The 87,851-nt window shown below is 60.4% G+C and carries 71 protein-coding genes, 1 tRNA gene and 2 pseudogenes (1 of these 74 only partly in view); 44 read left to right on the plus strand and 30 right to left on the minus strand.

Annotated features, from left to right (window positions below; translation table 11 throughout):
• From BSF44_RS02730 to BSF44_RS02775, 10 genes are all read left to right on the plus strand, one after another.
• On the plus strand, window positions 1-132 hold the 3' portion of the coding sequence (locus BSF44_RS02730) for a glycine betaine/L-proline ABC transporter ATP-binding protein (RefSeq protein WP_095942156.1). Its footprint begins 906 nt before the window's first position; only the last 132 of its 1,038 coding nucleotides appear in the window; its start codon lies beyond the left edge, outside the window; it ends in the stop codon at window positions 130-132.
• Window positions 133-180: 48 nt separating this feature from the next.
• Window positions 181-1,146 (plus strand): glycine betaine/L-proline ABC transporter permease ProW, encoded by a 966-nt coding sequence (proW, locus tag BSF44_RS02735; RefSeq protein ID WP_095942157.1) that lies wholly within the window; start codon window positions 181-183, stop codon window positions 1,144-1,146.
• 68 nt (window positions 1,147-1,214) lie between these two features.
• The gene (gene proX, locus BSF44_RS02740; protein ID WP_172435297.1) at window positions 1,215-2,258 is read left to right on the plus strand and encodes a glycine betaine/L-proline ABC transporter substrate-binding protein ProX; all 1,044 of its coding nucleotides are present in this window, start codon (window positions 1,215-1,217) and stop codon (window positions 2,256-2,258) included.
• Between the two features lie 87 nt (window positions 2,259-2,345).
• Window positions 2,346-3,695, plus strand: coding sequence for an MmgE/PrpD family protein (locus BSF44_RS02745; protein ID WP_095942158.1), 1,350 nt, complete (start codon window positions 2,346-2,348; stop codon window positions 3,693-3,695).
• Window positions 3,696-3,743: 48 nt separating this feature from the next.
• Complete coding sequence (locus tag BSF44_RS02750; protein WP_095942159.1) at window positions 3,744-4,778, plus strand: GlxA family transcriptional regulator; 1,035 nt, start codon at window positions 3,744-3,746, stop codon at window positions 4,776-4,778.
• 96 nt (window positions 4,779-4,874) lie between these two features.
• Window positions 4,875-6,026, plus strand: a complete 1,152-nt coding sequence (locus tag BSF44_RS02755) for an MFS transporter (protein ID WP_095942160.1) — start codon at window positions 4,875-4,877, stop codon at window positions 6,024-6,026.
• Between the two features lie 243 nt (window positions 6,027-6,269).
• Entirely contained in the window at window positions 6,270-7,337 is a 1,068-nt protein-coding gene (locus BSF44_RS02760) for an alpha/beta fold hydrolase (protein WP_095942161.1), read from the plus strand.
• Window positions 7,338-7,446: 109 nt separating this feature from the next.
• Window positions 7,447-8,937 carry a DUF1254 domain-containing protein gene (locus BSF44_RS02765; protein WP_095942162.1) on the plus strand — a complete coding sequence of 497 codons (1,491 nt, stop codon included), beginning with the start codon at window positions 7,447-7,449 and terminating at the stop codon, window positions 8,935-8,937.
• A gap of 158 nt (window positions 8,938-9,095) precedes the next feature.
• Window positions 9,096-9,749, plus strand: coding sequence for a hydrolase (locus tag BSF44_RS02770; protein ID WP_095942163.1), 654 nt, complete (start codon window positions 9,096-9,098; stop codon window positions 9,747-9,749).
• Window positions 9,750-9,926: 177 nt separating this feature from the next.
• Window positions 9,927-11,255, plus strand: a complete 1,329-nt coding sequence (locus BSF44_RS02775; RefSeq protein WP_095942164.1) for an OprD family porin — start codon at window positions 9,927-9,929, stop codon at window positions 11,253-11,255.
• Between the two features lie 8 nt (window positions 11,256-11,263).
• Here the strand turns inward: BSF44_RS02775 and BSF44_RS02780 are convergent.
• The 7 genes from BSF44_RS02780 to fdnG all read right to left on the minus strand — a co-directional run bounded on the left by BSF44_RS02780 (window position 11,264) and on the right by fdnG (window position 20,371).
• Window positions 11,264-11,359: transfer RNA gene (locus tag BSF44_RS02780), tRNA-Sec, on the minus strand.
• Between the two features lie 32 nt (window positions 11,360-11,391).
• Complete coding sequence (selB, locus tag BSF44_RS02785) at window positions 11,392-13,299, minus strand: selenocysteine-specific translation elongation factor (RefSeq protein WP_095942165.1); 1,908 nt, start codon at window positions 13,297-13,299, stop codon at window positions 11,392-11,394.
• Entirely contained in the window at window positions 13,296-14,726 is a 1,431-nt protein-coding gene (gene selA, locus BSF44_RS02790) for an L-seryl-tRNA(Sec) selenium transferase (protein WP_095942166.1), read from the minus strand. Before selA ends, selB begins: the two co-directional genes overlap by 4 nt.
• Before the next feature lie 51 nt (window positions 14,727-14,777).
• A complete protein-coding gene (fdhE, locus tag BSF44_RS02795; protein ID WP_095942167.1) occupies window positions 14,778-15,704 on the minus strand; it encodes a formate dehydrogenase accessory protein FdhE in 927 nt (308 codons plus the stop codon).
• A 3-nt stretch (window positions 15,705-15,707) separates the two neighbouring features.
• On the minus strand, window positions 15,708-16,373 hold the full coding sequence (locus tag BSF44_RS02800) for a formate dehydrogenase subunit gamma (protein WP_095942168.1): 666 nt from the start codon (window positions 16,371-16,373) through the stop codon (window positions 15,708-15,710).
• Window positions 16,370-17,305: a formate dehydrogenase subunit beta gene (gene fdxH / locus BSF44_RS02805; RefSeq protein ID WP_095942169.1), complete on the minus strand. Its 936-nt coding sequence runs from the start codon at window positions 17,303-17,305 to the stop codon at window positions 16,370-16,372. Before fdxH ends, BSF44_RS02800 begins: the two co-directional genes overlap by 4 nt.
• On the minus strand, window positions 17,306-20,371 hold the full coding sequence (fdnG, locus tag BSF44_RS02810; protein WP_141249986.1) for a formate dehydrogenase-N subunit alpha: 3,066 nt from the start codon (window positions 20,369-20,371) through the stop codon (window positions 17,306-17,308). It abuts the gene before it with no gap.
• A gap of 298 nt (window positions 20,372-20,669) precedes the next feature.
• Between fdnG and BSF44_RS02820 the strand changes: the two genes are divergently transcribed.
• The 3 genes from BSF44_RS02820 (at window position 20,670) to BSF44_RS02830 (ending at window position 23,510) form a co-directional block, all read left to right on the plus strand.
• The gene (locus BSF44_RS02820; protein WP_095942172.1) at window positions 20,670-21,824 is read left to right on the plus strand and encodes a MalY/PatB family protein; all 1,155 of its coding nucleotides are present in this window, start codon (window positions 20,670-20,672) and stop codon (window positions 21,822-21,824) included.
• Between the two features lie 142 nt (window positions 21,825-21,966).
• Window positions 21,967-22,824: a glucose 1-dehydrogenase gene (locus BSF44_RS02825; protein ID WP_095942173.1), complete on the plus strand. Its 858-nt coding sequence runs from the start codon at window positions 21,967-21,969 to the stop codon at window positions 22,822-22,824.
• A gap of 74 nt (window positions 22,825-22,898) precedes the next feature.
• On the plus strand, window positions 22,899-23,510 hold the full coding sequence (locus BSF44_RS02830; protein WP_095942174.1) for a Yip1 family protein: 612 nt from the start codon (window positions 22,899-22,901) through the stop codon (window positions 23,508-23,510).
• Window positions 23,511-23,564: 54 nt separating this feature from the next.
• On the opposite strand, the gene BSF44_RS02840 is transcribed toward BSF44_RS02830, so the two are convergent.
• On the minus strand, window positions 23,565-25,994 hold the full coding sequence (locus BSF44_RS02840) for an ATP-dependent DNA helicase (protein WP_256588946.1): 2,430 nt from the start codon (window positions 25,992-25,994) through the stop codon (window positions 23,565-23,567).
• Window positions 25,991-27,658 (minus strand): VRR-NUC domain-containing protein, encoded by a 1,668-nt coding sequence (locus tag BSF44_RS02845; protein ID WP_095942175.1) that lies wholly within the window; start codon window positions 27,656-27,658, stop codon window positions 25,991-25,993. The genes BSF44_RS02840 and BSF44_RS02845 overlap by 4 nt, the downstream gene beginning before the upstream one ends.
• A 196-nt stretch (window positions 27,659-27,854) precedes the next feature.
• Between BSF44_RS02845 and BSF44_RS02850 the strand changes: the two genes are divergently transcribed.
• Together BSF44_RS02850 and BSF44_RS02855 are read left to right on the plus strand one after the other, a co-directional pair.
• The gene (locus BSF44_RS02850; RefSeq protein WP_095942176.1) at window positions 27,855-28,082 is read left to right on the plus strand and encodes a YgdI/YgdR family lipoprotein; all 228 of its coding nucleotides are present in this window, start codon (window positions 27,855-27,857) and stop codon (window positions 28,080-28,082) included.
• Window positions 28,083-28,219: 137 nt separating this feature from the next.
• Entirely contained in the window at window positions 28,220-28,891 is a 672-nt protein-coding gene (locus BSF44_RS02855; protein WP_095942177.1) for an MliC family protein, read from the plus strand.
• Window positions 28,892-28,936: 45 nt separating this feature from the next.
• On the opposite strand, the gene BSF44_RS02860 is transcribed toward BSF44_RS02855, so the two are convergent.
• From BSF44_RS02860 to BSF44_RS02875, 4 genes are all read right to left on the minus strand, one after another.
• Entirely contained in the window at window positions 28,937-30,022 is a 1,086-nt protein-coding gene (locus BSF44_RS02860; protein ID WP_095942178.1) for a polyamine ABC transporter substrate-binding protein, read from the minus strand.
• Between the two features lie 75 nt (window positions 30,023-30,097).
• Window positions 30,098-30,439: a cupin domain-containing protein gene (locus tag BSF44_RS02865; protein ID WP_095942179.1), complete on the minus strand. Its 342-nt coding sequence runs from the start codon at window positions 30,437-30,439 to the stop codon at window positions 30,098-30,100.
• 28 nt (window positions 30,440-30,467) lie between these two features.
• Window positions 30,468-31,874: an FAD-binding oxidoreductase gene (locus tag BSF44_RS02870; protein WP_095942180.1), complete on the minus strand. Its 1,407-nt coding sequence runs from the start codon at window positions 31,872-31,874 to the stop codon at window positions 30,468-30,470.
• 50 nt (window positions 31,875-31,924) lie between these two features.
• Entirely contained in the window at window positions 31,925-32,740 is an 816-nt protein-coding gene (locus BSF44_RS02875) for a helix-turn-helix domain-containing protein (RefSeq protein ID WP_095942181.1), read from the minus strand.
• A 266-nt stretch (window positions 32,741-33,006) separates the two neighbouring features.
• Between BSF44_RS02875 and BSF44_RS02880 the strand changes: the two genes are divergently transcribed.
• Window positions 33,007-33,279, plus strand: a complete 273-nt coding sequence (locus BSF44_RS02880) for a DUF1652 domain-containing protein (protein WP_095942234.1) — start codon at window positions 33,007-33,009, stop codon at window positions 33,277-33,279.
• A 167-nt stretch (window positions 33,280-33,446) separates the two neighbouring features.
• On the opposite strand, the gene BSF44_RS02885 is transcribed toward BSF44_RS02880, so the two are convergent.
• Window positions 33,447-35,921: a UvrD-helicase domain-containing protein gene (locus BSF44_RS02885; RefSeq protein WP_095942182.1), complete on the minus strand. Its 2,475-nt coding sequence runs from the start codon at window positions 35,919-35,921 to the stop codon at window positions 33,447-33,449.
• A 279-nt stretch (window positions 35,922-36,200) separates the two neighbouring features.
• On the opposite strand from BSF44_RS02885, the gene BSF44_RS02890 reads away from it, so the two are divergent.
• Entirely contained in the window at window positions 36,201-36,896 is a 696-nt protein-coding gene (locus BSF44_RS02890) for a pirin family protein (RefSeq protein ID WP_095942183.1), read from the plus strand.
• 201 nt (window positions 36,897-37,097) lie between these two features.
• Here the strand turns inward: BSF44_RS02890 and pgm are convergent, their stop codons facing one another.
• The 4 genes from pgm to BSF44_RS02915 all read right to left on the minus strand — a co-directional run bounded on the left by pgm (window position 37,098) and on the right by BSF44_RS02915 (window position 43,374).
• The gene (pgm, locus tag BSF44_RS02900; RefSeq protein WP_095942185.1) at window positions 37,098-38,741 is read right to left on the minus strand and encodes a phosphoglucomutase (alpha-D-glucose-1,6-bisphosphate-dependent); all 1,644 of its coding nucleotides are present in this window, start codon (window positions 38,739-38,741) and stop codon (window positions 37,098-37,100) included.
• 113 nt (window positions 38,742-38,854) lie between these two features.
• On the minus strand, window positions 38,855-40,255 hold the full coding sequence (locus BSF44_RS02905) for a PLP-dependent aminotransferase family protein (protein WP_095942186.1): 1,401 nt from the start codon (window positions 40,253-40,255) through the stop codon (window positions 38,855-38,857).
• A gap of 40 nt (window positions 40,256-40,295) precedes the next feature.
• Window positions 40,296-41,786, minus strand: a complete 1,491-nt coding sequence (locus BSF44_RS02910; protein WP_095942187.1) for a hypothetical protein — start codon at window positions 41,784-41,786, stop codon at window positions 40,296-40,298.
• Window positions 41,787-42,351: 565 nt separating this feature from the next.
• Window positions 42,352-43,374, minus strand: a complete 1,023-nt coding sequence (locus tag BSF44_RS02915) for a zinc-dependent alcohol dehydrogenase family protein (RefSeq protein ID WP_095942188.1) — start codon at window positions 43,372-43,374, stop codon at window positions 42,352-42,354.
• Window positions 43,375-43,644: 270 nt separating this feature from the next.
• Here BSF44_RS02915 and BSF44_RS02920 point away from each other — a divergent pair, with 270 nt between their 5' ends.
• Window positions 43,645-44,559, plus strand: a complete 915-nt coding sequence (locus tag BSF44_RS02920) for a LysR family transcriptional regulator (RefSeq protein ID WP_095942189.1) — start codon at window positions 43,645-43,647, stop codon at window positions 44,557-44,559.
• Between the two features lie 127 nt (window positions 44,560-44,686).
• Here the strand turns inward: BSF44_RS02920 and BSF44_RS02925 are convergent, their stop codons facing one another.
• The gene (locus BSF44_RS02925; RefSeq protein ID WP_095942190.1) at window positions 44,687-45,973 is read right to left on the minus strand and encodes a type II toxin-antitoxin system HipA family toxin; all 1,287 of its coding nucleotides are present in this window, start codon (window positions 45,971-45,973) and stop codon (window positions 44,687-44,689) included.
• Entirely contained in the window at window positions 45,966-46,283 is a 318-nt protein-coding gene (locus BSF44_RS02930) for a helix-turn-helix domain-containing protein (RefSeq protein WP_095942191.1), read from the minus strand. Before BSF44_RS02930 ends, BSF44_RS02925 begins: the two co-directional genes overlap by 8 nt.
• Before the next feature lie 310 nt (window positions 46,284-46,593).
• On the opposite strand from BSF44_RS02930, the gene BSF44_RS02935 reads away from it, so the two are divergent.
• From BSF44_RS02935 to BSF44_RS03005, 15 genes are all read left to right on the plus strand, one after another.
• The gene (locus tag BSF44_RS02935; protein ID WP_095942192.1) at window positions 46,594-47,277 is read left to right on the plus strand and encodes a GntR family transcriptional regulator; all 684 of its coding nucleotides are present in this window, start codon (window positions 46,594-46,596) and stop codon (window positions 47,275-47,277) included.
• A 114-nt stretch (window positions 47,278-47,391) separates the two neighbouring features.
• Complete coding sequence (locus BSF44_RS02940; RefSeq protein WP_095942193.1) at window positions 47,392-48,324, plus strand: 4-hydroxyproline epimerase; 933 nt, start codon at window positions 47,392-47,394, stop codon at window positions 48,322-48,324.
• Window positions 48,321-49,436, plus strand: a complete 1,116-nt coding sequence (locus tag BSF44_RS02945) for an FAD-binding oxidoreductase (RefSeq protein WP_095942194.1) — start codon at window positions 48,321-48,323, stop codon at window positions 49,434-49,436. The genes BSF44_RS02940 and BSF44_RS02945 overlap by 4 nt, the downstream gene beginning before the upstream one ends.
• Window positions 49,429-49,665, plus strand: coding sequence for a (2Fe-2S)-binding protein (locus BSF44_RS02950; RefSeq protein WP_095942195.1), 237 nt, complete (start codon window positions 49,429-49,431; stop codon window positions 49,663-49,665). Before BSF44_RS02945 ends, BSF44_RS02950 begins: the two co-directional genes overlap by 8 nt.
• The gene (locus BSF44_RS02955) at window positions 49,662-50,918 is read left to right on the plus strand and encodes an FAD/NAD(P)-binding oxidoreductase (RefSeq protein WP_095942196.1); all 1,257 of its coding nucleotides are present in this window, start codon (window positions 49,662-49,664) and stop codon (window positions 50,916-50,918) included. Before BSF44_RS02950 ends, BSF44_RS02955 begins: the two co-directional genes overlap by 4 nt.
• Before the next feature lie 74 nt (window positions 50,919-50,992).
• The gene (locus BSF44_RS02960; RefSeq protein ID WP_095942197.1) at window positions 50,993-51,742 is read left to right on the plus strand and encodes an AraC family transcriptional regulator; all 750 of its coding nucleotides are present in this window, start codon (window positions 50,993-50,995) and stop codon (window positions 51,740-51,742) included.
• 318 nt (window positions 51,743-52,060) lie between these two features.
• On the plus strand, window positions 52,061-52,879 hold the full coding sequence (locus tag BSF44_RS02965) for a transporter substrate-binding domain-containing protein (protein ID WP_046042020.1): 819 nt from the start codon (window positions 52,061-52,063) through the stop codon (window positions 52,877-52,879).
• A gap of 10 nt (window positions 52,880-52,889) precedes the next feature.
• Window positions 52,890-54,668, plus strand: coding sequence for an aconitase X (locus BSF44_RS02970; RefSeq protein WP_095942235.1), 1,779 nt, complete (start codon window positions 52,890-52,892; stop codon window positions 54,666-54,668).
• The gene (locus BSF44_RS02975; protein WP_095942198.1) at window positions 54,661-55,326 is read left to right on the plus strand and encodes an amino acid ABC transporter permease; all 666 of its coding nucleotides are present in this window, start codon (window positions 54,661-54,663) and stop codon (window positions 55,324-55,326) included. The genes BSF44_RS02970 and BSF44_RS02975 overlap by 8 nt, the downstream gene beginning before the upstream one ends.
• Before the next feature lie 10 nt (window positions 55,327-55,336).
• The gene (locus tag BSF44_RS02980; RefSeq protein ID WP_095942199.1) at window positions 55,337-55,987 is read left to right on the plus strand and encodes an amino acid ABC transporter permease; all 651 of its coding nucleotides are present in this window, start codon (window positions 55,337-55,339) and stop codon (window positions 55,985-55,987) included.
• Window positions 55,980-56,702 (plus strand): amino acid ABC transporter ATP-binding protein, encoded by a 723-nt coding sequence (locus BSF44_RS02985; RefSeq protein ID WP_095942200.1) that lies wholly within the window; start codon window positions 55,980-55,982, stop codon window positions 56,700-56,702. Before BSF44_RS02980 ends, BSF44_RS02985 begins: the two co-directional genes overlap by 8 nt.
• 115 nt (window positions 56,703-56,817) lie before the next feature.
• Entirely contained in the window at window positions 56,818-57,846 is a 1,029-nt protein-coding gene (locus BSF44_RS02990) for a proline racemase family protein (protein ID WP_095942201.1), read from the plus strand.
• A 126-nt stretch (window positions 57,847-57,972) separates the two neighbouring features.
• Window positions 57,973-58,890: a dihydrodipicolinate synthase family protein gene (locus BSF44_RS02995; protein ID WP_095942202.1), complete on the plus strand. Its 918-nt coding sequence runs from the start codon at window positions 57,973-57,975 to the stop codon at window positions 58,888-58,890.
• Between the two features lie 72 nt (window positions 58,891-58,962).
• Window positions 58,963-60,357 carry a fosfomycin efflux MFS transporter AbaF gene (gene abaF, locus BSF44_RS03000; protein ID WP_095942203.1) on the plus strand — a complete coding sequence of 465 codons (1,395 nt, stop codon included), beginning with the start codon at window positions 58,963-58,965 and terminating at the stop codon, window positions 60,355-60,357.
• Between the two features lie 153 nt (window positions 60,358-60,510).
• A complete protein-coding gene (locus BSF44_RS03005) occupies window positions 60,511-62,091 on the plus strand; it encodes an aldehyde dehydrogenase (NADP(+)) (RefSeq protein ID WP_095942204.1) in 1,581 nt (526 codons plus the stop codon).
• 258 nt (window positions 62,092-62,349) lie between these two features.
• On the opposite strand, the gene BSF44_RS03010 is transcribed toward BSF44_RS03005, so the two are convergent.
• Window positions 62,350-63,357, minus strand: coding sequence for an Ldh family oxidoreductase (locus tag BSF44_RS03010; RefSeq protein WP_095942205.1), 1,008 nt, complete (start codon window positions 63,355-63,357; stop codon window positions 62,350-62,352).
• Between the two features lie 376 nt (window positions 63,358-63,733).
• On the opposite strand from BSF44_RS03010, the gene mexE reads away from it, so the two are divergent.
• Genes mexE through BSF44_RS03025 form a run of 3 tightly spaced genes read left to right on the plus strand, consistent with a single transcriptional unit; the run spans window position 63,734 to window position 69,600 of the window.
• The gene (gene mexE / locus BSF44_RS03015; RefSeq protein ID WP_095942206.1) at window positions 63,734-64,987 is read left to right on the plus strand and encodes a multidrug efflux RND transporter periplasmic adaptor subunit MexE; all 1,254 of its coding nucleotides are present in this window, start codon (window positions 63,734-63,736) and stop codon (window positions 64,985-64,987) included.
• Between the two features lie 12 nt (window positions 64,988-64,999).
• Window positions 65,000-68,179 carry an efflux RND transporter permease subunit gene (locus BSF44_RS03020; protein ID WP_095942207.1) on the plus strand — a complete coding sequence of 1,060 codons (3,180 nt, stop codon included), beginning with the start codon at window positions 65,000-65,002 and terminating at the stop codon, window positions 68,177-68,179.
• Window positions 68,179-69,600, plus strand: coding sequence for an efflux transporter outer membrane subunit (locus tag BSF44_RS03025; RefSeq protein ID WP_095942208.1), 1,422 nt, complete (start codon window positions 68,179-68,181; stop codon window positions 69,598-69,600). The genes BSF44_RS03020 and BSF44_RS03025 overlap by 1 nt, the downstream gene beginning before the upstream one ends.
• Before the next feature lie 211 nt (window positions 69,601-69,811).
• Here the strand turns inward: BSF44_RS03025 and BSF44_RS03030 are convergent, their stop codons facing one another.
• From BSF44_RS03030 to BSF44_RS03040, 3 genes are read right to left on the minus strand one after another with little or no spacing between them, the layout of a single operon-like run.
• Window positions 69,812-70,759: an HlyD family secretion protein gene (locus BSF44_RS03030; protein WP_095942209.1), complete on the minus strand. Its 948-nt coding sequence runs from the start codon at window positions 70,757-70,759 to the stop codon at window positions 69,812-69,814.
• 4 nt (window positions 70,760-70,763) lie between these two features.
• Window positions 70,764-70,964 carry a DUF1656 domain-containing protein gene (locus tag BSF44_RS03035; RefSeq protein ID WP_008001544.1) on the minus strand — a complete coding sequence of 67 codons (201 nt, stop codon included), beginning with the start codon at window positions 70,962-70,964 and terminating at the stop codon, window positions 70,764-70,766.
• Window positions 70,954-73,089 carry an FUSC family protein gene (locus BSF44_RS03040; protein WP_095942210.1) on the minus strand — a complete coding sequence of 712 codons (2,136 nt, stop codon included), beginning with the start codon at window positions 73,087-73,089 and terminating at the stop codon, window positions 70,954-70,956. Before BSF44_RS03040 ends, BSF44_RS03035 begins: the two co-directional genes overlap by 11 nt.
• A gap of 216 nt (window positions 73,090-73,305) precedes the next feature.
• Between BSF44_RS03040 and BSF44_RS03045 the strand changes: the two genes are divergently transcribed.
• Complete coding sequence (locus BSF44_RS03045; protein WP_095942211.1) at window positions 73,306-74,361, plus strand: tetratricopeptide repeat protein; 1,056 nt, start codon at window positions 73,306-73,308, stop codon at window positions 74,359-74,361.
• Window positions 74,362-74,389: 28 nt separating this feature from the next.
• On the opposite strand, the gene BSF44_RS03050 is transcribed toward BSF44_RS03045, so the two are convergent.
• The 5 genes and pseudogenes from BSF44_RS03050 to BSF44_RS03065 all read right to left on the minus strand — a co-directional run bounded on the left by BSF44_RS03050 (window position 74,390) and on the right by BSF44_RS03065 (window position 80,463).
• Entirely contained in the window at window positions 74,390-74,767 is a 378-nt protein-coding gene (locus BSF44_RS03050; RefSeq protein ID WP_095942212.1) for a response regulator, read from the minus strand.
• Window positions 74,768-74,844: 77 nt separating this feature from the next.
• Window positions 74,845-76,026 (minus strand): hybrid sensor histidine kinase/response regulator, encoded by a 1,182-nt coding sequence (locus BSF44_RS03055; protein WP_095942213.1) that lies wholly within the window; start codon window positions 76,024-76,026, stop codon window positions 74,845-74,847.
• Window positions 76,027-76,049: 23 nt separating this feature from the next.
• Window positions 76,050-76,145, minus strand: a pseudogene (locus BSF44_RS29430) (chemotaxis protein CheB); the annotation flags it as partial.
• Window positions 76,142-76,975: a protein-glutamate O-methyltransferase CheR gene (locus BSF44_RS03060; RefSeq protein ID WP_095942214.1), complete on the minus strand. Its 834-nt coding sequence runs from the start codon at window positions 76,973-76,975 to the stop codon at window positions 76,142-76,144. The gene BSF44_RS03060 and the pseudogene BSF44_RS29430, both read right to left, overlap by 4 nt.
• Complete coding sequence (locus tag BSF44_RS03065) at window positions 76,975-80,463, minus strand: response regulator (RefSeq protein ID WP_095942215.1); 3,489 nt, start codon at window positions 80,461-80,463, stop codon at window positions 76,975-76,977. The genes BSF44_RS03060 and BSF44_RS03065 overlap by 1 nt, the downstream gene beginning before the upstream one ends.
• A gap of 246 nt (window positions 80,464-80,709) precedes the next feature.
• On the opposite strand from BSF44_RS03065, the gene BSF44_RS03070 reads away from it, so the two are divergent.
• The 7 genes and pseudogenes from BSF44_RS03070 to BSF44_RS03100 all read left to right on the plus strand — a co-directional run.
• The gene (locus BSF44_RS03070; RefSeq protein WP_095942216.1) at window positions 80,710-81,072 is read left to right on the plus strand and encodes a response regulator; all 363 of its coding nucleotides are present in this window, start codon (window positions 80,710-80,712) and stop codon (window positions 81,070-81,072) included.
• A gap of 74 nt (window positions 81,073-81,146) precedes the next feature.
• On the plus strand, window positions 81,147-82,445 hold the full coding sequence (locus BSF44_RS03075; protein ID WP_095942217.1) for a glycosyltransferase: 1,299 nt from the start codon (window positions 81,147-81,149) through the stop codon (window positions 82,443-82,445).
• A gap of 106 nt (window positions 82,446-82,551) precedes the next feature.
• On the plus strand, window positions 82,552-83,442 hold the full coding sequence (locus BSF44_RS03080; RefSeq protein ID WP_095942218.1) for a phospholipase: 891 nt from the start codon (window positions 82,552-82,554) through the stop codon (window positions 83,440-83,442).
• 61 nt (window positions 83,443-83,503) lie between these two features.
• On the plus strand, window positions 83,504-84,409 hold the full coding sequence (locus tag BSF44_RS03085) for an AraC family transcriptional regulator (protein ID WP_095942219.1): 906 nt from the start codon (window positions 83,504-83,506) through the stop codon (window positions 84,407-84,409).
• Between the two features lie 290 nt (window positions 84,410-84,699).
• Complete coding sequence (locus BSF44_RS03090) at window positions 84,700-86,010, plus strand: sugar ABC transporter substrate-binding protein (protein WP_095942220.1); 1,311 nt, start codon at window positions 84,700-84,702, stop codon at window positions 86,008-86,010.
• A 60-nt stretch (window positions 86,011-86,070) separates the two neighbouring features.
• Window positions 86,071-86,997, plus strand: coding sequence for a carbohydrate ABC transporter permease (locus BSF44_RS03095; RefSeq protein ID WP_095942221.1), 927 nt, complete (start codon window positions 86,071-86,073; stop codon window positions 86,995-86,997).
• 8 nt (window positions 86,998-87,005) lie between these two features.
• Window positions 87,006-87,549: pseudogene (locus BSF44_RS03100) on the plus strand (carbohydrate ABC transporter permease); the annotation flags it as partial.
• On the opposite strand, the gene BSF44_RS03105 reads toward BSF44_RS03100, so the two are convergent.
• A complete protein-coding gene (locus BSF44_RS03105) occupies window positions 87,488-87,802 on the minus strand; it encodes an ABC transporter permease subunit (protein WP_371918213.1) in 315 nt (104 codons plus the stop codon). The pseudogene BSF44_RS03100 and the gene BSF44_RS03105 sit on opposite strands and share 62 nt — an antisense overlap.
• Window positions 87,803-87,851: the final 49 nt, after the last annotated feature.

Consider the following 87,851-nt stretch of genomic DNA (forward strand, 5'->3'; position numbering starts at 1 on the left):
GATGTACTCCTGCAGGACGTCTTTCACATCGTCGCCGATGCAGTTAATCCAGTTGCCGTCCTGGATCGCCAGGGTGTGTTCAAAGGCACGATCTCCAAGAGCCTACTGCTTCAGACAATGAGCCGACACTAATAGTCTCTATTAGCTGGCTTGCCAGGCTCGGACATTCAGGTGATTAGCATGAACGAATTCAGTTTTCTCGACCCGTTTCAATCCATCAACATCCCTTTGGGCCAATGGGTAGAAATTGCCCTGAATTATCTGGTTCATAATTTCCGCGAGGTATTCCGCTCGATTAGATGGCCAATCGACCAGGTACTTAATGGTATTCAGTTCGGACTGTTGGCTATTCCTCCCTCGATATTCATTATTATCGCGACGCTCTTCGGCTGGCAGGTAGGAGGGAAAAAGATCGGAGTCCTTTGCCTCGTCACCCTCACCCTCTTGGGCGTGATCGGCGTATGGAGTGACGCCATGATCACCCTCGCGCTGGTGCTCACTTCACTGTTTTTCTGTGCCGTCATTGGCATACCGCTGGGTGTCCTGTGTGCCCGCAGTGACCGGCTGGAGATGCTTCTGCGGCCAGTGCTCGACGCCATGCAAACACTGCCTGCTTTTGTTTATCTGGTACCCGTGGTGATGCTGTTTGGCATCGGCAACGTACCGGGGGTCCTGGTCACGATCATCTTTTCGGTAGCGCCACTGGTCAGGCTCACCAATCTGGGAATTCGCCAGGTGCCGGAAGACAAGGTTGAGGCCGCCCGGGCTTTCGGATGTACCCCACGCCAGATGCTGAGGCGAGTTCAACTTCCTTTGGCTGCACCAACAATCATGGCGGGCTTGAATCAGGCATTGATGTTGTCACTGTCGATGGTGGTGATCGCATCGATGATTTCGGTTGGTGGGCTGGGGATGATGGTGCTTCGCGGGATTGGCCGCCTTGACATGGGCTTGGCAACCGTCGGTGGCCTGGGCCTGGTATTGCTGGCGATTTTCCTTGACCGCCTGACCCAGGCGATGGGCGAGCGCAGTAACAGAGCCACCAAAGGTGAGCACTGGTACCAGACCGGCCCGGCGGGTGTCATCTATCGCCTGAAGAGAAAAAACACGGTTACGAAAATGGAAGTCAGCCCCAAAGAAAGCTAACTGCGCTAAGCGGCGCGTCGTGAACCAAAAGAAATGCCAACTTAGTAATCCAGCCAAGGTAAACAATAATGAACTTCACAACAGTCGGAATAAAACAGAAATTCATTCACTCTGTGGCGCTTTTAGTACTGGCGGTTTCACCTGTTTTCGCATCGGCCGCCACCGCGCAGTTGCCTGGAAAAGGGGTGTCGATCACTCCCATTTTCCCGTCAATCGCCGAAGAGCGATTCCGCGGAGAAATTGCAATGGCGGGACTCAAGGAGTTGGGCTACGACGTTGAGACGCCCAAGGAAACCGAGTACTCCACCATGATGGTGGCGATTTCCAATGGCGACGCCGATTTCTCGGTACATCTGTGGGAGGAACTGCACAAATCTTTCTACCAGAAGGCCGGCGGCGATGAGACGATGGTGAAAACCGGCGACATTATGCCGGGCGTGTTGCAGGGCTACATGATTGACAAGAAAACGGCTGATGAACACCACATCACCTCTATAGAAGATTTACAGAAACCGGAAATCGCCAAACTGTTCGATGCCAATGGTGACGGTAAAGCTGACCTCACTGGTTGCAACCCTGGTTGGGGCTGTGAGCTCATCATTGCCCACCACATGAAAGCCTATGGCCTGGAAAAGAGCGTAACCAATAACCAGGGCTCCTACTTTGCGCTGATGGCCGACACCATCGCTCGTTATAAACAAGGCAAGCCAATTCTCTATTACACCTGGGTGCCTCAGTGGATCTCCGGTGTGCTGGTCGAAGGTAAGGATGTTGTCTGGCTGACCGTGCCGCGTACGGATCTTCCAGGCGGCAAAAACGATGTCAACACTACCTTCAATGGTAAAAACCTTGGTTTCGCGGTAGACAGTGTCAAAGCGGTGATCAACAAAGAGTTCGCCGAGAAAAATCCGGCGGCCGTGAAGTTCCTGTCGGAAATGCAGATCACTACCGACGATGAAAGCGCGCAAAATCTCAAAATGCACGATGGCGAAAAAAGTGCAGCTGACATTACCCGGCACGCCAAAGAATGGATCGCGGCTCATCGCGCGAAATACGACAGCTGGCTGGCAGACGCACGCGCCGCGGCAAATACCGCCACCGCAAAGAACTAGTCCCCTCTTATAAAGCTGCGTAAAAGGTTGTCCTTCACCGGGCAACTTTTTTATCCGTTTCGGCGTTCATCACTCGGGAATATTGAAATGCAGTTGTATTCATTCGTCCAGAATTTCAGTTACAAGGACGCGCCCCTGCATACACGCGAGTTGGTTAAAACTTGCCTGCTCGACATCATTGGCGTGGCCGCCGGAGCTCGCAATAATCAAACCAGTGTGATGCTCAAAACCTACGCTGACACTCACTACTCTGCCAACAAGCTGTCCAGCCGCCTTTGGTTCGACGGCAGAGCCGTACATCCACTGGGCGCCGCGTATGCCGGCGGTTTCTGCGTTGATAGCCTGGATGCACATGAAGGCCACTTCACCTCCAAGGGGCATGCGGGTGCAACCGTTGTCCCGGCCATTGTGGCATTGGTAGACGCGTATCGCAGTCAGGGCAAAGACATCAGCGGCGAAGAATTCCTCAGCGCACTGTGCATCGGTTACGAGACTGCCTTGCGGGCGGGCCAGGCATTGATGGCCACCGCCCCTGAATATCATGCCTCAGGCGCCTTTTCCGGGATCGGGGTCGTTTGCGCCGGAGCCCGCCTGCTGAAGCTTGATGAAACGACTTTCCGTCATGCGCTGGGTATCGCGGAATACTTCGGCCCGAGGTGCCCGATGATGCGCCTGGTGAGCTTTCCGACGATGTTGCGCGATGCCCACGGCGCCGGGGCGTATGCCGGACTGAACGCATTACTGATGGCACAGCTCGGTGTCACTGGCGCTCCAGCCGCCACCGTTGAACCGTTGGAGATTTCCACTTTCTGGCAGGACATCGGAACCCGTTGGGAGATCGACGAGCAATATTTCAAACCGTGGCCGGTATGTCGCTGGGCGCAACCGGCACTCACGGCCATGACCGATCTGATGCGAGCACATCCTGTCATCACTGCTGAGTTGATCGAGACCATCGATGTCGAGACATTTCACGAGTCTGTGTGCCTGCAGGGGCATTTTCCGAAGAATGCGGACGAGGCCCAATACGCGCTGGCATTCCCACTGGCCGCCTTGATCGTTCGTGGAAAGCTGGGCCCTGACGAAGTCACCGGGGACTCCATTCATGCGCCGGACATCCTGAATATCAGCGCGAAGATAACCCTTCATGAGGCGCCCGACCTGTCCGCCAGGTTCCCTGAGGAAATCCTCTCCCGCGTCACCGTCACCCTGAAAGACGGCACGCGTCTGACGAGCCCAACCGCGACGGCCAAGGGCGACCCCGGCAACCCTCTGTCGAGTGCCGAACTCACGGCTAAATATCATTTGCTGGCGGATGACAGCCTGGGATCCGCGGTCAGCAACGCGATCAAGAGCAGTGTTGAAGCACTGCCTGAGAGCGGTGACTGCCGGTCATTCTTTGACTTGTTGCTGTCTGCGCCAAAAACCGCTGTCTAGATTGAGCAACGGTTTCGTAGCTATTGGTAAAGGTGTCAAAGAGGGCTTATGCCATTCGTATTCGAGAGCGTGCTTAAAGACAAGAACATGGGGTACTCCTGTACGGCGCAGAAACCAATAAAGCCGCCGGCGGTGACTCGTGTAGCGTTCGTGCTTTTGAACAATTTCTCGATGATGTCGTTCACCGGCGCTATCGATGCGCTGGTGACCGCCAACCTGATTAGCTCGACGCCGGCGTTTGAGGTGTTGACGGTCGGCATCAAGAACCGTCTTGTGATGAGCGATCTGGGAATCGCCATTTCAGCGGACCTGGAGTTATCCCAACTACCGGATCGCATCGACGTTCTCATTGTCGCGGGTGGTTTGCGAGTGAAGCTGATCAGCGACCCGCTGTTACGGCGCAAGCTACGTAACGTCGCCTCTCTTGGCGCGACCATGGGCGGTTTGTGGAATGGTGCGTTTTTTCTGGCGGAAGCTCAGTTGATGGACGGTGTCGAGTGTGCCTTCCATCCAGATGGGCGAGCGATGATGGAGGATGTTTTCCCCAAAGTCCTGGTCACTTGTCGGACTCACGTATTGGATAGAAACCGTATCACATGCGCCGGTGCCAGCAGTTCGTTACGCATGATGCTGGAGCTCATCACCGCTAAACAAGGCGTGTCGCTGACCCACGCTGTCGAGGAAATACTCGGTTGCGATCAAACCGCTGAAGTCTCCGGGATATCGACTGTCATCGTTGACACTGACCCCACCTTGCCACAAACCCTGAAGCTCGCTTTAGAACTGATGCAAAAGAACATCGAAGAGCCACTATCGATCGACGAACTGGCTGAATGTGTGAAAATTTCCCGACGACAATTGGAGCGGCGCTTCTGCCGTTTCGTGGGCGCCACGCCCACACGCTACTACCTTGAGCTGCGCTTGACTCGAGCACGACAGCTTATTCTGCAGAGCAATCGGCCGATCACCGATATCGCGATTGCGACCGGCTTCTGTAGTTTCGCCAACTTCCATATGCGCTTTCGTGACTTCTTTGGCGTAGCGCCAAGCAGTTATAGAGCGACGTATGAGCGCAGGCGCTGAGTTTCGAAGCCCGGGCACGAAAAAAACATACGAAACCCGCACTGTCCAAGCCGAGTAACCGGTGGCTGACATCATCGATAAGGATTACCGAGAATCATGAATGCTCCATCGTCGGTGTTGATAACCACGGCTAACCACAGCGAGCGGATGTCTACACGCATTGCCTTCCTCATCGCGGGCTTGCTCATGTCCGCTTGGGCGCCTCTGGTTCCATTGGTCAAGGCACGCGCCGGCCTGGACGATGGCGGCCTGGGGTTGCTGCTGCTTGGCCTTGGCGGTGGATCTATTGTGGCCATGCCCTTCGCCGGCTATCTCACTGCACACTATGGATGCCGACCGGTCGTAATCTGGGCGACGATTGTCTTGTGTGCCGTTCTTGCGCTGTTGAGCACCGTGACCTGGCTGCCGGGCTTGGTCATCGCTGTCATTATCTTCGGTGCCAGTATGGGCATGCTTGATTGCGCCATGAACATACAGTCCGTCATCGTCGAGAAAAACAGCGGGCAGGCGCTTCAGTCCGGCTTCCATGGCCTTTACAGCGTCGGAGGCATCGTGGGCGCCGGGGCCATGACCGCTTTATTGACCTTGGGGCTGGATCCACTGATTGCGGCGCTCTGTATCGTTGCCACCGTTTTGGGATCGCTTTACAAGGCCGCGCCTGCTTTGCTGACTTATGGCACTGAACGGGGTGGGCCATTGTTCGCGGTGCCCAGAGGTATCGTGCTGCTTTTAGGGACGCTCTGCTTCATCGTCTTCCTCACCGAAGGTGCAATGCTTGACTGGAGCGCAGTCTTCCTTGTCTCAAACCGAGGGTTAGAGCCGAGCATCGCCGGTTTGGGCTACGCATCCTTCGCCGCGGCGATGACGGTGGGCCGCCTGACGGGGGACGCCATCGTCAGCAAACTGGGCGGCGTACGCGTCGTTGCGCTTGGCGGGCTTTGCGCAGCCGCGGGCATGATCGTGTCGCTTGGAATCGATGGCTGGCCCGCGTCCTTGATCGGCTACGCCCTGGTCGGGGCTGGCTGCTCGAACATTGTCCCGGTGCTCTTTACCGCTGTAGGCCGGCAGCAACGTATGCCACAGGCGGTAGCCATCCCCGCTGTCATCTCGATGGGCTACGCGGGCATTCTGATCGGTCCCGTGTTTATTGGGGCGGTCGCCCATCTGAGCACCTTGTCGTTCGCTCTGGGCGGCCTGATTGTCTTCCTCGTTTTTGTCAGTGCAACAGCACGATTTCTTCGTAATTGACCCAATCGTTTCCGGCACGATTTCAGCATTGGCCATTGCGAATCGAACTCCTCGTCCAGAAAACCAGTCGGCCTTGGTGATCCGCTGTGTATCACAGTGTGTCAGCGCGACACCTCGATACACAGACTTTCATCCGGCCGACGATCGGACACAGGCCAGATACGTTGCCACGCTTCAATGCATGCAAGGTATGAAGGGGCTCGCACGGAACCCCTGACCCATGGCTGGTAAAGGAGAGATCCCATGAAGATGGCACTGCGCAACAGCAACCCCGGCAAGACTCGCCGCCACTTGGTCGGTCCTTCGATCCTCGTACTGTCGCTATTCGGCGTGCTCGGCGCGGCCCACGCACAAACGGCCGTCACCGCGCAGCCCGCAGTGGCCCCTGCCGGTACCACCCAGGCGGCGCCCTCGCCGTTCGGCCCGCTCAAGCATGTCAACGCCGGATTGCTGGACGTGGCGTACGCCGAAACAGGCCCGGCCGATGGGCCGGTGGTGATCCTGCTGCACGGCTGGCCGTATGACATTCACAGCTATGACGAAGTCGCGCCCTTGCTGGCCGCCAAGGGTTATCGGGTGCTGATGCCCTATGCCCGTGGTTATGGCGATACGCATTTCCTGTCCGACAAGACCCTGCGCAATGGCCAACCGGCTGCGCTGGCCAGTGATGTCATCGATTTCATGGACGCCCTGAAAATCAAGCAAGCGGTGCTCGGGGGTTACGACTGGGGTGCGCGTTCGGCCGACATTGTCTCGGCGTTGTGGCCGGAGCGGGTCAAGGCGCTGGTCTCGGTCAGCGGCTATCTGATCGGCAACCAGGCCGCCGGCAAGAATCCGCTGCCACCCAAGGCGGAATTGCAGTGGTGGTATCAGTTCTACTTCGCCACTGACCGTGGTCGCGCCGGTTACGAGAAGAACACCCACGACTTCGCCAAATTGATCTGGCAACTGGCTTCGCCGAAATGGGCGTTCGATGACGCCACCTTCGACCGCAGTGCCAAGGCCCTGGACAACCCCGACCATGTCGACATCACCGTGTTCAACTACCGATGGCGCCTGGGCCTGGTCCAGGGCGAGAGCCGATACGAAGCGCTGGAGCAGAAATTGGCCACGGCGCCGTCCATCAGCGTGCCGACCATTACCCTTGAAGGCGATGCCAACGGCGCACCGCACCCGGCGCCTGAAGACTATGCCAAGCGCTTCACCGGTAAATACGAATTCCGGCTGATCAATGGCGGCATCGGCCATAACCTGCCGCAGGAAGATCCGCAGGCATTCGCCAAGGCGGTGATTGATGCCGATCACCTCTGAGGTCGATCTGACGTCCTCACGCCTGCGTTGAGCAGCACCGGGGTAAAGATGAGCTATCTTGATAACGAATCACCTGCATCAGGTGACTGCGAACAAGTAAGGACGCTTTATGAATCGTTTGCCCCGGCGCCATGCCCTCTTCGCCTTGACCTTTGCCAGTACGCTCACCGCCGCAGCCCTGTCGGGTACTCCGGGTTACGCGGCGCAAGCCACTGTCGCCGCACCGGCCACCAGCCCTGTCTCGGGTCCTGTCGCCGGTACCAAAGTCACTGAGCCGTACGTACGCATGATGGCGCGCGAGGCGTATTTCTGGGCCTGGCCGATGGCCAACATCTTCAATCGTCGCCAGGCGTTCAAGAACCTGCCCGAACCTGGCTTGATGGGCGGCATCGTACCCGTGGCACCGATCAATCGGCTGTCGATGCTCAGCGACTACATCGACCCGGCCGAGCGCCTGGTAGCCTGTCCGAATCAGGACGTGGTGTACGGCGCCGGCAGCATTGCTCTGGACCTTGAGCCGGTGGTGCTGCAAGTGCCAGACTTCGACGGCCGCTTCTGGGTGTATCAGGTGGTGGACCTGCGTTCCGACAGCTTTGCCGAGCTGGGCAAAATGTATAACACCCAGCCAGGTTTCTATTTGCTGGTGGGCCCGGACTGGAACGGCAAGGTGCCGCCCGGCATCAAGCGGGTATACCGGGCACGCACGAACACCGGGTTCGTGATCCCTCGGGTATTCCAGGACGACACCGCCGCCGACCGCCTGGCCGTGCAGCCGGCATTGTCGGGCATCGACATGTACCCGCTGTCGCAGTACGACGGCAATATGAAAAAGCGCAACTGGGCCAGGCTGCCGAAATTCCCGGCTCAGGCTTCTGAAAGCAGCGCCGAAACCAAATGGGTGGTGCCGGAAAAATTCTTCGACGAACTGCCGGCCTTGCTCAAGGACGCCAAGCCATTGCCGGGCGAAGAGGCCCGCTACGCGCAAATGGCCACCCTCGCGGCCATCGCCAAGGCCGACCCGCAACTGCGCGCTGCGATGATCGACGAGGCGAAAAAGGCCGACAAAGAAGTGATCGACCCGCTGTTGCAGTTCCGCAACTACGGCCTGCAATTGCCGAATCACTGGAGCACCGTGAGCAACGGTGCCGCGTTCGGCACCGACTATTTCACCCGTACCGCCGTCGCGCGCTCGAACATATTCGTCAATCAGCAGAAAGAGACCAAATACTTCTACCAGGATCTGGATGAGAACGGCCTGCGCCTCAACGGTCAGTACGGCTACAGCGTGACGTTCGCCAAAGGCAAGCTGCCGCCAGTCAAGGGGTTCTGGTCGCTGACGCTGTACAACGAACAGCACTTCTTCTCGCCGAACGAGCTCAAGCGTTACTCCATCGGCACCAAGAACAAATCCCTGCAAACCAACCCTGACGGCTCGCTGACCCTTTACGTGCAGAGCGAATCACCGGGCAAGGACAAGGAAAGCAACTGGCTGCCCTCACCCAAAGGCGCCGAGTTCTCGTTGTACATCCGCGCCTACTGGCCGCAAGCCGATGCCCTCGACGGCGACTGGACGCCACCGGCGGTGGTGAAAATGAACTGAGTGGAATTGGCATACACCCAATCCTTGCTCGCGATAGCAGTGTGACAATCAACGGAGGTGTTGAGTACCAGGCATCAAAGACAGCACACCGATTCAATATTCCCGGTTCGATCTACGTAACCATGACGTCCTCACTCCACTCCCGTAAGGACCCTGTCATGGCCATTGCAAAAGCAGTTCCCGGCAAAACCCTGCTGACTCCGACTGACCACACTCTGATCATGATCGACCACCAGTCGCAGATGTCCTTCGCGACCAAGTCGATCGATGCCGTCACCCTGCGCAACAACGCCGCACTGGTAGCCAAGGCGGCCCGCGGCTTCAAAGTCTCGACCATCCTCACCACCGTTGCCGAGAAGAGTTTTTCCGGGCCGATCTTCGACGAAATCAAAGCCGTGTTCCCGGAACACAACGTGATCGACCGCACCAGCATGAACACCTGGGAAGACGAGCGCATCGCCGTGGAGGTCAACGCCATCGGCAAACAGAAGATTGTCCTCGCCGGTCTGTGGACCTCGGTTTGCATCGTTGGCCCGGCATTGTCGGCGATTGACCAGGGTTTTGAGGTGTATGTGATTGCCGACGCCTGTGGCGACGTCAGCACCGAAGCCCATGAAATGGCCATGCAGCGCATGATCCAGATCGGCGCCCGGCCGATGACCGCGCTGCAATACCTGCTGGAACTGCAACGCGACTGGGCCCGCACCGAGACCTACGACGAAACGGTGAAAACCTCGATTGCCAACGGCGGTGCCTACGGTCTGGGTCTGATCTACGCCAAGACTATGTTTGGTGCCTCGGAAGGCCATTAAGGTCCGTAAAAAAAAACAGTGACTGCAGGCGGACTCCTGTAGGAGCGAGCTTGCTCGCGATGGTCGTTAACGATAATGCGTGTTTACCGGCTGAACGCGGCGCTATTGAGACCATCGCGAGCAAGCTCGCTCCTACAGTGAATCATCGCAGTCGCTCCCCCCTGTGGTGAGCCATTGATGACCCTCTTCCCGCAAGACTTCAGGGTGACGATTGCCCTGTGCTTCTGCCTGTTCGCCACCCACTCACTGGCCGATGAACCGGCACAAGGCGCAGAAGGATTTTTCGACGGAGCGACCCTTGGCGTACTCAGCCGAAACTTTTATCTGAACAGCGACTATCGATCCCCCTCGCCAACCGGCAAGAGCTACAAAGCCGAATGGGCTCAAGGTTTTATCGGCGCTTTTACATCCGGTTTCACGTCGGGCACGGTCGGCTTCGGCCTCGATGCCCATGCCTTTCTGGGATTGAAACTCGATGGCGGCAAGGGCCATTCCGGGACCGGATTACTGCCGGTGGGCAGTGACGGCCGCAGTGAAAGCGATTACTCCGGCGGTGGCGGCGCGATTAAGCTCAAAGCCTCGAACACCACCCTGGCGTTTGGTGAAATGGAGGTCGAAAGCCCGGTATTCGACACCGCAGACAAACGCCTGCAACCGGAGTACGCCACCGGTTTTCTGCTCGACAGCCGCGAAATCGCAGACATGAACCTGCAAGCCGGCCACTTCACGGCATTCAAGAATCAGGACAGTGCTTCAGGCAAGGGCAACTTTTTCGGTTATGGCGCCAACACCGAGGCCGGCGGCATTTCGTTTGTCGGCGCCGACTTGTTTACCCAAAGCCCGGTTGGCGGCGCCCTGTATGCCTCGGATCTGACCGACACCTGGCATCAGTACTACGGCAACTTGCACTTCAAGCAGTCCGAAGTGTTCCTCGACGCCAACCTCTATCACACCCGGGACACCGGCCAGGCGCTGGCCGGTGCCATCGACAATACGGCGTATAGCCTGTCCGGCAGATACACGATCGGCGCCCATGGTTTCACCCTGGCCTATCAGAAAATCAACGGTGACACGCCATTCGATTTCGTTGGTGGCGACTCCATCTACCTCGCCAACTCGATCAAGTACGCCGACTTCAACGGCGCCCACGAACGCTCCTGGCAGGTTCGTTATGACCTGGACCTGGCCACCTTCGGGATACCCGGCCTGAAGTTCATGACCCGCTACGTCACCGGCGACCAGATCGACGGCACCCATGCACCACAAGGCGGAGCCTACAACCCGTTCGACCCGGCGACCGGCACCTACGTGCCGCAACAAGGTGATGGGGGCAAGCACTGGGAGCGGGACATCGACCTGCATTACGTCGTGCAGTCCGGAGCGGCCAAGGGCTTGTCACTGCAACTGTCCCATGTGTCACACCGGGCCAACGCCGCCCAGGCCGGCGACGACATCGACCGGGTGTACGTGGTCATTCAGTACCCGTTGGACTTCGGGCCGTTCTGAACGGAAAGTGGCGGAAGGCAGCCGGAGTCGAACCTGCCCGGGAACGGATGCCGTCCCCAACCGGGTTTGAAGCCCGGCCGCGCCACCGGGCGCGATTGCCTTCCTTGAATGCTTGCCTCTGAATCATGCCCTTTAATCAGTGCTCATTGCGTTGGGCAAACGCACTGTCCAGGCGAATCTGGCGTCGATCACCAAAACGCCGGGTCAGGCCGATACGGTCGAAGTACTCCAGTATCTGGATGCTGCGCTTTCGCCCCAGGCCCACCGCATCTCGAAACGCCGTCACCTGGATCACCGGGTTGGCGTCCGCCAGTTGCAACAGCATAGCCGCCAATCGGCGAATCATGCTGTCGGTGTAGAACAGGTCGCGCACCACCTGGTGCATCAAGCCCAGGCGCGCCATTTTGCGCAGCAATGCACGGACAGTTGCTTCGTCATGTCCCAGATTGCGCACCCAGGGCGGGTCGAATCCGGCCTGTTCGAATAGCGGCTGCAATTGTAGCCACAGGGTTTCATCCTCTTCGTTCAAGCGCACCTGATGCCCGGGCAGATGCAACCATGGTCCGCTGCTGGCGATGTCGCCGCTGGCCAACAACTCGTCGATCAGGCTGATAAAGGTCGAACGCTCCAGCATGTTGCCGCTGAATCGACGCAGGCGGTCCCGGTCCGGGCCCATCTGATCCGGTTCGAGTTCATGGAAACGCGCGAGTTGCTCCACCAAAGGCGCTTTCAAGGATTCCCAGCGACTGGCGCTGAACAGCAATGGGCCTTGGCGGGTTTCGATCAGGCGCACGTCAGCGGGCAACACCCAACGGCTGCGCGGTCGGTTGAACTGCCGCTCCAGGCGCTGCGGATCGAGTCCGGTGTCGCTATGGGCCAGCAACGCCGGCAAAACATCTTCCAGCCCGGCACAGTTCGCCAGCGCCCCCAGTTGAGCCAGGCGTTCGGGGCTGCGGCGTTGCCGAGAAGGGGCAAACGGATCGAGAACCCGGCCGCCGCCCAGGGTTCGTTGGGCACTCTGGTCACGCAGGATTAGCGGATCACCCTTCACCGCATGTACCGCTGTATTGAGCAACAGTTGCGCAAACATCCGTCCACCGGGTGCCAGGCTGGTCCCCTCCAGCAAGGCGACGCGCCCGGTGACGTCCTGGGTGCCGAGGTGCACGTGCACCGGTTGAAAGTGCTCGAAGCCCCGGGGTTCGCTGGTCAGCAGTTGCATGTCGATGTCCAGGCGCTGGGTGGGCGCATACAGACCTTCGGCGAGTAGCCAGTGGCCGCGATGGATGTGTTCCAGGGCCAGCCGTTCGGCACTCAGGTTCAACGCCACGCGCTGGCCGGCAAAGGCATGCTCGGCGGCCTGGTTTTGCGCGTGCAGGCCGCGAATGCGCACCGGTTTACCTTGTGGCCCCAGCAGCAGGGTATCGCCCACCGTGACCTGGCCGGACAACGCCGTGCCGGTCACCACGATACCGGTGCCGGCCACACTGAAGGCCCGGTCGATCGCCAGGCGAAAGCCACCTTCGGTGCTGCGTTGCTGAACGTCACGCTGGGTTTGCAGCAATTGTTGGCGCAGGTTTTCGATGCCCTCGCCGGTGACGCTCGACAGTGCAATCAGCGGCGCATCGGCATAGGGGCCGGGCGCCAGCAAGGTATGGATCTGCTCGCGCACGTCCTGTACCCGGGCGCTGTCGACCCGATCGCACTTGCTGATCGCTACCAGTGCCCGAGGGATGCCCAACAACTCGACTATCGCCAGGTGCTCGCGGGTCTGCGGCATCACCCCGTCATCGGCGGCCACCACCAGCAACACCAGATCGATGCCCTGCGCCCCGGCCAGCATGTTGTGGGTGAAGCGCTCATGGCCGGGAACGTCGATGAATCCGGTCAACTGCGCACCCGGCTCCAGTGCGGCATACAGATAGCCGAGGTCGATGGTCATGCCGCGCTCGCGCTCTTCGCGGCGCCGGTCACCCGCCTGACCGGTCAACGCCTGGAGCAGCGCCGTTTTGCCATGGTCGATATGCCCCGCGGTGCCGACAATCACCCTGCCCGGCCCTCCACCTGTAATTGATTCAGTTGCGCCAGCCATGCCGGCTCGTCGTCCAGTTGCCGCAGGTCCAGCCACAGGGCGTCATCGTCGATGCGCCCCAGGACCGCAATCGGCAAGGCGCGAAAGGCCTCTTCCAGATTCAACAGGGCGCGCCCGCGCAAGCGCTTGGAGGTCAGTGGGCGCAGACACAATGCTGCGCTGGCCAACCGCGCCACCGGTTGGCTGCCGCTGCCGATCATGCCCAGTGCCGGCATGGCGCTGACGCTCCAGCCATCACCCAGCACTTGGACCAGCACCGGCTGCAAACGCTCGGCCTGGGCGAGAATATCGGCCTGTGGCCGGGTCAGCAGGCGCAGGCTCGGCAAGCGTTCGGCGAGGCGATCAGGGTTGCGGTACAAACCCAACACAGCTTCCAGGGCGGCCAGGGTCATTTTGTCGACCCGCAGCGCACGCTTGAGCGGGTTTTTCTTGATCCTGGCAATCAAATCCTTGCGTCCGACAATCAACCCCGCTTGCGGGCCGCCGAGCAGTTTGTCGCCACTGAAGGTGACGATGTCCGCGCCATCGAGCAGGGCCTGACGCACCGTTGGCTCTGCCGGCAAACCCCAGCGGGTCAGGTCCAGCAGGCTGCCACTGCCAAGGTCTTCGAGCAGTGGCAAACCGTGCAGATGGGCCAGTTGCGCCAGTTCGGCGGTCGACACGCTCGTGGTGAAACCTTGAATGCTGTAGTTGCTTGCATGCACGCGCATGATCAAGCCGCTGCGCGGGCCGATGGCCGTCTCATAGTCGCGGGCATGGGTACGGTTGGTGGTGCCGACTTCATGCAGCTTCACCCCGGCGCGGGCCATGATGTCGGGGATGCGGAAGGCGCCGCCGATTTCAATCAGTTCACCCCGGGAGATAATCCCTTCCTTGCGCGCGCCCAGGCTGTTGAGGGTCAAGAGCACCGCCGCCGCATTGTTGTTGACCACGGTCACCGCTTCGGCGCCGGTCAGCTCGCGGATCAAGCCTTCGATCAGGTTGTCGCGATCTCCACGCTTGCCGCTACGCAGGTCGAATTCGAGGTTGAGCGGATAGCGCGCGGCCATTTGCACCGCCTCGATCGCTTCCTCGGGCAACAGCGCCCGACCGAGGTTGGTGTGCAAGACCGTGCCGGTGAGGTTGAACACCCGGCGCACATGGCTGCGATGCTCGTTAGCCAATCGCTCGCCCACCCTGCCCGCCAGCACGTCGGTGCTGACTTCTGCAGGTTCGAGCAAACCCTGCCGCACCCCTTCGCGCAATTCATCCAGCAATAGCCGCAAGGCGCCCAGCAAGGCGTCACGCCCGTAGCGCTCGGCCAACGGTCGGCACGCCGGGTGACGCAACAGACTGTCGATGGAAGGTAGGCGCAGGGGTTGGCTGGCACTGCGAGCAGACATCTGGCGCTCCTGAAAACGAATGACCCTCGCGCCAGAGTGTAGACGCTGCGGTTATTCGTCTCCCGGCGCCAGCAACAGATTCGGCGCCAGACGCTGATAACCGTCCTGGCTCAGGCGCATGTCGAGCATCAGGCTGGACAAGTCGGCCGACAACGCTTCGGCGTCCGCATCGTTCTCCAGATAGAGCAACTTCAGATAGCTGTTGCAACCGGGGCAGACTTCGGCGCGCAACGGTGCCTGGTTGGCGGCATGACGGTCATCTTCAAGGCTGAGGTATTCCAGGCCCTTGCTCTGCTCGCAATACACGCACTTGACACGCACCACATGCCACTCGCAGGCGCACAACGAACAGACCAGGTAACGCAAACCGTTGTGCTTGCCGCGATGGCGGATCACTCCGGCCATGGCCGGCGAGCCACAGGCCGGACACTGGCTGAGGCTGTCGCCTGCGCTCAGCGCCAGGTTCGGCGTGCTCAACAGCCAATGGCTCCAGGCTGTTTGCAGCGCCGCGCCGAGGAACGGCACCAGCGCGGCCGGCACCAGCGAATACTGACCGCTGACCAGTGCCACCGCCCAGGCGCGACGTTGTCCGGCATCGGCCAGGCGCAAGGTGTCCACGGCATCGACCACGGCCGATTGCGGCGGTGCGCTATAGCGCTGCAACAAGGCATCGAGGTAAAGCTGCCAATCGTCTTCGCGCGCCAGGCTGTCGGCCGCGAACGGCGGCAAGCCGTGTTGCTGGCACAGTTCGATGCGTTGTCGGTCAAGGGGTTCGCTTGTCGGCGGGTCGTCCAGCACCTGTTGCTGCACTCGGCACAACCCGGCGATCAGGCGCAGGTATTCGGCCAGCGGGTGCCCTTCGGCCAGGCTTTCCAGGCGCTGGGCACGCAGGCTGAAAAGCTCATGCGGTGGCATGTACAGAAACGGCGGCGAACTGGCCGCCGCTTCGATTTCTCCAGGTTCCAGGATAGTTGGCAAATGTCAGCCCTTTTTGGTGATCGGTCGCTCAGGCGCTTCGTCGCGGGTCTCATCTTGAGTCACTTGGCGATACCAGAGTTCGTGGTGTTTCCTGGCCCAGGCGCGGCTGACCGTGCCGTGCAACATGGCGCTGACCGAGCCCTTGATCCAGATGCCGGCATAGATGTGCACGATGATGCTCAGAATCAGCACGAAACCGGCCAACGCATGCAACAACATCGCCCAGCGAATCGCGGTGATGCCGAAATACTCGCTGAAGTAGGCACGCCAGATCACCAGCCCGCTGAACAACAGCACCAGCATGCACAGCAGTAAAGTCCAGAACAGCAGCTTCTGCCCGGGGTTGTATTTGCCGATGGGCGGGACGCCTTCCTCTTCATTCTTCATGACCCGGTCGATGCGCCTTAGCCACAGGCGATCATTGGCGATGAAGTAGTTGGCGCGCCAGAAGCGAAACACCAGGCCTAGAAACAGCACGAACATCAGTACGCCCATGAACGGGTGCAGGATGCGCGTCCATGGCCCGCCGCCGAACAGGTTGCTCAGCCAGAACAATGCCGGGTGGAACAGCGCCAGCCCGGACAGCCCGGCCATCAGGAACAGAATCGCCACCAGCCAGTGATGGGTGCGCTGGTTGCTGGTATAGCGCAGGATCGTCTTGTCGCTCATGGCCTGCCCTCCCCACGGGGATCGAAGGTATGCACCGACGGATCGACCTCATGCACGGCGTTGTCCGGCGGCTGCGGATGCTCATCCTCCTCGACGATTTGCGGGCCGACGCGCACATAGTGGAAAAACCCGGCCAGCACCGCCGCGCCCATGGCCAGCAGCGCCAGGGGTTTGCTGATGCCCTTCCACAGCCCCACCAACGGACTGATCGCCGGGTGATCGGGCAAGCCGGCGTACAGCCTTGGCGTATCGGCGTGGTGCAACACGTACATCACATGGGTGCCACCGACGCCTTCGGGGTCGTACAGACCGGCGTTTTCAAAGCCACGGCTCTTGAGGTCGACGATGCGCTCGGCCGCATGCTCCTTCATGTCGTCCTTGGAGCCGAACACGATGGCACCCGTCGGACAGGTTTTCACGCAGGCCGGTTCCAGCCCCACCGCCACCCGGTCCGAACACAAGGTGCATTTGTAGGCCTTGTGATCCTTCTGCGAGATCCGTGGAATGTTGAACGGGCACCCGGTGATGCAATAGCCGCAACCGATGCAGTGATCCTGATCGAAATCGACGATGCCATTGGCGTGCTTGATGATCGCCCCCGGGCTGGGGCACGCCGCCAGGCAACCGGGCTCGGCGCAGTGCATGCAGCCGTCCTTGCGGATCAGCCATTCCAGGTTGCCGGCGTCGGTCTCGTGCTCGGTGAAACGCATCAAGGTCCAGGTTTCTGCGGTGAGGTCCTGCGGGTTGTCGTAGGTGCCATGGTTGTGACCGACTTCATCGCGCAGCTCGTTCCATTCCGAACAGGCGACCTGGCAGGCCTTGCAGCCGATGCATTTGGTGGTATCGATCAGCTTGGCGACTTCCTCCACGCCGCGCACCGACGGCGCGGGCGTGGTGGTGGCCGAGCGGGCAATGATGTCTTGGCTGGCCATTTAGACTTTCTCCACGTTGACCAGGAATGACTTGGATTCCGGGGTCTGTGTATTGCCATCGCCGAGGAACGGCACCAGGGTGTTGGTCAGATAACCGTGGCGGGTTGCGCCGGTGAAACCCCAGTGCAACGGGATACCGATCTGATGCACCACTTGGTTATTGACCTGCAATGGACGAATCCGCTTGGTCACCACCGCCACCGCTTCGATATGCCCGCGCTTGGAGCTGACCCTTACTCGGTCACCGGCGGCAATGCCCTTCTCCTTGGCCAGCACCTCGCCGATTTCGACGAACTGCTCAGGTTGGGTAATGGCATTGATCGGGCAATGCTTGGTCCAGAAGTGGAAGTGTTCGGTCAGCCGGTAGCTGGTCGCCGCATACGGGAAGTCCTTGGCCTGCCCGAGGGTTTCCCAGACTGAATCGAAGATCCGCCCGGCCGGGTTGCTGGTCGCCTGCTTGTTGTTGGGGTGCATCGGGTTGATGCCGATGGGCGTCTCGAACGGCTCATAGTGTTCCGGAAACGGCCCTTCGTTCATCTTGTCGAGGGCGAAGAAACGCGCCACGCCTTCGGGGTTCATGATGAACGGGTTGATGCCCGCTTCCGGTGGGGCGTCGACTTTGTAGTCGGGCACGTCGGTGCCGGTCCAGACCTTGCCGTTCCACCACACCAGCCGTTTGTTCGCGTCCCATGGTTTGCCTTGAGGGTCGCAAGAGGCGCGGTTGTAGAGAATCCGTCGGTTCATCGGCCAGGCCCAGGCCCAACCCAGGTTCTGCTTCATGCCGAAAGGGTCGCTGTTGTCACGCCGGGCCATGTTGTTGCCCTGCTCGGTCCAGCTGCCGCAGAAGATCCAGCAACCGGACGCCGTACTGCCATCGTCCTTGAGCTGGCCGAAGCCGGACAACTGCTGTCCGGCCTTGACCACCGCGCCCGAGGCGTCGGTGACATCGGCGACGGCGTAGCCGTTGAATTCCCGGGCCAGCTCTTCCGGCGTCGGGTCATCCGGTATTTTGTAGGGCCAGTCGAGCTTGAGGATCGGCTCGGCCCAGGCACCGCCGTCGGCCTGATAACGCTTGCGCAGGCGCAAGAACAGCTCGGCCATGATTTTCACGTCGGTGCGCGCCAGCCCCGGGCCATCGGCCCCCTTCCAGTGCCATTGCAGCCAGCGACCGCTGTTGACCAGCGAACCGTTTTCTTCGGCGAAGCAGGTGGTGGGCAGGCGGATGACCTCGGTCTGGATGCTGGCCGTTTCCACGTCGTTGTAAGGCCCGACGTTGCGCCAGAACTCCGAGGTTTCGGTAGCCAACGGGTCCATCACCACCAGCCACTTGAGTTTGGCCAACGCCTTCATCACCCGGTTTTTGTCCGGCAAGGCGGCGATCGGGTTGAAACCCTGGCACAGGTAGCCATTGACCTCGCCCTTGCCCATCATGTCGAACATTTTCAGGATGTCGTAGCCGGGAATGTCCAGCTTGGGCAGCCAGTCGTAACCCCAGTGATTCTCGGCGGTGGCATTGGCGCCGTACCAGGCCTTCATCAGGCTGACGTGGAACTTGCCGTAGTTCTGCCAGTAGGACATCTGCCCGGGACGCAGCGGCTTGAGTGCGCGCTTGGCGATGTAGGCGTTGTAATCCTGTTCGGCCTCGGCCGGCAAGGTCAGGTAACCGGGCAACAGGTTGGACAGCAAGCCGAGGTCGGTCAGGCCCTGGATGTTGGAGTGCCCGCGCAGAGCATTGACGCCCCCGCCCGGCATGCCGACGTTGCCCAGCAGCAGTTGCACCATGGCTGCGCTGCGGATCATCTGCGAGCCGGTCGAATGCTGGGTCCAGCCCAGCGCGTAGAGAATCGTCATGGTTTTGCCCGGTTGCGAGCAGGTGGCGATCTCTTCCCAGATTTTCTGCATGGCGTCCACGGGCATGCCGCAGACCTGACTGGCCAGCTCCAGGGTGTAGCGGCTGTAGTGCTGCTTCATCAATTGGTAGACGCAACGAGGGTCTTGCAAGGTCGGGTCGACTTTGGCGAAGCCGTCCTCGCCTATTTCGTAGCCCCAGCCAGACTTGTCGGTGTAGGTGCGCTTGCTCGCGTCGTAACCGCTGAACAACCCGTCCTCGAAACCGTAGCTGGCCTTGACGATGAACGACACGTCCGTATAGGCCCGCACGTACTCGTGCTGGATCTTGTCTTCGGTCAGCAGGTAATTGATCAGCCCGCCCATGAAGGCGATGTCGGTACCGGTGCGGATCGGCGCGTAATAGTCGGCCACCGAGGCGGTCCGGGTAAAACGCGGATCGACCACGATCAGTCGCGCCTTGTTGTGCGCCTTGGCTTCGGTCACCCATTTGAAGCCGCACGGGTGCGCTTCTGCTGCGTTGCCGCCCATCACCAGAACCAGATTCGCGTTGGCGATATCGGTCCAGTGGTTGGTCATGGCACCACGGCCGTACGTCGGGGCAAGACTTGCCACCGTCGGGCCGTGTCAGACACGCGCCTGGTTATCGAACCCCAGCATGCCGAGACTGCGAATCACCTTATGGGTGATATAGCCGGCTTCGTTCGACGACGCCGATGCCGCGAGAAAACCGGTGGTCAACCAGCGGTTCACCGTTTGCCCCTTGGCGTTCTTCTCGATGAAGTTGGCGTCGCGGTCGGCCTTCATCAGGTCGGAGATGCGATCGAGGGCTTCATCCCAGGAAACTCGTACCCACTCCTTGGTGCCAGGCTTGCGCACCTGCGGGTACTGGAGACGACTGGGACTGTGAATGAAGTCCAGCAGGCCCGCGCCTTTGGGGCAAAGGGTACCGCGGTTGACCGGGTGGTCGGCGTCACCTTCGATGTGGATGATGTTTTGCGCGACATTCTTCGCGTCATCGCCCTGGCTGTACATGATCAAGCCGCAACCGACCGAGCAATACGGACAGGTGTTGCGGGTTTCATGGGTGTGGGCGAGCTTGAAATGACGCACCTGTTCGGCAAAGGCAACCGTCGGGGCCATGCCCAACGCGCCCAGGCTAGAGCCTGCAAGGCCGATACCGGCGACCTTGAAGAACTGACGACGGCTGAGATCCATCGTGCACTCCTGATCAGGTGGAACCCGGTACATGGCCGGGCTTTTTTGAACAACCACGGTCGGGGCAGTCTGGCTGCCGACACTACAAACTGTAGTCAATGCACTAGTGCTTTGTGTGAAAACCGACCGTCGGGCAAATCCAGCGGGCCGTGAAAATCCTTGTAGGAGCGAGCCTGCTCGCGAAGGAGTGTCAGTCGACATCACCGTATCTGACACTCCTTCGCGAGCAGGCTCGCTCCTACAGGGGGTTGGCGTTTATCATTGGCGCATGTTCAACCCCGCTTCTACGAGATCCCGCATGACTTTCGATTTTGATCAGGTGTTCGACCGCCACCACACCGGCAGTACCAAGTGGAGCCGCTACCCGGCCGACGTGTTGCCGATGTGGGTCGCCGACATGGATTTCGCCGCGCCGCCGGTGATCATCCAGGCCCTGCAAAAGCGACTGGAACACCCGATGGTCGGCTACAGCGTGGCCCAGGATGACTTGCGCGAGGCAATCGTTGCCGACCTCTGGAACAAGTACGCCTGGCGCGTCGAGCCCCAGGAGCTGATTTTCCTGCCGGGCGTCGAGTCCGGCTTCAACATGGCGCTGAAGGCGCTGGTACAGGCGCCACAGAATGTCGTTGTGCAGGTGCCGAACTACCCGCCGCTGCGTCATGCACCAGGCCATTGGGGCCTGAACAAGGTCGAACTGAATTTCGATGCGCAAGCCGACGGCACCTACACCACACCGCTCGATACCCTGAGCCAGTCGCTGCAAGGTGGTGGCGCGCTGCTGCTGAGCAACCCGCACAACCCTCTGGGCAAGGCCTTCCCCCGCGCAGAGCTGCAAGCCATTGCCGACATTTGCCTTGAGCATGATGCCTGGATCATTTCCGACGAGATCCACGCCGAGCTGTGCTTCGACGGTCGCCAGCACATTCCGATGGCGACCCTGAGCCCGCAAGTCGCCCAGCGCACCATCACGCTGATGTCGGCGAGCAAGGCCTACAACATCGCAGGTCTCAAGACCTCGTTCATGATCATCCAGGACCGCCACCTGCGCGAAAAGGTCAACCACGCCCGTTGCGGCATGGTCGACAGCGTCAATCCGCTGGGCATGGAAGCCACCCGTGTTGCCTACAGCGAAGCGGCGCCATGGCTGGCCGAGCTGAAAGTCTACCTGCAAGGCAACCGCGACTTCCTCGCCGAGGCCGTGCGCACCCGACTGCCGGGCATCACCATGAACCTGCCGCAAAGCACCTACCTGGCGTGGCTTGATTGCACAGCGCTGGGGCTGGACGACCCGCAACGGTTCTTCCTCGAACAGGCCAAGGTGGGTTTGAGCGCCGGCCTGGACTTCGGCGATGACTGCCAGCAGTTCGTACGCCTGAACTTCGGCTGCCCACGGTCGTTGCTGGAAGAAGGCATTGCGCGGATGGAGCGCAGCTTGCACCGTCTCAAGGCCTGACCCGCGCCTCAACAACAACGAAGATCCCTGTGGGAGCAGGCTCGCTCCTACAGCGACCGGGGCATCAAAAATCCAACCGAACTCCAGTTAAAACCTCAGGGTCAACCCTCTGACGCCTTAGCCTTGAGATCGGAGATCGATGATGAACGACTATCCCAAACCACCCTTCCCCAAGCAGCATCAAGCGGTCCCCGGCGCTCAGCACCCAATGGATCCCGTGCCTGATTGTGGCGAGCACTCCTATAAGGGTTCCGATCGTCTGGTCGGCAAAATCGCCCTGATCACCGGCGGCGACAGCGGCATCGGCCGTGCGGTCGCCATTGCCTTCGCCCGTGAAGGCGCCGATGTGGCGCTCGCCTACCTCAATGAACATGAGGACGCCAGGCAAACCGCTCGCTGGATCGAGCTGGCAGGTCGCCAATGCCTGCTGCTGCCGGGGGACGTGGCGCAGAAGGCGCACTGCCGGGCCCTGGTGGAAAAAACCGCCGAGCGCTTCGGTCGCATCGATGTGCTGGTCAACAACGCCGCATTCCAGATGACTCACGACAGCCTCGAAGACATTTCGGATGATGAATGGGTGATGACCTTCGACGTCAACATCACCGCCATCTTCAGGATTTGCCAGGCGGCCCTGAAACACATGAGACCTGGCGGCTCGATCATCAACACCAGCTCCGTCAATTCCGACTTGCCCAATCCGTCCCTGTTGGCCTATGCCACCACCAAGGGCGCAATCGCCAACTTCAGCGCCGGCCTCGGCCAGTTGCTGGGGCCCAGGAATATCCGGGTCAACAGCGTCGCGCCGGGGCCGATCTGGACACCCCTGATCGTCTCGACGATGACCGATGAAAAGGTAGAAAACTTCGGTGCCAACACCGCACTCGGCCGCCCTGGTCAACCCGTGGAAGTCGCACCGATCTACGTGCTGCTGGCCTCGGATGAAGCCAGCTACATCACGGGCCAGCGTTACGGCGTTACCGGTGGCAAACCGATACTGTGACGCCGTTGAAAAGTTGAACCCGCGACGACCTCCAGCGCTCCACAACGTATAGATCCTGATACCTGGAGGTCGTCATGTCCGCACCTATCGTCAAACTGTTCACTCAACCGAACTTCGCCTGGACGGATATTCGCAAGGAAGAGGAAGCCCATCCGCGCCACTACCTGGCTCATTTGCTGCTATTGGCCCTGATTCCCGCCACGTGCCTGTTCATCGGTACGACTTACGTCGGCTGGAGCCTGGCGGAAAACGAAACGGTACGGCTCAGCACCCACAGCGCACTGCAACTGAGTGCGTTGCTGTACCTGACCATCATTGGCGGTATCGCCGTGATGGGCGCGTTCATCCGCTGGATGTCCCGCGCCTTCGAAGCCAGGCCGACAATCAACCAGTGCATCGGTTTCGCGGCTTACACCGCAACGCCTTTCTTCATCGCAGGTATTGCAGGTCTGTACCCCAGTCGCTGGCTTGCGATCATCGTACTGGCGGCGGCTTCGGTTTATTCGACGTTCCTGCTGTTCATCGGGCTGCCGACTTTCATGCATGAGCGCAAGGAACAGGGCTTGCTCAATGCCGCGTGCGTCTGGGCTGTCGGGTTATTGGTGCTGGTAACCATTCTGGTAACGATGATCCTGATGTGGTTCAACGTGCTAACCCCCGAGTACTTGCGCGCCACCATCGGTTGATGAACTTTACTGCCTGGGTGGCGGTGCAGGGCACTGTGTTGCTGACCCTGGCGCTCACATCGTCTTACCTGCGTCGGTATTGTGCTGATCGCACACGGGGATTGGCGGGCGCTGCGGGTCGCGTTGGTGCTGTTCGCCGTGATTCGCCCGTTGAGTGTCTGGCTGAGGCCTTGGGGGGGTGCTGCTCAATGGCCCGCAGCGCTGGTTTGGAGTATGCGTCATGCCGGGATTTTGAAACGCCCACCAACGCGGCAGCAACTGCCTGACCTTGCTCTCGCCAAAACGGTCGTCGATCAACATCACCACCCCTTGATCCTGTTGCGTACGGATCACCCGTCCAGCGGCCTGTACCACTTTCTGCACACCGGGATAAAGATAGGTGTAGTCATAACCGGCACCGAAAATCGCGGCCATGCGCCGTTTCAGTTGCTCGTTCACCGGATTGAGCTGCGCCAGCCCCAGCGTGGCGATAAACGCGCCGATCAATCTGGCGCCGGGCAAATCGATGCCTTCACCGAAGGCCCCACCCAGCACCGCAAAACCGATGCCCTGGCCGTCGGCGTGGAACCGGTCGAGAAACTGCTGGCGCTGCGCTTCGCCCATCCCTCGGGACTGTGACCACAGACTGATGTGCGGATGTTTCTCGGCCAGCAACTGCGCCACCTGCTGCAAATAATCGAAACTGCTGAAAAACGCCAGGTAATTGCCGGGGCGCTCGCAGAACTGCCTGGCGATCAAGTCCACGATCGGCTCAAGAGACGACTGGCGATGGACGAACCGGGTGGATATCTGGTCGACGATGTGCACTTGCAGTTGATCGGCGTGAAACGGCGACTCGACGTCGATGCACACGGTGTCCGCCGGTGTTCCCAGTAAATCGGCGTAATAGTGCCGCGGGCTGAGGGTCGCGGAAAACAGCACCGTGCTCCGCGCGGCGGTCAGGCGTGGGCGGATGAACCCGGCGGGGACCACATTGCGCAGGCACAGTTGCGAGAGGTTGCGCTGGCGCTCCAGGTCGCGCTTGCTGATGTCGAACAGGAACTGCTCATCGAACAGTTCGGCGACCCGGCAAAAGTGCAGCATGTCGAAGTAAAACCCCTGGAGCGTGCTGTCCAGGCCTTGAGGGTGATCGTTGAGGTAGTCACCCATGCTGGCGCTGCACGATGACAGTGCCTGAAGCAGCTTTTCCGGCGCCTTGTCATAGGCCTGATAGGCGCCGGTTTGCCCGTTATGCAGGGCATTCCACTCGCGGTTGACCCGCTGCATCGGTTTTTTCAGCACTTCAGGCGCGGTTTTGCGCACGCCGTTGAAGGTCGCCTGATCGAGGCTGGCGCTGTACATCTGCCGGCCGCGCTCCACCAGGTTGTGGGCTTCGTCCACCAGCACCGCGACCTTCCAGTTGTTGGCCTGGGCCAGACCGAACAGCAGCGCGCTGAAATCGAAGTAATAGTTGTAGTCGGCAACCACCACGTCGGCCCAACGCGCCATTTCCTGGCTCAGGTAATACGGGCAGACATCGTGCGCCAGGGCAATCTCGCGCAAGATGCTCTGGTTCAACAGGCTCATCTGGCTGGCCGCCTGCCGAGCGGCGGGCAGGCGATCGTAGAAGCCCCGGGCCAGTGGGCAGGACTCGCCGTGGCAGGCTTTGTCCGGGTGTTCGCAGACCTTGTCCCGGGCGATCATCTCCAGCACCCGCAACGGTGGCGCATCGACGCTGGAAAGAATCACTTGCGCGGCGTCCAGGGCCAGTTGCCGCCCCGGGGTTTTCGCCGTGAGGAAGAACACCTTGTCCAGTTGCTGCGGCGCCAGCGCCTTGAGCATGGGAAACAAGGTGCCCAGGGTCTTGCCGATGCCCGTGGGCGCCTGGGCCATCAGGCAGCGCCCCGTGCTGACGGCCTTGAACACCGACTCGGCCAGATGGCGCTGCCCCGGTCGAAAACCGGCATGGGGAAAGGCCAGGCCCTGCGCGGCCCGATTGCGCCCTTCTCGATGGGCGACTTCCTGCTCGGCCCATTGCAGGAACCGCGCGCAATGCCGTTCGAAGAATGGTTGCAGCTCGGTGGCTTCGAAAAGCTCGACCAGGCAGGTCTCCTTTTCGCTGACGATATCGAAATACACCAGTGCCAGATTGATCCGTGCCAGATCCAGTTTGCGGCACATCAACCAGCCGTAGATTTTCACCTGGGCCCAATGCAATTGACGGTGGTTGGCCGGTTGTTTGCTCAGGTCGCCGCGGTAGGTCTTGACCTCCTCCAGGCAGTTTTGCCCGGGGTCATAACCATCCGCCCTGCCCTTGACCGTCAAGGTCTGATACTGGCCCTCGAGGGCGACTTCGCTTTGGTAACCCTCGCTGCGTCGCGAGGCCACGGTGCGGTGACCGACGATACCTTCCAGCGCGGTCGGTGACGGTGTGAAGCGCAGGTCGAGATCGCCGACCTTGGCGGTGAACTCGCACAGCGCCCGCACCGCAATGCTATAGCTCAATCGCCCTGCTCCGCCCATTGCACGTAACAGACGGCGATGGGCATCTGGTGTTCATGGCAGAACTCCAACCAGCGCAGCTGGTTGTCCTGCAGGCGATCGCCCGGGCCTTTGACTTCGATCATGCGGTAGGTCTTTTGCTGCGGCCAGAACTGGATCAGGTCCGGCATGCCGGCGCGATTGGCCCTGATGTCCAGCAAGAGGCGATTGAACCAGTGCTTGAGGTGCTCGGCCGGGAGGCAATCGAGGGCTTGCTCCAGCAACGCTTCGCTGAGCACGCTCCAGAACACGAACGGCGACTGCACGCCCCACTTGGCGGCATAACGTTCGCGGATGGTCTGCCGGTAGCGCCCGTCGTCGAGTTCGGCCAGGCAAGCCTGAAACAGTTCGGCCCGGCGGACCTGGAAGTCTTCGCTGAGCAGATCCACCGGCCCGCGCTGGAACGGGTGAAAAAACGCACCCGGCAAAGGCGCGAAAATCGCCGGCCAGCACAGCAGGCCAAACAGTGAATTGACCAGGCTGTTTTCGACGTAGTGCACCGGCGCCGACTCTTGCGCAAGGTGTGCCTGAACGTAGAACTCCACCGATAACGCAGGGTCTGTCCGGGGTAATTGCAGGTCCAGACGCTGCATTTCCCGAGGCGCTGCCCGCTTGATGGGCGGCCCGCCAAGCTTGCGCCGCAGGCGTGGCAGCACGCGGAGCAACTGCTGGTGTTCGGCGGCGCTTTCCGGTGCCTGTTCGGCCTGCTCGGCCAGGTCCATGGCCTGCTCGAACTGGCCGCTGCGTTCCAGCACGCGGATGAGCCGCGCCCGCGCGCCGGGATAAGCGCATTCGCGGTACAGGCTCAGGGCCATGGAGAAATCCGCGATGCGTTCGCAGTACTGGGCCATCTGGAACAGCAGCTTGCCGCGCCGGCGTTGCAACCACGGATTGTCCAGCGCCAGGCTCTTGATCCGTTCGGCCACCTCTTCCAGCGCTTCACCGGCCTCGAATTGTTGCTGGTACCCGTGCAGGAGGATGCAGGCATCCACGTCTTCGCGGCTGCGCAAGCCACGGGATTCGGCGCAGAATTCGACTTTTTCGTAGGTGTAGATACCGAGGTCGGCCAACACGAACTCCGACCAGTCCTGATACAGGTTGCCGAAAAACATCAGGCGCAGGCGATCGCACAATTGCATGATGGTCAGACTGAACAGACGCTCGTCCAGGGTCGGGCACCAATCATTGAAGCTTTGCACTTGGGGAAACTGTTCGCACAGCGCCGGCAACCAATCGGCTTTCTTGCCTCTGGGTTGATCGATCGCCGGGCCAAAGGCCTGGAGGACTTCCCCCTTGAGCAGCACCTCAAACAGCGCTTCGACCGCCAATGGCATTTGCTCATCGACCCAACCAAGCGCTAACAGCGGCCCGACGGCGCTGCCGGTATCGCCGATTTCCTCGTAATGCAGTTTGCTCGCCCTGAAATGAACGCCCTTGCGCATGACCATTCTGACCAGCAGTGCCTGCGATTCACGGGGCAACCGCTTAAACTCATTAATGAAACGCAGTTCGTCGACGCTCAGCACATCGGCAAAGCGCTGCTCAAGCCAATCAAGCACTTGCATGAAGTTGTTCAAGTAGTAGAACGGATCGTCGAGGGGATTTGCGGTCACTGGAAAATGGGCCATGGCGATAGATACTGGTTATGCATACAGATACCAGTTCCACGCCTCGTGGCGCAATCGGAAAAGGATAAATGGCGGCGCAATACGGATTTTTCCCAAGGCAGTAGAACTTTCTGCCCCCTGGCGGCACCAACCGCCATAGAGGTGCAGTGACAGCCTCGGGCTGGTGGCGCTGCTTTAAACGAACGGGAGGTTGATCATGGACATCAAGACATTGGGCTTGCCCCTGGCTGTAGCGGCCCTGCTGGCGCTGAGCGGTTGCTCTACGCAAACGGTGGTGACGCTGCAGAACGGCACTCAATACCTGACCAAAGACATGCCGAAGACCAAAACCAAGGACGGATTCTTTGAGTTTGAGGACATTTCGGGGGCGATGGTGAAAGTCAGGGCCGATGAAGTGGCGACGATTCGCGAAGAAGAAGACTGACGTTTCTCCTGGCACGATGTGGCAGGTTTCGAGCACTGCTTTACACTCGATAGACCCCGTGCGACCGAATGACTGTGCAACGCTTCGACACAGGCGTTGCAATACGGGCATCACGCAAAGACTCAGGTGACGCCGAAATGAAAATGGTCATGCCACTTCTGGCCTCTGTGCTCGCCGTCAGCACGTGCGTGACGGCGAGCCTGTGTGACGCCGCCACAAAGGCAAAACCAAAGCCTTTGCCAACGTACAAAACCAGTTTCGATTGCGCCACGCCCCAGGCATCCGCCGAAAAGCTTATCTGTCACGACCCTCAACTGGCGCGCATGGACCTGGAACTCGATCGCCTTTATCTCCTGGCGCTCAGCGACGACCATTCAGTGCCGCGCCCGAATAAAGTCGAGATCGATCAGCGGTTCTGGATTGAGTCCCGTAACCAGTGTGGTGGCGGGGCTCAAGCCAGGGCGTGCGTCGTGCGAAGTTATGCCGAGCGTGCGTTCCAACTGCGCCAGGGTTCGGCCATTGCCAGAACCAAGGACCCCAGCAGGCTCACGGAAGGCCCATTGGCTTATCGTTGCGCAGGGTTTAACGCATTGGTCGCCGCGACCTTCTTTACCGTCGAACCGGGCGTGGTGTTCCTGAAATGGGCCAACACCTCGGTGACGCTGGATCAGGTGCCCGACAATTCCGGAACCCGGTACACGGGCAAGGATTACAAAGGCAGCTACAGCTTCTGGCAAATCGACGATGACGTGTTTTTCCAGATACCCGGCTCAGGCCAGATGAGTTGTGCAGCCGAGCCGGTCGGCTGAAGACGATGGCATCGGGACGTCCTGTCCCGATGGCCGCTCCCCGCTTTAGCTGCCGGTGCGAATCTTGTTCCAGACCCGGGTACGCACCCGGTCGATGTTCAGCGGCATGGCTTCCAGGGCAAACAGCTTGCCCATCATTTCCGGGCTTGGGTAAACCTTGGTGTCGTTTTTGATCGCCGGGTCGATCAGACTGTCGGCCGTCTCGTTGCCATTGGCGTAATGCACGTAGTTGCTGACGCTGGCCATGACGTCCGGGCGCAGCAGGTAGTTCATGAAGGCGTAACCGGCCTTTTCGTCCGGAGCGTCGGCCGGCATCGCGACCATATCGAACCAGATCGCGGCGCCTTCCTTGGGAATCGAGTAGCCGATGTCGATGCCGTTGTTGGCTTCCCTGGCGCGGTTTTCCGCTTGCAGGATGTCGCCGGAGAAACCGACCGCGACGCAGATATCGCCGTTGGCCAGGTCGCTGGTGTACTTGGACGAGTGGAAATAGCTGACATACGGCCGCACTTTCATCAGCAGGGCTTCGGCCTTCTTGTAGTCTTGCGGGTTCTTGCTGTGAGGCGGCAACCCGAGGTAGTTCAACGCCGCCGGTAGCAGCTCGGGGCCATTGTCGAGGATGGCCACGCCGCACTTCTGCAGTTTCTGCATGTTCTCGGGCTTGAAGATCAGGTCCCAGGAGTCCACCGGGGCGTTGTCCCCCAGCACCGCCTTGACCTTGGCAATGTTGTAGCCGATGCCGGTGCTGCCCCACAGGTACGGGAAGCCGTGTTCGTTGCCCGGGTCGTTCGTCTGCAATGCCTTGAGCAATACCGGGTTGAGGTTTTTCCAGTTCGACAACTGACTCTTGTCGAGCTTCTTCAAAGCGCCGCCTTCAATCTGTCGGGCCATGAAGTGGTTGGACGGGAACACCACGTCGTAGCCGGATTTGCCGGTCATCAACTTGCCATCGAGGGTCTCGTTGCTGTCATAGACGTCGTAGGTGAAGCCGATGCCGGTTTCTTTCTGGAAATTTTTCGTGGTGTCTGGCGCGATGTAATCCGACCAGTTGTAGATCTTGACGGTTTCGGCGGCCTGGCTGATCGATGCCACGAGCAACAGCGGGGCCAGGGTCAGTGTCTTTCGGATCATGAGTCGATTCCTGTAGGTTTTTTTTGTTGGCAGGCAATCAAAGGATCAGCTTTCAAATTTCAAAGAATTGAATATTCAGAAAATCAGAACGTAGGTCTTGCGCACGGTTTCCTGGATGTCCCAGATGCCGAGGCTGTTGGCCGGCAACATCAGTGCGTCGCCGGCGTCTATGTGCAGGGGCTCGCCACCGTCCGGGGTGAAGGTGCAGCGGCCCTGGATGAAGTGACAGAATTCCTGGGCGACGATCTGCCGCCGCCAGCGTCCCGGGGTGCATTCCCAGACGCCGGTCTCGACACCGTCATCGCGTTCGACGCTGGTGGTCGAAGCCACGGCCACCGGGGTACCCAGGGGCACGGCGACCGGATTGGATTCGTCCAGTTTCAGGGTTGCGGTGTTCTTGAAGTGCGTGATGCTCATGGGAATACCTGTCGATGTAGAAGCGCGTTTAGTGCATGAAACCTTCCATGAAACCAGCCACCCCGCTGGCCAGCTTGCGCCGCCAGGGCGCAGTGGCCGGGTTGGCCAGGGTCTGGTCCTCATGGACAAAGCTGCGGATGATCGCGTTGTAGCCGAGCCAGCGGATCGGCTCCGGCTCCCAGGCCCGAAGTGCATCGAGGCCGCGCTGGGGGATGACCCACGGTTGGCGCACCAGATCGGTGTCGCGCCCCAGGATCAGGTCGGCCAGCGTGCGACCTCCCAGGTTGCTAACGCCGACGCCCTCCCCGCCATAGCCGCCAGACAGGGCAATGCCGTTGGCCCGATCGCAAAGCATGTGCGGCTGGAAATGCCGGGACATACCCAGGTTGCCGCCCCAGGAATGGGTGATCTGCACGTTCTTCAACTGCGGGAACAATTCGCCGAACAAGTAGCGCCGCAGCTGTATTTCGTCAGAGGTCAGGTTGAAGTCGTGCCGCAGCTTTCCGGCGAACTGATAGCCGCCTCGGGCGCCAAAGATCAATCGGTTGTCGGCGGTGCGCTGACCGTAGGTGACCTGGCGACTGGCCTCGCTGAACGCCTGGCCACGACTCAGGCCGATCTCGTCCCAGGTGGCCGCCGACAAGGGCTCGGTCGCGACGATGAGGCTTTGCACCGGCATCTGGTAACACCCCAATGGCGGCAGCGTCACGGAGTAGCCTTCTACCGCCGGCACCACCCAGCGACAGCGCACCGAAGCTTTGGCCGTGCGCAGACTGCCGGACTGCCAATGGGTGACCGCGCTGTTTTCGTAGATTCTGACGCCCAGGCGCTCCACCGCCCGGGCCAGCCCCCGTACCAGCCTGGCCGGGTGAATGGTCGCTACGTGCGGCGCGTAGATGCCGCCGTAAGGTTTGGCGACACGAATCTGTTGCGCCAGTTGTTCCGGGTTCAGCCAGCGATAGTGGCTGTCGTTGAGCCCCTGGCGATGAAGATCGTCCAGATAGTGACGCAGGCTGGCCTCCTGTTCCGGATAGCGTGCTGCGCAATACAGCACGCCGCCTTTACGGTAATCACAGTCGATCCCCTCGCGTTCGAGGACGATCTCCACTTCATCCGGAATGCTGTGCAACAGATCATAAGAGGTGCGGCGATCTTCGGCCGGCAGATTGGCCAGCAGGCGATCTTCACCCAGCAAATTGCCCATCAGCCAGCCACCATTGCGCCCCGACGCGCCGAAACCAGCGGTTTGCGCTTCGACGATGGCGATGCTCAAATCAGGTTTGTGCTGTTTGAGGTAGTACGCGGTCCAGAGCCCGGTGTAGCCCGCGCCGATGATCGCCACGTCGACATCCAGGTCCCGCTCCAGCGCCGGACGCGCCAATAGCGGCTCGTCGAGCTGGTCCATCCACAAACTGATAGTGCGCCACGCCGGCATGCAAGACTCCGCCACTCAAACTTCGATGGCGTCGATCCTAGTGCGTGGGCTCAGGCGCTGTCTTGCGCGCGTGCACGCAAAGAAATTTGTTTGACGTAGGCCTTGGGGGACTGGCCGGTGTGCTGGCGGAAACAGCTGTAGAACGCCGACAGCGAATTGAATCCGGCGGCGAAGGCCAGTTCGTCGATACGCACGGGTGGTGTCGCGGCATCCAGCGCTGCAAGCAAATGTTGCAGGCGCGCCTGGTTGACGTAGCGGTAGAAGCTCTGGCCCAGCACCTGGTTCAACAGGTAGGAAATCTGGTTGCGGCTGTAGCCACACTCTTTCGCCACCCGTTGCAGATCGAGCTCCGGGTCCAGATAAGGCTGTTGACCCTGGAAATACTGCTGCAGGTCATCGGCCATGAAGCTCAACTGGCGCGGCGACAGGCCGAGTCGGCTGACCGCCGGGCGCTGGTTGCCGGACGTTTTGCTGCCGGGTTGCTCGTGCACCAATGACGCATATTCATTGACCCGCCAGATCAGCCCGTCCTTGACGGTGATCGCTTCGCTGGCGCGGAACGACACCAGTCCTTCACCGCCGCGCAGGGTGATGCGGTACTGAATGAACGCCGTGTTGCCGTCCAGTCGAATGCGGTCGGAATGCTCCAGCGCCTCATCCGGATCCCGGGGCATGCTGTTGCGTACGTACTCGCGCAATTCGGCCAGGCCCATGATTTTGTTCTGGAAGAAATCGTTGTACTGGACTTCAGGGTGATAGAGCGACATGACGCCGTCCAGATCCCGGTGCTTCCAGCGCAAGTGATAGCGCATGACCGTCTCGCCCGTGACCTGGGTTTGCAGCGGGCCATCATCATCGGCGTGCATTGAACATCTCGACGGCAAAAGACCGAGCTTGCCCAACTTGCGCGTTGTCTTCAACGACTAAACCGAGGGTGACGGGTGCCGGCAAATGGTCGATAAGCGTGAGCTGGATCAAAAAAAACGTTGGCAATCGCCAAACAACCTGAAAACTCCACATTATTTTCACATCCGGGTGCTACTTTTAAAAACTGTCACTGGTTGAACCAATGAAGGTTCTTCCCTCCTACCATGAGCTAACGGACGCGCTCGATAATGAAGGCGGGCAACACATGAATAAAGGGTTCAGTAAGGTCACGTTTCCAAACGCCTGCCAGCTGATGCGCTGGCATTTTCATCCCATGGGTTTCGAGGCGAGCATGGACGCGCCGGGCAGCATGATTGCCCGTCTTTTTGATCGTGCCACTGGCGAGACCATGATCGCCATTGCCGGCATTCCGTGCGCCACCGTCATGAATGCCGCGGATGTAGAACTGATAATTGAAGCGGTGGAGGATGAACTTGAAGCCTTCGTACCCCCTCAAGCCCTCCGGAGTTATGCCTGAAGGCTCAGATGTTAAAAAAGCCCACTTCAAGTGGGCTTTTTGTTGAGCGCTGTTCCCTGTACCTGTAGGAGCGAGCTTGCTCGCGATGAATTTGAGGGCGCCGCGTTCAATCAGACCACCCGCGTTATCGTTAACGACCATCGCGAGCGAGTTCGCTCCTACAGAAGTCAGGCGGTGGTTTGGCTTTTACGATGATCGACAAAGAACGCCTTGCCCTTGCCGATCCGGTCAGAGGCCTTGGGCATGTTCGCGGCCTGGGTGTCCTGTGCATCGACGTACCAGTAGCAATGGCTGACAGCGCGGGTAATACCCACGTAGGCCAGCCGCAGGATCTCGTCCTTCTGGGCGTTGTCGTAGGGTTCGCTGTCACCGGCCTTGCCCAGGCCCGCCATCCGGTAAACCTGATTCTTGTAAGGCGAGCTGGTCAGATGCTGGCAGTCGCCCAACAAAAACACCGCATCGGCCTGGAGGCCCTTGGCGCTGTGATAGGTCAGTTGCTTGAGCCTGCGAGCCTCATGCGGCAAGCTAGAATCAACATTAAGTACAGACTGAATATGCTCTTCTATCAATAACTTATCGCTACTTTTTCGATAAAGCATCAAGATCGAATCGCCCTTTCGGTAATGCTCCATCAGGCGCTGGGCCATGCCCTGGTCATCACGATCGAGGACGTTCACTGGCAGCAATGCCTTGGGTTCACCGCTGGCCTTGGCTTTCTTCCCGGCAATCGCCGGTGCTGCGCGCACGATGTGCTCGGCGGCATCGATGATGTGCTGGTGGCTGCGGTAGTTGTCGCTGAGCATGACCTTGGTGGTGCTCGAGGACGGGAACTCCTTGTTGAACTCCATGAAGTAGCTCGGCGAACTGCCGCGCCAACCATAGATGGACTGCCAGTCATCGCCCACACAGAGCAGCGAGGAACGCTGGGCGCCGCGCCCGACATGCATGGCCGGCCCGCGACTGCGGATCTCTGCCAGGCTGGCCCTGATCCAGGAGACGATCTGCGGCGAGACATCCTGGAATTCGTCGATCATCAGGTGTGACAGCGGCCGCAGCAGCTCATCGCCGAGTAGCTTGAGGTTCTGCGGCGAATGCTCGCTGAACAGAGCGAACATCCGGTTGTAGGTCATGATCGGCGGTTTCTGATCCAGCAAGTGATCTTCCAGCGCCCGCCAGTAAAGGCTCAAGGCCTCGAAGAAGAACCGGTCGGGATCGTCCTTGGCGAAACTCATCTGGCCGACGGCGCTCGGCACATCCAGCCCGAGGTTTTCGATGAACCCGGCGGCGGCGACAAAGCAATCGAGCAGCGGCGCAGAAGCAAGCTCGCCCTTGACCTTGTAATCGAAGCCCGGCCCGGCACTGGCATCGCCAGCCAGTGAGGCCAGGACACGCTTGGATGACTCGTAACTATCCAGCCATATCAATGGTTTACGGCAGAATGCTTGAAACAGGGTGCGTTTGACTGCCCACTCTGCGCGTACCGACAGCTTGGCGTTGGGTCGCGTGACCTGCGGGTTTTCCCGAGGATCGAACCCCAGCACCACCCAGGCATCCAGGGACGGGATGTAGCCGTGACAATGGAAGGTCGAACCGTTGATATCGAACGACTGGCGATTGGGTTCGATGCCCTTGATCGGCCAGGCACCGGCGCGAAACCACAGGTTCTCGATGGCGTCGCACAGTTCTTCATCGCGTTTGGCCGCCAGTTCGGTAACGCCCATGCGTTTCTGTACATCCGGGTGATCGCGCTCCAGCTCCTTGAGTTGCAGGGCATGCCGGGACAATGGCTTGATCAGCTCGCGAAAACGCTCATTGTCACTGTGCAGACGGTGATAGCAGGCGTTGAGCTGTTGGCGTTGAGCGTCGTTGATACGCAGATCGAATGGATTGCTGTCGACCTCCTCATCACCCTGTGCGGCCCGCAGGCTTAGATTTTCGAAAGCCTGCAAACGCTCGAAACCCGGAAGACTGCGCACCATCGGCAGGATCCGCGAGTGGAAGGTGCGCACCAGATCCCGTGCCTCCTTGAAGCTGATCGCACGGCCCCAGAGCGCAAACAGTTCGATCAGCTTGTTGATGAAGTCCTTGCGCGACTCGCGGGTGAAGGTCACCACCGTCATCGAACTCAGTTCAAAGCCCAGGTAATGAGTCAACAGCAAAATACGCAGCACCAGCGTGGTCGATTTGCCGGCTCCAGCGCCCGCGATCACCGAGGTGGACGGCGTATCGCTGAAGATCATCTTCCACTGTGCGGCGCTGGGTTGGGCATGGGTGGGCAACAACCGGGCGACATCGGCCTTCATGCGTTTCTTCAACTCGGCGCTCAACGGCAGGCGCCAATCGTCGAACAGCAGGTCATCGACATTCGGCGGCCGGTGTTCGGTGCTGCGCGAGTCACGGATCAGCAAAACCTGTCGACCCTCCTCCAGCCCTTCGAGCTTGCCTTCCTTGTAGCCGTAATCGACCCCGGCGCTGTGACCGCTGCGAAAACCGTCGGCCTGGCCATGCAACCACGACGCACGATGCTGTGCGTGCAGGCGGGTCAGGCTGTAGCCGAAGAATCGGGCGAGCCATCGCTTGATCAGCGGCATCTCGGCCAGGGGGCGAAGTTCAGGCGGAAGATCGGGGGTGTGTTGCGGCACGCGGACTGACTCCAGGGTGTGAGGCTGTTGAGCGCTATGGTGTCTGCATTTGCCGTCGAGTTCTAGTCAATTGCTTATCGCTCATTGGCTTATACGATGAAGTGAAGGCTGAATGAGAGCCTTTCGAGGTGATTTAACATCAATTAATTCGATGGGAATGCGGCATTTTTTACGCTTTTTATCGATTGTTGCCTGTTGGATGATGGCCGTCATCACTCACCGGTCTCGCTTCGTGGCTCAGGCACCTGGCCCCATGACGAACCTTTTCTGGAGACGATCATGCTTGAACTCAGACCTTTCAACTCGCTCGGCGGCGCTCACCACGGCTGGCTGGATGCTCACCACCATTTTTCGTTCGCCGAATACTACGATCTCAAGCGTATGAACTGGGGCAACCTGCGGGTCTGGAACGACGACGTGATCGCTCCCGGCACCGGTTTCCCGCAACACCCGCACCGGGACATGGAAATCATCACCTATGTCCGTGAAGGCGCCATTACCCACCAGGACAACCTTGGCAACAAGGGCCGCACCGAAGCCGGTGACGTCCAGGTCATGAGCGCCGGCACCGGGATCGCCCACAGCGAGTACAACCTGGAAGCGACGCCGACGAGGATTTTCCAGATCTGGATCATCCCGAACGAGTCCGGCCTGGCCCCGTCCTGGGGCGCCAAACCGTTCCCGAAAGGCGACCGCGAAGGTTTTGTCACCCTGGCCAGCGGCAAGGAAGGCGACGACCAGAGCCTGCGCATCCGCGCCGATGCCCGGCTGGTAGCGGCCAACCTGAAGGCCGGCGAGTCCGCCGAATACCATTTGGACACCGGGCGCCGTGCGTACCTGGTGCCGGCCACCGGGGTCATTGAAGTCAATGGCTTGCGTGCACAAGCTCGAGATGGTGTCGCGGTTGCCGATGAGCCCGTGTTGCGAGTGACGGCCATCGAGGACAGCGAGATTGTTCTGGTGGATCTGGCTTGACTCGCTGAGCAAATCGCAAAAAAAGGGGCGACCGTATTGGTCGCCCCTTTTTTAGTGCAAATGCCTTCGCTGGCAAGCCAGCGCCTACATGGGGAATGCGGTCCAATGTAGGAGCGAGCCTGCTCGCGAAAAACCCGAGAATACCGCGGGGTGTCAGGCTGCCAGCGTTATCGTTGACGACCATCGCGAGCAGGCTCGCTCTTACAAGGAAATCGCGCCATCCACCAGCGTTTGCGCCTCGGCCACCAGTTGCTTGAGGTGGTCGTCGCTGACAAAGCTTTCGGCGTAGATCTTGTAGATGTCTTCGGTGCCCGACGGACGCGCCGCGAACCAGCCGTTTTCGGTCATGACCTTGAGGCCGCCAATGGCCTGGTCATTGCCCGGTGCGTGGCTGAGGATGCTCTGGATCGGCTCGCCGGCCAGTTGGGTCGAGGTGACCTGTTGCGGCGACAGCTTGCTCAACAGCGCTTTCTGCTCCGGATTGGCCTTGGCGTCGACCCGCACCGAGAACGGCTCGCCCAGTTCGTCGGTCAAGGCACGGTAGGCCTGGCTCGGATCGCGGCCGGTGCGGGCCGTCATCTCGGCGGCCAGCAGCGCCGGAATCAAACCGTCCTTGTCGGTGCTCCAGACGCCGCCGTCCTTGCGCAGGAACGAGGCACCGGCGCTTTCTTCGCCGCCAAAACCCAGGGAGCCGTCGAACAGGCCGTCGGCAAACCATTTGAAACCGACCGGCACTTCGTACAGGCGACGACCCAGGCGCTTGGCTACGCGATCGATCAGGCCGCTGCTGACCACGGTTTTACCCACGGCGGCATCGGCGCGCCATTGCGGACGATTCAGGAACAGATAGTCGATGGCAACAGCGAGGTAGTTGTTCGGCGCCAACAAACCACCGGAGGGCGTAACGATGCCATGGCGGTCGTGGTCCGGATCGCAGGCAAACGCCACGTCGAAACGTTCTTTCAGGCCGATCAGGCCTTGCATGGCGTGGCCGGACGATGGGTCCATGCGGATCTGGCCGTCCCAGTCGACAGTCATGAAGCGGAAGGTCGGGTCGACCTCTTTGTTCACCACATCCAGGTCCAGGCGGTAATGCTCGGCAATCGCCGACCAGTAGCGCACCCCTGCTCCACCCAGTGGATCGACACCCAGGCGCAGCTTGGCATCGCGGATGGCGTCGAAGTCGATCACGTTGATCAGGTCGGCGACATAGGTGTTGAGGTAATCGTGACGATGGGTAGTGCCGGCCTTCAGTGCCTGCTCGTAGCTGATGCGCTTGACGCCAGCGAGCTTGTTGGCCAGCAGTTCGTTGGCCTTGGCTTCGATCCACTTGGTGATGTGGGTATCGGCCGGACCGCCGTTGGTTGGGTTGTACTTGTAGCCACCGCTTTGCGGCGGGTTGTGGGACGGCGTGATGACAATGCCGTCCGCCAGGCCGCTGGTGCGACCACGGTTGTAGCAGAGAATTGCATGGGAAATGGCCGGTGTCGGCGTGTACTCGTCACCTTCGGCGATCATCACGGTCACGCCGTTGGCCGCCAGCACTTCGAGGGCGCTGACGCCTGCCGGCGTTGACAGCGCATGGGTGTCGATACCGACAAACAGCGGGCCATCGATGCCTTGAGCTTCGCGGTACAGGCAGATCGCCTGGCTGATCGCCAGTACGTGCCATTCATTGAAACTCAAGTCGAACGAGCTGCCGCGGTGCCCGGACGTGCCGAAGGCAACGCGCTGGGTGGAAATAGAGGCATCAGGCTGGCCGGTGTAATAGGCCGTTACCAGTCGCGGGATGTCGACCAACAATTCTGCCGGTGCCGGTTTACCCGCAAAAGGACTGAGTGTCATGCAAAACCTCTGGAATAGAGTGGTTCAGGAATTGGATCGCAGTTTACTGGCAGTTTGACCGCAACGCGATGGGATCGATCCAACACAGTGGAGGTTGTTATTTTTTGTCTTACTCACTCGATTGATTCCAGGCGCAGTGCATCGCCCAGCAGTCCCAGTGCGGCCGCCAGATTGTGTTCGCCGCCGAAGGTATGGCTCAGGCGCAAGTGCTGTCCGTGCAGGCCGTGGAGGCTGAACAGCTCGCCCGGCGCGATCACCACCTGATGCGCCAGCAGACGCTGGAAGACGCGACGGACATTGACCCGACGCAACGAACGCGCCCAGACCGTTGCACCACCTTCTGGTTCGACGAAATGCAAGGCATCACCCAATCGCTCTTGCAACAGCAGGGTCATTTGACTCTTGCGCTCCTTGAGCAGCCGTCGCAGTACCAGCAGGTGTTGATCGATGCGCCCGCTGCTGTACAAGCGGGCGATGGCTTTCTGGCGAATCGGCGAGAGTCGGAAGGAACGCAGTAGAAAGTGCCGTTGCAGTTCAGCGCTCAAATGCCTCGAAAGCAGATAACCGTAGGGCGCTTCCGGACCGATGATTTTCTCGAATGTGGAAAACACCATCAGCCGCTCAGGGTCCAGCAAGTCTCGAAAGCGCACGCAACCGAGATCGAATCCGAGTTCGCCATAACAGTCGTTTTCCAGCACCCAACTGTCATGCGCGGCCAACAGCCGGGCAATGGCCTGCCTGTTTTCGTCAGGTGCCAGGCTGCCACGGGGCATGTTCAGGGCCGATGACAACAGCACCAGCCTTACCGGCTCGGTATCGAGCAGTAATGTCAGACGTTGCGGATCCAGGCCACCATCGGCTTGCACAGGCAATTCGATCACCCGTACGCAAGCGGCTTGAAACAAACGCAGGATCGTCCAGTCGCACGGTGATTCGACCACCACCGTGGCGTCTTTCAAGCCCAGCACGGCGATCAGGATTTCCAGTACGCCGCGCAGGTCGGCGCCGATGTAGACATCATCGGCGTGCCAGTAACGCATGGGCGACGTGGTGTAGCGTGCTGCCAGGGCGGCGCGCAACTCGAGTTCGCCGCAGGGTTGCGAAGGCGACTGCGGCTGGCGGGGATACTGGCGCAGCAACTCCCGTTCCAGCAGCAACAACGGGCTGTCGAGCGGCTGCAGCAGCGCCGGCTCATCGGCGCTCAAGACCAGCATTCCCGGGCGCCTGGCATTGACATAGACCGCCTCCAGCAAGTCGCTGCCGCTGTCTTGCAGGTTGATCGAGGACACCGGCAACGCGTAGTAGCCGGACTTGGCCACCGAATAGACGCGCCCTTCTTTCTCCAGCAGCGAATAAGCGTACTGAATGGTCGAGATCGACACATTGAGGCGCTCCGCCAGATGCCGCAGCGACGGCAGGCGGATGCGCGAATCCCCTTCAGACTCGTTGATCAGGCTGACCAGGTATCGATAAACCGCCTGATAGGCGAAATCCGTTTCTCGTGGACCTTTCATGGGCGAAGGCCATTTGCATTGACTGAAAATCCGCCCACGCTCAGTGACCCGCTGACCATTCATCCTCCCGCGTGATGCCGGCGTCAGAATCGCCCGCCGTCATTTGCGACGCGCCCTTTTGAATGTGCGCTTCAGCCGCCCCGTCAGCATCAACGGGCGTCCACTCCATGCGGTAAAGCTGGCCAATCAGGCTGACGGGCAATCCGCTGACATCCGTCATCCATTGCATGATCTGCTCGGCCACCGGATGCCCCTGCATGGCCTTGTGCAGCTCGGGCATGGCCACCAGCATGCCCGGATGGCATTGACGCAGAAAACGCTCGAGCCCCGCTCCTTTTTCGATAAAGGGTGCGAACAGCAGGCACACCAATTGTGCTTCGCTCAGCCCCAGGTTCTTTTGTGCCTCGACCGCCGCTCGGGCGCGCAGCTCGACCAGTGTCGCCGGATTGCCGAAGACCTCGATGGCCTGCTCGCACATTCGCTCGGGCAAGTGCTTGCGACGCATCATCACCAGCGCACGTTGCAGGTATTGCGCAACACCGGATTCGTAATTGCGATTCTGCACGAAACACGCATGCAACCCCCGGATGTGCGCCGAGATCGACGGGCTGACGAATTCGTTATCGCTGATCTGCGCGGACAGCTCGTCTGGCTGGAATCCGAGAAATTCAGTCAGCAATGGCCAGCGGTCTTCCAGATTGCTGACCAGCAGGTCGTGAATGTCGATGCAGGCCGCGCGACGACAGGTTTCGAAGCGCTCTTGCGGGCGCCACCGGGCCTGGCCGTAATCGGCGTAGAACCTGTGATAACAGTCGCTGCCCAGTTCATCGAGCAATGCAAACAACCCCGCACAACCGGCTTCACCCGTGTGGGAAGGCTGGAGCCCTGCCTTGGCGGCGGCACGTTTCAAACCCTCGATGAACTGCTTCTGCCGGCGCGGCGTGTCACCGATGAGCAAGGCGTCGACACCACCGTCCCAGCGGGCGATTTGCCCGTAGAACTCTCCCGTGGCCAGATAACCGTCATCCCACAGGTCGAATCCGCCGCGCCATTTCCGCCGATGGCCGATCATCAACAGGTTCAGGCGGCTGGACTCGCGACCGGCGTCGGAAATCGGCGTCAGGTGGTTGAACGGCAAGACTTCCCGATCATCGACCATCAACACCTCGACCCTGGGATCGTCATAGACAAACAACGCGCTGTTGGTCCGGTGCATGTTTTCCACGGCCGCGCAGTTTGTTCCGCTCAACCGTAACGAGGCGATGCGCAACTGAAATGTCGCTGGCGCGCGAGTAGCGATGGTCAACTGCGCAGCACGCAACAGTGCCAACGTGTAGCAGTTGTCACGCCCCCCGGACTGGATCGCCAACACCTTGTAATCGCCAATGTGCTCCATGCCCCCGGCGGCCACTGCCAGGCGCTGAATCAACAATTGCAATGCTGTGCGTTCGGCACGGGAGAAAAAACCCAGCAATCGCTGCAGCACTTGTTGATAGACATAGTTCATCGCTTGGTCATGGATGCTGGTCATCTTTATTTACCTGATACTCGTAAGTTCAATATCGTGCAGGCAGCCAATCCCGTTGGACTGTCTGCACGAATGGAGTCATCGACTTTATTGCCAAATGCTAACACTTGAATTTTCTTGAAATCATTTGAAATGATCGCAACACCCCCTCTTCCTAACGACAAAGCCAAGGCTGAAGCGCCCGGCCGGCAAGGGTTTGCTCGTTTTAAATGGAAGTCTTAGGAAATATCCGACACGGTCCCACAGACACTTAACACAAGAAATAAGGAAGGAGGTTGTCGCTGTTTTTTTGGCAACTAAACAACAACCAACTAATTTGGAGATTTGCACCGATGGCGCACAGTGAAAAGTTTCAGCCTGACACCCAGCCATGACTCATTCCTTGAGATGAAAGTAATCATTCAATTATCAGGGCTTAGTGGCTGATTAGAAGCTACAGATTGCGGGCAAAAACCAGTTCAGTTGCCGGACCGGCCTGCGGATCGATGGGTTTCGGGGGGCGCAAACGAAAGAGTCCGTGTGGGCACGGACTCTTGAGAGGGTAGTTGAGAGAACTGTTGGGTAAGTATCAGGCCGGCTCGACCTGCAGCGCGACCCGTTCGCGGCACGGGCATTCGTCCATGTAGCGGTGCGCTTCGACAAACTCGGCAAACGGGAAGACCCGGGTCTTGAGCGGCAGCACAACACGGTCGGCGGTCAGCTGATTGATGTCGCGCAAGGCACGTTGCAGTGCGGCCTCGTCCTGGGTGATGCCCAGTTCCGGCTTGCCCGTGAAGTTGCCGATGCAGTGTACGAAGAATTGAATGTTCTTCTGGAACGCTGCGCAGGCCGGGAAAGGCGTCTGGTTGCCACCTTGCAGGCCGTACAGCACCAGGCTGCCGCGAGGTGCCAGCACATCGCCCAGCAACGACATCTGCGGACCGCCCAAACCATCGAACACCACGTCCACGCCGCGGTTATCGGTGATTTTGTTGATCCGCATCAGCAGATCTTCTTCCTCGGTGACGATCACTTTCTCGGCACCCAGCGACAGCAGGTATTCACGTTCTTCCGCCGTCTTGGTCGCGGCGATCACTCGAACACCCAAGGCCTTGCCCAGTTGTACGAACGAAGGTCCGGCGCAATGACTGGCGTCGGTCACCAGGGCGAATTGCCCGGGTTTGACTCGTGCCAGATCGGCATAGGCGAAATAGGCGATCAACAACGGCGTGTAGTGCACGCTGGCTTCAATCGGGCTGAGCACATCCGGATAACGGGTGACCGCCGAGCGTGGCAGAACGATCAGCTCACCGTAGACCGGGTAGTCGTTCGGGCTTTGGGCCGGAAAGCTGGCGACCTTGTCACCGACTTCCAGGTCATCGACGCCATCACCGACAGCAGTGATGATACCGGCCATCTCCTGGCCAAGGCCTGAAGGCAGACGGGCATGGGACGAGGCCAGGTTCTGGCGCCAGAGAGTGTCATACCAACTGATGCCGATCGCCTCGACGCGCACCTGCACTTCGCCCGGTGCAGGCAGAGCCGTCGCATGCTCTTCGCATTTGAGCACCTCGGCTGGACCAAACTTGTGAAAACGGATCGTGCGGGACATCGCAAACCTCGCCAAATGAACCTCTAATGCCTTGAACTCTAGCTGGGCTTTCAACCCAACACTATCAGTGGCTATTAATAGTCGACATGCCTGTCATTGATTCCGCAGCGGTGGCAACATCGTCAAATGTCGTAAGAAACCGAAGCAGCCTATGTAGGAAAAACTGAATTACCCGGTGCAGAGTACCAGCCTTTCCCCGTAATATTCCTGCTGGCCATTGTTCTCATATGGCCGCCCACGTCAAGTTTGCTGACTCTGCCAGGACTCCAGATGAATCGTAATGACCTGCGTCGTGTCGACCTGAACCTGTTAATCGTTTTCGAAACATTGATGCACGAACGCAGCGTGACCCGCGCTGCGGAAAAACTGTTCCTCGGCCAGCCAGCCATCAGTGCGGCGCTCTCGCGCCTGCGCGGGTTGTTCGATGACCCTTTGTTTGTGCGTACCGGCCGCAGCATGGAGCCGTCCGCCAGGGCGGTCGAGATCTTCGCCCTGCTCTCGCCGGCACTGGACTCGATTTCCACCGCCGTCAGCCGTGCGGCCGAGTTCGATCCTGCCACAAGTACCGCCGTGTTCCGCATCGGCCTTTCGGACGACGTCGAGTTCGCCTTGCTGCCCATGCTGCTCAAGCGCCTGCGTGCCGAATCGCCGGGGATTGTGCTGGTGGTGCGTCGGGTCAACTACATCCTGATGCCGGGGTTGCTGGCATCCGGTGAGATATCCATCGGTGTCAGTTACACCACCGACCTGCCAGCCAACGCCAAGCGCAAGGTACTGCGCCGCAGCCAGCCGAAGCTGTTGCGCGCCGACACCGTGCCGGGGCCGCTGAGCCTGGATGATTACTGCGCCCGCCCCCATGCCCTGGTGTCGTTCGCCGGCGACCTCAGCGGCTTTATTGACGAAGAACTGGAAAAACTCGGGCGCAAGCGGCATGTGGTGCTCGCCGTTCCGCAGTTCAACGGATTGAGTACCCTGCTCGCGGGCACTGACATCGTGGCTACGGTGCCGGACTACACCGCCGATGCGCTGACCGCCGCGGGCGGTGTGCGGGCCGAAGATCCGCCGTTGCCGGTACGCAGTTTCGAATTGCACATGGCCTGGCGTGGGTCGCAGGATAACGACCCGGGGGAGCGCTGGTTGCGGTCTCGGATTCAAATGTTTTTTGGGGATCCGGATAGTCTATAGGGTCGTCTGGTAGGCTGTTCAGCTGATCATTTCTGCCTTTTGATAGAACAAACACCGACAGCACAGGACCCTATGTGCTCGAAGCACGCGGCAGCTTCAATTATGAGAGTCGCCGTTGCTCCGACCTTCAACGGCGACCGCTGCCCACGTGACCGTGGTGTAACCGAGCGACGTTCTGATCGATGCGGCCCTGGATCGTACGCAAGGTGTTTTGAGTAATAACCCGTGGGTAAAGGTTCTCGGCGATGGTTGCAAACCGGCTCGCTACATCACAAATGCCGTCGATCACTCTGCCTGCAGCGTCCGGGGGCACCTCGGCTTCCTCGGCAAGCCGAAGCATTTGCGTGCGGGAAATCGACAGGGCCTCCCCCATCACATCCATCTGGTGATAGCCACCTGGCCCCTCGCAGAAGGTCACGTCGTAAGCCGGCGACAGTCTCCACTGACCGTCTTGCGACATGATGTAGGCAAAGTTCTTGGGATGATCGTCTCTGTTGTTGAACGCAACATTGAAGACGGCACGTTCGAAGGCCACCGCCATCCCTCGCACGTCGTTGGTACACATCTGTGTTGCCCGCAAGAAGTTGACATAGTCCAACACCCCCGGAGACCGGTAATTTGCCCCCGTAAAGGCCGCGAGGCTTTGCATGGGTATGCGCAGACCATCCCGGCGGTCAAATCGCTTACTGGCAAACGCTGCCAACCCATTAGGCAGACTGAAGTAGTGTGTGTCAGGGGTCTCGATACCGCACATGCGCAGGCACTCGGCGTAGACCATCTCGATAGCACACACCTCGGCATGTTCTTCTTTGGCCGGGAACTTGATCAACCATGCTTCAAAGTCCGGCGTGACGGCAGTGGTAAACCCGCCAGTTTCGGGATCGCGATAGACCAGGGCCTTAGGCCTTGCACCTTGAGGCGAGCCGCCCACCAGCAGCAACCTCTGCAGGAACTCGCCACCGTCTCCATGGAGCACTTCCTGCACTTGGGCGGCAAGCTGTTCCAGCGGGATGTGGACTTCAGCTTCCTGACCTTCGGGTGCCACGGGCTCAAACGTCATGGCGCCCATCGCATTGCTACCGATGTAGGCCAGCCGTTCCAGTGAGCCGATGCGCGCCGTGGTGAGCCCGCGGCGCCTGAACATACGGTCCATCAGCAACATGCCCCAGCCATCCGGCAACGAGTCGTAAACAGGCCCTGGCAAGTACAGTTGGTGGTCTGGAAAATCTCGGCGCAACTGAGTCCCCTCCAACGGCAACATGTAGGAGGACAGTTCCAAGCCCCTTTGCCTGGCTTCATTGCTGTACTCGAACACGATCAGCGGGCGACCGGTCAGGGCGGTGGTGGAGACCAACGTGCCCCATTGCCATCGCTCCCCCCAGCCCTCGTAGAAGACGTTCACCTGCTCAAGCATTACCGGACTTCCTCTTTGTACGGAGACGATTGGCGCTGTTTTCGTAGCGCCGAATATCCTCGATGCTTTCCAGCTTTGGCAGGAACAGGCCTTCGAGCTCCTTGGCTCGGCCAAGGGCCATCGCCACCCGGACAACATTCTCGAACCCGACATTGCGCCCGGCTTCAAGGTTGGACACGGTGTTGGTGCCGATGCCGGCACGCCCGGCCAAGTCGGCTTGTGTCATGTCCAGCGCCAAGCGCTCTGTGCGCAAGCGAGCGCAGAGGCGCTTGACGACCTCACTCGGCTTGCTGAAGCTTAAATCCAACATAGTGTGTACCCAGCCCATTCTGTGCGAGTTAGCTCCCAAAATTATAGAATTAACGCCAAGTCCCATCAAGTTGCGTAAATCCATTACTTTGTGTCTTATCGGTTATTTTATAGATTTAGCCACAGTTTACTGGACTTACCTATCATCAAGCCCAAGGGGAAGGACGCCCCCGGATGGAGCTAACTTTTGGCGGCCGTTCAGAATCGTAGTGTTCCCGTTTTGTTGTAGCGGGTTGCAGGACCGACACCGACGTCGAACCGGGGAAGATCGGCAAAAGAATTTCGTATACCCTAGCGCTATCTCACTTCACATGACCGCCGCCGTGAACCTGACCAAACTCAACGCACCTGATCTTGGTAACACGCCTTCGACTTCGGAAATCATCACCCGCCATCTGCGGGATGCGATTGTCGCCGGGCATTTTGCCGAGGATGAGCCGATCCGCCAGGACGACATCGCCCGCCAGTTCAATGTCAGCAAGATCCCGGTGCGCGAAGCCCTCAAGCGGCTGGAGGCCGAAGGGTTGGTGATGTTCCAGCGCAATCGCGGGGCGATGGTCACGCGGGTTTCCGATGCGGAACTGGCGCAGATGTTCGAAGTGCGGATGTTGCTGGAGGACAAGATTCTGCGCCTGGCCATTCCGAACATGACCGAAGAAACCTTCGCCCGTGCCGAGCGCATCTGTCAGGAGTTCATCGGCGAGGACGACGTGGGGCGCTGGGCCGAGCTTAACTGGGAGCTGCATTCCTGCCTGTACGAGCCGGCGCAGCGACCGTTTCTGGTGAGTCTGATCCGTTCGGTCAACGACAAGCTGGAGCGTTATCTACGCATGCAGATGAGCTTGTCGGCCGGTAAGGAACGGGCCGATCACGAACACCGCGAGATCCTGGCGGCCTGCCGCGCCGGGGATGTGGACCTGGCGGTGAAGCTTCTGGACGAGCACATTGCCGGCGTCTGTACGACCCTGTTCGAGCACCTGCCCCACACCCACTGAGCGCTGTGGACGCTGTGCCGATTTCGTCATCGACACAGACTAAATCCATCAAGCCGACACCCCGCCGCACGGGCCACTCTTGCGTTCACTCAACCGAATGGACGTGGCCCTCCCATGAAACGCATCTGTGTGATCGACTCCCACACCGGCGGCGAACCGACCCGCCTGGTGACCGCCGGATTTCCTGACCTTGGCACTGGCAGCATGGCCGAACGACGCAGGGTATTAGCCGAACAGCATGATCAATGGCGCGCCGCCTGTGTGCTGGAACCACGGGGCAGTGACGTGCTGGTGGGTGCCCTGCTCTGCACGCCGGTGGACCCTGGCGCCTGTGCCGGGGTGATTTTCTTCAACAACACCGGTTATCTGGGCATGTGCGGCCACGGCACCATCGGCCTGGTGGCGTCGTTGGCGCACCTGGGCAAGATCGGCCCCGGCGTGCACAGCATCGAAACGCCGGTGGGCACGGTGCAGGCAACCCTGCACGAAGACCATTCGGTGAGCGTGCGCAACGTGCCGGCCTACCGTTATCGCAAGGCGCTGGCGGTGCAGGTGCCGGGTATCGGCCAAGTGGTCGGTGATATCGCTTGGGGCGGCAACTGGTTTTTCCTGATCGCCGAGCATGGCCAGCGGGTGGCCGGCGACAACCTCGAAGCGCTGACCGCCTACACCTTCGCCGTGCAGCAAGCACTGGAAGCCCAAGGCATTCGCGGTGAAGACGGCGGCTTGATCGATCACGTCGAGTTGTTCGCCGATGACGATCACGCCGACAGCCGCAACTTCGTGCTCTGCCCGGGCAAAGCCTATGACCGTTCGCCCTGCGGCACCGGCACCAGTGCCAAACTGGCCTGCCTGGCGGCCGACGACAAGTTGCAACCGGGGCAGATCTGGCGCCAGGCCAGCGTCATCGGCAGCGAGTTCGAGGGTTCCTACGAACTGCAGGGTGAGCGCATCGTGCCGACCATTCGCGGGCGCGCGTTCATCAGTGCCGAGGCGAGCCTGATCATCGAACAGGACGACCCGTTCGCCTGGGGCATTCGTCCATGAACGAGGGCCAGGTGGCCGATGTGATCGTGATCGGCGCCGGCATTATCGGCGCCGCCTGTGCCCAGGCGCTGGCCCGTCGCGGCTTGCAGGTGCTGGTGCTGGACGCCGGCCTGCACGGCGCCACGGCCGCTGGCATGGGCCACTTGCTGGTACTCGACGACAACCCCGCCGAACTGGCCCTGAGCCAATATTCGTTGCAGCGCTGGCGCGAACTGGGCACGGACCTGCCCGACAGCTGTGCCTACCGCTGCAACGGCACGCTGTGGCTGGCGGCGAATGCCGAAGAAATGGCAGTGGCCCACAGCAAGTTCCTGAATCTGCAAGCCCAGGGCGTGGCTTGCGAACTGATCGGCGCCAGTGCCCTGCGCCAGCGCGAACCGGAACTGAGCGAAGGACTGGAAGGCGGCTTGTTGATCAATGGCGACGGCATTCTATACGCCCCGGCAACGGCCGGATGGATGCTCGAAACACCGAACATCCGCCAGCGCCGGGCACGGGTCAGTGCGGTCGATGGCAATCGCGTCTGCCTCGATGACGGTCACTGGTTGAGTGCCGAAGCCGTGGTGCTGGCCAACGGTATTCAAGCCAACGAGCTGTGCCCGGAATTACCCATCGAGCCGAAAAAAGGCCACTTGCTGATCACTGACCGCTACCCCGGCAGCGTCACCCATACGCTGGTGGAACTGGGTTACGTCACCAGTGCCCACAACGCCACAGGGCCGTCGACCGCCTGCAATATCCAGCCGCGCCCCACCGGGCAACTGTTCATCGGCGCCTCGCGGCAATTCGGCACCACCGACCCACAGGTCGAAGGCTGGATGCTCGCGAAAATGCTCAAGCGTGCCGCCGAGTACATGCCGGGGCTGGCCCGGCTCAATGGCATCCGTGCCTGGACCGGTTTTCGCGCCGCCAGCCCCGACGGCTTGCCGCTGGTGGGCCAACATCCACAACGTCAAGGCTTGTGGCTGGCAGTCGGTCACGAAGGACTGGGCGTAACCACCGCCCCCGGCACCGCCGATTTACTGGTGGCGCAACTGTTCAACGAAACCCCGCCACTGGCCGCACAACCCTATCTGCCCCAGCGTTTTCTCGGAGAACCGGTCTATGCCTGAATTGTTGCTGGACGGCCACGCCCTGAAAGTCGCCGAAGGCACCAGCGTCGCCGCGGCCCTGGCGTTTGCCAGTGACGGCTGCACGCGCACCTCGGTCAGCGGTCAGCGCCGTGCGCCGCTGTGTGGCATGGGCATTTGTCAGGAATGCCGGGTGACCATCGATGGCCGGCGTCGCCTGGCTTGCCAGACCCTGTGCCGTGACGGCATGCAGGTGGAGACTCGCCCATGAATGAATACGCTGATCTGTTGATCATTGGCGCTGGCCCTGCCGGGATGAGCGCCGCCCTTGCCGCCGCCCCCAGCGGCGCCCGCATTGTCATGCTCGACGACAACCCGTTGCCGGGCGGGCAAATCTGGCGCGACGGCCCTCAAGCCAACGTGCCCGGTCAGGCCCGGCGCCTGCGCGAGCGTCTGGCGTCGTGCAACAACATCCGCCATCACGCCGGTACTCGGGTGATCGCCGCCCTCGGCGCGAAACAACTGCTGGTGGAAGATGACGACCATGGCTGGTTGATCAGTTACGACAAGCTGATTCTGTGCACCGGCGCCCGTGAATTGCTGCTGCCCTTCCCCGGCTGGACCCTGCCGGGTGTCACCGGTGCGGGTGGTTTGCAGGCGCTGATCAAGGCCGGTTTGCCGGTGCAGAACGAGCGCGTGGTGATCGCCGGCAGCGGCCCGCTGTTACTGGCCAGTGCCGCCGCCGCCAAACGGCATGGCGCGCAAGTGCAACGCATCGCCGAACAAGCCAGCCGTAGCGCCGTCGCCGGTTTCGCCGCGCAACTGCCGCGCTGGCCCGGCAAATGGCTGCAATCGTTCAGTCTGTTCGACCACCATTACCGCACCGCCACCCACGTATTGGCCGCGCTCGGCACCGACCGAGTGGAAGGCGTGCGCCTGCAACAACAAGGCAACATCGTCGAACTGGAATGTGATCGGCTGGCCTGTGGTTTCGGGTTGATTCCGAATATCCAGTTGGCTCAGGCACTGGGTTGCGCCATCGAAGATCAAACCATCGCGGTGGATGCCTGGCAGGCCAGCAACCGCGCCGACCATTATGCGGCGGGCGAATGCACAGGGTTCGGCGGCAGTGAGCTGGCCTTGGTGGAAGGTGCGATTGCCGGCCACGCTGCAGTCGGCAATCTGCAAGCCGCCAGGCAATTGTGGCCGCGCCGGGCGCACTGGCAGGGTTTCGCCAAGGCGCTGAACAGCGCGTTCGCCCTCGACCCGCGACTCAAGTCCCTGGCCCGCCCCGACACCCTGGTTTGCCGTTGCGAAGACGTGCCCTACGCGGCATTGACCGGTCACTCTGACTGGCGCGAAGCCAAACTCGCCAGTCGCTGCGGCATGGGCGCCTGCCAGGGCCGGGTGTGTGGCGGTGCGGTGCATCACCTGTTTGGCTGGCAACCTTCGGCACCGCGTCCACCCTTCAGCCCGGCGCGGATCGAAACCTTGATGTCCCTGGACGATACCCCGCCAGCGTGATGACCACGCCGGGGGTTTCGGCCACGCTGCCGAGTCTCTATGATCCCGGGGGTCACCCTCAGACCCCCGGCGCCATGTATCCCTCGCTCACCACCTTTAAACCTTGCGATCTGCCGACGCTGCTGAACAGCCTTCAGCCCATCGCGCCGTTGCTCGATACCCTGTCGGACGTGGTGTTTTTCATCAAGGACGGCGAGGCCCGCTACGCCTTCGTCAACCAGACCCTGGCCCGGCGTTGTGGTTTCAAACACAGGGACGAGCTGCTGGGGCGCACCGCCGAAATGGTCTTTCCGGAACGCTTCGGTCCGCTGTACACCGAGCAGGATCGGCGAGTGCTGTCCAGCGGTCGCGAACTGGCCGATCAGCTGGAGCTGCATTTGTATTATGGCAATCAGCCGATCTGGTGCCTGACCCACAAACTCGCCTTGAAGGATGAACAGGGTCGAATCGTGGGTCTGGCCGGTATCTCCCGCGACCTGCAATCGCCACAGTCGAACCATCCGGCGTTCCAGAAACTCGCCGCCGTGGATGCCCATATCCGCCGCCACTTCGCCCGCGCCATCAGCCTCGCCGAACTGACCGCCATCGCTGGCTATTCCGTGGCGCAATTGGAGCGGCACTGCAAACGGGTGTTCCAGCTCACCCCACGGCAAATGATTCACAAGGCGCGCCTGGAAGAAGGTTCGCGGTTGTTACTGCACACCGAGTTGCCGATCACCGAAATTGCCTTGCGCTGTGGTTACACCGACCACAGTGCCTTCAGCCGGCAGTTTCGGGCGCTGACCAGTTTGTCGCCAAGTCAGTATCGCGATAATCAGCGTTAGGCGGGAGATGAAGAGTGATCTTCCGGGCCTCATCCACCACAAAACCCGCAATGAACCGATAAACCGGCACGCACCTCTGACCTGCCAGTGTTCCCTAAAGGTGCGCCCACACACCCATTGCTCCCATCTGTAACACTGCCATCGTTTGCCCAGGCTTCCACTCTCCCGCCCGTTGCTCCCCCGCAAGACCTCTACTGCAAGGCCTGACGATTTATTCACTGTTAAAACTGGAATCGGGCACGTTGATTGCTATTGTTAATATCGTATACGAAATCCTCAATACGATAATCAACAGCACTTCACATCAACGAGGCCTCTATGAAAAACCCCGCATTTGCCGTAGCCCTCAGCGCTGTTCTCAGTACCTCTTTCATCGCCACTGCCCAGGCCGACAAGCTCGACGACATCATCGGTTCGGGCAAGCTGCGCTGCGCCGTGACCCTGGACTTCCCGCCCATGGGTTTTCGCGATGCCAGCAACTCGCCGGCCGGCTTCGATGTGGACTATTGCCGCGACCTGGCGAAGATCCTCGGGGTCGAGGCCGAAGTGGTGGAAACGCCGTTCCCGGATCGCATTCCGGCACTGGTCTCCGGGCGGGCTGACGTGATCGTCGCATCCACCTCCGACACCCTCGAACGCGCCAAGACCGTTGGCCTCACCGTGCCCTACTTTGCCTTCCAGATGGTGGTGCTGACCCGCGACGACACCGGCATCAACGGCTTCGACGACCTCAAGGGCAAAGCGGTGGGCAACACCAGCGGCACCTACGAGGCCATCGCCCTGGAGAAAGACGTGAAGAACTGGGGCTCGGGCAGCTTCCGAGCCTACCAGTCGCAGAGCGATACCCTGCTAGCTGTCGCCCAAGGCCACATCGATGCCACTGTGGTCACCAACACCGTGGCCGCCGCCACCCTCAAGTCGGGCAAATACAAAAACCTGAAAGTCGCCGGTAACGCCCCGTACGTCATCGACTACGTGTCCCTGGGTGCCAAACGCAGCGAGTTCGGCCTGCTCAACTACCTCAACCTGTTCGTCAACCAACAGGTGCGCACCGGTCGCTACAAGGAGCTGTTCGTTAAATGGGTCGGCACCGAGATCCCGCCGACCAACCTGACCGTGCCTCAGGTCTACTACTGAGATGTCCGGCATGCCTGGGCCAATTTCTCTGACCGGGCGCAGCCTGGTAGCGGGTGCCGCGCAAGGCGCCCTGCTGTTCGCCGATGTCGGCTTGAGCTTCTGGGGCGGCGTCGATCCCTGCACGGGTGAAGTCATCGACCGCCATCACCCGCTCAGCGGCCAACACCTGGCCGGCCGCGTGCTGGCGATTCCCAGTGGTCGCGGCTCGTGCACCGGCAGCAGTGTGTTGATGGAACTGATCAGCAACGGCCATGCACCGGCGGCATTGGTGCTGGCCGAAGCCGACGAGATCCTGACCTTGGGCGTGCTGGTGGCGCAGACCATTTTTGCCCGTTCCCTGCCGGTGCTGTGCATCGGTGGGGAGGCCTTCGCCGCCTTGCGCGGCCAGGCCTTCGCCCGGGTCGAAAATATAACGCTGAGCCTGTTCGATCACCTGCCGGGCGACGCCTGGCAGGCGCTTGACAGCCCATTACCAAACACTGACAGCACTGTCTCGATCAGGCTCACCGAGCACGATCGGGCGCTGCTCGATGGCCGGCATGGCAAGGCCGCGCAAATGGCCATGCAGATCGTCCTGCGTATGGCCGAACTGCAGGGTGCCGACCACTTGGTGGATGTCACTCAAGCACACATCGATGGCTGCATTTACACGGGACCGGCGAGCCTGCGCTTTGCCGGGCAACTGGTGCAATGGGGAGCAAAAGTGCGAGTGCCCACCACCCTCAATTCAATTTCCGTCGACCAGCGCCGTTGGCGCGAACTGGGTATCGACCCGGCACTGGGTGAACCGGCCAGTGCCTTGGGCGATGCCTATATGGCGATGGGCGCACAGCTCAGTTTCACCTGCGCGCCGTACCTGCTCGACACTGCACCGAAGGCTGGCGAGCAAATCGTCTGGGCCGAATCCAACGCAGTGGTCTACGCCAACAGCGTGCTCGGTGCTCGCACCCTGAAATACCCGGATTACCTGGACATCTGCATCGCCCTCACCGGTCGCGCCCCGCTGATCGGCTGCCACCTTGACGCGCAACGCAAGGCCCGGTTGCTGATCGAGTTGCCTGCCCTCGGTGAACTGGACGATGCCTTCTACCCGCTGCTGGGTTACCACATGGGTGCCCTGGCCGGCAGTCGCGTGCCGCTGGTGCTGGGACTGGAAAAACGCAAACCGAGCCTGGACGACCTCAAAGCCTTTGGCGCGGCCTTCGCCACCACCTCTGCGGCGCCACTGTTCCACATCGCCGGGGTCACCCCGGAGGCCATTGACCCGGCGCAGGTGCTGGATGCGGACACTTGCATTGCCGTGGAAAAAATCCGCCTGGAGGACCTGCTGTCGAGTTGGCGCGAACTCAACAGTGCTCGCGATAACCGGGTGGATGTGGTGTCGCTGGGTAACCCGCACTTTTCCCTCAGCGAGTTCGCTCACCTGGCGCGTCTGTGCCGGGGACGACAAAGACACCCGGATGTGGTGCTTGCCATCACCTGCGGCCGTGCCGTGTTGGAGCAGGCCCGCGACGCCGGGCACATCGCCGTGATCCAAGCGTTTGGCGCGACCCTGATCACCGACACCTGCTGGTGCATGCTCGGCGAACCCGTCATCCCCCTGGCGGCTAAAACCCTGATGACCAACTCGGGCAAATACGCCCACTACGCACCGGGCCTGGTCGGCCGCCAGGTGCACTTCGCCAGCCTTGCCGAATGCGTTGACGCGGCCTGCACCGCAACGGCCAGCGGACGTTTGCCGGCCTGGTTACAACCTGCTGCCCTACTGGAGAGCCCTGCGCATGTTTGACTACAGCTTCCAATGGCGCTCCGCCCTGCGCGCCCTGCCGGACATGCTGGCCGGTGCCATCGTCACCTTCGAAACCGCCGCGCTGTCGATGATCTTCGGCGTACTGATCGCCCTGGCCCTGACGGTGATGCGCGAGGCCAAACACCCCTTACTGCGCGGGTTCGGCAACGGTTGGGTATCGATTGCCCGCAACACCCCGTCGCTGTTCCAGATCTACATCCTCTACTTCGGCCTCGGCTCGCTGAACCTGCACGTCAGTTCCTGGTTCGCCCTGCTGGCCGGGATCACCTTCAACAATGCCGGGTATCTGGCGGAGAACTTTCGCGGCGGTCTCAAGGCCGTGCCGAACACCCAGGTGCGTGCGGCGCGTTCCCTGGGCATGAGTGCCTTCCAGGCCTACCGCATGATCATCGTCCCGCAACTGCTGCGGATCGTGTTCTACCCGCTGACCAATCAGATGGTCTGGGCGGTGTTGATGACGTCGCTGGGGGTGATCGTCGGGCTGAACAATGACCTGACCGGTGTGACCCAGGAATACAACGTCAAAACCTTCCGCACCTTTGAGTATTTCGCCATCGCAGCGGTGCTGTATTACTTGATTGCCAAGGCGATCGTCGCGGCAGCCCGGCTGATGGCCTGGCGGTTGTTCCGTTACTGAGGAGCTGTGCATGTTTTCCACCGATTTTTCCTCGAATGACCTGATGTTCCTGCTCAACGGTGCGTGGGTCACGATGCAACTGACGTTCTGGTCGATCATTCTCGGCTCCTTGGCCGGGTTGTTGTTCGGCCTGCTGCGGGCCTTGTTGCCACGGGCCAGCCTGCCGTTGGCCTGGGTGCTGGACGTGTTTCGCAGCGTGCCGTTGCTGATCCAGTTCGTGCTGTTCAACTCACTCAAAAGCATCGTCGGCTTGAACATCAGCGCCTTCAGCGTCGGCTGCATTGTGTTGGGGGTTTACGCGGCGGCGTACTTCACCGAGATCGTGCGTGCCGGCGTGCTGGCGGTGCCGTTCACCGTGCGCCGGGCCAGCCGTTCGTTGGGGCTGAGCTTCCTGCAGGACTTGCGCTGGATCGTCCTGCCGATGGCCACCCGAGTGGCGTTCCCCGGCTGGCTGAACCTGGTGCTCGGTGTCATGAAAGACACCGCGCTGGTGATGTGGATCGGCATCGTCGAACTGCTGCGCGCCTCGCAAACCATCGTCACCCGCATCCAGGAACCGTTGCTGGTGCTGTGCATCGCGGGCCTTATCTACTACGTCATGAGCCTGGTGGTCGCACGCCTGGGCGCTCGTCTGGAAAGAAGGTGGCAAGAAAATGATTGAGATCGACAACGTACATAAATCCTTCGGCAACCTCGAAGTGGTCAAGGGCGTCAACCTGACGGTGAACAAGGGCGAAGTGGTGTCGATCATCGGCGGCTCCGGCTCCGGCAAATCGACCTTGCTGATGTGCATCAACGGCCTTGAACCGATCCAGAAAGGCAACATCCGCGTTGACGGCGTCGAGGTCCATCACAGCGCCACCGACCTCAATCGCCTGCGGCAGAAAATCGGCATTGTGTTCCAGCAATGGAATGCCTTCCCGCACCTGACGGTGCTGGAAAACGTCATGCTCGCGCCGCGCAAGGTGCTGGGCAAAAGCAAGGCCGAAGCTGAAGAACTAGCGGTGAAGCAACTGACCCACGTCGGTCTGGGCGACAAGCTCAAGACCTTCCCTGGCAAGCTGTCCGGTGGACAGCAACAACGCATGGCCATCGCCCGCGCCCTGGCCATGTCACCGGACTACATGCTGTTTGACGAAGCCACCTCGGCCCTCGACCCGCAGTTGGTCGGTGAAGTGCTGGACACCATGCGCATGCTCGCCGAAGACGGCATGACCATGGTGTTGGTGACCCACGAAATCCGCTTTGCCCGGGACGTGTCCGACCGTGTGGCGTTCTTCCGCAATGGCCTGGTGCATGAGATCGGGACGCCGGATCAGGTGATTGGCAATCCGGTGCATGCGGAAACGGCGGCGTTTCTTAAATCGGTGAAATAACTAACGGCCCGATCGCTAGCAGGCTCACTCCTACAGGGTTAGCGGTGCATATCGAACAGTGTAGGAGCGAGCCTGCTCGCGATGAGGCCCGCACAGACAAAACAAGGATCAGACCATGCGCTCATCAAAAGTTATCCACGTCGTCAGCTGCCACGCCGAAGGCGAAGTCGGCGATGTGATCGTCGGCGGTGTCGCCCCGCCGCCCGGCGCCACCGTGTGGGAACAGTCGCGCTGGATCGCCCGGGACGAAACCCTGCGCAATTTCGTCCTCAACGAACCCCGCGGCGGCGTGTTCCGCCACGTCAACCTGCTGGTCCCGGCCAAAGACCCACGGGCGCAGATGGCCTGGATCATCATGGAACCGGCGGACACCCCACCGATGTCCGGTTCCAACTCGTTGTGCGTCGCCACCGTGCTGCTCGACAGCGGCATCCTGCCCATGACCGAGCCGCAAACCCGCCTGGTGCTGGAAGCGCCCGGCGGCCTGATCGAAGCCGTGGCCGACTGCCGGGATGGCAAGGTGCAACGGGTGGAAGTGAAAAACGTGCCGTCCTTCGCTGACCGCCTGGATGCGTGGATTGAAGTCGAAGGCATCGGCTCGCTGAAGGTTGACACCGCTTATGGTGGCGACAGTTTCGTGATTGCCGATGCCAAAGGCCTGGGTTTCTCCATCCGTCCGGATGAAGCGGCCGACCTGGTGGCGGTCGGGCTGAAAATCACTCGAGCGGCCAACGACCAACTGGGCTTCGTGCATCCGCTGAACCCCGAGTGGTCGCACATTTCCTTCTGCCAGATCGCCGCGCCCATTGTCCATGAGAACGGCATCGCCACCGGCGCCAATGCGGTGGTGATTCAACCGGGCAAGATCGACCGCTCCCCCACCGGCACTGGTTGCTCGGCGCGCATGGCGGTGTTGCAGGCCAAAGGCTTGATGCAGGTTGGCGAGCGCTTTGTCGGCCGTTCCATTATCGGCTCCGAGTTTCACTGCCGCATTGATTCGCTGACCGAAGTCGCTGGCCGCGCCGCGATTTACCCGTGCATTTCCGGCCGGGCGTGGATCACCGGCACCCACCAATTGCTGCTCGACCCAAGCGATCCGTGGCCACAAGGCTATCGCCTGTCCGACACTTGGCCCGGCGCCTGATCACGCAATCCCTGAATCCCCAGACCAACGGCCAGTAAAACCCCCTGAAAACCCAAAAAAGCACTAGCCGAGCTTTGTCATTTTAAATATCGTATACGAAATACAATTAACAAACCGGAGGCAACAATGAGCAAGCGCATTAACTGGAGTGGCGTCTTCCCTGCAGTGACCACTCAATTCAACGATGACTACTCAATTAACCTGGAAAAAACCCATCAGGTGATTTCCAACGTAATCCGCGACGGCGTGTCGGGCCTGGTGGTCTGCGGTTCGGTGGGAGAGAACACCTCGCTGACCGCCGAAGAGAAAATCGCCGTGACTGAGGTCGCTGTCGATGCCGCCCGTGGTCGCGTACCGGTGATCTGCGGCGTGGCCGAGTTCACCAGCCTACAAGCGGCCAAGGTCGCCAATGCCGTGCGCCGGGTCGGCGTCGATGGCGTGATGCTGATGCCGGCGCTGGTCTACGGTTCCAAGCCGTTCGAGACCGCCGAGCATTACCGCTACGTGGCGAAAAACGCCGACGTGCCGCTGATGGTCTACAACAACCCGCCTATCTATAAGAACGACGTCACCCCGGACATCCTGATTTCCCTGGCCGACTGCGACAACGTGGTGTGCTTCAAGGATTCTTCCGGCGACACCCGCCGCTTCATCGACGTGCGCAACGAAGTCGGTGACCGTTTCGTGCTGTTCGCCGGCCTCGACGACGTGGTGCTGGAAAGCATCGCCGTGGGTGCCGAAGGTTGGGTCTCGGGCATGTCCAACGTGTTCCCGAAAGAAGGCGAAACCATCTTCCGCCTGGCCAAGGCCGGACGTTTCGCCGAAGCCATGCCGATCTACGAATGGCTGATGCCGATCCTGCACCTCGATGCCCGTGCCGACCTGGTGCAGTGCATCAAGCTGTGTGAAGCCATTGCCGGTCGCGGCAGCGCCTTGACCCGTCCGCCACGCCTGGCCCTGCCGGAAGCCGACCGAGTATTCGTCGAGCAGATCATGGCCAAGGCACTGGCCAACCGCCCGGAACTGCCGGACGTCGGTCTCTGAGTGATTGCCGGGCGGGCCTTTACCGGCCCGGCCCGGCTGCCCGTTTTTTGCGTCTCAACAAGGTACGTCAGCATGTCGAATCCTCAACACACGCAAAGCGCAACCACACCCTCGGGACTCAAACGCGTAGTGGCCGCCGCCATGGCCGGCACAGTCGCCGAATGGTATGAATTCTTTCTCTACGGCACCGCCTCGGCATTGGTTTTCGGCAAGCTGTTTTTCCGCCAGACCGACAGCCCCATCGACGGCATCATCGCCGCCTTCGCCTTGTACGCGGTCGGCTTTCTCGCCCGGCCGTTGGGCGGTTTGGTATTCGGTCACTACGGTGACAAATTCGGCCGCAAACGCCTGCTGCAACTGAGCCTGGTCGTGGTCGGCATCACCACCTTCCTGATGGGTTGCCTGCCTGGCTTCGACCAGATCGGTTACACCGCGCCGGTGTTGCTGGTGCTGTTGCGGTTGATCCAGGGCTTCGCTTTCGGTGGCGAATGGGGCGGCGCGATTCTGCTGGTGTCCGAACACTGCCCGGACAATCGTCGGGGCTTCTGGGCCAGTTGGCCGCAAGCCGGGGTGCCGGCCGGCAACCTGGTGGCCACGGTCGCCCTGCTGCTGTTGTCGTCGAACCTGTCGGAGCAACAGTTCCTTGCCTGGGGCTGGCGCGTGGCGTTCTGGTTCTCGGCGGTAGTGGTGTTGATCGGTTACTGGATTCGCACCAGCGTCGATGACGCGCCGATCTTCAAGGAAGCCCAGGCCCGTCAGGCACAGACCAAACAGCAACAGCTCGGTGTGGTGGAGGTGCTGCGTCATCACTGGCGTTCGGTGCTGGTGGGAATCGGCGCACGCTTTGCCGAGAACATCCTCTACTACACCGTGGTGACGTTCTCGATTACCTATCTGAAACTGGTGGTGCACAAGGACACTTCGCAAATTCTGCTGCTGATGTTCGGCGCGCACCTGGTGCACTTTTTCCTGGTCCCGCTGATGGGCTATCTGTCGGACATCGTCGGGCGCAAGCCGGTGTACCTGACCGGCGCGGTACTCACAGCGTTCTGGGGTTTCATCGGTTTCCCGATGATGGACACCGGCAACAACTGGCTGATCATGGCCGCCATCACCCTGGGCCTGGCCATCGAGTCGATGACTTATGCGCCTTACTCGGCACTGATGGCTGAAATGTTCCCGACCCACGTACGCTACACCGCTCTGTCCCTGTGCTACCAGGTGGCGCCGATCTTCGCCGGCTCCCTTGCACCACTGATCGCCATCACCTTGCTCAACAAGTACCACAGCTCGACTCCGATCGCCTGGTATCTGGTGGGTGCCGCGCTGATTTCCGTGGTGGCTGTCGGCCTGACCCGCGAGACCCGTGGCAAGTCATTGCGCCAGGTGGATGCCGAGTCGGCGGCGCGGCTTGCTGCGCTGGACCCAGCCCCGACTGGCCCACGCCGGGCCGATTCTCTGGCCTGAGTAAATCCCTGCAGGAGCGAGCTTGCTCGCGATGGACGTCAACGATAACGCGTGTTGTGTGAATGGAAGCGTTGTCCTTGCGTTTTTCGCGAGCAAGCTCGCTCCCACAGAGGTTTTGTGTTGCTACCCCACTTTTCGACAGGAGCTTTTTTGATGTCTGAGATCCTTGGCCACAACTACATCGGCGCAGCGCGCAGCGCCGTCGGCGGCATCATCCTGAACAGCCATGACGCCAGCACCGGCGAAGCACTGCCCTACTCTTTCGTGCAAGCCACTGCGCAAGAAGTCGACGCGGCCGCCCAGGCCGCTGCAGCCGCCTATCCAGCCTTTCGTAATTTGCCGGCGACGCGCCGGGCGGAGTTCCTTGAAGCCATCGCCGCGCAACTGGATGCCCTGGATGACGAGTTCGTTGCCCTGGTGACCCGTGAGACCGCCCTGCCCGGCGCCCGGATTCAGGGCGAGCGCGGGCGCACCAGCGGCCAGATGCGTCTGTTCGCTCAGGTCCTGCGTCGGGGCGATTTCTACGGCGCGCGCATCGACCGTGCCCTGCCGGAGCGTCAGCCGCTGCCACGGGTTGACCTGCGCCAGTACCGGATCGGCGTCGGCCCGGTGGCAGTGTTCGGCGCCAGCAATTTTCCGTTGGCCTTTTCGACTGCTGGCGGCGATACCGCAGCGGCCCTGGCCGCCGGTTGCCCGGTGGTGTTCAAAGCCCACAGCGGGCACATGGCAACCGCCGAATGCGTGGCCAATGCGATCCTGCGTGCCGCCGAGCAGACCGACATGCCCAAGGGTGTGTTCAACATGATCTACGGCGCTGGTGTCGGTGAAGCGCTGGTCAAGCACCCGGCGATTCAGGCTGTCGGTTTCACCGGCTCGCTCAAAGGTGGCCGTGCCCTTTGCGACATGGCCGCCGCACGGCAACAACCCATCCCGGTGTTCGCCGAGATGAGCAGCATCAATCCAGTGTTGGTATTGCCCGAAGCCTTGCGTGCGCGCGGCGAGAAAATCGCGGGTGAACTGGTGGCATCGGTGGTCCAGGGTTGCGGGCAGTTCTGCACCAATCCGGGGTTGGTCATTGGTATTCGCGCCCCTGAATGGACGGCGTTCACTGCGCGACTAAGCAACCTGATGGCCGAACAACCGGCGCAAACCATGCTCAATGCCGGCACCCTCGGCAGCTATGAAAAAGGGCTGCGGGCCTTGCTCGAGCATCCGGGCGTGACGCACCTGGCGGGCCACGACCAGCAGGGCAATAAGGCGCGGCCGCAACTGTTCAAGGCCGACGTCAGCCTGCTGCTCAATGGCGATCCGCTGCTTCAGGAAGAAGTGTTCGGGCCGACCACCATTGTCGTTGAAGTGGCGGACAAGGTTGAGCTGCGGCAGGCGTTGAACAGCTTGCACGGGCAACTGACTGCGACATTGATTGGCGAAGCATCGGATCTTCAGACCCACGCGGACCTGCTGATACTGCTGGAACAAAAAGTCGGCCGGGTACTGTTCAACGGTTACCCCACCGGGGTCGAAGTCTGCGATGCCATGGTCCATGGCGGGCCTTACCCTGCAACCTCCGACGCCCGTGGCACGTCGGTTGGCAGCCTGGCCATCGAGCGATTCCTGCGGCCGGTGTGCTACCAGAACTGCCCGGACGCCTTGCTGCCCGACGCCTTGAAAAACGCCAACCCGCTGGGGATTGCACGGCTGGTGGATGGCCGCAGCCAACGCGACCCGGTTTAACAACACGACCTTCTGTGGGAGCGAGCCTGTTCGCGATGGCGGTGTGTCAGGCGATGTGGATGCTGGATGTACCGGCCCCTTCGCGGGCAAGCCCGCTTCCACAGGTTCAGTGGCTGTATGCAAAATCTGCGAACTACTCAAATTACTGTGGGAGCGAGCCTGCTCGCGATAGCGGTATGTCAGTCGACGAAAATGTTGAATCTGATGCCCTCATCGCGGGCAGGCTCGCTCCCACAGGAGTGGGCACACCCATTCCATTCAAGCCAGCAGTGCTTTCAGGTCGTTGTACAGCGCCTCGGGAATTTGCACGCCTTCCACCAGGCTGCGTACCCGCGCCGCGTAACGTCGTTGCGACGGTAAGCGTGCGCCCTGCCCTTCAATGCCCTGGAACAACGTTTCGGCCCGGGCCAAATGTTCTTCAGTGGCGTCCCCCAGAAAGCGCCGAGGGTCCAGGGCGATGATCAACTCGCCATGGTACGGCGACGACTTGCTGCCCCCGTCGTAAGCCAACGACTCGGCACTGGTCAGGTCACCAATCAGCGGCCCGGCAATCAACTCCACCATCGCCGCCAGCGCCGAACCCTTGTGCCCGCCGAACGTCAGCATCGCACCGCTGTCGAGCACTACGTTGGCGTCGGTGCTCGGCTGGCCTTGGGCGTCGACGCCCCAACCTTCGGGAATCGCCTTGCCGGCACGCCGGTGCAGTTCGATATCACCACGGGCAATCGCGCTGGTGGCGAAGTCGAACACAAACGGATCTTGCCCCGCACGCGGCCAACCGAAGGCAATGGGATTGGTGCCGAACACCGGCAATCGTCCTCCAGCCGGCGCCACCCAGGCGTGGCTCGGATTACACGCCAGTGCCACCAGACCGGCAGCCGTCATCTGCTCGATCTCCACCCACAGCGCCGAGAAATGTACACAGCGGTTGATTGCCAACGCCGCAATGCCGTTGGCCCGGGTTTTCTGCGCCAGCAACGGCAACCCCGCCTGAAACGCCAACTGCGAAAACCCACCGCCAGCATCCACCCGCACAATCGACGGCGCCTGGTCGATCACCTGTGGCTCGGCATCGGCTGACACCTTGCCGGCCCGCAGGGAATTGACACACCCCAAAATCCGGTACAAACCGTGGGAGGCGCAGCCATCACGTTCGCCAGCAAGCACCGTCGCCGCCACCGCTTGTGCATGGGCCAGATTAAAACCGTTGTGCAACAAGATCGATTCGGCCAACTCACGGGCTTCGATCAGGGTCAGTCGGATCATGGTCATCTCCTTGGGCAGACCGGTCAGAGTGGTCTATCCGAGGCGTCGTGGCTTGATGGGTTTGGGCATTGGCGGTGACGAAATTGGCACAACGCAGGCAGTCGGACTCCGTTAAATCAATGGCTGATGAGATCCAGTGTAGGAGCGAGCCTGCTCGCGATAGCCGCAACACGGTCCCAAGTCTGACTATTGCATCCAATGCAACACACAATTGTCATCAATCCAGTTGATGAAGACCGAACGCAAGGCGCAGGCTAGAGGGCTGGCTTGGGTCTTATATCATTCCGAATGATAGTTACCTTCGCCCCATTCGATTCGTGAGATCCAAACCCGCCGCGCATCATTCGCCAATCTCAACACATTGGCGGATGCATCCATGGAACAGTCACTCAAACATTTGCGCTTCCCGTTGGCCCTGTTGGCCGTAATGGTGATCAGTGCGTGCGGCAAGGCCCCGGAATCCGCCGCCAGCATGCCAGCGGCCAAGGTCAGCGTGGCCAAGGTGCTGGAACAACCGGTCAACGAGTGGGACGAATTCACCGGCCGCCTCGAAGCGCCGGAAACCGTCGAGATTCGTCCACGGGTCTCCGGCCAGATCGATGAAGTGGCGTTCACTGAAGGCGCCCTGGTCAAGAAAGGCGACCTGCTGTTCCAGATCGACCCGCGTCCGTTCCAGGCTGAGGTCCGCCGCCTCGAAGCCCTGGTTGCACAATCGCGCGCCAATGCGACCCGTAGCGAAAACGAAGCCCAGCGCGGCGAGCGCCTGCGCACCAGCAACGCCATTTCCGCAGAACTTGCCGATTCGCGTACCAGTGCCGCTCAGGAAGCCCGCGCCGCCGTCGGTGCCCTGCAAGCGCAACTGGACCTGGCCAAGCTGAACCTGAGCTTCACCCGCGTGACAGCCCCAATCAGCGGCCGCGTCAGCCGTGCGGAAATCACCGCCGGCAACCTGGTGACCGCCGATACAACCCCGCTGACCAGCGTGGTCTCCACCGACAAGGTGTACGCCTACTTCGACGCCGACGAGCGTGTGTTCCTCAAGTACACCGAGCTCGCTCGCCAGGGCAAGCGCGGCGCCACCACCCCGGTCTACATGGGCCTGTCCAACGAGGACGGCAACCCGCACCAGGGCGTGATGAACTTCGTCGACAACCAGGTCAACCCCAAGACCGGCACCATCCGTGGTCGCGCCGTGTTCGACAACAGCGACGGCAGCTACACCCCGGGCCTGTATGCACGCCTGAAACTGGTGGGCAGCGGCACCTACAGCGCCATGCTGATCAACGATGAAGCGGTCGGCACCGACCTGGGCAAGAAGTTCGTGCTGGTGATGGATGCCGACAACAAGACCGCCTACCGCGCGGTGGAGCTCGGTCCGAAAATCGAAGGCCTGCGCATCGTGCGCAACGGCCTGAACAAGGACGACACCATCATCGTCAAGGGCCTGCAACGGGTACGCCCTGGTTCACCGGTCACCCCTGAAGTGATTCCGATGGCCAGCGAACAAACCCTCGCGGCACTCGCACAACAACGCCAAGCGCTGGAAGCCAGCAACCTGCCTCAAGTCGCGCCTGCCAGGGTTGCGCCGGGCACGGCTGTGAAACTGGCTGCCACGACCCCACGCGGTTAAGGGATTTTTACGATGAATTTTTCCCAATTCTTCATTTCGCGGCCGATCTTCGCAGCGGTGCTGTCGCTGCTGATCCTGATCGCCGGTGCGATCTCGCTGTTCCAGTTGCCGATCAGCGAATACCCGGAAGTGGTGCCGCCGACCGTGGTGGTCCGCGCCAACTTCCCGGGCGCCAACCCGAAAGTCATCGGTGAAACCGTGGCCGCTCCGCTGGAACAGGCCATCACCGGCGTCGAGAACATGTTGTACATGTCCTCGCAGTCGACTGCTGACGGCAAGATCACCCTGACCATCACCTTTGCCCTGGGTACCGACCTGGACAACGCCCAGGTGCAGGTGCAGAACCGCGTGACCCGGACCGAGCCGAAACTTCCCGAGGAAGTGACGCGCATCGGTATCACCGTGGACAAGGCGTCGCCCGACCTGACGATGGTGGTGCACTTGACCTCACCGGACAAACGCTACGACATGCTCTACCTGTCCAACTACGCGATCCTGAACATCAAGGATGAGTTGGCGCGGCTGGGCGGTGTCGGTGACGTGCAACTGTTCGGTATGGGCGACTACTCGCTGCGTGTCTGGCTCGATCCGAACAAGACCGCTTCGCGCAACCTGACCGCCACCGACGTGGTCACCGCGATTCGTGAACAGAACCGCCAGGTGGCGGCCGGTGCCTTGGGTGCACCCCCGGCCCCGAATGCCCAAAGCTTCCAGTTGTCGGTCAACACTCAGGGCCGTCTGGTGTCCGAGGAAGAGTTCGAGAACATCATCATTCGCTCGGGCGATAACGGTGAAATCACTCGCCTCAAGGACATCGCCCGCGTTGAACTGGGTTCCAGCCAGTACGCCCTGCGTTCCTTGCTGAACAACCAGCCGGCGGTGGCGATCCCGATCTTCCAGCGTCCGGGTTCCAACGCCATCGAAATTTCCAACGAAGTCCGGGCGAAAATGGCCGAGCTGAAGAAGACCTTCCCCGAAGGCATGGACTTCAGCATCGTCTATGACCCGACGATCTTCGTTCGCGGCTCCATCGAGGCGGTGGTTCACACTCTCTTCGAAGCGCTGATCCTCGTGGTGCTGGTGGTAATCCTGTTCCTGCAAACCTGGCGCGCCTCGATCATTCCGTTGGTGGCCGTGCCGGTTTCGCTGATCGGTACCTTTGCCGTGATGCACCTGTTCGGCTTCTCGCTCAACGCCCTGTCGCTGTTCGGCCTGGTGTTGGCCATCGGTATCGTGGTGGACGATGCGATCGTGGTAGTGGAGAACGTCGAGCGGAACATCGAACTCGGATTGACCCCGGTCGAAGCGACCAAAAAAGCCATGGGCGAGGTAACCGGCCCGATCATTGCCACGGCGCTGGTGCTGTGTGCGGTATTCGTTCCGGCGGCGTTCATTTCCGGTCTGACCGGCCAGTTCTACAAGCAGTTCGCCCTGACCATTGCGATTTCCACGGTGATCTCGGCCTTCAACTCCCTGACCCTGTCGCCGGCTCTGGCCGCGGTATTGCTCAAGGGTCACGACGCACCGAAAGACCGTTTCTCCAAGGTGCTGGACAAGATTTTCGGCGGCTGGTTGTTCCGTCCGTTCAACCGCTTCTTCGAGAAGGCCAGCCACGGATATGTCGGCACCGTTGCCCGCGTGATCCGCTCAAGCGGCATTGCCCTGCTGCTGTACGCCGGCCTGATGGTCCTGACTTTCTTCGGCTTCTCCAGCACCCCGACCGGTTTCGTCCCCGGCCAGGACAAGCAGTACCTGGTGGCCTTCGCGCAACTGCCGGATGCCTCGAGCCTGGACCGTACCGAAGACGTGATCAAGCGCATGTCCGAGCTGGCGCTGAAGCAGCCCGGCGTGGAAAGTGCCGTGGCCTTCCCTGGGCTGTCGATCAACGGTTTCACCAACAGCCCGAACGCCGGCATCGTGTTCGTGACCCTCAAACCGTTCGACGAGCGTAAAGACCCGAGCATGTCCGCAGGGGCCATTGCCGGCGCCTTGAACGGCCAGTACGCGAACATTCAGGAAGCCTACATGGCGATCTTCCCGCCGCCGCCGGTACAAGGCCTGGGCACCATCGGTGGTTTCCGCCTGCAGATCGAAGACCGGGGCAACCTGGGCTACGAAGAGCTGTACAAGGAAACCATGAACATCATCAACAAGAGCCACAACGTGCCGGAACTGGCCGGCCTGTTCACCAGCTATACGGTGAACGTGCCCCAGGTCGATGCCGCCATCGACCGCGAGAAAGCCAAGACCCACGGCGTGGCCGTCAGCGACATCTTCGACACCCTGCAGATCTACCTGGGTTCGCTGTATGCCAACGACTTCAACCGCTTCGGTCGCACCTATCAGGTCAACGTCCAGGCCGAGCAACAGTTCCGCCTCGAATCGGACCAGATCGGTCAGCTGAAAGTGCGCAACAGCAAGGGTGAGATGATTCCGCTGGCGACCTTCATCAAGGTCAGTGACACCTCGGGCCCCGATCGCGTGATGCACTACAACGGCTTCATCACCGCTGAAATCAACGGTGCGGCAGCCCCCGGCTACAGCTCCGGCCAGGCGGAAAAAGCCATCGAGAAACTGCTCAAGGAAGAACTGCCCAACGGCATGACCTACGAATGGACCGACCTGACCTACCAGCAGATCCTGTCCGGCAACACCGCGCTGTTCGTGTTCCCGCTCTGCGTGCTGCTGGCGTTCCTGGTACTGGCAGCTCAGTACGAAAGCTGGAGCCTGCCACTGGCGGTGATCCTGATCGTACCGATGACCCTGCTGTCGGCGATTACCGGGGTAATTGCTTCCGGTGGCGACAACAACATCTTTACCCAGATCGGTTTGATCGTACTGGTGGGGCTTGCCTGTAAGAACGCGATCCTGATCGTCGAGTTCGCCAAGGACAAACAGCTCGAAGGGATGAACCCGCTGGCGGCGGTCCTGGAAGCTTGCCGCCTGCGTCTGCGGCCGATTCTGATGACCTCCTTCGCGTTCATCATGGGTGTCGTGCCTCTGGTGTTCTCCAGCGGTGCCGGTGCCGAAATGCGCCACGCCATGGGTGTAGCGGTGTTCTCCGGGATGCTCGGGGTGACCTTCTTCGGTCTGTTGCTGACGCCGGTGTTCTACGTACTGATTCGTAACTTTGTCGAGCGCGGCGAGAAGCGCAAAGCAGCCAAGGCCACCCTGAAGCTGGAGTCGCACTGATGAGTTTGAAAGCCTTCCTGCCGAGCCTGCTGGTACTGGCGCTGAGCGCCTGTGCCGTGGGTCCGGACTACAAGACCGAAGCCCTTGAACCGGCCAACATCACGACCGCCACCGATGGCGCCGCCGGCCAGAAGAACTTTGACCGTTCGCGTTTCGAAGGCATCTGGTGGCAACAGTTCGAAGACCCGACCCTCAACCAGCTGGTGACGCAATCCCTGCAAGGCAACCGTGATCTGCGCGTCGCCTTCGCCCGCTGGAAAGCCGCACGGGCGATCCGCGATGACGTCAGCAACGACGCCATGCCGACCATCACCAGCCGCGTCAGCAGTGATCTGGGCAAAGGCCAGATTCCGGGGCAGACCACCGACCGGGTCAACAGCGAACGCTATGACCTGGGCCTGGACATGGCTTGGGAAATCGACTTGTTCGGTCGCATCCAGCGCAACCTCGAGTCGGCCAACGCCGAGCAACAGGCGTTCGAGGCCGACCTGTACCAACTGCAAGTCACCATGATTGCCGAACTGGTGGATTCCTACGGTCAACTGCGCGGCGCGCAGTTGCGGGAGAAAATCGCCCTGGCCAACCTGGAGAACCAGCAGGAGTCGCGCAAGATCACCATCAGCCTGCGTGATGCCGGCGTTGGCGATCAGCTCGATGTGGAACGGGCCGATGCGCGACTGGCGTCGGTCGAAGCCAGCGTGCCGCAACTGCAGGCCGAACAGGTCCGGCAAAAAAACCGTATTGCCACCCTGCTGGGTGAACGCCCGGACAAGCTGACCGTGGACCTGAGCCCGAAAGACCTGCCAGCGATCGCCAAGGCATTGCCGATCGGTGATCCGGGTGAACTGCTGCAACGCCGTCCGGACATTCGCAGTGCCGAGCGCCAATTGGCGTCGGCCACGGCACGTATCGGCGTGGCCAAGGCGGATCTGTTCCCACGGGTCAGCCTCAGCGGCTTCCTTGGCTTTACCGCCGGGCGCGGTTCGCAGATCGGCTCCTCGGCGGCCAACGCCTGGGCACTCGGTCCGAGTATCACCTGGGCGGCGTTTGACCTGGGCAGCGTCAAGGCCCGGTTGCGCGGTGCCGACGCCGATGCCGAAGGCGCCCTGGCGACCTACGAGCAGCAAGTGTTGCTGGCCCTGGAAGAATCGGAAAACGCCTTCAGCGACTACGGCAAACGCCAACAGCGCTTGATTTCGCTGATTCGCCAGAGCGAGTCCAGCCGCTCGGCCGCCGACCTGGCGGAAATTCGCTACCGCGAAGGCAACACCGATTTCCTCGTGCTGCTCGACGCCCAGCGTGAACGCCTGGCGGCCGAAGACACCCAGGCCCAGGCTGAAGTCGACCTGTATCGCGGCATCGTCGCGATCTACAAGGCCCTTGGTGGCGGCTGGCAGCCGGAGACGGTCGCGAGCAAGTAATACGGTTTTAAAGCGCTCCTTTGGTTGGCCGCAACCAACCAATTTCCTGGCCCTGCGTCTCATTCGGTCGCGGGGCTTTTTTTGCCCTCAAAAACACCGCCTGCCCCATGTGGGAGCGAGCCTGCTCGCGATGGACGTCAACGATGACGCGACAAACCTGATTCGCCTCGTCGTCATCGAGTTTTTCGCGAGCAGGCTCGCTCCTACAGGGTTAGCGGTGTTCTTCGACGGTCACAGTGGCGGTCGTCCCCGCCCTCAGATTGTTTTTACCGGCATAGTCGCCATCGATCTCGATCCGCACCGGTACCCGTTGCGCCAGTTTGATCCAGGTGTAACTGGGGTTGATACTGGCCAGCAGACGGCCGCCCGGCAGGTTTTCCCGGTCGGCAATGGCGAAGGCAATGCTCTGCACTTTGCCGCCGAATGTCTCGCCACTCATCAACTCGATCCGGACCCGGTCGCCCTCCCCGATCCGCGGCAACTTGGTTTCTTCGAAGTAACCGCTGACATAGAACGATTCGCTGTCCACCAGCGCCAGCAAGGGGCCGCCGGCCGAGGCATAGTCGCCCTCCCGGGTCAGCAGATTGGTGACATAGCCAGTCACCGGAGATACGACATGGGTACGCTGCAAGTCGAGTTCGGACTGGGTCAAGGCCGCAATAGCCAGTTGCACGTTGGCCTGGGCCAACACCAGATTGGCCTGATTACGCAGCAAGTCGGCCTGGGCCACCGACACATCGGTGGCGGCCTTTTCCCACTCTTCGCCGGAAATCGCCGAACGATCCTTGAGCGTGCGCCGGCGTTGCTCCTCGCTCTGACGTTGTTTGAGTAATGCTTCGCTGGCGATGATGGCCGCCTGGGCCTGACCGAGCGAGGCTTTCGCCACCTCCACCGCGCGCCTGGCATGCTCCACCGCCAGGGTGTAACGCGCCGGATCGATCTCCAGCAGCGCCTGGCCTTTGTTCACATGCTGGTTGTCCTGCACGGCCAGGCTGACGATTCGCCCCGAAACGTCGGCGGACAAGGTCACCACATCGGCACGCACCCGGGCATCCCGGGTCCAGGGCGCGCGGGTGTAATGCTCCCACGCGAACCAGCCCAGGACGAAGGCCAGCAGTACCACCGCCAGCGTCGTGAGTCGGGAAAGGATGTTCTTCATGACATCAGGCTCCCATGACCAGAATCAACGTGGCACAGACGCAGACGTACAGCGCGCCTTCGAACAACGCCTCGTGCCAGACGAACTGCAGCACGCCGAGGCGCCGCAACGTCCAGTCCAGCAGCAGGAAAATCGGCAGGCCCAGCAGCAGCGCCTGGGCAATCGGGGGCAGATAGGCGCCACCCACTTCCAGATCAATGGGCAAGGACGGGGACTCCTTCATCGCCTGAGGGTTGAAAGTAGCCGCGATAACGCTCGACGAACGACACAACGATCAACAGCGCCACACGCATGCGGAACACCGACCACAAGTGCTCATGGACATCGGTATGCAGAGCATCCAGATCGTCACCCAGAGTGTGCAGGCTATCAAGCACCTGCGCCACTTCGACCCCGGGCCGGCCGGCGACCAGCCTCCCCGTTTCCCGGACCGTCGAAAACAGGCGACTTTGCAGATCCGGGCTCAGCAGTGCGTTGTTCTGCCCCTGCTGCCTGAGCTGGTTCAAGGCAATACCCAGTGCCATGCAGGCCAGGCTGACTTGAAACAGCTCACGCGATTGTGGCTCCCGGGTCGCAGGCAGCAACCCCAGCATCATGGTCAGGCGATCAACCATGCGGCTCTCGAAGGCAAACTGCTGTTCATCGGTCGCCGAGGTTTTCAGCAAGGCGTACACCTGCTCGCCGTTCTCTTTGTGGAGCCGGCGCATGCGCAAGTCCGGCATGAACGGAAAGATCAGCGCGTAGACGCTCAACGCCAGCACGGTCGCGCAGGTATAGGCTCCGGCAAACTCGAACCACTGGATGGCAGTGTTTTGCCCAACCCCCACGTTCAACGGGCCAAGCAACAAAAACGTCGTGAGCCCCAGGCCAATGCCGGTACCCGTGGTGGGCGGGCTGGCCAGCCCCACCGCGACGGCGTAGAGCAAGGGCGCCAGCAGCAAGGCAAGCATCTCGAAATTGCTGATCATCGGCACAAACATGAACTGAAGGAGCGCCGAGGCCACCAGTGCCAGCCCGAATCCCCTGGCATAGCTTTGGACCGCAATCAGTGGCCGGGGAAACGTTGACATCAGCGAGCACAGGATGCCCAACAGCACCATCCCGCCTCGGGCACCGTCCCAACCGGTTTCGATCCAGATCAGGCCGGCGATCAACAGCGCGCAAAAGGCCCGGACAGCGTTCATGGTCGCCAGGGTGAAGTCCAGGTGCAGCGGGTTTTCCCGCCCGCGATACACGCTGCTGGCCGGCCGCCCGCTCTGGATGGCATCGCTCAATTCCAGAATCTGCTCAAGCTGCTGCAACAGGCGCGCCTGCTCCCAGCGCAGCGACCAGGCCAGGGAACGCAAGGTGGCCGGCAGCGGCTCGGTCAATTGTTCGGCCCTGTAGGCCAGCTCATCAAAGCGTTGTTGCAGCGACGTGAAATGGTGGCGCTTTTCACTGGACAGCGAACGCCCCTCCCGCGCCAGTTCATCGAGAAAGGCCAGCTCTTCGGCGCGCAGCCGTTGAATTTCTTCAGGCAATTCACCTTCCCAGCGCTCGGTCAACAGCAGCCGCTGGTGGCGCAAGGCGGTCAGCCGCGCGGTCAAGAGCACCAATTGGTTGCCCAGCAGTTGCACCAGACCGTTGGCGCTGCGTAACCGTGGTGCATCGAAGTACATGTGTCGGCGCACACCCTCCAGGCCGCTGATCTGACCCAACAGTTGCATTTGCCGCTGCTGGAAGTCGGCTTCGCTCTCTTCAGTGCGGATGACGGCGCTGGCGTGGGTGGCCAGCAACCGGGTGATTTGATCGATCCTGGCGAAGTAATCCCGGGCCACGGCCTCCGGCCTGGCGGTGAGCAGGCTGACCACGCACACGCAGGCAACCGCCAGCAAGGTTTCGGTGAGGCGGGTCACCGCCAGCAAAAAGGTGCCGTCCTGATCGGGAACTGCCAACAACGCGATGACCACGGCGGTGTAGCCACTGAGCACGAATGCCCCGGAACTGGTGTAGCGCAACAGCGTGCCACCAGCGGTGCACAGCGCCAGCCACAGGGCCAGGGTGGTGATGAACGGCAACGGTGCCTGGGGAAATATCGCCATGATTGCCACCGCTACGACCGCCCCCATGGTGGTGCCGATGACTTGACCAAAGCTACGGGCCAGCACCATGCCGCCCAGTGGCTGGCTGATGATGACCACGGCCATGATCGACCACTTGGGCTGGTCCAGATCGAACAAAAACGCCAGGTACAGGGTCAACAACCCGGCCGTGATGGTTCGCAGGGCAAACAGCAACACCCCGGGCCCGGGGTTGAGCATGGCCTTGAAGTACTGCAACAACCCTTGCATGGGAACACTCGTCGAAACACCTCCAGCAAGCGTAGTCACTGCCACGGTGCCTCGACAGGTTTTGCTGTCGGCGCAGCTTGCCGGTCCATTGATTGTCGACTGAAGGGCTGTTCAACGGTTTGAATCGCGCGAGAACGTCGTCAAGGTTTGACTCAAGGCCCGGCCTGACCGAAGCTGGCAGCTTTTGCAAAAGCTTGTCAGCTTCCGGATTCCTGCATGCCCAAGTCCCGCCGCATTCTGTTTATCAGCGCCTTCGCCCTGCTCGTCATCGGCCTTGCGTGGTTCTCCCTGCGCGATACCACCCCGGTGGTTCCCGAAGCCATCCAGCATGGCTACAGCGAAGCGCTGGCGGCTGCCCGGGCCGGTCAACCGGGTGCCGCGCGGGTGCTCTATCAGCAGCTGGCCCGTCCGGACCTGTCCCCCAAACGTCGTATCTGGTTGCATGCCGAGCTGCCCAACTATCCAAGCTCGGTGGCCCTGAAGCTGGCGGATGCCGACTTGCAGAACGAGTCGCCCGACGTGCGTATCGCAGCGATCAGGAGCATTAGCAGTCTGGTACCGAACGGCCAGCGCAGCCTGCTGCTGGGGCCACTGCTCGATGACAGCGAACAAAGCGTGCGGCTGGCGGCGATCAACGCGCTGCTGGGGTTGTCCCCGGATGACCTGGGTCTGTATTTCGGGCCGCTGGAGCAAGCCATCGATGCCTGGGAGCAAGTGCTCGAGAGCGAGCCGCAGAGCACTGAAAACCAATACCAACTGGCCCGGCTGCACCTGCACAACGCCGAGCTCAAGGAGGCGCAACAGGCGCTGGACAACACCCTGCGCCTGGCGCCGGACAACCTGCCGGCGCTGGTGCTGCAAATCGAGGTGCTGGATAAACAGGGCCAGAACGACGCTGCCCGGCAACTGTTGGCCAGGCAACTGCAGGCACAACCCAATTCGGCCTACCTGCAACACGCGCTGGGGCTCTGGCTACTGCATCACGAGCAAAGCGAATTCGCCCTGCTCGGCCTGTCCAAGGCCGTTGAACTTGAGCCAAACAACCGGGATTACCGCTACGACCTGGCCACCACGCTGCACGGTGAACATGAGCTCGAAGCGGCGCAGAAACAGTTGCAGGAAGTCGTTCAGCGCCATCCGAACGATCGCAAGGCACGGGTGCTGCTGATCAATTACTGGAAGGAAAGCGGGCAGCTGCAAAATGTGCAGATCCTGTTGGCCCAACTCGAACAGATGAACCCCGATGATCCGGCGTTGCAACAAGGGCTTTGACCCCCGACTGAAATCCGCGTCTGAATGCTTACGAAAGCATGTCCTGCATCAGTTCCTGCAATTTATCCAGATCGAAGGGTTTTTCCAGGATCGGCGCCGTACGGGTGATCGGGCTGTCGGTCTCACGGATTTCCTGGGCATAGCCGCTGATGAAAATCACCTTGAGTTCCGGTCGCAGCTTCACGGCGGGCTCGGCGATCTGCACGCCGGAGATTCCTCCGGGTAGGCGGAAGTCAGTGATCATCATGTCCAGGTGCGGTTTGCTCGCCAGGATTTCGAAAGCCTGTTCGCCGTTTTCGGCCTGCAACACGCGGTAACCCTCGCCCGACAGATAAGCGGACAGCACCATCAGAATCGAGGGATCGTCCTCGACGACGAGTACTACATCTTGTGCATCTTCGCTCATGGGAAGCCTTTGTTCGGTCAATTGCTGCTGATACGACCGTGGGGCCGATCAGAGGTTGCGTGTACCTGGCTGTTTTCCTACAGCGGCAGACAAACGCGAAACAAGGCGCCTTCGCCAATCCTGCTATGGACGGTAATAGTACCGCCATGGGCGGCCACAATCTGCTCTGAAATGAACAATCCCAGGCCCAGTCCGGCGACGGTGTGCTTGGCCGATACCCGCTCGAACTGCTGGAAAATGCGTTTCTGGTTTGCTTCGCTGATGCCGATCCCTTGATCCTGCACGTCCACCAGCGCTTGATCGCCTTCACTGTAGACCTTCACCGAGACAGGGCTCCTGGCTCCGTAGCGCAAGGCGTTGCTCAACAGGTTGGAAATGACCTGTTCAATACGAAACTCGTCCCAGTTTCCGATCACCGGTTGTGTGGCTTCGAGCGAAACCGACGCCTCGGCGGCATCGATTTGCCGGGAGAAGTTGTGCAACACATCGCGAAGCAGCGTTGAAAGGTCGACGCGCGTCGGTCGGATCGACAACTTGCCGGTGCGAATGCGCGAGACATCGAGCATGTCTTCGATCAACCGAATGAGGCTTTTGATCTGCCGCTCGTCGCGGTCAACCATCGCGTGCATCTTGTCCAGGGTGAAGGCGGCGGCGTTGTCCCGGGCCAAGTGCATCTTGCGCAGCTGGGTCTCAAGGATCAGGCCGTTGAGCGGCGTGCGCACTTCGTGGGCGACGATGGACATGAAGTCATCGCGCATGCGCACCGCCTGCTCGAGTTCCAGCTGGGTGTTTTGCAGTTGCTTGAGCAGCGCTTGTTGTTCGCGGCGGCTTTGCTCAAGGGCCAGCACTTGTTCCTTCATCGCCTTGCTTTGGCGATACAGGTCGACGAACACGTTGACCTTGCTCTTGACCGCCTGGATGTCCAGCGGCTTGTGCAGGAAATCCACGGCCCCGCTTTCATAACCCTTGAAGGCGTAGTTCAGTTCACGTCCGGCGGCGCTGACGAAAACGATCGGGATTTTCCGGGTCTTTTCCGTGCCACGCATCAACTCGGCCAGCTCGAAGCCGTTCATGCCGGGCATCTGCACATCGAGGATGGCCAAGGCAAATTCGTGTTGCAACAGCAGGGACAAGGCTTCGTCGGCGGTCAGCGCCTTGTAGACGATACGGTCCTCACGCTTGATCAGTGCTTCGAGCGCCAGCAGATTCTCCGGCAGATCGTCCACGATCAGCAGTTTGGACTTGAGATTACTCAGCATGCGATTCGTTCCAGCTCGACAGGCAAACGACCGAGGATGTTCAACAGCGCCTCGACGCCACCGGCGGAGGCACCGATCACGATCGCTTCGATTGCCGGCAAGTTCGTTGAACTGTTCATGACTTTCGATAAATCCGTTCTTGTTTGACCAACGGCTCGAACTGATCGCCGAAGGCTGAGAAATCCGGGGTTTCCTTACTGCCCAGCACCAGAAAACCGCGATGGCAGAGGGACTCATGAAACAGTCCGAATGCCCGATCCTGAAGCTTTTTATTAAAGTAAATCAATACGTTACGACATGAAATTAATTGAGTTTCAGAGAATACGCTGTCCGTCGCCAGGCTGTGATCGGCGAAGGTCACGTTCTCACGCAGTGCCTTGTCGAAAATCGCGTACCCATAGGCCGCCGTATAGTAATCGGCAAACGAACGCTGACCACCGGCCTGCTGGTAATTGGCAGTGTAGGCCCGGACGTTCTCCATCGAGAAAATCCCTTGCCTGGCCTTTTCCAGCGAGCGTGGATTGATATCGGTCGCATAGATGATTGTACGGTCCAGCAGGCCCTCTTCGCGCAGTAGAATGGCCATCGAATACACCTCTTCACCGGTGCTGCATCCGGCGATCCAGACCTTGATCGAGGGGTAGGTTCGCAGCAGCGGCACCACTTCCTTGCGGATGGCCAGGAAGTGCGAGGGGTCGCGAAACATCTCGCTGACCGGGATGGTCAGCAATTGCAGCAGTTGCATGAACGCTGTGGGATCGTGCAGGACCTTTTCCTGCAACGTCGAGATGGTGTTGCACTCGAACTGGCTCAACGCATGGTTGACCCGGCGCTTGATCGAAGCGCTGGAGTAATCGCGAAAATCGTAGCTGTACTTGAGGTAGATCGCCTCGATCAACAACCGCAACTCGATTTCGCTGTTTATCTCCACTGAAGAATTGCGCTCCACTAAATCCGTTCCATCTTCGGCAACCACACACGAATCAGCGAAAACAGGCGATCCAGGTCAATGGGCTTGGCCAGGTAATCGTTGACGCCGGCCTGCAGGCAGCGCTCCTGATCGTCCTTCATGGCCTTGGCCGTCACCGCGATGATCGGCAGCTTGCGCCAGCGCGGGTCCTTGCGGATTTCAACAGTGGCTTCAAAACCATCCATTTCCGGCATCATCACGTCCATCAACACCAGATCGATATCTTGTACCTCATTCAGTCGTTCAATCGCTTCGCGGCCGTTGCGGCCAATGACCACGACAGCGCCCTTATGCTCCAGCGCGCTGGTGAGGGCGAAAATGTTGCGCACATCGTCATCCACCAGCAGCACCTTGCGGCCTTCGAAGACCTTGTCGCGGCTGCGGGCGACCTTGAGCATCTTCTGCCGCTCATCGGACAGCCGTGATTCGATTTTGTGCAGAAAAAGCGTCACCTCATCCAGCAACCGCTCCGGCGAGCGTGCACCCTTGATGATGATCGAACGTGAATACTTGCGCAGTTCGGCCTCTTCATTGCGGGTCAGGTTGCGCCCGGTATAGACAATGACGGGGGGAAAGGAACAGATGTCTTCGGTGGACATGCGCTTGAGCAGGTCATTGCCGAGCATGTCCGGTAGCTTGAGGTCGATGATCATGCAATCGAAGACCGACGTGCGCAGCAGGTCCAGCGCCTCCTGCGCCAGGCCAACGGCGGTGATCTCGATGTCATCGTCGCCGATCAGGCGGGCAATACTGTCGCGCTGCAAGTCGTCGTCCTCGACCAGCAGCACGCGCTTGACCTTCTGGATCAGTTTGGCCTCCAGGCGTGCAAACACGTCCTTGAGTTCTTCGCGGGTGGTCGGTTTGAGCGCATAGCCAATGGCGCCCATCTGCATCGCCGCCTCGACCCGGTCCTCGACTGAAATCACATGCACCGGTATGTGTCGGGTTTCGGCGTGTTCCTTCAAACGTTGCAACACGGTCAGGCCGGAATGATCCGGCAGGCGCATGTCCAACAGGATCGCATCGGGGACGAACGCCTTGGCCAGCTCGTAGCCTTCGTCGGCGCCGTGGGCCACCAGGCATTGATAACCCAGTTCATGGGCCAGGTCGTAAAGGATGTGGGCAAAATTCGCCTCATCTTCCACCACCAGAATGCAGCGGGTGGTGAACGGCCCCTTGTTGCGATCATCGTCGAAACGCGGAATGTCGACTTCGGCCACCCGTGGCGACAACGTGGGCGGCGATACACTCGGCGCCACCCCTGGAGCGGCTCGCATCGGTTCGACAGGCACTTCGCCCGGTTCCACGTATTGCACTGGCAAGACCAGGGTAAACACACTGCCCTGCCCCGGCGTGCTGCTCACGCTGATAGAGCCGCCGAGCATGGTCGCCAGGTCACGGGAGATCGACAACCCCAACCCGGTGCCGCCGTAACGCCGATTGGTGGCGCCGTCGGCCTGACGGAAGGCTTCGAAGATGCTTTCGTGCTGATCGACCTCGATGCCGATCCCTGAATCGCGGATGCTGAACGCGATGCCGTCGCCCGGCGCAGCGGCGACGGACAGGCTGATGCTGCCGCTTTCCGTGAATTTCACGGCATTGGACAGCAGGTTCTTGAGCACTTGCTCCAGACGCTGGCGATCGGTGAACAGCATGAGCGGCGCACCGTCCTGCACATTCACCTGGAAATCCAGCTGCTTGTCCGTGGCCAATGGCTGGATCAGGCCGCGCAGGTCATCCACCAGGCGCGCCACGCTGGAGTTCTCCGGACGGATTTCCAGCTTGCCGGCCTCGACTTTGGAAATATCCAGAATGTCGTTGATCAGGTTGAGCAAGTCATTGCCAGCGGAGTAGATCGACTCGGCGAACTTGACTTGCTCGGCAGTGAGGTTTTCTTCCGGGTTTTCCGCGAGCAACTTGGCCAGGATCAACGAACTGTTGAGCGGCGTGCGCAGTTCATGGGACATGTTGGCGAGGAATTCGGACTTATACTTGCTCGAACGCTGCAATTCCAGTGCGCGTTCTTCGAGCTGGACCTGGGCCTGATTGAGTTCGGTATTCTTCAGGTCCATGGCGTCGCGTTGCTCGGCCAGTACTTCTGCCTGCTCGGCGAGCTGTTCGTTGGTCTGCTCCAGTTCCACCTGCTGGGTTTCCAGGTGCGCCTGGGACTCCTTGAGAATCCGCGACTGTTCTTCGAGCTCTTCGTTGGCGGTCTTGAGTTCTTCCTGCTGAACCTGCAATTCTTCGTTGAGCTGCTGGGTTTCGGCCAACACCTCCTGCAAACGCTGGCGATAGCGGGCCGCCTCGATCGAGGTGCCGATATTGCCGGCTATCAACTCGAGCAACTCAACGTCACGGTCCGTCAGTGGACGCAGAAAGCCCAATTCGATCACGCCGTTGACCCGCTCGTCGTTGCTGGTTGGCACCACCAGCACACTGCGGGGTAAACCGTCACCGAGGCCGGAGCTGACCTTGAAGTAATCTTGCGGCACCTCATCCAGGCGAATCAGCCGTGCCTGCTGCGCCACCTGGCCGACAATGCCTTCGTCGCGGTAGATCTGCTGTTCACGCTCCTCCTGTTCGCGAGAGAAGCCGTAGGTGGCAATGCGCTTGAGGCCGCCATGGTCTTCGCGCACGTAGATAGCCGCCACGGCGGTGCTCAGGTACTGCGCGCAGAATTGCAGGATGTTGCGGCCCAGCATGTTCAGGCTCAATTGCCCCAGCACCTGTTCGGCCAGCTCTGTCTGGCCATTGCGCAGCCAGGCCTGTTGCTCCAGACGATGGGCGCTGGCCTGTTGGGCGGCAAGGTTGACGCTGTACTTCTGCGACAGGGACATCAAGTCTCGGCGCCCGACATACGCCAGCAACCCGCTGACCCCGGCGATGAACAACAGGTAGAGGCTGATGCTCATGATCGTGGTACGGCGCACTTCATCATTACGCGATGCGCGCAACTGTTGCTCGGTGTCGATCACCGCCTCGAACTGCTTGCGAATTTCATCGGTCAGGCGTTTGCCGCGTCCGGCCTTGACCACGGCGCGATAATCGCCGCCGCTGCGCTGCAAATCGATCATCGATTGCGCGTAGCGGGTCCACTCCTGTTGCAAGGCCTGCAACCGTAGCAAGCGATCGGTCTGCACCGGGTTGTCGGCAGTCAGTTCGAGCAAGGAGTTGAGCTCCACGGCGATGCGCGGCTTGGCGGTTTCGTAGGGATCGAGGAAATGTTCATCGCCACTGAGCAGGAAACCGCGCATCCCGGTTTCCAGATCCACGGTCAGCTTGACCGCTTCATTGGCGTTATTGATCACCCGGTCGGTGTGCTCCACCCACTGGATCGTCGACAGTAGATAGGTGATCAGCGACACGAAGAAAACGGCGCTGATGAGACCCAGCCCCAAAGGCAGGCTGATGTTGCGGCTCAGCAGTTTACGAAATCGTTGCTCATCAACCGAGGACGCTGAGGTCATGGGGCAGGCCTTGTCGAACTGTCAGAATGCAAGGAGTTTGCCCCAAAACTGGCACATTGATCCAATTATCTGACATGTTTGCGCACCGGGTCCTAAATGCGCTGCGCCCGCGCTATCCTTGCCAGGCCTGCACCGACAATCCTTTTTCCATCGCGCAGGGAACTTGTCGGGATCCGCCACTTACTCATGCAAGAGACCGGTGATTTCCAGCGACCGGCAATGCCTATCTTTTTCGGGAATTCGACCATGTCATCCGCCAACGCCTCCACCATCCTCGTCGTCGAAGACGATGCCATCGTGCGCATGTTGATCGTCGACGTACTGGATGAACTGGACTTCAAGGTGCTGGAAGCCGATGGTAGTGAACAGGCGCTGGAGATGCTCAAGGACTTGAACCGACACATTGATCTGATGATGACCGATGTTGGCCTGCCGGTCATGGACGGTCGCGAACTGGCCAATGAAGCACGCTCTTTACGTCCTGCCTTGCCGATCCTGTTTGCCAGCGGCTATGCCGAAAGCATCGAAGTCCCTGTCGATATGCACGTGATTGGCAAGCCCTTCTCCATTGATCAGTTGCGCGACAAGGTCAAAAGCATTCTCGGGTGACCCTGGGCTGCGCTGTGGTTTAATGCGCGCCTTTTTCGTCCCTGCCCTGTCTTCGCTTCAAGGAACTCCCGTACATGATTGAGCCCCGCGCAACCAAAGTCCTGATCATTGGTTACGTCTGGCCCGAGCCCCGCTCTTCCGCGGCCAGCGGGCATGTCATGCAGATGCTCGAGGTTTTCCTGGAACAAGGCTGGGACATCACATTCAGCAGCCCGGCAGGCTTCGGCGAGCAACGCGCAGACCTGGCGGCGTTGGGTATACGTGAAGTCCCTATCGAATTGAACAACAGCAGTTTCGACGCATTCATCAGCGAACTGGCGCCGGACATCGTGTTGTTCGATCAATTCATGATGGAGGAACAGTTCGGCTGGCGGGTCGAAAAACATTGCCCCGATGCCTTGCGCGTGCTCGAAAGTTGCGACCTGCAAAGCCTCAGGCAAGGTCGGCATCAACGCCTCAAGGAGCGTTTAAAGGCCAGTGACGACAACAATGACTTCAACGACCTGTTCGCCCCGGCAGCGCGTGAAGAGTTCGAACACATGGCCGATACCGACCTGGCGAAGCGCGAGATCGCCTCATTCTATCGTTGTGATCTGACGCTGATGGTTTCCGAAGTGGAAATCGAATTGCTGGTCGAGCAGTTCAGGTTTCCCCGTAACCAATTGCACTGGTGCCCGTTGATGGTCGATGTTCCGACCCGTGCGCCGGTACCCTTTGAAGATCGCGCGCACTTTCTTCATATCGGTAACTTTCGCCATGCGCCCAACTGGGATGCGGTGCTCTGGTTGAAAACCGCTATCTGGCCGCTGATTCGCGAGCAGATACCCGGCGCTCAATTGCATATCTATGGTGCCTACACACCACCCAAGGCCACTGCGCTGCATAACCCGAGCCAGGGATTTCATGTAATGAACTGGGCCGAGGACGCTTTGCAAGTCATGTCATCGGCGCGGGTCTGTATGGCACCCCTGCGTTTTGGCGCGGGAATCAAGGGCAAGATTGTCGATGCCATGCTCTGTGGCACGCCGAATGTGACGACGCCAGTGGGTGCCGAGGCGATGCACGGCAACGAGGCGTGGCCCGGTGCAGTGACCCGTTCGGCACGGGAGTTCGCCGATCATGCCGTGCGACTGTACAACGACAAGACACGTTGGCTCCACGCCCAGGCGCACGCGCACACGCTGCTTGCCAGCCGCTACCGCAAATCCGTTCACGGCCCGGCCTTGATCCAGAAACTGGTCGAATGCCAACGGGATCTGGCAAACATCAGACGAGATAACTTCACCGGTAGCATGCTGCGTCATCATCAGCACAAGAGCACTCAATACATGGCGCAATGGATTGAGGCGAAAAACCGACTGAATCAGGAGTAGTCCACTCCCATTGTGCAATACATAGTTACCACCGTAGCTGTGCCCGACCGGTTAATCTGAGCGCTTCACACCCAATGGATGGGGGTGATTCGCACAAGGAATGGTCATGACCGGCTACACGCGTGGTTTGCTCGACAAGCAAACCTGGATGAGCAACACCCTCGAAATCGATCAACTCAAACTCACCGATATCGTCTGGCCTGGCGTGCATAACGCCGGCATGGACAAAAAAGCACCGAACTACGACGTCGTGACTGGCAACTGGACCGCTTGTCAGAACGACACGTTTTCCTGGCAGCTGGCCAACGGCGCCCGCGCCTTCGACATCCGCCTGGGCTACACGGCCAGTGCGGCTCGATCAGGTTTCTACTTTCACCACAACGGCTATCGCTCGCATCGCGTCCTGGACGATCTGATCGACGCGATACTGCTGTTCCTTGATCGAAACCCGGACGAATTCATCGTGCTGGACTTCCATCAACTGGCCGATGGCAATCAAGCTTTCGATCATAAAAGACTGAGTGACTGGCTCGTGCGCCGTGTCGGGCTGCGGGCCATCCTGCCTGGCGACGGACTCAAAACAGTGGGAGAACTGAAAACTGCGAGCAGGCATCGCCGGGTGATCATGGCGGCACCCGCCCAGCCGGAACTCGATGGCGAGTACTTCTGGCCACGCATCCCGCACAAATGGCGCGACAACACATTCTCCGACCCCGCCGAGCTGCAACGCTACATCGCGCAAACCCTGGAAGATGCACCTTACGAAACCTTCCTCTGGTCACTGTCGGCGACCACCTACTCGCTACTGGGCGGCCCCGGGAATATCAAGCGGCAAATCAACGACTGGTTCAACACCACGGGAAACTGGGTGACGCGTTGCAGCATCATCAGCAGCGATTTTTTCGACGAATCCGACATCGTCCGTTATTGCTGGAGCGCCACCAGCATGAAAGCGGTTTACGGCCGCGCCTTGCATCAACAGACGCACCGGCGGTAGTAGCGCTGGCCCCGCGGCAAGAGGCATGATCGGGGCGGGATAACAACACAAGCGCCCTGACATGACCCGCACCGCCAGAGTCACCGATCCTTCCTATGAGTTGATGGACGACCACAACGGCTTGTCCATCATCTATCGCCAGCATGGTTTCCCTTGCCCGTTGGTGCGCTGGCATTTCCACAAGGAATACGAGCTGCACCTGATCGTCGCCAGTTCCGGCAAGGTGTTCATCGGCGACTACATCGGCAACTTCTATCCCCAGACACTGTTTCTCACCGGCCCCAACCTGCCCCACAACTGGATCAGCCAGGTGGCCGAGGATGAAGTGGTGCCCAAGCGCGACATGCTGGTCAACTTCACCGACGAGTTATTCGACAGCGGCTATCAGGTGTTCGCCGAACTCAAGGCCCTGGCGCCGCTGCTCGAGCGTGCGCAGTACGGCATCGAGTTTCGCTGCAAGCACACCATCACCAAGGCGATGGATCTGATGCAGCGTATCGCCGACACCACCGGTGTGACCCGTCTCGGACACTTTTTCATTCTGCTGGAGTTGCTTGCGGCCACCGATGACTACCAATTGCTCTCTGGCGCCACGACCCCGCAACTGGCGGACGAGCACAACATCGATCGCACCAACCGCGCGGTGGACTACATTTTCGCCCACTACGCCCGGGATTTGACGCTGGAGGAAGTCGCCGAGCACCTGGGCATGAAACCGACTTATTTCAGCCGGGTTTTCAAGCAGGCCACCGGGCGCAATTTCGTCGAGTTCGTCAATCGCCTGCGCATCAGCAAATCCTGCGAGTTGCTGGCCGATGGCGACAAGCCGGTGACCGATGTTTGCTTCGAATCGGGCTTCAACAATATTTCCAACTTCAACCGGCGCTTCCAGCAGCTCAAGGGCATGACACCGTCGCATTACCGGCGCCTGGTGGTGCAGCGGTTGACCGAGCAAAATCTCGGCTGAAGGCACACCTAAAATCCCTGTGGGAGCGAGCAGGCTCGCTCCCACAGGTTACGACCTGTTTTCGAGCTTAAAACCTGTACGGATTCAATACCGCCTCATCGCTGAAAAGCCCTTCGCTGTGTCTACCAACCAAAACTTCAGTGCAAAAAAGTATCGATCAAGGTGCGACGGATGATTTGTATCGCCCTTCATTGAAGGATGTAATCAGCACAGATTCTTCCCTGCGCAGGAAGACACAAAAACAATAACTGTCCTTCTGTTTCCCGCCGGGTGCAGAAAAGGAGTGCACGATGCAACCTTCGGTAAAAGCTCTGCTTGCCCTCACCTGCATGACCCTCAGTAGCGTCAGCCTTGGCGCACAGACACTGACCATCGCCACCGTCAACAACAGCGACATGATCCGCATGCAAAAGCTCTCGAAAACCTTCGAGGCCGAGCATCCGCAGATCAAGCTCAATTGGGTGGTCCTCGAAGAAAACGTCCTGCGTCAGCGCCTGACCACCGACATCGCCACCCAGGGTGGGCAGTTCGACGTACTGACCATCGGCATGTACGAAGCCGCACTCTGGGGCGCCAAGGGCTGGCTGGAGCCGATGAAGGATTTGCCGGATGGTTATGCCCTCGACGACGTGTTTCCGTCGGTGCGCGAAGGCCTATCGGTCAAAGGCTCGCTGTACGCCCTGCCGTTCTACGCCGAAAGCTCGATCACTTACTATCGAACCGACCTGTTCAAGGACGCCGGCCTGACCATGCCCGAGCGCCCGACCTGGGAGCAGATCGGTGAATTCGCCGCCAAACTGAACAAACCCGAGCAGGAACAGTACGGCATCTGCCTGCGGGGCAAGGCCGGCTGGGGCGAGAACATGGCGCTGATCAGCACCGTGGCCAACGCCTATGGCGCGCGCTGGTTCGATGAAACGTGGCAGCCGGAATTCAACGGCCCCGAATGGAAAAACGCGCTGAACTTCTACGTCGACACCATGAAGAAATCCGGTCCGCCGGGGGCGTCGAGCAATGGTTTCAATGAAAACCTCGCGTTGTTCAACAGCGGTAAATGCGCGATCTGGGTCGATGCCAGCGTCGCCGGTTCGTTCGTCACCGACAAATCCCAGAGCAAGGTCACCGATCACGTCGGCTTCACCTATGCGCCACATCAGGTCACTGACAAAGGCTCGGCCTGGTTGTACTCCTGGGCGCTGGCCATTCCGACCAGTTCCAAGGCCAAGGACGCGGCGAAAGCCTTCAGTGCCTGGGCTACATCCAAAGAATACGGCGCACTGGTCGCGGAAAAAGACGGCACCGCCAACGTGCCGCCGGGCACCCGGGCCTCGACCTACAGCGAGGCGTACTTGAGCGCCGCGCCGTTCGCCAGGGTCACGCTGGAATCGCTCAAGGCCGCGGACCCGAGCAAGCCGGGCGCCAGGCCTGTGCCGTACATCGGCATCCAGCTGGTGACCATTCCCGAGTTCCAGGGCATTGGTACCCAGGTCGGCAAATCCTTCTCGGCGGCGTTGATCGGCCAGACCACGGTTGACCAGGCGCTGGCGGCGGCCCAGCAAACCACCGAACGCGAAATGAAGCGCGCGGGTTATCCCAAGTAAGCCCGTAGCCCGCTCCTACAGTGGATATCCATAAGTCTGTATGACTCGGTTCTGATCACCATGAATACATCAACTGCAAAAGCTCACATGGACATTGCCCACCCGCAGCGCAAAAGCCGCGTGACCAATCCCGGCTGGTTTCTGGTCAGCCCTTCGGTGGCCTTGCTGCTGTTGTGGATGATCGTGCCGCTGGGCATGACCGTCTACTTCTCGATGATTCGCTACAACCTGCTCAACCCGGGCGAAAACGAGTTCGTCGGGCTGGAGAACTTCACCTACTTCCTCACCGACTCGGGCTTCCTGCCCGGCGCCACCAATACGCTGCTGCTGGTGGGCAGTGTGCTGTTGATCAGTGTGGTGCTTGGCGTACTGATCAGTGCATTGCTGGAGGCCAGTGAGTTTTTCGGTCGCGGCATCGTGCGGGTGATGCTCATCTCGCCGTTTTTCATCATGCCCACGGTGGGCGCGCTGATCTGGAAGAACCTGATCTTCCATCCGGTGTCGGGGATTCTCGCCTACGTCTGGAAGCTGTTCGGCGCGCAACCGGTGGACTGGCTGGCGCACTATCCGCTGCTGTCGATCATCATCATTGTCTCGTGGCAATGGCTGCCCTTCGCGATCCTGATCCTGATGACCGCCATGCAGTCCCTCGACCAGGAACAGAAAGAAGCCGCACGCCTCGATGGTGCCGGGCCCGTCGCGATTTTCTGGCACCTGACCCTGCCGCACCTGGCGCGGCCGATTGCGGTGGTGGTGATGATCGAAACCATCTTCCTGCTCTCGGTGTTCGCCGAAATCTTCACCACCACCAACGGCGGCCCCGGCTACGCCTCGACCAACCTCGCCTACCTGATCTACAACCAGGCGCTGGTGCAGTTCGACGTCGGCATGGCCTCGGCGGGCGGCTTGATCGCCGTGGTCATCGCCAACATCGCCGCGATCATTCTGGTGCGAATGATCGGCAAAAACCTGACCGACAAAGCCTGAGGCCCGCCATGACTCTTCAACAATCCCGTCGCCTGCAAAGCCTGCTGCTCGGTACGCTGGCCTGGGCCATCGCGATCGTGATTTTCTTCCCGATCTTCTGGATGGTGCTGACCAGTTTCAAGAGCGAAATCGATGCCTTCGCCACGCCGCCGCAGTTCATTTTCATGCCGACGCTGGAGAACTACCTGCACATCAACGAACGCAGCGACTATTTCAGCTTTGCCTGGAACTCGGTGGTGATTTCCTTCAGCGCCACGGCCCTGTGCCTGCTGATCGCGGTGCCGGCGGCCTACTCCATGGCGTTCTACGAAACCCAACGCACCCGAGGCACGCTGCTGTGGATGCTTTCCACCAAGATGTTGCCGCCGGTGGGCGTGCTGATGCCGATCTACCTGCTGGCCAAGAGTTTCGGCCTGCTCGATACGCGCATTGCGCTGATCGTGATCTACACGCTGATCAACCTGCCGATCGTGGTCTGGATGGTTTACACCTACTTCAAGGACATCCCCAGGGACATCCTCGAAGCCGCACGGCTGGACGGCGCAACGCTGGCCCAGAACAGCCCTTCGGGGCTCGAGTACGAAGCGATCAATGCGGTCAGTGGCGCGGCTTTCGACGAGGTCAGGTTCAGCGACCAGAACGCCTCGTTCCAGCACAGGATCAGCGACAGCAGCACCGTGGATGCCAGGCCGCCCTTGGCGATGGGCAGCAACACCCGGAGCATTTCCTGGGCCAGCGTTGCGCCGTCCAGCCGTGCGGCTTCGAGGATGTCCCTGGGGATGTCCTTGAAGTAGGTGTAAACCATCCAGACCACGATCGGCAGGTTGATCAGCGTGTAGATCACGATCAGCGCA

This window comes from Pseudomonas sp. ACN8 (assembly GCF_002303925.1).
Lineage (GTDB): Bacteria > Pseudomonadota > Gammaproteobacteria > Pseudomonadales > Pseudomonadaceae > Aquipseudomonas.

Bases quoted from the DNA above. Each gene is read 5' to 3' on its own strand.
- proW (WP_095942157.1), top strand. From the start codon at position 181: ATGAACGAATTCAGTTTTCTCGACCCGTTTCAATCCATCAACATCCCT.
- BSF44_RS02870 (WP_095942180.1), bottom strand. From the start codon at position 31,874: ATGCCGGCGTGGCGCACTATCAGTTTGTGGATGGACCAGCTCGACGAG.
- BSF44_RS02755 (WP_095942160.1), top strand. From the start codon at position 4,875: ATGAATGCTCCATCGTCGGTGTTGATAACCACGGCTAACCACAGCGAG.
- fdxH (WP_095942169.1), bottom strand. From the start codon at position 17,305: ATGGCCAGCCAAGACATCATTGCCCGCTCGGCCACCACCACGCCCGCG.
- BSF44_RS02915 (WP_095942188.1), bottom strand. From the start codon at position 43,374: ATGTCCCGCACGATCCGTTTTCACAAGTTTGGTCCAGCCGAGGTGCTC.
- BSF44_RS02950 (WP_095942195.1), top strand. From the start codon at position 49,429: ATGCCTGAATTGTTGCTGGACGGCCACGCCCTGAAAGTCGCCGAAGGC.
- BSF44_RS02830 (WP_095942174.1), top strand. From the start codon at position 22,899: ATGTCCGCACCTATCGTCAAACTGTTCACTCAACCGAACTTCGCCTGG.
- BSF44_RS02960 (WP_095942197.1), top strand. From the start codon at position 50,993: ATGTATCCCTCGCTCACCACCTTTAAACCTTGCGATCTGCCGACGCTG.
- BSF44_RS03010 (WP_095942205.1), bottom strand. From the start codon at position 63,357: ATGATCCGACTGACCCTGATCGAAGCCCGTGAGTTGGCCGAATCGATC.
- BSF44_RS03055 (WP_095942213.1), bottom strand. From the start codon at position 76,026: ATGCTGAGTAATCTCAAGTCCAAACTGCTGATCGTGGACGATCTGCCG.
- BSF44_RS03005 (WP_095942204.1), top strand. From the start codon at position 60,511: ATGTCTGAGATCCTTGGCCACAACTACATCGGCGCAGCGCGCAGCGCC.
- BSF44_RS03095 (WP_095942221.1), top strand. From the start codon at position 86,071: ATGAATACATCAACTGCAAAAGCTCACATGGACATTGCCCACCCGCAG.
- BSF44_RS02995 (WP_095942202.1), top strand. From the start codon at position 57,973: ATGAGCAAGCGCATTAACTGGAGTGGCGTCTTCCCTGCAGTGACCACT.
- BSF44_RS03040 (WP_095942210.1), bottom strand. From the start codon at position 73,089: ATGCAAGGGTTGTTGCAGTACTTCAAGGCCATGCTCAACCCCGGGCCC.
- BSF44_RS02865 (WP_095942179.1), bottom strand. From the start codon at position 30,439: ATGAGCATCACGCACTTCAAGAACACCGCAACCCTGAAACTGGACGAA.
- BSF44_RS02905 (WP_095942186.1), bottom strand. From the start codon at position 40,255: ATGAAAGGTCCACGAGAAACGGATTTCGCCTATCAGGCGGTTTATCGA.
- BSF44_RS02985 (WP_095942200.1), top strand. From the start codon at position 55,980: ATGATTGAGATCGACAACGTACATAAATCCTTCGGCAACCTCGAAGTG.
- BSF44_RS02945 (WP_095942194.1), top strand. From the start codon at position 48,321: ATGAACGAGGGCCAGGTGGCCGATGTGATCGTGATCGGCGCCGGCATT.
- BSF44_RS02955 (WP_095942196.1), top strand. From the start codon at position 49,662: ATGAATGAATACGCTGATCTGTTGATCATTGGCGCTGGCCCTGCCGGG.
- BSF44_RS02750 (WP_095942159.1), top strand. From the start codon at position 3,744: ATGCCATTCGTATTCGAGAGCGTGCTTAAAGACAAGAACATGGGGTAC.
- BSF44_RS02850 (WP_095942176.1), top strand. From the start codon at position 27,855: ATGGACATCAAGACATTGGGCTTGCCCCTGGCTGTAGCGGCCCTGCTG.
- BSF44_RS03090 (WP_095942220.1), top strand. From the start codon at position 84,700: ATGCAACCTTCGGTAAAAGCTCTGCTTGCCCTCACCTGCATGACCCTC.
- BSF44_RS02765 (WP_095942162.1), top strand. From the start codon at position 7,447: ATGAATCGTTTGCCCCGGCGCCATGCCCTCTTCGCCTTGACCTTTGCC.
- BSF44_RS02975 (WP_095942198.1), top strand. From the start codon at position 54,661: ATGTTTGACTACAGCTTCCAATGGCGCTCCGCCCTGCGCGCCCTGCCG.
- BSF44_RS02940 (WP_095942193.1), top strand. From the start codon at position 47,392: ATGAAACGCATCTGTGTGATCGACTCCCACACCGGCGGCGAACCGACC.
- BSF44_RS02800 (WP_095942168.1), bottom strand. From the start codon at position 16,373: ATGAGCGACAAGACGATCCTGCGCTATACCAGCAACCAGCGCACCCAT.
- BSF44_RS02875 (WP_095942181.1), bottom strand. From the start codon at position 32,740: ATGCACGCCGATGATGATGGCCCGCTGCAAACCCAGGTCACGGGCGAG.
- BSF44_RS02770 (WP_095942163.1), top strand. From the start codon at position 9,096: ATGGCCATTGCAAAAGCAGTTCCCGGCAAAACCCTGCTGACTCCGACT.
- BSF44_RS03025 (WP_095942208.1), top strand. From the start codon at position 68,179: ATGAGTTTGAAAGCCTTCCTGCCGAGCCTGCTGGTACTGGCGCTGAGC.
- BSF44_RS03085 (WP_095942219.1), top strand. From the start codon at position 83,504: ATGACCCGCACCGCCAGAGTCACCGATCCTTCCTATGAGTTGATGGAC.
- BSF44_RS03075 (WP_095942217.1), top strand. From the start codon at position 81,147: ATGATTGAGCCCCGCGCAACCAAAGTCCTGATCATTGGTTACGTCTGG.
- BSF44_RS02820 (WP_095942172.1), top strand. From the start codon at position 20,670: ATGACTTTCGATTTTGATCAGGTGTTCGACCGCCACCACACCGGCAGT.
- BSF44_RS03105 (WP_371918213.1), bottom strand. From the start codon at position 87,802: ATGGTTTACACCTACTTCAAGGACATCCCCAGGGACATCCTCGAAGCC.
- BSF44_RS02910 (WP_095942187.1), bottom strand. From the start codon at position 41,786: ATGACCAGCATCCATGACCAAGCGATGAACTATGTCTATCAACAAGTG.
- BSF44_RS02775 (WP_095942164.1), top strand. From the start codon at position 9,927: ATGACCCTCTTCCCGCAAGACTTCAGGGTGACGATTGCCCTGTGCTTC.
- BSF44_RS02745 (WP_095942158.1), top strand. From the start codon at position 2,346: ATGCAGTTGTATTCATTCGTCCAGAATTTCAGTTACAAGGACGCGCCC.
- BSF44_RS02935 (WP_095942192.1), top strand. From the start codon at position 46,594: ATGACCGCCGCCGTGAACCTGACCAAACTCAACGCACCTGATCTTGGT.
- BSF44_RS02925 (WP_095942190.1), bottom strand. From the start codon at position 45,973: ATGCTTGAGCAGGTGAACGTCTTCTACGAGGGCTGGGGGGAGCGATGG.
- BSF44_RS03070 (WP_095942216.1), top strand. From the start codon at position 80,710: ATGTCATCCGCCAACGCCTCCACCATCCTCGTCGTCGAAGACGATGCC.
- BSF44_RS03065 (WP_095942215.1), bottom strand. From the start codon at position 80,463: ATGACCTCAGCGTCCTCGGTTGATGAGCAACGATTTCGTAAACTGCTG.
- BSF44_RS02920 (WP_095942189.1), top strand. From the start codon at position 43,645: ATGAATCGTAATGACCTGCGTCGTGTCGACCTGAACCTGTTAATCGTT.
- BSF44_RS03045 (WP_095942211.1), top strand. From the start codon at position 73,306: ATGCCCAAGTCCCGCCGCATTCTGTTTATCAGCGCCTTCGCCCTGCTC.
- BSF44_RS02855 (WP_095942177.1), top strand. From the start codon at position 28,220: ATGAAAATGGTCATGCCACTTCTGGCCTCTGTGCTCGCCGTCAGCACG.
- BSF44_RS02965 (WP_046042020.1), top strand. From the start codon at position 52,061: ATGAAAAACCCCGCATTTGCCGTAGCCCTCAGCGCTGTTCTCAGTACC.
- BSF44_RS02860 (WP_095942178.1), bottom strand. From the start codon at position 30,022: ATGATCCGAAAGACACTGACCCTGGCCCCGCTGTTGCTCGTGGCATCG.
- mexE (WP_095942206.1), top strand. From the start codon at position 63,734: ATGGAACAGTCACTCAAACATTTGCGCTTCCCGTTGGCCCTGTTGGCC.
- abaF (WP_095942203.1), top strand. From the start codon at position 58,963: ATGTCGAATCCTCAACACACGCAAAGCGCAACCACACCCTCGGGACTC.
- BSF44_RS02980 (WP_095942199.1), top strand. From the start codon at position 55,337: ATGTTTTCCACCGATTTTTCCTCGAATGACCTGATGTTCCTGCTCAAC.
- selA (WP_095942166.1), bottom strand. From the start codon at position 14,726: ATGTCTGCTCGCAGTGCCAGCCAACCCCTGCGCCTACCTTCCATCGAC.
- BSF44_RS02930 (WP_095942191.1), bottom strand. From the start codon at position 46,283: ATGTTGGATTTAAGCTTCAGCAAGCCGAGTGAGGTCGTCAAGCGCCTC.
- BSF44_RS02880 (WP_095942234.1), top strand. From the start codon at position 33,007: ATGAATAAAGGGTTCAGTAAGGTCACGTTTCCAAACGCCTGCCAGCTG.
- BSF44_RS02890 (WP_095942183.1), top strand. From the start codon at position 36,201: ATGCTTGAACTCAGACCTTTCAACTCGCTCGGCGGCGCTCACCACGGC.
- BSF44_RS03020 (WP_095942207.1), top strand. From the start codon at position 65,000: ATGAATTTTTCCCAATTCTTCATTTCGCGGCCGATCTTCGCAGCGGTG.
- BSF44_RS03050 (WP_095942212.1), bottom strand. From the start codon at position 74,767: ATGAGCGAAGATGCACAAGATGTAGTACTCGTCGTCGAGGACGATCCC.
- BSF44_RS02825 (WP_095942173.1), top strand. From the start codon at position 21,967: ATGAACGACTATCCCAAACCACCCTTCCCCAAGCAGCATCAAGCGGTC.
- BSF44_RS02845 (WP_095942175.1), bottom strand. From the start codon at position 27,658: ATGGCCCATTTTCCAGTGACCGCAAATCCCCTCGACGATCCGTTCTAC.
- BSF44_RS03080 (WP_095942218.1), top strand. From the start codon at position 82,552: ATGACCGGCTACACGCGTGGTTTGCTCGACAAGCAAACCTGGATGAGC.
- BSF44_RS02970 (WP_095942235.1), top strand. From the start codon at position 52,890: ATGCCTGGGCCAATTTCTCTGACCGGGCGCAGCCTGGTAGCGGGTGCC.
- BSF44_RS02760 (WP_095942161.1), top strand. From the start codon at position 6,270: ATGAAGATGGCACTGCGCAACAGCAACCCCGGCAAGACTCGCCGCCAC.
- BSF44_RS03030 (WP_095942209.1), bottom strand. From the start codon at position 70,759: ATGAAGAACATCCTTTCCCGACTCACGACGCTGGCGGTGGTACTGCTG.
- pgm (WP_095942185.1), bottom strand. From the start codon at position 38,741: ATGACACTCAGTCCTTTTGCGGGTAAACCGGCACCGGCAGAATTGTTG.
- BSF44_RS02990 (WP_095942201.1), top strand. From the start codon at position 56,818: ATGCGCTCATCAAAAGTTATCCACGTCGTCAGCTGCCACGCCGAAGGC.
- proX (WP_172435297.1), top strand. From the start codon at position 1,215: ATGAACTTCACAACAGTCGGAATAAAACAGAAATTCATTCACTCTGTG.